The sequence below is a fragment of the Leuconostoc citreum genome (assembly GCF_004354555.1).
Lineage (GTDB): Bacteria > Bacillota > Bacilli > Lactobacillales > Lactobacillaceae > Leuconostoc > Leuconostoc citreum.
The window spans coordinates 230,377-345,719 of sequence record NZ_PUFH01000004.1; the positions used below are offsets into that span (position 1 = coordinate 230,377).

Annotated in this window: 105 protein-coding genes, 1 tRNA gene and 1 riboswitch (2 of these 107 only partly in view); of the genes, 76 read left to right on the forward strand and 30 right to left on the reverse strand. The window is 39.1% G+C overall.

Annotated features, from left to right (window positions below):
- The 3 genes from C5L21_RS02970 to C5L21_RS02980 form a co-directional block, all read left to right on the forward strand.
- A protein-coding gene (locus C5L21_RS02970; protein WP_004901399.1) for a phosphatidylglycerophosphatase A family protein crosses the window boundary here: on the forward strand, positions 1-76 show its 3' end. It extends 437 nt beyond the left edge of the window; only the last 76 of its 513 coding nucleotides appear in the window; its start codon lies off the left edge, out of view; its stop codon occupies positions 74-76.
- 160 nt (positions 77-236) lie between these two features.
- A complete protein-coding gene (nagA, locus tag C5L21_RS02975) occupies positions 237-1,379 on the forward strand; it encodes an N-acetylglucosamine-6-phosphate deacetylase (protein WP_085699649.1) in 1,143 nt (380 codons plus the stop codon).
- 2 nt (positions 1,380-1,381) lie between these two features.
- A complete protein-coding gene (locus tag C5L21_RS02980) occupies positions 1,382-2,089 on the forward strand; it encodes a GntR family transcriptional regulator (RefSeq protein ID WP_085699651.1) in 708 nt (235 codons plus the stop codon).
- Positions 2,090-2,117: 28 nt separating this feature from the next.
- Here C5L21_RS02980 and C5L21_RS02985 read toward each other — a convergent pair whose 3' ends face one another.
- The 6 genes from C5L21_RS02985 to C5L21_RS03010 all read right to left on the reverse strand — a co-directional run bounded on the left by C5L21_RS02985 (position 2,118) and on the right by C5L21_RS03010 (position 8,113).
- Entirely contained in the window at positions 2,118-2,813 is a 696-nt protein-coding gene (locus C5L21_RS02985; protein ID WP_004905337.1) for a methionine ABC transporter permease, read from the reverse strand.
- A complete protein-coding gene (locus C5L21_RS02990; RefSeq protein WP_133286014.1) occupies positions 2,810-3,895 on the reverse strand; it encodes a methionine ABC transporter ATP-binding protein in 1,086 nt (361 codons plus the stop codon). The genes C5L21_RS02985 and C5L21_RS02990 overlap by 4 nt, the downstream gene beginning before the upstream one ends.
- A gap of 12 nt (positions 3,896-3,907) precedes the next feature.
- Positions 3,908-5,260, reverse strand: coding sequence for a M20/M25/M40 family metallo-hydrolase (locus C5L21_RS02995; RefSeq protein WP_133286015.1), 1,353 nt, complete (start codon positions 5,258-5,260; stop codon positions 3,908-3,910).
- Positions 5,261-5,323: 63 nt separating this feature from the next.
- Positions 5,324-6,166 (reverse strand): MetQ/NlpA family ABC transporter substrate-binding protein, encoded by an 843-nt coding sequence (locus C5L21_RS03000; RefSeq protein WP_004901382.1) that lies wholly within the window; start codon positions 6,164-6,166, stop codon positions 5,324-5,326.
- A gap of 24 nt (positions 6,167-6,190) precedes the next feature.
- Positions 6,191-7,036 carry a MetQ/NlpA family ABC transporter substrate-binding protein gene (locus tag C5L21_RS03005; protein ID WP_004905335.1) on the reverse strand — a complete coding sequence of 282 codons (846 nt, stop codon included), beginning with the start codon at positions 7,034-7,036 and terminating at the stop codon, positions 6,191-6,193.
- A gap of 408 nt (positions 7,037-7,444) precedes the next feature.
- Positions 7,445-8,113: a YoaK family protein gene (locus C5L21_RS03010; RefSeq protein WP_004906641.1), complete on the reverse strand. Its 669-nt coding sequence runs from the start codon at positions 8,111-8,113 to the stop codon at positions 7,445-7,447.
- 188 nt (positions 8,114-8,301) lie between these two features.
- Here C5L21_RS03010 and C5L21_RS03015 point away from each other — a divergent pair, with 188 nt between their 5' ends.
- From C5L21_RS03015 to C5L21_RS03025, 3 genes are all read left to right on the forward strand, one after another.
- The gene (locus C5L21_RS03015; RefSeq protein ID WP_133286016.1) at positions 8,302-10,152 is read left to right on the forward strand and encodes a DUF2207 domain-containing protein; all 1,851 of its coding nucleotides are present in this window, start codon (positions 8,302-8,304) and stop codon (positions 10,150-10,152) included.
- Between the two features lie 281 nt (positions 10,153-10,433).
- Positions 10,434-13,097, forward strand: a complete 2,664-nt coding sequence (locus C5L21_RS03020; protein WP_100666214.1) for a cation-translocating P-type ATPase — start codon at positions 10,434-10,436, stop codon at positions 13,095-13,097.
- Positions 13,098-13,102: 5 nt separating this feature from the next.
- Positions 13,103-13,555: a hypothetical protein gene (locus tag C5L21_RS03025; RefSeq protein ID WP_024046988.1), complete on the forward strand. Its 453-nt coding sequence runs from the start codon at positions 13,103-13,105 to the stop codon at positions 13,553-13,555.
- A gap of 36 nt (positions 13,556-13,591) precedes the next feature.
- Here the strand turns inward: C5L21_RS03025 and C5L21_RS03030 are convergent, their stop codons facing one another.
- Entirely contained in the window at positions 13,592-13,999 is a 408-nt protein-coding gene (locus tag C5L21_RS03030) for a Fur family transcriptional regulator (RefSeq protein WP_004904825.1), read from the reverse strand.
- A gap of 123 nt (positions 14,000-14,122) precedes the next feature.
- Here C5L21_RS03030 and C5L21_RS03035 point away from each other — a divergent pair, with 123 nt between their 5' ends.
- The 4 genes from C5L21_RS03035 (at position 14,123) to C5L21_RS03050 (ending at position 17,064) form a co-directional block, all read left to right on the forward strand.
- A complete protein-coding gene (locus C5L21_RS03035; protein ID WP_004902611.1) occupies positions 14,123-14,797 on the forward strand; it encodes a VIT1/CCC1 transporter family protein in 675 nt (224 codons plus the stop codon).
- 44 nt (positions 14,798-14,841) lie between these two features.
- A complete protein-coding gene (locus C5L21_RS03040) occupies positions 14,842-15,543 on the forward strand; it encodes a VIT1/CCC1 transporter family protein (protein ID WP_036058469.1) in 702 nt (233 codons plus the stop codon).
- 62 nt (positions 15,544-15,605) lie between these two features.
- Positions 15,606-16,472, forward strand: a complete 867-nt coding sequence (locus C5L21_RS03045) for a YihY/virulence factor BrkB family protein (RefSeq protein ID WP_133286017.1) — start codon at positions 15,606-15,608, stop codon at positions 16,470-16,472.
- Positions 16,462-17,064, forward strand: a complete 603-nt coding sequence (locus tag C5L21_RS03050; protein ID WP_133286018.1) for a DUF1054 family protein — start codon at positions 16,462-16,464, stop codon at positions 17,062-17,064. The genes C5L21_RS03045 and C5L21_RS03050 overlap by 11 nt, the downstream gene beginning before the upstream one ends.
- A 30-nt stretch (positions 17,065-17,094) precedes the next feature.
- Here C5L21_RS03050 and C5L21_RS03055 read toward each other — a convergent pair whose 3' ends face one another.
- Entirely contained in the window at positions 17,095-17,913 is an 819-nt protein-coding gene (locus C5L21_RS03055; RefSeq protein WP_004902602.1) for a hypothetical protein, read from the reverse strand.
- 110 nt (positions 17,914-18,023) lie between these two features.
- Positions 18,024-18,127, forward strand: a riboswitch (SAM riboswitch).
- 97 nt (positions 18,128-18,224) lie between these two features.
- Here C5L21_RS03055 and metK point away from each other — a divergent pair.
- Positions 18,225-19,382, forward strand: a complete 1,158-nt coding sequence (gene metK, locus C5L21_RS03060) for a methionine adenosyltransferase (RefSeq protein WP_004902599.1) — start codon at positions 18,225-18,227, stop codon at positions 19,380-19,382.
- 33 nt (positions 19,383-19,415) lie between these two features.
- Complete coding sequence (locus tag C5L21_RS03065; protein WP_004902595.1) at positions 19,416-20,354, forward strand: ADP-ribosylglycohydrolase family protein; 939 nt, start codon at positions 19,416-19,418, stop codon at positions 20,352-20,354.
- 36 nt (positions 20,355-20,390) lie between these two features.
- On the opposite strand, the gene C5L21_RS03070 is transcribed toward C5L21_RS03065, so the two are convergent.
- From C5L21_RS03070 to C5L21_RS03085, 4 genes are all read right to left on the reverse strand, one after another.
- Positions 20,391-21,320 carry a diacylglycerol/lipid kinase family protein gene (locus tag C5L21_RS03070; protein WP_133286019.1) on the reverse strand — a complete coding sequence of 310 codons (930 nt, stop codon included), beginning with the start codon at positions 21,318-21,320 and terminating at the stop codon, positions 20,391-20,393.
- 64 nt (positions 21,321-21,384) lie between these two features.
- Positions 21,385-22,902 (reverse strand): phosphoenolpyruvate carboxylase, encoded by a 1,518-nt coding sequence (ppcA, locus tag C5L21_RS03075; protein ID WP_133286020.1) that lies wholly within the window; start codon positions 22,900-22,902, stop codon positions 21,385-21,387.
- 167 nt (positions 22,903-23,069) lie between these two features.
- Positions 23,070-24,752 (reverse strand): ribonuclease J1, encoded by a 1,683-nt coding sequence (gene rnjA, locus C5L21_RS03080; RefSeq protein WP_004902588.1) that lies wholly within the window; start codon positions 24,750-24,752, stop codon positions 23,070-23,072.
- 3 nt (positions 24,753-24,755) lie between these two features.
- Positions 24,756-24,968 (reverse strand): DNA-directed RNA polymerase subunit epsilon, encoded by a 213-nt coding sequence (locus C5L21_RS03085; protein ID WP_004902587.1) that lies wholly within the window; start codon positions 24,966-24,968, stop codon positions 24,756-24,758.
- Between the two features lie 151 nt (positions 24,969-25,119).
- On the opposite strand from C5L21_RS03085, the gene C5L21_RS03090 reads away from it, so the two are divergent.
- From C5L21_RS03090 to C5L21_RS03160, 15 genes are all read left to right on the forward strand, one after another.
- Positions 25,120-25,674 (forward strand): LOG family protein, encoded by a 555-nt coding sequence (locus C5L21_RS03090; protein ID WP_004902585.1) that lies wholly within the window; start codon positions 25,120-25,122, stop codon positions 25,672-25,674.
- Positions 25,675-25,689: 15 nt separating this feature from the next.
- Positions 25,690-26,154 (forward strand): MarR family winged helix-turn-helix transcriptional regulator, encoded by a 465-nt coding sequence (locus tag C5L21_RS03095; RefSeq protein WP_004904807.1) that lies wholly within the window; start codon positions 25,690-25,692, stop codon positions 26,152-26,154.
- 96 nt (positions 26,155-26,250) lie between these two features.
- Positions 26,251-26,811, forward strand: coding sequence for an elongation factor P (efp, locus tag C5L21_RS03100; protein ID WP_004902581.1), 561 nt, complete (start codon positions 26,251-26,253; stop codon positions 26,809-26,811).
- A 158-nt stretch (positions 26,812-26,969) separates the two neighbouring features.
- On the forward strand, positions 26,970-27,431 hold the full coding sequence (locus C5L21_RS03105; protein ID WP_004902580.1) for an Asp23/Gls24 family envelope stress response protein: 462 nt from the start codon (positions 26,970-26,972) through the stop codon (positions 27,429-27,431).
- Positions 27,431-27,853 carry a transcription antitermination factor NusB gene (gene nusB / locus C5L21_RS03110; RefSeq protein ID WP_004902577.1) on the forward strand — a complete coding sequence of 141 codons (423 nt, stop codon included), beginning with the start codon at positions 27,431-27,433 and terminating at the stop codon, positions 27,851-27,853. The genes C5L21_RS03105 and nusB overlap by 1 nt, the downstream gene beginning before the upstream one ends.
- A gap of 168 nt (positions 27,854-28,021) precedes the next feature.
- Positions 28,022-28,819: a TatD family hydrolase gene (locus tag C5L21_RS03115; protein ID WP_004902576.1), complete on the forward strand. Its 798-nt coding sequence runs from the start codon at positions 28,022-28,024 to the stop codon at positions 28,817-28,819.
- Positions 28,812-29,375, forward strand: a complete 564-nt coding sequence (rnmV, locus tag C5L21_RS03120) for a ribonuclease M5 (RefSeq protein ID WP_004904804.1) — start codon at positions 28,812-28,814, stop codon at positions 29,373-29,375. Before C5L21_RS03115 ends, rnmV begins: the two co-directional genes overlap by 8 nt.
- Position 29,376: 1 nt before the next feature.
- Positions 29,377-30,264: a 16S rRNA (adenine(1518)-N(6)/adenine(1519)-N(6))-dimethyltransferase RsmA gene (rsmA, locus tag C5L21_RS03125; protein WP_004902573.1), complete on the forward strand. Its 888-nt coding sequence runs from the start codon at positions 29,377-29,379 to the stop codon at positions 30,262-30,264.
- Between the two features lie 103 nt (positions 30,265-30,367).
- Positions 30,368-30,598: a Veg family protein gene (locus tag C5L21_RS03130; RefSeq protein ID WP_004902570.1), complete on the forward strand. Its 231-nt coding sequence runs from the start codon at positions 30,368-30,370 to the stop codon at positions 30,596-30,598.
- A 52-nt stretch (positions 30,599-30,650) separates the two neighbouring features.
- A complete protein-coding gene (locus tag C5L21_RS03135) occupies positions 30,651-31,505 on the forward strand; it encodes a metal ABC transporter solute-binding protein, Zn/Mn family (RefSeq protein ID WP_085699664.1) in 855 nt (284 codons plus the stop codon).
- Positions 31,502-32,206 carry a metal ABC transporter ATP-binding protein gene (locus C5L21_RS03140; RefSeq protein WP_004902567.1) on the forward strand — a complete coding sequence of 235 codons (705 nt, stop codon included), beginning with the start codon at positions 31,502-31,504 and terminating at the stop codon, positions 32,204-32,206. Before C5L21_RS03135 ends, C5L21_RS03140 begins: the two co-directional genes overlap by 4 nt.
- Positions 32,199-32,990, forward strand: a complete 792-nt coding sequence (locus C5L21_RS03145) for a metal ABC transporter permease (RefSeq protein WP_004906612.1) — start codon at positions 32,199-32,201, stop codon at positions 32,988-32,990. Before C5L21_RS03140 ends, C5L21_RS03145 begins: the two co-directional genes overlap by 8 nt.
- Positions 32,991-33,091: 101 nt before the next feature.
- Positions 33,092-33,925: a pur operon repressor gene (gene purR / locus C5L21_RS03150; RefSeq protein ID WP_004902563.1), complete on the forward strand. Its 834-nt coding sequence runs from the start codon at positions 33,092-33,094 to the stop codon at positions 33,923-33,925.
- A 5-nt stretch (positions 33,926-33,930) separates the two neighbouring features.
- The gene (gene glmU, locus C5L21_RS03155) at positions 33,931-35,304 is read left to right on the forward strand and encodes a bifunctional UDP-N-acetylglucosamine diphosphorylase/glucosamine-1-phosphate N-acetyltransferase GlmU (protein ID WP_004906608.1); all 1,374 of its coding nucleotides are present in this window, start codon (positions 33,931-33,933) and stop codon (positions 35,302-35,304) included.
- A gap of 107 nt (positions 35,305-35,411) precedes the next feature.
- Positions 35,412-35,885 (forward strand): hypothetical protein, encoded by a 474-nt coding sequence (locus tag C5L21_RS03160; protein ID WP_004902559.1) that lies wholly within the window; start codon positions 35,412-35,414, stop codon positions 35,883-35,885.
- Positions 35,886-35,906: 21 nt separating this feature from the next.
- On the opposite strand, the gene C5L21_RS03165 is transcribed toward C5L21_RS03160, so the two are convergent.
- Positions 35,907-36,164, reverse strand: a complete 258-nt coding sequence (locus tag C5L21_RS03165; protein WP_004902556.1) for a hypothetical protein — start codon at positions 36,162-36,164, stop codon at positions 35,907-35,909.
- A 56-nt stretch (positions 36,165-36,220) separates the two neighbouring features.
- Here C5L21_RS03165 and C5L21_RS03170 point away from each other — a divergent pair, with 56 nt between their 5' ends.
- The 4 genes from C5L21_RS03170 (at position 36,221) to holA (ending at position 41,974) form a co-directional block, all read left to right on the forward strand.
- Positions 36,221-37,756 carry a ClC family H(+)/Cl(-) exchange transporter gene (locus C5L21_RS03170; protein WP_133286021.1) on the forward strand — a complete coding sequence of 512 codons (1,536 nt, stop codon included), beginning with the start codon at positions 36,221-36,223 and terminating at the stop codon, positions 37,754-37,756.
- Between the two features lie 304 nt (positions 37,757-38,060).
- The gene (locus C5L21_RS03175; protein WP_004906601.1) at positions 38,061-38,711 is read left to right on the forward strand and encodes a helix-hairpin-helix domain-containing protein; all 651 of its coding nucleotides are present in this window, start codon (positions 38,061-38,063) and stop codon (positions 38,709-38,711) included.
- Position 38,712: 1 nt separating this feature from the next.
- Positions 38,713-41,010, forward strand: a complete 2,298-nt coding sequence (locus tag C5L21_RS03180) for a DNA internalization-related competence protein ComEC/Rec2 (protein ID WP_004906599.1) — start codon at positions 38,713-38,715, stop codon at positions 41,008-41,010.
- The gene (gene holA / locus C5L21_RS03185; protein WP_004906596.1) at positions 40,973-41,974 is read left to right on the forward strand and encodes a DNA polymerase III subunit delta; all 1,002 of its coding nucleotides are present in this window, start codon (positions 40,973-40,975) and stop codon (positions 41,972-41,974) included. The genes C5L21_RS03180 and holA overlap by 38 nt, the downstream gene beginning before the upstream one ends.
- A gap of 44 nt (positions 41,975-42,018) precedes the next feature.
- On the opposite strand, the gene rpsT is transcribed toward holA, so the two are convergent.
- Positions 42,019-42,270, reverse strand: a complete 252-nt coding sequence (gene rpsT / locus C5L21_RS03190) for a 30S ribosomal protein S20 (RefSeq protein WP_004902547.1) — start codon at positions 42,268-42,270, stop codon at positions 42,019-42,021.
- 51 nt (positions 42,271-42,321) lie between these two features.
- Positions 42,322-42,591: a 30S ribosomal protein S15 gene (rpsO, locus tag C5L21_RS03195; protein ID WP_004902545.1), complete on the reverse strand. Its 270-nt coding sequence runs from the start codon at positions 42,589-42,591 to the stop codon at positions 42,322-42,324.
- Between the two features lie 230 nt (positions 42,592-42,821).
- Here rpsO and gatC point away from each other — a divergent pair, with 230 nt between their 5' ends.
- The 17 genes from gatC to C5L21_RS03280 all read left to right on the forward strand — a co-directional run bounded on the left by gatC (position 42,822) and on the right by C5L21_RS03280 (position 68,333).
- The gene (gatC, locus tag C5L21_RS03200; protein WP_004902542.1) at positions 42,822-43,130 is read left to right on the forward strand and encodes an Asp-tRNA(Asn)/Glu-tRNA(Gln) amidotransferase subunit GatC; all 309 of its coding nucleotides are present in this window, start codon (positions 42,822-42,824) and stop codon (positions 43,128-43,130) included.
- Between the two features lie 2 nt (positions 43,131-43,132).
- Positions 43,133-44,599 (forward strand): Asp-tRNA(Asn)/Glu-tRNA(Gln) amidotransferase subunit GatA, encoded by a 1,467-nt coding sequence (gene gatA / locus C5L21_RS03205; protein WP_036061194.1) that lies wholly within the window; start codon positions 43,133-43,135, stop codon positions 44,597-44,599.
- Between the two features lie 17 nt (positions 44,600-44,616).
- The gene (gene gatB, locus C5L21_RS03210; RefSeq protein WP_004909167.1) at positions 44,617-46,056 is read left to right on the forward strand and encodes an Asp-tRNA(Asn)/Glu-tRNA(Gln) amidotransferase subunit GatB; all 1,440 of its coding nucleotides are present in this window, start codon (positions 44,617-44,619) and stop codon (positions 46,054-46,056) included.
- Positions 46,057-46,178: 122 nt separating this feature from the next.
- Positions 46,179-47,168 (forward strand): diacylglycerol kinase family lipid kinase, encoded by a 990-nt coding sequence (locus tag C5L21_RS03215; RefSeq protein WP_004902537.1) that lies wholly within the window; start codon positions 46,179-46,181, stop codon positions 47,166-47,168.
- 93 nt (positions 47,169-47,261) lie between these two features.
- Positions 47,262-48,647, forward strand: coding sequence for a 23S rRNA (uracil(1939)-C(5))-methyltransferase RlmD (gene rlmD / locus C5L21_RS03220; RefSeq protein ID WP_036061196.1), 1,386 nt, complete (start codon positions 47,262-47,264; stop codon positions 48,645-48,647).
- Between the two features lie 200 nt (positions 48,648-48,847).
- Positions 48,848-50,467, forward strand: a complete 1,620-nt coding sequence (locus tag C5L21_RS03225; protein WP_004909163.1) for a CTP synthase — start codon at positions 48,848-48,850, stop codon at positions 50,465-50,467.
- Between the two features lie 74 nt (positions 50,468-50,541).
- The gene (gene uvrC / locus C5L21_RS03230) at positions 50,542-52,338 is read left to right on the forward strand and encodes an excinuclease ABC subunit UvrC (RefSeq protein WP_133286022.1); all 1,797 of its coding nucleotides are present in this window, start codon (positions 50,542-50,544) and stop codon (positions 52,336-52,338) included.
- 156 nt (positions 52,339-52,494) lie between these two features.
- Positions 52,495-53,814 (forward strand): GTPase ObgE, encoded by a 1,320-nt coding sequence (gene obgE / locus C5L21_RS03235; protein ID WP_004909159.1) that lies wholly within the window; start codon positions 52,495-52,497, stop codon positions 53,812-53,814.
- 220 nt (positions 53,815-54,034) lie between these two features.
- Positions 54,035-55,720, forward strand: a complete 1,686-nt coding sequence (gene alsS, locus C5L21_RS03240; RefSeq protein ID WP_012305386.1) for an acetolactate synthase AlsS — start codon at positions 54,035-54,037, stop codon at positions 55,718-55,720.
- 355 nt (positions 55,721-56,075) lie between these two features.
- On the forward strand, positions 56,076-58,208 hold the full coding sequence (gene nrdD / locus C5L21_RS03245; RefSeq protein ID WP_004909154.1) for an anaerobic ribonucleoside-triphosphate reductase: 2,133 nt from the start codon (positions 56,076-56,078) through the stop codon (positions 58,206-58,208).
- Complete coding sequence (nrdG, locus tag C5L21_RS03250) at positions 58,201-58,788, forward strand: anaerobic ribonucleoside-triphosphate reductase activating protein (RefSeq protein WP_004909153.1); 588 nt, start codon at positions 58,201-58,203, stop codon at positions 58,786-58,788. Before nrdD ends, nrdG begins: the two co-directional genes overlap by 8 nt.
- Before the next feature lie 152 nt (positions 58,789-58,940).
- Positions 58,941-60,038, forward strand: a complete 1,098-nt coding sequence (locus C5L21_RS03255) for an ABC transporter ATP-binding protein (protein ID WP_004902522.1) — start codon at positions 58,941-58,943, stop codon at positions 60,036-60,038.
- Between the two features lie 7 nt (positions 60,039-60,045).
- Entirely contained in the window at positions 60,046-60,861 is an 816-nt protein-coding gene (locus C5L21_RS03260) for an ABC transporter permease (RefSeq protein ID WP_004902519.1), read from the forward strand.
- A gap of 77 nt (positions 60,862-60,938) precedes the next feature.
- Complete coding sequence (locus tag C5L21_RS03265; protein WP_012305385.1) at positions 60,939-64,487, forward strand: bifunctional glycosyltransferase/CDP-glycerol:glycerophosphate glycerophosphotransferase; 3,549 nt, start codon at positions 60,939-60,941, stop codon at positions 64,485-64,487.
- Entirely contained in the window at positions 64,484-66,211 is a 1,728-nt protein-coding gene (locus C5L21_RS03270; RefSeq protein ID WP_004909150.1) for a hypothetical protein, read from the forward strand. Before C5L21_RS03265 ends, C5L21_RS03270 begins: the two co-directional genes overlap by 4 nt.
- Complete coding sequence (locus C5L21_RS03275) at positions 66,204-67,262, forward strand: acyltransferase family protein (RefSeq protein ID WP_004909148.1); 1,059 nt, start codon at positions 66,204-66,206, stop codon at positions 67,260-67,262. Before C5L21_RS03270 ends, C5L21_RS03275 begins: the two co-directional genes overlap by 8 nt.
- A 93-nt stretch (positions 67,263-67,355) precedes the next feature.
- On the forward strand, positions 67,356-68,333 hold the full coding sequence (locus C5L21_RS03280; protein ID WP_004909146.1) for a glycosyltransferase family 2 protein: 978 nt from the start codon (positions 67,356-67,358) through the stop codon (positions 68,331-68,333).
- Between the two features lie 31 nt (positions 68,334-68,364).
- On the opposite strand, the gene C5L21_RS03285 is transcribed toward C5L21_RS03280, so the two are convergent.
- From C5L21_RS03285 to C5L21_RS03295, 3 genes are all read right to left on the reverse strand, one after another.
- Complete coding sequence (locus C5L21_RS03285; protein ID WP_004909144.1) at positions 68,365-68,865, reverse strand: GNAT family N-acetyltransferase; 501 nt, start codon at positions 68,863-68,865, stop codon at positions 68,365-68,367.
- A gap of 36 nt (positions 68,866-68,901) precedes the next feature.
- On the reverse strand, positions 68,902-69,861 hold the full coding sequence (locus C5L21_RS03290; RefSeq protein WP_004904767.1) for a thymidylate synthase: 960 nt from the start codon (positions 69,859-69,861) through the stop codon (positions 68,902-68,904).
- A gap of 287 nt (positions 69,862-70,148) precedes the next feature.
- The gene (locus C5L21_RS03295) at positions 70,149-70,634 is read right to left on the reverse strand and encodes a deaminase (protein WP_004902505.1); all 486 of its coding nucleotides are present in this window, start codon (positions 70,632-70,634) and stop codon (positions 70,149-70,151) included.
- Positions 70,635-70,707: 73 nt separating this feature from the next.
- Here C5L21_RS03295 and C5L21_RS03300 point away from each other — a divergent pair, with 73 nt between their 5' ends.
- Entirely contained in the window at positions 70,708-71,556 is an 849-nt protein-coding gene (locus C5L21_RS03300; protein WP_004904765.1) for a bifunctional 5,10-methylenetetrahydrofolate dehydrogenase/5,10-methenyltetrahydrofolate cyclohydrolase, read from the forward strand.
- 326 nt (positions 71,557-71,882) lie between these two features.
- On the opposite strand, the gene C5L21_RS03310 is transcribed toward C5L21_RS03300, so the two are convergent.
- Positions 71,883-72,428 (reverse strand): biotin transporter BioY, encoded by a 546-nt coding sequence (locus tag C5L21_RS03310; protein ID WP_004902500.1) that lies wholly within the window; start codon positions 72,426-72,428, stop codon positions 71,883-71,885.
- Between the two features lie 91 nt (positions 72,429-72,519).
- A complete protein-coding gene (locus C5L21_RS03315) occupies positions 72,520-73,143 on the reverse strand; it encodes a GntR family transcriptional regulator (protein ID WP_004909137.1) in 624 nt (207 codons plus the stop codon).
- A gap of 184 nt (positions 73,144-73,327) precedes the next feature.
- On the opposite strand from C5L21_RS03315, the gene C5L21_RS03320 reads away from it, so the two are divergent.
- Positions 73,328-74,521 (forward strand): quaternary amine ABC transporter ATP-binding protein, encoded by a 1,194-nt coding sequence (locus C5L21_RS03320; RefSeq protein ID WP_004909136.1) that lies wholly within the window; start codon positions 73,328-73,330, stop codon positions 74,519-74,521.
- Positions 74,514-76,220, forward strand: a complete 1,707-nt coding sequence (locus C5L21_RS03325; RefSeq protein WP_012305384.1) for an ABC transporter permease/substrate binding protein — start codon at positions 74,514-74,516, stop codon at positions 76,218-76,220. Before C5L21_RS03320 ends, C5L21_RS03325 begins: the two co-directional genes overlap by 8 nt.
- A gap of 40 nt (positions 76,221-76,260) precedes the next feature.
- Here the strand turns inward: C5L21_RS03325 and C5L21_RS03330 are convergent, their stop codons facing one another.
- Genes C5L21_RS03330 through C5L21_RS03350 form a run of 5 tightly spaced genes read right to left on the reverse strand, consistent with a single transcriptional unit; the run spans position 76,261 to position 79,552 of the window.
- Entirely contained in the window at positions 76,261-76,731 is a 471-nt protein-coding gene (locus C5L21_RS03330) for a hypothetical protein (protein ID WP_004909068.1), read from the reverse strand.
- 16 nt (positions 76,732-76,747) lie between these two features.
- Positions 76,748-77,977 carry an ABC transporter permease gene (locus C5L21_RS03335; RefSeq protein WP_004909065.1) on the reverse strand — a complete coding sequence of 410 codons (1,230 nt, stop codon included), beginning with the start codon at positions 77,975-77,977 and terminating at the stop codon, positions 76,748-76,750.
- Complete coding sequence (locus C5L21_RS03340; RefSeq protein WP_004909062.1) at positions 77,970-78,863, reverse strand: ABC transporter ATP-binding protein; 894 nt, start codon at positions 78,861-78,863, stop codon at positions 77,970-77,972. The genes C5L21_RS03335 and C5L21_RS03340 overlap by 8 nt, the downstream gene beginning before the upstream one ends.
- A 10-nt stretch (positions 78,864-78,873) precedes the next feature.
- Positions 78,874-79,350 carry a hypothetical protein gene (locus tag C5L21_RS03345; RefSeq protein WP_004909060.1) on the reverse strand — a complete coding sequence of 159 codons (477 nt, stop codon included), beginning with the start codon at positions 79,348-79,350 and terminating at the stop codon, positions 78,874-78,876.
- Positions 79,322-79,552: a helix-turn-helix transcriptional regulator gene (locus C5L21_RS03350; RefSeq protein ID WP_004909057.1), complete on the reverse strand. Its 231-nt coding sequence runs from the start codon at positions 79,550-79,552 to the stop codon at positions 79,322-79,324. Before C5L21_RS03350 ends, C5L21_RS03345 begins: the two co-directional genes overlap by 29 nt.
- Before the next feature lie 160 nt (positions 79,553-79,712).
- On the opposite strand from C5L21_RS03350, the gene C5L21_RS03355 reads away from it, so the two are divergent.
- A complete protein-coding gene (locus tag C5L21_RS03355; protein ID WP_133286023.1) occupies positions 79,713-79,922 on the forward strand; it encodes a P8 family protein in 210 nt (69 codons plus the stop codon).
- Positions 79,923-80,061: 139 nt separating this feature from the next.
- Positions 80,062-80,133, forward strand: a tRNA-Glu gene (locus C5L21_RS03360).
- Positions 80,134-80,824: 691 nt separating this feature from the next.
- Here the strand turns inward: C5L21_RS03360 and C5L21_RS03370 are convergent.
- From C5L21_RS03370 to C5L21_RS03385, 3 genes are all read right to left on the reverse strand, one after another.
- Positions 80,825-81,235 carry a TIR domain-containing protein gene (locus tag C5L21_RS03370; RefSeq protein WP_133286024.1) on the reverse strand — a complete coding sequence of 137 codons (411 nt, stop codon included), beginning with the start codon at positions 81,233-81,235 and terminating at the stop codon, positions 80,825-80,827.
- Positions 81,236-81,718: 483 nt separating this feature from the next.
- Positions 81,719-82,078 carry a ribonuclease G gene (locus C5L21_RS03375; RefSeq protein ID WP_133286025.1) on the reverse strand — a complete coding sequence of 120 codons (360 nt, stop codon included), beginning with the start codon at positions 82,076-82,078 and terminating at the stop codon, positions 81,719-81,721.
- A 395-nt stretch (positions 82,079-82,473) separates the two neighbouring features.
- The gene (locus C5L21_RS03385) at positions 82,474-82,842 is read right to left on the reverse strand and encodes a helix-turn-helix domain-containing protein (RefSeq protein ID WP_004909042.1); all 369 of its coding nucleotides are present in this window, start codon (positions 82,840-82,842) and stop codon (positions 82,474-82,476) included.
- Between the two features lie 627 nt (positions 82,843-83,469).
- Here C5L21_RS03385 and C5L21_RS09420 point away from each other — a divergent pair.
- On the forward strand, positions 83,470-83,646 hold the full coding sequence (locus C5L21_RS09420) for a hypothetical protein (RefSeq protein WP_004903589.1): 177 nt from the start codon (positions 83,470-83,472) through the stop codon (positions 83,644-83,646).
- A 228-nt stretch (positions 83,647-83,874) separates the two neighbouring features.
- On the opposite strand, the gene C5L21_RS03390 is transcribed toward C5L21_RS09420, so the two are convergent.
- Together C5L21_RS03390 and C5L21_RS03395 are read right to left on the reverse strand one after the other, a co-directional pair.
- Positions 83,875-84,135, reverse strand: coding sequence for a SemiSWEET family transporter (locus C5L21_RS03390; RefSeq protein WP_004903587.1), 261 nt, complete (start codon positions 84,133-84,135; stop codon positions 83,875-83,877).
- Between the two features lie 157 nt (positions 84,136-84,292).
- Positions 84,293-84,967, reverse strand: a complete 675-nt coding sequence (locus C5L21_RS03395; RefSeq protein WP_004904747.1) for a DUF4767 domain-containing protein — start codon at positions 84,965-84,967, stop codon at positions 84,293-84,295.
- A gap of 201 nt (positions 84,968-85,168) precedes the next feature.
- Here C5L21_RS03395 and C5L21_RS03400 point away from each other — a divergent pair, with 201 nt between their 5' ends.
- The 22 genes from C5L21_RS03400 to C5L21_RS03505 form a co-directional block, all read left to right on the forward strand.
- On the forward strand, positions 85,169-85,387 hold the full coding sequence (locus tag C5L21_RS03400) for a CsbD family protein (protein ID WP_004903582.1): 219 nt from the start codon (positions 85,169-85,171) through the stop codon (positions 85,385-85,387).
- Positions 85,388-85,496: 109 nt separating this feature from the next.
- Positions 85,497-86,126 carry a pyridoxamine 5'-phosphate oxidase family protein gene (locus C5L21_RS03405; RefSeq protein ID WP_004903580.1) on the forward strand — a complete coding sequence of 210 codons (630 nt, stop codon included), beginning with the start codon at positions 85,497-85,499 and terminating at the stop codon, positions 86,124-86,126.
- 229 nt (positions 86,127-86,355) lie between these two features.
- Positions 86,356-87,762 carry an NAD-dependent succinate-semialdehyde dehydrogenase gene (locus tag C5L21_RS03410; protein WP_004904745.1) on the forward strand — a complete coding sequence of 469 codons (1,407 nt, stop codon included), beginning with the start codon at positions 86,356-86,358 and terminating at the stop codon, positions 87,760-87,762.
- A gap of 91 nt (positions 87,763-87,853) precedes the next feature.
- The gene (gene recG, locus C5L21_RS03415) at positions 87,854-89,884 is read left to right on the forward strand and encodes an ATP-dependent DNA helicase RecG (RefSeq protein WP_085699963.1); all 2,031 of its coding nucleotides are present in this window, start codon (positions 87,854-87,856) and stop codon (positions 89,882-89,884) included.
- Between the two features lie 41 nt (positions 89,885-89,925).
- Positions 89,926-92,523, forward strand: coding sequence for a DNA mismatch repair protein MutS (mutS, locus tag C5L21_RS03420; RefSeq protein WP_085699965.1), 2,598 nt, complete (start codon positions 89,926-89,928; stop codon positions 92,521-92,523).
- 28 nt (positions 92,524-92,551) lie between these two features.
- Entirely contained in the window at positions 92,552-94,549 is a 1,998-nt protein-coding gene (mutL, locus tag C5L21_RS03425) for a DNA mismatch repair endonuclease MutL (protein ID WP_133286026.1), read from the forward strand.
- A gap of 40 nt (positions 94,550-94,589) precedes the next feature.
- Positions 94,590-95,093 (forward strand): YehS family protein, encoded by a 504-nt coding sequence (locus C5L21_RS03430; RefSeq protein ID WP_004904741.1) that lies wholly within the window; start codon positions 94,590-94,592, stop codon positions 95,091-95,093.
- 68 nt (positions 95,094-95,161) lie between these two features.
- Positions 95,162-95,575 (forward strand): nucleoside-diphosphate kinase, encoded by a 414-nt coding sequence (ndk, locus tag C5L21_RS03435; RefSeq protein ID WP_133286027.1) that lies wholly within the window; start codon positions 95,162-95,164, stop codon positions 95,573-95,575.
- Positions 95,576-95,689: 114 nt separating this feature from the next.
- Positions 95,690-96,568: a UDP-N-acetylmuramate dehydrogenase gene (gene murB, locus C5L21_RS03440; protein ID WP_004903562.1), complete on the forward strand. Its 879-nt coding sequence runs from the start codon at positions 95,690-95,692 to the stop codon at positions 96,566-96,568.
- Between the two features lie 3 nt (positions 96,569-96,571).
- Complete coding sequence (locus tag C5L21_RS03445; protein ID WP_004904739.1) at positions 96,572-98,668, forward strand: Na+/H+ antiporter; 2,097 nt, start codon at positions 96,572-96,574, stop codon at positions 98,666-98,668.
- 50 nt (positions 98,669-98,718) lie between these two features.
- On the forward strand, positions 98,719-99,534 hold the full coding sequence (gene cdaA / locus C5L21_RS03450; protein WP_004903559.1) for a diadenylate cyclase CdaA: 816 nt from the start codon (positions 98,719-98,721) through the stop codon (positions 99,532-99,534).
- Positions 99,531-100,583 (forward strand): CdaR family protein, encoded by a 1,053-nt coding sequence (locus C5L21_RS03455; RefSeq protein WP_133286028.1) that lies wholly within the window; start codon positions 99,531-99,533, stop codon positions 100,581-100,583. The genes cdaA and C5L21_RS03455 overlap by 4 nt, the downstream gene beginning before the upstream one ends.
- Positions 100,584-100,601: 18 nt before the next feature.
- Positions 100,602-101,969, forward strand: coding sequence for a phosphoglucosamine mutase (glmM, locus tag C5L21_RS03460; RefSeq protein ID WP_099044655.1), 1,368 nt, complete (start codon positions 100,602-100,604; stop codon positions 101,967-101,969).
- An 85-nt stretch (positions 101,970-102,054) separates the two neighbouring features.
- Complete coding sequence (gene rnc / locus C5L21_RS03465; RefSeq protein ID WP_099044654.1) at positions 102,055-102,756, forward strand: ribonuclease III; 702 nt, start codon at positions 102,055-102,057, stop codon at positions 102,754-102,756.
- A 3-nt stretch (positions 102,757-102,759) separates the two neighbouring features.
- Positions 102,760-106,314 (forward strand): chromosome segregation protein SMC, encoded by a 3,555-nt coding sequence (gene smc, locus C5L21_RS03470; RefSeq protein WP_133286029.1) that lies wholly within the window; start codon positions 102,760-102,762, stop codon positions 106,312-106,314.
- A gap of 5 nt (positions 106,315-106,319) precedes the next feature.
- Positions 106,320-107,600 (forward strand): signal recognition particle-docking protein FtsY, encoded by a 1,281-nt coding sequence (gene ftsY / locus C5L21_RS03475; protein WP_133286030.1) that lies wholly within the window; start codon positions 106,320-106,322, stop codon positions 107,598-107,600.
- Positions 107,597-107,941, forward strand: a complete 345-nt coding sequence (gene ylxM, locus C5L21_RS03480) for a YlxM family DNA-binding protein (RefSeq protein ID WP_004909011.1) — start codon at positions 107,597-107,599, stop codon at positions 107,939-107,941. Before ftsY ends, ylxM begins: the two co-directional genes overlap by 4 nt.
- Before the next feature lie 70 nt (positions 107,942-108,011).
- Entirely contained in the window at positions 108,012-109,487 is a 1,476-nt protein-coding gene (gene ffh, locus C5L21_RS03485) for a signal recognition particle protein (RefSeq protein WP_004903790.1), read from the forward strand.
- The gene (locus C5L21_RS03490) at positions 109,487-109,666 is read left to right on the forward strand and encodes a hypothetical protein (RefSeq protein ID WP_004903787.1); all 180 of its coding nucleotides are present in this window, start codon (positions 109,487-109,489) and stop codon (positions 109,664-109,666) included. Before ffh ends, C5L21_RS03490 begins: the two co-directional genes overlap by 1 nt.
- A 52-nt stretch (positions 109,667-109,718) precedes the next feature.
- Positions 109,719-110,522 carry a Cof-type HAD-IIB family hydrolase gene (locus tag C5L21_RS03495; RefSeq protein ID WP_133286031.1) on the forward strand — a complete coding sequence of 268 codons (804 nt, stop codon included), beginning with the start codon at positions 109,719-109,721 and terminating at the stop codon, positions 110,520-110,522.
- Positions 110,523-110,601: 79 nt separating this feature from the next.
- Entirely contained in the window at positions 110,602-111,666 is a 1,065-nt protein-coding gene (gene hisC / locus C5L21_RS03500) for a histidinol-phosphate transaminase (RefSeq protein WP_133286032.1), read from the forward strand.
- A 227-nt stretch (positions 111,667-111,893) separates the two neighbouring features.
- Positions 111,894-115,343, forward strand: the 5' portion of a protein-coding gene (locus tag C5L21_RS03505) for a glycoside hydrolase family 70 protein (protein ID WP_133286033.1). Its footprint extends 2,334 nt past the window's final position; only the first 3,450 of its 5,784 coding nucleotides appear in the window; the start codon lies at positions 111,894-111,896; its stop codon lies beyond the right edge, outside the window.

The following is a 115,343-nucleotide window of genomic DNA, read 5'->3' on the forward strand; positions in this document are numbered from 1 at the left end:
TTTAGCTGCAGCTGCAGCATCTAAAGTTGCTCATAAATACCCAACTGGTATTTTGGACTCAGATAAAATTAATTAAAAACGCGTTGACGTTTTTTTTTATTGCCTTGATTTGCATAATCGGTCTATACCAATTATAATGAGTATAGACACAAGGAGGAGAGGTGCTCAAATGTCTACGTTAATAAACATGTTGTGGTGTGCGGTGTGTTAGTAACTAGACTACCTCGCAGATAATTATGGCAAAGTTACTGAAAAATATTGATTTATATACGGGTTATCAACATATAGCAGATGCCTATGTGCGTTTCACGGATGTTATACAAGATGTTGGCTATATGGTAGATTTTTCAGAGCAAGCAGATGATGAGCTAATTGCGGAGGCAACAGGACGATTGGTTGTCCCAGGATTTATTGATGTCCACAAACATGGTGGCTATGGTTTAGATACGATGGATGGTGATCCAGATAAATTAAATAACATGGTTAATTTGATGGTTACTGAAGGGATTACATCATTATTTCCCACAACAATCACGCAATCGCCCGAGAACATTGAGCGCGCACTTGTCACAATTAATCAGGTTGCAAAAAAAAATCCTGTGATTCAGGGCATTCATTTGGAAGGACCGTTTATTAATAAAGTCTTTATGGGCGCACAACCAGAAGAATACATTATTAATCCGAATACGGCTTTACTTAAAAAGTGGTATGCTTTATCAGGTGAACGCATTCGGCTAGTGACCTATGCACCAGAAAATGGCGGCATTCCTGATTTTGAAGCATTTATGTTGGCACATCGTATTGTTCCTTCTATTGGACATTCTAATGCTACACGCGCACAATTGTGCCATTCACGAGCAACGCATATCACGCATCTGTATAATGCCCAACGGCCATTACATCATCGTGAGCCAGGTGTCACCGGGCATGGTATGATAGAAGAAGCAATTACTGGTGAGCTAATTGCTGATGGTTTCCATATTACCCCTGACATGTTGGAGTTGGCTTTTCGCTTGAAGGGTGCGCAACGACTTGAATTAATCACTGATTCAATGCGTGCTGAAGGTTTAGGTGATGGTATCTCAGAACTTGGTGGTCAAAAAGTCACCGTAAAGGATAAACAAGCACGTCTAGATAATGGTCATTTAGCTGGGTCAGTCCTAGCTTATGATGATGCCTTCCGTAATATTCAAACGATGACTTCAGCCAGTATTCAAGACGCGGTGCAGATGAGTTCTGTTAACCAGGCACTTGAATTTGGATTAACACAAAAAGGGCATCTCGCGATTGGTAAAGATGCTGATTTCAATTTATTTAATAAGAAGGATATGCGATTACAGGCGACTTACTCAATGGGTCGCCGCTTTGCAAGGGAATAATGATGACAAAATCCGCCACACCACGTTATATTCAAATTCACAATCAAATAAAAGCGCGAATTGAAGCCGGCGAATGGCAGTCCGAAAAACGGCTGCCGGCTGAACGTGAGTTGGCGGAAACATTTGGCGTATCACGAATGACGCTAAGACAAGCTATTCAAACACTGGTAGATGAAGGCATACTTGAACGTAAAGTTGGTTCTGGGACTTATGTTGCCGAGCAGAAAGTAGCCGAGCGTGCTTTAGGGATGACTAGTTTTACGGAATTGATGTCAGCGACTGGACGTGTAGCAAAAACACAAACAATCAGTTATAAAATGACTTCACCCTCGGCCTCAGAAATGGCACAACTGGATTTATCAGAAAATGATGAAGTGTTGGTCATGGAACGCTTGAGAATGGGGGATAACGAACCAATTTTGCTGGAACGGGCAACGGTGCCCGCAACACTTGTGCATGGCTTTTCGCGCCATGATCTAACGGAGTCGTTGTATCATACTTTAGCAAAAGCGGGTATCAAACCAGGCCGAGCTGAGCAGACGATATCAGCCAGCCTAGCCAATGAACGTTTATCGGAATTATTACAAATTAAGCGCGGGGATGCTATTTTAAGTGTACGTCAAGTGTCATTTGACCAAAATGACCGTCCCTTTGAATATGTGAGATCGTATTATGTTGGTGAACGATTTGAGTTTAAATTAGCACGTTAAAAAAGCCTTGGTTATACACCAAGGCTTTTTATTTATGACTGAGCTTTTTAGCTAGGAAATCCCCAACTAATTGGACAATTAAGACAAAAATCAATACAAGAATTGTTGCTACCCATGTCGTATCTGAAGCAAAGCGATTATAGCCATACGAGATAGCCATATTTCCAAGCCCACCGGCACCAATTGCGCCAGCCATAGCGGTTAAACCAATTAAGCTGATTAGTGTTACAGTTGACACACGAATAATTTCTGAACGACCTTCGCGTAAATAAACACCAAATACAATATCCCAAAATGAGGCGCCAACTGCTTGTGCAGCTTCGACAATGCCGCCATCTACTTCAGCTAATGCTACTTGTACTTGACGTGCATAAAAGGGAAAGACACCCAATGATAAAGGTACTAATGCAGCAGTTGTACCAATTTGTGTACCGACAATTAGTTTCGTGAAAGGTGCGATAGCAGCCAGCAAAATAATGAATGGCACGGCACGGAATATTGAAACGACTTTATCAAAGAGCCAGAATAGAGCCCGATTTGGGGCGATACCATTTGGTGCAGTAATAACCAAGCCAATACCAAAAATCAAGCCCAGCAAACCGCCAAATAATGCAGACCAAAAGGTCATGAATAATGTTTGTGTAATAGCAGTTAGCCAACCGGTATCGCCGGTCCAACCTTGATAAACGACGTTAGGAAATGTTTGTGTAAACCATTGGCTCATAGTGTTGAACCTCCTTTAAGAACTTCTACTTCGACATGATGATCAGCTAGTGTTGATATGGCTGATTTGACTTGTTCTGCATGACCAGAAAGTACAACCAGTAAAGACCCTACCGGCGTATCCTGCAAAATTTCAATATTACCATATAAAATATTGGCCGTGACATTGAAATCGCGGAATAATCCAGTAATTAGTGGTTCGTCTGTCGTATCACCCACGTAGGATAAGCGAACAAAGACCTCGTCTGACTTTAAGTTTTGAACGAGTGGTTGGAAAGAAATTGTCTCGATAGCTTTATCAATATTAGTTGCTGTTTCGATAAATTCCTTAGTCAGTTGTTCAGTTGGTTGTGCAAAAATTTCTAGTAGTGAACCGCGTTCTATAATTTCACCATTTTGCATCACGGCAACTTTGTTGGCAATTTCTTTTACTGCCTGCATTTCGTGTGTGATTAAGACAATCGTTAGACCAAGTTCTACGTTTAATTTTTTCAAAAGTGCAAGAATTTGGTTGGTTGTCTTCGGGTCAAGAGCTGAAGTGGCTTCGTCTGAAATCAGTATTTCCGGATCATTAGCCAATGCCCGCGCAATGGCAACGCGCTGTTTTTGTCCACCCGATAGTTGTGAGGGATATTGTTCAGCACGGTCTGTTAAATCGACTAAGGCAAGTAATTCTTTAACTTTTGCGTCTTTTTGTGCTTGGGACAACGAACTGTGTTGTAGGGCGAAGGCAACGTTTTCGGTAACGGTACGTTCGTTTAGTAAATTAAAGTGCTGAAAAATCATACCAATTTTACGGCGACGATTGCGTAAATCTTTTGCTGAAATATGTGTTTTAGCCCCTGCTTCTGTATCAGCTTTGAAAAATGTTTCGTCGTTAACAACAACAGAACCGCTAGTTGGCTCTTGTAACAAATTGATAACGCGAACAAGAGTTGATTTACCGGCACCCGAATAACCAACGATACCATAAACATCCCCACGTTCGATGTGAACAGAAACATTTTTTACCGCGTTGATTGTTCGTTTTTTTTGGTGAAAGGTAACATTAATATTATCTAGTGCAATAATTGGTTGGCTCATAGAGTTACTCCCTTAGTGATTTATGATTTTATGTTTTGACTCATTGTAGCTGTTAATAAGCGCTTTGATGACATCAATATGCTCGTTATAGTCCGATAAACGAACATTTTCATTTGGCGCGTGATCATATGTTTGCGCATAACCAATGCCTAAACTGGCAATTGGTGCTTGCAGCGCATCGTGAATAATGGCCATTGGTCCAGTCCCAGGGGAGGTTGGCATCACACTTGGTTCAGCATGGTAGTATTGTCTGGCAACATTAATCACGCGTGCAATTTCTGGGTGAGACATGTCGCTTCGGTAACCCGGCTGTCCCAATGTCATAGTCAATGTGATATCTGGAAAACCTTGCGAGACTAGGTGATTATTGATATGTTGAATCGTTGACTCTGGGGACATATTTGGCACTAGTCGTGATTCCAATTTAGCATGAGCTTGCGCTGGTAAAACTGTTTTGACGCCTTTACCATTATAACCCGAGATTAAGCCTTCAATGCTAATTGTTGGTTGAAAGTACAAGATTTCTTTAAAATCAGCATCATAGCGATTAGTATATAGTGGTGCGTTCAGGCTGTATTTCTCAATGAGAGATTCAGGTGTAATTGGTAGCGCAGCGACTAAATCTTTTTCACGCTGATTAGGCGGCAACACGTCGTCAAAAAAATGTGGAACGATAATGCGACCGTGTTTATCGAACAGTGTCGCAATGGCTTGCGACAAGCGTATTGCTGCGGAATCGACAACGCCTGCTAACGAAGAGTGTAAGTCAGTATTAGCTGTTGTGACAGCTAAGTCAAAAGTGACGATGCCTTTATTACCACCAAAAATTTCAAGTACACCGTCATCGTTTTTACCACCGGATTCCCAAATAACTAAGTCAGCAGTTAAACCTTGCGTATGCTTAATCAGGTATTCTTGTAAGTAACGAGAGGCCGTTTCCTCTGAACCTTCAACAATAAAAACAATGTTAACTGGTAATGTCTCATGTTCATCGATATATTCTGCAACAGCAGCCATCCGTGCAGTGAGATTACCCTTATCATCGTCGACACCACGGCCAAATAATTTATCATCATGTGATGTCAATGACCATGGATCAGTTTGCCATAATGCCAGTTGCTCGGCGGGTTGCACATCATAATGATTATATATCACGATAGTTTGCGCATCTGGATGGGGACTGTGTAATTGGGCCATGATGAATGGTGCAAAGTAAGTGTCATCATAAATGACTTCAGCGCCGAGTAATCTAAAAGCATCAGCGATACAAGTTGCTGCCTCTGGTAGATGCGATTGTTGCGCCGAAACACTAGGAATAGCGATTAATGTTTTTAAAAGATTGAGATAATGATCACGAATAGACACTGGCTTCCCCCTTTTTTGTGATGAAGTTATGTACCTGCAAACTTAGTTTGCAGATGAGTGGGACTATTTTTTATAATCCCAAACAGTGATTTCAGCTGAACCATAATATTTCTTAACAAGCGCCTTTGTTTTATCAGTTTGTAGTGATTTCACAACATCCTTATAAATTTGCTTATCTTTATCTTTCTTATTGGCAGCGATGAAGTTAAAGTATTGCTCTGAATCTTTGTTTAAACGTTCAATGTAGATAGCTGTGTCAATATTTAACTTGGCAGATTTAGCAAAGTTTGTGTTAACTACGGCAGCACCAACCTTTGGATCTTTTAATGATGAGGGTGTTTGTGAGCCATCGACGGGCGTAATTTTAAGATTCTTAGGGTTGTCAATAATATCTTTAGGCGTAGCTTTGTCAGTCTCTTTAATCTTAATTAAACCGGCATCTGCTAATAAGTGAATGCCACGATTTTCGTTGGTAGGATCATTAGCAACTGTGATTTGCTCGCCATCTTTAATATCTGAAACATGTTGATACTTATCTGAATAAATGCGCAATGGTGTTGTCCATGTGTCACCAATCGATACAATGTCTGTCTTATATTGTGCATTCCAGTTTGCTAGATAAGGGTAATTTTGGAATGCATTTAAATCAATATCACCAGCAGATAGCGCTTTATTGGGCTGAAGGTAATCTGTAAATTTCTTTGTTTTTAAAGTAATACCATATTTATCTTTGGCTGTTTTAATGACAGATTTCCAAATTTCGTCTTCATTTTTGTCACCAGCCATCACACCAATTGTGACAGTTTTGTTCGCTTTTTGACTACCGTGACCACCAAAACTAAAATAAGCAGCAACAGCAATCACAACGACGATGATACCGCCAATTAACCAATTCTTTTTACGCATAAATAAACTCCTTTTCTATTCAGCTTATTGCTTACTATCCCAAGCGGGTAATTCTGCACCATCGTATACTTTTTTAATCACATCTTTTGTTGTTTGAGTTTGATAAGCTTTGACAACATTTTTTAGTACTTGTTTATCTTTATCCTTGTCATTTGCAGCAATAATGTTAACCCACTGATGAGAATCCTTATTGATTGGTTCTACAAAGATAGCCTTTTTATAATCAAGTCCAGCAGTGTCGGCGTAGGTACCATTCACCACAGCACCTTGTACATCAGATAGTGTTCGTGCAGTTTGGTCAGCGGCTAACTCTTTAATTTTAAGTGATTTAGGATTTTTGGTGATATCCTTCACGGTAGCTGTTTTTAAGCCGGCTTTTAGATCAATTAGTCCCGCAGCCTTTAAGACGTAGAGTGAACGGCTTTCATTGGTAGCGTCATTTGGTACAGCAATGGTATCACCCGCTTTGAAATCTGATACTTTTTGATAAGTGTTTGAGTAAAGTCGAATAGGGGAGATAACAGTATCACCGATCGCAACAATCTTATTGCCGGTTGCTTTGTTAGAGGCATCTAAGAAAGCATAATGCTGAAAGGCGTTGATATCTACTTCACCATCAGACAAGGCCTTGTTAGGCTGATTATAATCTGAGAATTGTTTGAATTTAAGTGTGATGCCGTATTTATCTTTAGCTGTTTTAGAAACTGAATCCCAAATAGACATGTCTTGCTTGGATCCAGACATAATACCAACTTTAACCACTTTACCATCAGTTTGGTTTGACGCTGGTTTACCAAAACTCAGGTATCCGATGGCGCCAATAGCAATGATGGCAGCGCCACCAATCAGCCAGTTTTTTGTTTTACTCATAATTGATTCTCCCAATAATATATTCATTTTAGAGATAGGCTAAGCAGCAGCAGTTAAACGAAAAAAAGCCGCTTCTGTATACCTAAATACAGAAGCGGCTAAATAGCGCGTTACCATTCTGAGTTGTCAGTTATTATTACTAATAACTTGCTCACTAACCATCGAGCATTGGGAGATGACCCTAGCTGAATGGTGTGCCCAGTAACGAGGGCCAAACCGTTGTCAACTAAATGGTAAACCAATTCGTCAACACCAATCACAGGTCATTTTCGCAATCGCACGCATGCTAATTTTCATCAACCATTAGCTTTCTGATTTTTGCTTAATTGCTACTTTTCTGCTCTACTTGTTTATCTCTAAAATCGTTAAACCTAATAATACATATCTCGATTATGTTTGTCAACTATTTTATTTCGTATTGTCAAAAATAAGGAGAAAAATACCAGTTAAAATAGCAGTCGAACCAAATAGTGTGTATTGTCCAAACCAAGGGACAAATAGTGTAGAAAGCAAGGCGCCAAAGAAGAACGCTAAAATAATTAGTGTAAATAGTCCAGCATTTCTCAAAGCAGCATGATCCTTGGTGTAAATAAAAGTCATGAGGTTTGCACCAACGTTACGCAGATTACCTGTTGACATCACACTTGTGAAAGGTAACCCTTGCACTTTAGGAAAAGCATCTAGTTGAATCGCTAGAAAAAAGGAAAGCAAAGTGATATATGTGGTACTACTGATATGATGTGATAATATCACAACTAAAATGATACCGATGGTTTCAACGAGGATACTGTGTTGTTGTGTCGATAACTGCTTAGGTTTGAAACGGTGCTTAATAATACCATTGAAAGCTGCGCCCAAAAGAAAAAATAAGATAGGCAAAATGAAGTTGACCGCACCTGTGTAATTGCCCTTGGCAAGCACGATGCCAGCCTGAATGATATTGCCTGTTTGCAAACTGGCGAAACGTTCACCATGAAATTGAAACGTGTAAGCGTCGACAAACCCAGAATTAGTGGCTAACAGTAGTGCAATCGGGAGGCGCTCGTGAATGGGGTGGTTAATCGTGTTTTCTGACATAATTTTGTGGACAGCAGCGCCGGTGTGATTCTTTTGGCCTGTGTCGATTCTCCGATAAAATTTACTTTTCTATTTTACGCTATTTTATGTGATACGTGGTGAAAACAATTGAAAATAGCATCATTAGAAACGGAAAAAACTTATTTTAGTCATCATATTTGTTATAATATGAGCAATGAGGAGAGCTAATGAAAAAAATAATCACAATTATCTTAACTATGATAACGACGTTTGTGATTGGCATCGGCATGGCGCAAGCCGATTATCAAATTACAAAATATCAACAGCACATCACAATTAATGAGGATGGTAGTGCTTTGATTGAAAAAGAGGTTCATTATCATTTTGATAAGCAGATGAATGGTATTTATCTTAATGAAACGTTAAAGGGGGCTGCTGACCAGAAACGCAACTACACTTGGGGCGGATTAAAAGCTATTACTATATCTGACAATGGTGGACCTTTTAAATCTGTTCCGCCAATGGAAAAATCAGCAGTCATAGGCTACGTAGAAACGCAGCATCAGGACGAGGTGCAAGAAAAAGTTTACTATCCGATAAAAGCTGATAAACAATTAGTTGTCAAGTACCTTTACCAAATCAACAATCTTGTCGTTAATTGGGATGATGTATCAGAATTAAATTGGTTAGTGATTACTAACTGGGATGTGGCGTTACATGATGTTAAAGTGACCATGTCATTACCTCATCAACCCAGTCAAACTCTGAAAGCTTGGGTACACAATGATCAAGGAATACAAGGACGTGTAGCTATCAATAAGGACAAGTCACAGCTGACTGTTACCACAGATGAAGTTGCACGCCATAAACGATTAGAATTAAGAAGTTATTTTGACAAAATGCAGACACCGCGTAATCAGAACAGCCAATCCGGTCAACGCGCTAAAGTAATTTCAAATCAGGAAGCAGCAAAAACGATCAAAGCCTATCGCGCTTTGCAACGTGTTAAACTATTCGGATTAGTGGTATTGCCAATGGTAACGTTATTATTACTACTTGCCATGCTAGGGTTTATGTATCATGTGAGACGAGCCATTAAGCAGGGAAAGCAAGCCAGCGGTGCCAGTCAACCGCCTGTGCATGTTTACGATATTCCTAATGACTTGGGACCAGCAATTATTAATGCGCGTATTGATTATAAGGCTGATGTGTCAAAAGTGATTGTGGCAACATTATTAGATTTGGTCGCTAAGCATAAAATTACAATAGCATACACGCAAGTCACTGATGTTTCGCATGCGGTTTACAAAGTAATCAATGAAGATGGTTTGCAAAATTATGAGCGGACATTTATTCGCATGATTTTTGGTCCATCGCGTGATAATGTGTTTCAATCTGAGTTTAAGCGACAAGATTCGGCTGTTTCTGACAGAATTCGGAAAGGTGTTGGCTTGTTCACGCAACAAATACGCAACCATGATGAGACAAAGGCGCTAATCAACCAAAAGCGCACAGATTATTATAATAATTTGAAAATCAGTCTCAATGGATTGATTGGTTTTAGTGGCTTTATTATTTTTATCGCCAATATACTAATGGCCAATTATAGTGGTATTTGGCAAATATGGTTAGCTGCAGTGTTTGAACTGATTATAAGTATTGCCATGTTTGGTATCGTTTATTATCAAAATACAACAGTATATAGTGTGCCCGATGGTTTTTCAGAAAAATGGGCATGGGACGGCTTTCGCTTGATGTTACATGATATTGCTAATTTGAAAGATAAAACAGTATTGGATGTGCAATTGTGGGATAAGTTACTGGCATATGCTGTGATATTTGGCGAAGCTAAAAAGGTGTCCCAAACTTTGAAATTATGGGCACAAGATGAAAACGTCGTTGTCCCTAATTTGCCACTCTATATGGTATACAGTAGTTTTGGTGTCGACTGGGCTGATAATTTAGCCCAGAATATCCAAACAAATAGTGCCTTTGAGAGTAACGTTTCTGGTGATGGGGGTAGTTTCTCTGGTGGTGGATTTTCAGGCGGTGGCGGCGGTGGCGGCGGTGCTTTTTAGCTGTGACACGGGGTTCAGCTTGCGTAGTTCACATGATTTTGATAAAATTAAAGTATAATTAAATCATTCCTGAGGGAGTAACTGGCGGATTTTCCGCGATAATACCGTCAAAGCAAGTAATTTCAAAGAGATTACTTATATCGAACACTATGTTCCGGTACTATCTGAAACGGTGAGACTCATGTAAAAACCAGACGTTGTTCGTTGGGTTATTTACATGAGTCTTTTTGTTTCTTGTGAGACACAGGGTGATGAGCGCAAAATGCGTGGGAGGAAAATATATGCCAAATCGGCCATTGTATAATCAGGATGCGACGGAGATATTATCTGATTTAAAGACAGATCGTCATCATGGGTTGAGTCAAGACGCGGCAACAGCGTTGCTAGAGAAAAATGGCTATAATCAGCTTAAAGAGGCAGCCTCAACGAGTTTATTGCAAAAATTCATTAATCAGTTTAAAGATTTTATGATTGCAATTTTGTTAGTTGCAGCTGTCGTTGCAGCTTTCACTGGTGAACTAGTTGATGCTATTTTTATTTTGGCCATTGTCATCATTAATGCCGTTTTTGGTGTTTTTCAGGAAGCCAAAGCGGAAGATGCTATTAACGCACTAAAAGAAATGTCAACACCCAACGCCAATGTTATTCGTGATGGGAAGGAAATGTCCGTGAAATCAACAGCGCTAGTTGTTGGTGATATTATTCGGTTAGAGGCTGGTGATATTGTACCAGCCGATTTGCGGTTAATTGAATCTGCTTCATTACAGATTGAAGAAGCCTCGCTAACTGGGGAATCTGTTCCGGTGAATAAAGTGTCTGATACCCTAACAGATAAAGATTTGCCATTAGGTGATCGTACTAATTTAGCTTTTATGAATACTAACGTGACTTACGGTCGTGCCGTCGGCGTTGTCATTGGGACGGGGATGCAGACTGAAATTGGTCATATTGCTGGAATGCTGGAGGCTGCAGACGAAACGAAGACACCTTTGCAAGAAAACTTAATACGACTAGGTCGTGTTTTGACATATCTGATATTAATTATTGCTGCGGTCACCTTTGTTGTTGGTCTCGCAAGAGGCAGGGAAACAATTATCGACATGTTGTTGACATCAATTTCCTTAGCTGTTGCGGCTATTCCCGAAGGATTACCTGCAATTGTCACGATTACATTGGCGCTAGGGACAACACGAATGGCTGCACGGCAAGCCTTAATTAGAAAATTACCAGCAGTAGAAACACTAGGTTCAACTGATATTATTGGTTCTGACAAGACTGGTACCTTAACCCAAAATAAGATGACAGTCGAAAAAGTTGTGGTCAATGCTGAAATTCAAGATGCAGCTACTACGGAAGAACTGAGTGGTACTTACGCACGTTTGGCTGATATTTTAGCGTTAAACAACGATACTAAGCGTACAGAGAATGGTTATGTAGGTGATCCAACAGAAACGGCCCTAATTGCTTTTAACGAAAACCATCACCGTGACATTGATACATTATTTTCAGAAATGCCACGTGTTGCTGAAATTCCCTTTGATTCTGAACGCAAGCTGATGTCAACAGTACATCCAGCACCTAATGGGTACATTGTTACCGTGAAGGGGGCACCAGATGAATTGCTTAAACGCGCCACACAGATTGAAATGCACGGTGATGTCGTACCATTGACAGATGAAATCCGGACAAAGTTGTCTGATATTAACTCGGAATTAGCAACACAAGCATTGCGTGTTTTGGCCTTTGCTTATAAATTGTCTGATACTGTGCCACCAAATATGACTTCTGATGCTGTGGAAAACAATTTGATTTTTACTGGTTTTGTTGGCATGATTGACCCAGAACGACCAGAAGTGGCGCAAGCGGTATTAGAGGCCAAGGCAGCCGGTATTCGTCCAATGATGATTACTGGTGATCATCGTGATACGGCAGCAGCCATAGCTATTCGTCTGGGCATTTTGAATGAAGCAGATAAGGCGACTGCGGTGATTTCAGGCTCAGAGCTAGATGCTATGACAGATGAAGCATTTGCTGCAAATGTGCATAAATATAATGTTTATGCGCGTGTGGCACCAGAACATAAAGTAAAAATTGTGACGGCTTGGCAGAAGAAGGGTAAAGTTGTTGCCATGACAGGCGACGGTGTCAACGATGCACCCGCTTTAAAAGCTGCTGATATAGGTATAGCTATGGGCATTACAGGTACTGAAGTGTCTAAAGGTGCTTCAGATATGGTTTTGGCTGATGACAATTTTGCGACAATTGTTCACGCCGTTGAAGAAGGTCGTAAGGTGTTTGCGAATATTCAAAAGTCATTACAATATTTGCTTGCTTCCAACTTAGCTGAAGTCATTTCAATTTTTGTGATGACACTATTAGGCTGGAATATTTTAGCACCAATTATGATTCTATGGATTAATTTAGTAACGGATACGCTACCAGCTATTGCCTTAGGTATTGAACCAGCGCAAAAAGATGCCATGTCACGTCAACCGCGTGGCCGCAGTGCAAGCTTCTTATCTGGTGGTGTTGGGGCAGCCATTATTTGGCAAGGTATTTTACAAGCTGTGATAGTATTAAGTGTTTATGGTTTCGCACTTGCCTATCCGGTACATGCTGCTGAATTTGAAGCTCATCGTGATGCGTTAACCATGTCATTTATGACGTTAGGTTTGATGCAAATGTTTAACGCCATCAACGTTAAATCGGTTTATGGTTCAATGTTTGGCCCCCAAGCTTTCAAAAATAAACTATTTAACTGGGCACTCTTGGGCTCGTTAATTGTGATGGCAGCAGTTGTTGTTATCCCGCCGTTAAACCCAATTTTCCATGTATCACATCTAGATGGCTATCAGTGGGCGATTGTATTAGTTGCAGGAATCAGTATCATTATTATTGTTGAACTGGTAAAATTAGTACAGCGAAAATTTTTTAAAAAAGGATAAAAACATTGGCAAAATTTAACCCTAAGCAAGCACAAATCTATATTCAAACACTTCAAAGTGTATTAACAAATACAGAAGACACGGCAACGCGCGTCACACCGTTCTTTACAAAATTAGATGATGCGAAAGCGGCAGACAAAATTTCAGAGATTCCTGCAGCTGAATTTGCAGAAATTAAAGCTGAATTTGAAGACGCTGTTGCCAGCTATCAAAGCAATGCGCAACAATTAGCCAAAGCATCAGCACCGGTGCGCCTTCTTGGCGTCCATAAGACATTGTCAGCTGCTTACACAAAGTACGCAGAGGCGACGCAGTTGATGTCTGAGGCTGTTATTGTTGCGGGACAAGCAGTTGATAACGACAAATATGCAAAGTCTGAAGCTGATCAAGCAGTGTATCTTGAAAAAATACATGCAGCGGTTGGCAAGATTATGAACAGTGCTAGCATGTCAAGATAATAAAAAAACGTTTACCCATTGGCGGTAAACGTTTTTTTATTTGGCATCATCTGGATCAACACCATAAATTTCAATGTGAAAACCGGTAATATTTAAACCACTTGCTTGTCTAGCAGCCTCAAACAGTGGTTTAACATCAAAATTATCAGCATCAATAATTTCATTGGTGCGACTATTAATAATATGGTAATGTGGTTCACCATAAAAATCATAATGTCGTTTGCCATCTTTTTGGGTATCAATGACAATGACAATCCCGACATCTACCAATTTTTCGAGTGTATTGTAAATTGTAGCAAGACTAATAGTGGTCAAGTCCGCATGAATCATTTCAGCTGTTGGATGCGTTTCGTGAGTCATTAGATAGTCCAAAATGGTCAGTCGCTGAGATGTTGCTTTTAAACCGTGATTTTGTAAAATATCACGTAATAATGGTTCTGTCATGAGCTAGCCTCCTATTAGTCTCTAAAAATATTATAGCACGTAAAATAGAATGTTTCTAATTAACTTGATTTATAATGATAAATTTGGTATAAATAGATTAGAATAATTCTAAAGAGGGAAATGATGGATAAGCAAAGTTTAATGCAACGCAATAACTTAATTCGTGCAGGCGTTATGGGTGCCAATGATGGCATTTTATCAGTTTCAGGTATTGTTTTGGGGGTGGCTGGGGCTACAAGTAACACAGGAACTATTTTGCTGGCGGGTTTTGCTGGTATGTTAGCTGGTACAGTATCAATGGCGATGGGGGAATATGTCTCAGTTAGTTCGCAGCATGATGCCCAGGAAAAAGTTCGGCGTGTACAGACCGAAGCACTAAAATCACAATATGATACTGAATTTACATTTGTTAAAGATAAATATGTGGCAGAAGGCATTTCGTCACATTTAGCACATCAGGCTGCCGAAGAAATGATGAGCAAAGATCCACTAACAACCACCGTACGTGAACGATATGGCTTTTCACTTGATCACGAATTGAGTGCTGGGGGTGCGGCATTAGCATCCCTGATTAGTTTTCCAATTGGTTCTATTTTACCGATGTTAGCCATTTCTGTGATGCCAAGAAGTATGCGCGAAATTGCTACCTTTATTGCCGTAGTCATTGCTTTGGCCTTAACAGGTTATGCAGCAGCCGCTTTAAATGGGGCCAACAAACAAAAAGCTGTGATGCGAAACATTATTGCCGGTGTATTTACGATGATTGTAACTTATGTCATCGGCTCGTTATTTAGATGAAAGGGGTGTGCTAAGCTATTATGTTTTTAGGCACAATAAAACCAATGGATATATTTAAAAAAGAAAAAGCGACAAAAGAACAAGCAACGATGGATGAAAAGCTCAATGCTATTCGTGCCGGTGTTTTAGGATCTAATGATGGCATTTTAACGGTTGTTGGTGTACTATTTTCGGTTGCAGCTGCGACAACGAATAATTTTGCAATCTTTATCGCCGGTCTTGCCGATTTAATGGCTTGTGCGCTATCGATGGCTTCAGGGGAGTATGCTTCTGTTAGTTCACAATCCGATAGTGAAAAAGTAGTTGTGGCACAAGAAGAAGCATTATTAAAAAGTGATTTTAGTGGACAACATCTGACTGTAGAGAATTTTTACGTTGACCGTGGTGTGACACGGTCAACAGCAAAGGCGATCGCAGACGAATTATTGACAAAAAAGCCATTAGAAACAATGTTGAGCATTAAGTATGATATCAAGCTTGGACATTACATGAACCCATGGTCTGCAGCTTGGGCGTCATTATTTAGTGCAGCTATCGGTGGTGTGTTTCCATTGGCTGCATTAATATTGTCACCAGCACGATATCAATTTATTGCGACAATTGCTGCGACAGCTGTTGCGGTAGCACTTACTGGCCTGTTAAGCGCCAAGCTATCTAATGGCCTAGTTAAGCGTGCTGTCATTCGTAATATTATCATTGGGTTGCTTACGATTGCTATTCACTACGGTATTGGTAAGTTATTCTAAAAATAGTTTTTTTAGTATAAATATTGATTGATATTTGGCATAATAGAGTTATGCTAAACCAAATGAAAAAACAATTCGATATCATTTATAAGCGTTACCATTTGGCAGTTTTGAAAGATCTTTTTGATCGTGCTCAAATAGGTTATGTTGGGCCAACGTTTGCTTATTACGCTTTGTTGACTATATTTCCAACGATTATGTCTGTTGTTATGCTTATTTCTATTACCAACGTCAATCAAAAAGACATGATAGCGGTTGGCTCAAGTATATTACCACAAAATATTCAAGCTATTGTGTTGCCAATATTAAGATCTGTCCTTTCGTCAACGCATTTGACACTTTTATCTTTTTCGGTACCATTCACGTTATGGACGGTGTCACAGGTGCTTGCAGTCTTTCGCATGTCGTTCAATCGCATTGCCGATGTTGAAGAACATATCAGTGGGCTCTTAACGCGCGTTTGGTCATTTCTTTGGCTACTTTTAATTATAGCGGCATTTGGTGTCTTGATGATTGGTAGTAACATTCTAGCAATTGTCGTTCGCTATATTCCCGGTAGTCAGGTGCAAAATATAATTATTAGTGGCTCGAAATGGTTTATATGGCTCGGCATGTTTTTGCTACTTGTCATGTTAAATTATTTTTTACCGACAAAAATGGGACGCGCACCAATTAAATGGGTCGCTCTTGGTAGCTTTATTGAATTAATCATGTTAAATCTACTTAATGTCGGTTTCACATGGTATGCACAAGTGGGTATCAAGCAGTACAACTTTTATCAATCAATAGGGTCTATTATTGTGTTGTTAATTTGGCTGAACCTGATTGGTACCATATTGGTATTAGGTTATGTGTTGATTCAATGGTTCAATATGATTAATCAGCAGGCTGATACGACACAATTGGAGGAGAGTGCTAGTGATCTTTGAACAGGAAGATTTTAAGGTTTTTGATGAACAAACATTAGATGGTCGTATGCAAGGTATTCGATCAGTTATCGACCCCAAATTTGAACAATTAGCCAAGGTAATTTTACCACTCTTATCGGAAGACGGCCAAGCGTGGTACGCACACATTGCGAAACATTTGCGACGAACTACTAATCCGCCTGAAAATACTTGGGTTGCTTTCGCGCCAAATAAGCGTGGCTACAAAATGATGCCACATTATGAAGTGGGAATGTGGGATGATCATGTGTATATTTATTTAGCTGTAGAAGAAAATATGAAACCAGCATCAACCCAAAAAATTGTAGCGCAAATGACAAAGGCACGGGAACTTGTGGCACAATTACCGGCCACTTTTACCTTAAGCCAGGATCATATGGTTAATAAGACAGAGCCGTTGACGTTAACGCATTATGATTTGGCCGTTCAAAAGTTTGCTGAGACGAAACATAGTGAGGTATTGATCGGTTTGCAGATTATGAAATCTGACTATGAAACATTATCGTTTGAGGATACGAATCATATTATGGCGACTTTTAAAGCACTGCGTGCTATATATGAAATAATCAAATAAAAAAGTGTCTGTTATGAACAGACACTTTTTTTAATGATAGATCAGCAAAGTTGATAAGGCTAACATTAAAACGTAACCCATATGCTGCCAGTTACCAATTTTTGCTTTAACAAACTGTAAAACAAAAGCAAATAAGCTAAATATGATAATAAATAACGTGCCAAAGTTAACAGCATGACTAAATAATGTCACCCAAAACAATCCAAGCGTTAGAATACTAAGTTTGCGACCATCAGGATTAGGCATCATAATTGGGGTGAAATAAAATAAAAAGGCAAAAAACAAGGGTAACAGTTGCCAAATAAAACGCTGTGTCAAGAAATTATTGGTGACGTAAAATATAGCAATGGGTATAGTAAATGTTGATAAAACACTCAGTAAAATCAAACCTAAAATATTTTGTAACCCTAGCCAACTTTGTTGAATGGCAATGAAAAAGGCGCTTAGGAGTAATAGTAGTATGAAAACTTCATGCCGCGTCTGAATGAGGGAACTAAAAGTAAACAATAAACTGATACCTAGAAAAAGGTAACTTAATAGACTACGAAAATTTTGCGTGATTAATAGAGTTACGGCGATTGATAGTACTAAAGTATAGCCAAATAGTGGCATAATTTGCCAACTCACAGTAGCAGCTGACAAAGCCTGCGTATGTAATAACGGTTGTCGCCACCAAACAATATTGAGACTAACCACAATCACGACAAGTGGCATCCATCGGCGCCAATCAAAAAAACCAGCAGGCGTAAAGTTTTCGTAACTACGGCGCTCTTGCGGATTGGTTGTGGCGCGTCGTGGTATCACGCGACCATCTGGGAGCTGATGCATTTGTTCATATTGACTATCCATAAGTAATATTGTACCTTAAACCGTAAGTTTTGATGGTACGAGTTTGTGATATTTATGTTACGATTTGCTTTTTTACGCAACCTTTGCTATTCTGAATATACAATTTAAAACAGCTATCAAGAGCAGGTGAGTGATACAGCACTATGACCCTGCACCAACCGGCAAATATGTCAACGCATATTGTGTCACGGTGGTCCATCTGTACAGATAGTCGTCACGTTAAGCGCGTCCCGACTTATCATTGGGACGCGCTTTTAATTTGCGGCCAGTAGCTTTTTAATTTGAATTTTGAAGGAGGTCATGTTTTTATCATGACAAAGTATTTTACATCAGAATCAGTATCTGCGGGGCATCCAGATAAAATAGCCGATCAAATAGCGGATGCGATTTTAGATGCTGTTTTAGCACAAGATCCTAATGCACGTGCAGCAATTGAAGTGACAACTTCAACAGGCGATGTATCAATTTTTGGTGAATTATCGACATCTGCCTATGTCAATGTTCGGCAAATTGCGACTGAAACCATTCGTGAAATTGGTTATAATCATGCAGAATTAGGATTCACCGCTGATTCTGTTAATGTATCTAACAAAATTGTCGAACAATCAGGCGATATTGCCCAAGCAGTCGACAATGCTGATGATGACCCAGAACAATTAGGAGCAGGTGATCAAGGCATGGTGTTTGGCTATGCGACAAATGAAACTGATAGTTATTTGCCACTCACATTAGCCTTATCACACCGTTTGATGCGTAAAATTCGTGATGTGCGTGAAGCGGGCATAGTTGGTTACTTGCGTCCAGATGCTAAGGCAGAAGTCAGTGTTGAATTGGATGACCAAGATCATATTACACGCATTGCGGCTGTTGTATTATCCACACAACATGATGAAAATGTTTCTCTTGAACAATTAAGAAAAGATGTACGTGAATTAGTTATTGACCAAGTATTGCCACAAGAATTAGTTGATGATAAGACAATTTACTATATTAATCCATCTGGTCGCTTTGTGCTCGGTGGACCGCAAGCAGATTCTGGTTTAACGGGACGTAAAATTATTGTAGATACGTACGGTGGTGCAGCACATCACGGTGGTGGTGCGTTCTCTGGAAAAGATGCCACGAAAGTAGATCGCTCAGCAGCTTACTTTGCTCGCTATGTTGCAAAAAACCTTGTGGCAGCAGGCGTTGCTGATAAACTCGAGCTTCAAATTGCGTACGCTATTGGTGTTGCCCAACCAGTATCATTGAATATTGATACATTTGGCACAGCCAAAATTGACGAAGCTAAAATCCGCGATATTACGGCAGAACTTTTTGATTTCCGACCATTGGCAATTATTAACCAACTTAATTTACGACGTCCAATCTATAAGCAAACAGCAGCATTTGGTCATTTTGGTCGTACCGATATTGATTTACCTTGGGAAGCACTAGACCGTGTCGATGAAATCAAGGCTCGCCTCTAATTTTTTACCCGCTGGAATATGTTAGAATAGGATATGTTTAAAAAGCAGTCAACAATTCAATTTTTAATGTTCGGTGTAGCAATTGGCGAGAGCATGACGCAATTGTCTAATAGTCAGCAAGAAGCATTGCTACAACAGCCGATGAATTTTCAGCAGGACCTAAGATGGGGTGCCCAAACAAGTTTAGCTTTGACGACGGTCGCTAGCTTATCAAGAGGTTATCAGTTAGCCGATGTCATGAACCATTTTCAAAATTGGTACAGAAAACGGCAGTTCGCGCCTGAAAAAACGATCCAACATGTCGACGTGATTACCAAAAAAGCGATGGATAATTATATTAAAAATCGCGATACCCTGTCTTCAGGTGTTTTTGAGGACACAGCTGATAGCGAAGACATTCTGGTGAGAATGCTACCAGTGGCGCTCTATCTTCATCATGAATATGGGGTCTCATTTATTAATGATGAAATGGCTATGCTGACGTTGCATCGCATTGCTGGATTGACACATAATGATGAGGGCGCATTGGTCAGTGTTGGTATGTTAAGTTTGATTGTGAGTCAATTATTAGAAAAACAATCTATTCGCGATGCAGTTGAAAATGGGCTTGCTTTTGGTTTTGAATATTACTCAAGACACAAAGTGTTTGCTTCTGAATTAAGCGCTTTTGAAGAGTTGAATTTGCCGGACTTTGCTAATATTCCGGTAAGTAATATGACACTTGATGGTCGCAGTGCTAGTACACTAGAGGCAGTCATTTGGTCGTTGTTAAATAGTGACAGTTATACCGAAGCGATGCACAACGCGTTCCTACATGGGCATGCAAATAGTGTTGTGCCAACGATTGTCAGTGCTATTGCTGCGATTGTTTATCAGGAAGAATTAATATTACAAGCCAGTCAATATCTCGTTTCACGAAAATTGATTGTTGGCGTTGCTAGTCAGGCAGAACGGTTAGGACGATTTAATTAAAAAAGATGTTCACGATAACGTGAGCATCTTTTTTAGTTAAATCCAAAATGGGTAGGTTTGCAGGGTTGTTGTAAAAATAAAACTACCATTACCAAGCTCTTCACCATCTAATTGACCTGGTTGGATATCATGCACGTGTATTTGTGCACCTTTTTGTAGTGTAAAATGGTGTACTTTTTGGTCTTTTAAATGACGACCATCCTTTTTCAAGCCTATAAATAATGTTAAAAAGTGAATAAAAGACATTTTTTCAACAACAATCATGTCTAACTGTTCTTCAAACAGATCAGCTTGTGGCAGAATAGCCAAACCACCACCAAAATAAGGTTGGTTGACAATGGTTGCTAAAAATACTTGATGTAGATGATAATATTCCTCACCATTTGTAATTGTTACCGGAAAGCTATTTTGATTAAAGAAAGTAGAAAAGGCAGTAAAAGCATAACTCATTGCGCCAAAATGCAATTTGTTAAAGTATGTTTTCCATTTTGAGTGATTATTTTGAGTAACGACTGCGGCATCAAAGCCCATACCCATGTTATTAATAAAATATTGTGTTGTTTGGTGCGGCGCTTCACCGATGATTTTGCCGACATTAATCATTTTGGGCTTAACAATTTGTTGTAAACGGTTAATGACTTCATCTGATGAACTAATATGACAAGCACGAGCGAAATCATTGCCTGTACCGGTAGGAATATAAGCAATAGGCAAGTATTGGTGTCGTTGTATTTGTAATAGACCATTAAGTGTTTCGTTAAGTGTACCATCGCCACCGATAACCAGCACCACAGCTTCCGCATCAACCAATGTTTTAGCCAAATTCTTGGCTAAATAAATAGCATGATCCGGATACTCTGTATCAAACCATTCGATGACATTAGGCATATTGCGTATATTGTTAGTTACCGCTGTATGTTCACCGTTGCCAGCATGCGGATTATGAATCACATAAAAATTAGGCATTGTCCTTGTCTTTCAATAAAACTAGTTTTATTGTAACAAAAAAAGCCCATTAGGGCTATGCCAGTTAACCTAAGAAATGACGAAGTTGTGCCATACGATTAATTAATGCTGTGACAGCAATTGGGGCACCATCTTTGATTTGAACGACTTGTAGCGCTATTTCTGCGTGTTGTTGTTCTTCTCTGGTTTGTGGGCCAACTTCAAGGTTGAAAATAGCTTTTAGAATCATAATATCACGTTCGACCTCAGCCCAAGCAGGACTTTGAGTTTTAAGCACTTCAAGTGCATCGAGATTGACATAATGTGATAATTCTTGGAAATCTTTTTTCATGCTAGGATAATTACGTACAAGGGCGGATAGATGATCGGCGTTTAAGTTTTCTAATGCACGACCGAAACCAATAAATTCTGGTGGGACACCGATGGAATAAAAGGCGCCAGTAAAGTTAATCGCACGAGGTAATTCGATGCCGTCAACTGACCGAGAATAGCCTAGAACACCCACGTGTTGGCGACGGTCACGACGCTTAGGAAAGGCCTTAAAGATTGGTTGCATATCAGGCACCAGTTGATCTAACGTATGAGCGTAGAAGGCCGCGGATTCTTCAGCAACCTCGGCCAAAATCGTTTGATCTTCAGCTGAGATTTGCAATGGTTCTACGACCGGTAATTTTACTTTCAATTCACTGATGGCACTTTGAACGTCTTCGATGGGAAAATCATAGCGAAAAGCTGATTGGACAGTCGCTGTTCTCACACCTGGGAATTCTTTAATGTAGCGGTCAATACGCTTTGGTGACAAGCCACCACGGAAAATAGCAGAGCCTGTACCAGAAATTGGATAAATTTCTATATTTTCTTCGCGCGCAAATTCATGCAGACGTGCAATGGCCAATTTGTTTCCTGTGATTGAACTCATGAAACCAGCCGTTAATGCTGAATCAGAACCAGCTAGGAAGACACGAAGATACTTAGGACGGAACCCAAAGTGCTTCTCATGGAGCTGAAGGTATTCTTTTAGAATTTCAGGTGCATGCAGTTGTGTATCGAAATCTTCAAATAATGGAATCATTTCGATGTATGGTGTATTTTTATCTGATCTTGTAAATTCAACTGATTTAAAGTTAGCCAGCTTTTCAAAAAGCACTTGCATTTCTATTAATTGATCCGCACGTTGCGCCATTGGTAAAATTGTTTCAAATAATGGTCGTTGTGCAAAGCCTAAGTCATGTGCAAAATCCTCTGAACTGAGAATTGCGGTCATGGCCTGCATTAAATTATAGCCTTTTTCTTCCCAGATGTTAGGAAATCGGAAAGTGAGAAATTTATCTCTACCAATTTGATTTGTTTTAAAGTAATCGTATTCGGTGCTAAACAAACGGTCAATGACAGCCGCATCAGCGTGCTTGCCTTCCCAATCCCACATGTATTCATCAACGTTTAGCTCACTGAAATTTTCAAAAGCTTCATTCATTTCACGGTAAGCGCTGATAAAAGGTTGTTGAGAAGAATCCCAGAATGGTGCATTAGCGTTATCTGGATGTTGTGTACCCATAATTGTTGGGATTTTTCTTTCTGTCATTGGGGGCTCCTTTAATTGATACTTATATCATTCTAGCATACTATGACTTGATTAAAAATAAGAATGTCCAGATTTATTAGAAAACATGATTGTTTTTATTCAAAATGTTCGGAATATACAGTGGATTTGTTTATATTAAAAAAGCACCCAATAGATGGGTGCTTGGTTTAAATCATAATTAACATTGGCAAAATCATTGGCTTGCGTGCAGTTTCTTTATAAAGGAATCTAGATAAGTCATCAATGACAGCTTGTCGAATATCTGCTTCACTGGCATTTGAATTATTCATGATACGACGCATTGTACCAAAAATAATGCGGCGACCTTCATTAATGAGTTCGCCCGATTCACGCATATAAACAAAGCCACGTGACAAAATATCCGGTCCAGATAGAATTTCTTTCTTTTTTAAATCAATTGTTGCTGTGACCACCACTAAGCCATCTTGGGATAACTTTTGACGATCATGTAGTACAACAGAACCGATATCACCAATACCTGAGCCGTCAATATAAGTATCGTCACCAGGAAAATGACCTGCAACACGAGCGTTTTCGCCATCCAAAGCCAAGACATCACCATTTTCTAGGATGAAAGTATGGTCTTTTGGAATATCTAACTCATGTGCCAAAGAAGCATGGACTTTTAGCATACGGTATTCACCGTGAACTGGCATAAAGTACTTTGGCTTCATTAATGCTAACATCAATTTCTGTTCTTCTTGACCGCCATGACCAGAAGTATGAATGTTATTGACTTTACCATATATAACATTGGCACCGCCTTCTTCAAGCTTATTGATGACAGCATTGACCGAAGCGGTATTTCCTGGTATTGGGGAAGATGAGAAAATAACATTATCTTTTGGCTTCAAACGAATTTGCTTGTGTGTACCTTCAGCAATACGTGCTAGAGCGGCCATTGGTTCGCCCTGTGATCCAGTAGATAGTATTAATAATTCATCATCAGGTATATGTTTGATTTCTGATTGTTCAACCAACATGTTATCAGGGATGTTCAAGTAACCAAGGGCACGACCGTTTGTGACCGCAGATTCCATTGAACGGCCGAAAACAGCTATTTTACGCCCATGAGCAATTGCTGCATCAGTTGCCATGCGAACACGGTTCATATTAGAAGCAAAAGTTGCAAATATAATGCGACCATGTTCCAACTTGTCAAATATGCGATTAACAGATTTTGCAACCCAAGCTTCAGATTTCGTCCACTCTGGTCGCTCTGCGTTGGTCGAGTCACTCATCATTAGTAACACGCCTTTTTCACCAAGACGCGCCATTGACCAAAGGTTAGGTGGCTGCTTTGTTGTTGGCGTCAGGTCAAATTTAAAATCACCAGTTTCGACGATAGTGCCAACAGGGGTGTGTACAGCAACACCAAACACATCAGGAATGGAATGGGTTGTTCGGAAAAATTCAACATTCAGTTGATCAAATTCTAGAACAGTGCCATCCGTAATTTCGTGTAGTTCAACACGGTTTAACATTTGCTTTTCTTCAAGTTTGTTCTTGATTAAAGCCATGGCTAATGGGCCGGCATAAACTGGCACATTAACAGCTTGCAAAAAGTAGGCGATAGCACCAATATGGTCTTCGTGTCCGTGAGTAATGACAAGTGCTTTGACGCGATCGATATTGTCGACTAAATAAGTATAGTCGGGAATAACATAGTCAATACCAAGTAATTCGTCTTCGGGGAACTTAATACCCGCGTCAACGACGATAATTTCATCTTGATATTCAATACCATAAGTATTCTTACCAATCTCGCCTAAACCACCTAGCGCATAAACTGCGACTTCGTTAGGTTTGATATCTACAGAATATGTCATAGGTTAGAATGTTGTCATCTTGAAGTTAGGGTTGGCCTTCTCATAAGTGACGGCCTTATCTGACAACTCTTCAATAAATTCAACGTTATAGTCAGTGTTTTCTTCAATTATTTCACGTGCTTGTGGTAAACTTTCAGCTGTTAGGTAAAGTGAAAGTGTTGTTTCCCGTTTGGGATTGCGCTCAGGGTGTTCTTGGTAATAAACTTTGTAAATCATAATGCCTCCAAATAGTGTTTTAATTTTAATTTGTCACGAACGAAAACCTATATTATAGTGTACCACATAGCATTTGAAAACGGGAAACTTGTCGACATATTCCTTGCTTATTGGTCCTAATATTGATAAATTGATATAAAGGAATAATTCAATGACAGTGCAAGCAATTACAGTATTCATGGGGTCACAACTTGGCAATCAATCGAGCTATATCACGATGGCAAAACAATTAGGTCAAACGATTGCTCAACGGCGTCTCAAAATGATTTACGGTGGTGGTCGAGATGGTCTAATGGGGATTGCTGCAAGGTCGGCCATGGCTGAAGGTGGCGAAGTTGTAGGTATCTCACCGAATAACTTGGCTGAGGAAGCGATAGCTATTGATAGTGTGACGAAACTCATTGAAGTTGCAGATATGGACGAGCGTAAGCGTCTATTAATGGCCTATGCCGATGCCTTTATTGCGCTACCAGGCGGATTTGGTACATTAGAAGAGATTGCACAAGTGATTAGTTGGGAAAAAATTGGGCTACACCATAAGCCACTGGTATTATTGAATACAAATGGTTTTTATGATAGTTTGTGGCATTGGCTGATGACGAGTGTGTCCAGTGGTTTTGTGACGCAAAATGATTTAGATAAAATCTACCTTGCGGATACTGTCGAGTCAGCCTTAACTTATCTTATTAATGAATCTGACAGATAATAGCACGGAGGAAATATGGCACAATCTGATATGATGGCCGAATTTATTGGCGTCTATATGTCATCGCTTAAAAATTTAGAAAAATTGATTTCACAGCCAACGAGTGCCTATGGCATTTCTTTTGAACAGTGGTTAATTATGTCGGCCGTGGCACACAGTCGCACACCATTGACTTTGACAGAAATTGCTGCCGAACGTGGTGTTACCAAGGGCGCGGTCGCGCGTCAACTAAAGCCACTCTTTGAAAAAGAATATTTACAGCAAGTAACAGACGACAAAGACCGTCGGCGAGTGTTGTTACATCTTACTGAGACAGGCGTAGTGGTTGAGACAACCATTACCGAAAAAGTTAGCAGTCGTTTCAATAAATGGCTCGGCATTTATGGTTTAGAAGAAGGTAAAAGTTTGTTGGCGCATTTACACCGATTAGAAGACCTAATTGTTAAACCGGAATTAGCGCATAAAAATATTGAGAAATAAGGTTTTTTGTGGTACAATTTTATCTTGTTTGACTACTGCAGAGACAGTTAATTTCTGTTATAATAAACATATTATTTATAAAAGAGGATACTAATCATGGCTATTGGCATGAATGATTTGAAAAATGGATTGACAATTGAGTACTCTAACTCAATTTGGCGTGTTTTGGATTTCCAACACGTTAAGCCTGGTAAGGGTGGTGCTTTTGTTCGTTCAAAATTAAAGAACCTCCGTACTGGTGCTGTGAATGAAGTGACATTCCGTCCTGGTGATAAGTTTGAACAAGCTGACATCACAACGCGTCCAATGTCATATTTATTTGCTGAAAATGATGGCCGTGTGTTCATGGATGTCGAAACTTATGAACAAGTTAATTTGCCAGATGATAAGATTGCAGCTGCCTTGAAGTTTTTGCTTGAAGGTATGGAAGTTAAGGTTACGATGTACGGTAACGAAATCTTAGGTGCTGAATTGCCTTCAACCGTTTCTCTAAAAGTTGTTGAAACACAACCAGGTATTAAAGGTGCAACAGCGACAGGATCAGGTAAGCCAGCGACTGTTGAGACAGGCGCAACGATTACTGTACCGGACTTTATTAACGAAGGTGAAACAATCATTGTTAATACAGAAGACGGTTCATACAAGGGCCGCGCTTAATTAAAGTGTGAACTTATGCCATTTGAGAGAATGATTATCGTGGAACAGCTTAAACGCACCAGGATTTTTATGTTGATAATCGGCATGACAGGGAACACGTTTGAAAAAGTTCCCCAGCGGAACTTTTTATTTTAGGAAATATTTTCGAGGATTAAATCATGGCCAGAGAAATAAAACGAAGTAAACAGACAACAAAAAATATTGTGTTAGCGACTGAAAGTCCAGTTGAGGGCACAACGCAAGTCACACCTGAAGTTATTGAGATTATTGCACAGATCGCAACACAAGAAGTGCCAGGGGTCTACTCAATGCGTGGTAAATTATCAGATCACTTCACAGGCGCTTTTGGTTCTAATGGACGCGGTAAAGGGGTTGAATTAACACAATCTGAGGATGGTTTAATCATTGACGCCTATGTCTTTTTGCAATATGGCGTGGCTGTACCTAAGGTTGCATTGGCAATTCAAAATGCTATTCGTTCGCAAATTTCATCAATGACTGATTTACTGATTGTGCAGACAAACGTTCATGTCAGTGGCATTGTTCCCGAGAAATTATCAAGTAAGATTGATCCTGACAATTTGTTTGGTGACGTTGTCACATCAGAGGTGCCCGATTAATGGCTAATTTAACACGACACGAATCGCGACAAGCCGCTTTCCAGATTCTATTTGCGCTGGAAAAGGACCCACAAAATAATAATATTGATCGTTTATATGATATTGTTTTAGAGGGTAAAGATTTTGATGATTACCTACCACGTTTGGTTAATGGTATTTTGGGTAATAAGATAGATTTAGATGCACAAATTTCAGAACATTTAGCGGCTGGTTGGGCAATTGCACGTATTAATAAAGCTGATTTAGTTATTTTGAGATTGGCTATCTATGAATTGAGTCAACAACTTGTACCATATAAAGTAGCAATTGATGAGGCACTGATTTTAGCAAAGACGTTTGCTGATGAAGATGATCGTAAATTTGTTAATGGCGTTCTGAAAAATTTTGCACCTAAAGTAGAAGCAACAGACACTAAAGATTGATTGAAAAGGCGCCTAGCGGCTTTTTTTATTATGATATACTGATAACAAACTGATGCCAATCTTATCTCTGATAAGAAAAAGCGAGTAAAAACGGAGGATCAGGTATTTAAAACACGTGTGGCACAAACTTCGGTTGTGCCAAATGATAGTGCTAGATACATATAGAATATGGCAATTTATGATTTAACAAAAACACCAGCTGATAGTTACGATACGCATACACATCTCAATGATGACAAATTATATCACGACGTTCCAGCGTATATTGGTCGTGCTAATGAGTTTCGCGTCATGGAAATGAATATTGTTGGCTATGATGCCACGGGTAACGAGCGTGCATTAGAAATTGCACAAGCGCATGATAATATTTATGCTGTACTAGGTTTTCAACCCGAAGATACGGCTGATTTTGATGAAGCTGCAGCATTGTTATTGTCGCATCAACTTGAACAAGAAAAAGTAGTTGGCGTTGGAGAAACTGGTCTGGATTATTATTGGGATACACCATCACGCGAGATACAAAAAAAAGCTTTCCAGACACATCTCGCTTTAGCTAAAAAATATGACTTACCAGTGATTATTCATAATCGCGATGCCTTCAATGACGTTTACGATATAGTGAAGGCAAGTGGTGTCACTAAAGGTGTTATGCACAGCTTTTCTGGGACACCAGAGCAGGCTTTAGCATTTGTTGACTTAGGCATGCATATTTCCTTTAGTGGAGTGGTCACTTTTAAAAAGGCAGAAGAGGTTCGTGACGCGGCGCGAGCTGTCCCACTTGACCGTATTTTAGTCGAAACAGATGCCCCTTACTTAGCGCCAACGCCATTTCGTGGTAAAGACAATGAACCTGCACTTGTGAAATATGTTATCGATTCCTTAGCCGAAACTTTAGCTGTCACGCCTAAGGCGTTATCAGAAATAACACGAACAAACGCGCATCGTCTATTTTTAAACCATGAGTGATAAGCCGAAAATCAATGAATTTATTGTGGTTGAGGGTCGTTCTGATACGGAAAATTTGGCACGTGCTGTTTTAGCAGACACAATAGAAACTGGTGGCAGTGCTATTAATGCTGATGCCATAATCCGTGCACAAGTAGCCGCTAAAACAAGAGGCGTTATCATTTTAACCGATCCTGATTTTAATGGTCAGCGCATTCGGCGTCTTGTTGCTGAAGCTGTGCCAACTGCTAAACATGCTTATATAACACAAGCACAAGGTCGTGCAGCAAAGGACAATGTGCACAAATCACTCGGTGTCGAGCACGCAACACCTGACACATTGAGAATGGCATTGTCTCGTGTGATGACACCAAAAAAAACCGTTACAACTGATATTACGCAATATTTTTTACAGGAAAATGGTTTGCTGAATGGGCCGAATGCACGTCAGTTGCGCCAAAAAATCGGCGAAACATTAAACATCGGTTACACTAACGGCAAACAACTATTAAAACGTGCCCAACAATTTGGTTTAACGCGAGATCAAATTTTGACAGCACTAAAAAAGGAAACATAGTATGGCAGATATAATTGATATTGCAAATCCAACACGAACACAGGCTATTTTAAATCAGTATGGGCTACATGCTAAAAAGAAGTTTGGACAGAATTTTTTAACTGATTTGAACGTACTGCACGGTATTGTTGATGTTGCGGGTATCACGTCAGAAGATTATGTTATTGAAATTGGCCCAGGCATTGGGGCTTTAACCGAACAACTGGCACGTTCAGCCAAAAAAGTTGTTGCGTTTGAAATTGATCCACATATGGTTGCTGTACTAGCCGAAACATTATTACCTTATGATAATGTGAAAGTCATTGAAAACGATATTTTAAAAGTTAACTTGGCTCATGTGATTGCAACTGAATTTGGTGAAGGGGCACACGTCAAGATTGTGGCCAACTTACCTTATTACATTACAACCCCCATCCTCATGCAATTATTACGAGCCAAAATTTCATGGGACAATATTGTGGTTATGATGCAACGTGAAGTTGCTGATCGTTTAAACGCTGAGATAGGAACGAAAGCCTACGGTGTACTCACGTTAACGATTCAATATTATGCTCAAGCGCAATTGGCAATTAAAGTGCCGGCAAGTGCTTTTAATCCGTCGCCAAATGTTGATTCAGCAGTGGTGATGTTGACGCCGATTGTTCCAGAAACTGTTGTTGATAATCCAGATAAATTATTTTCCGTTGTTAAAGGTAGTTTTGCCCATCGGCGTAAGAGTTTATGGAACAATATGTTGCAAATGTTTGGTAAACAAGAAGACGTTAAGCAACGGATACAAGACGCTTTGGACTCAGTAAACATTGCCTCATCTATTCGTGCCGAGCGTTTATCTTTGAATCAGTTGACAGCGCTTTATGAAGCCCTTAAGTTGCAAGGATTGATTAAATAACCGTATATTATTGCATTTTCTGTTGCCATTATACACTCATCATTTGTGAAAAAAACCTAATTATGGTATAATAGATTAAGTTTTCACGAAAGGTGGTATAAAAATGCCAAGTAGTTTGCAAGACATCAAGATTAAGTTAGATGCACATGTCGGTGAGGCTGTCACCGTAGTTGCACAAGCTGGTCGCAAAAAAATAACCGAACGTAGTGGTGTATTACGTTCGACATTCCCCTCGCTGTTTGTGGTTGAGTTAGACGATGCAAACTTTGAGCGGGCATCATACAGTTATACTGATATATTAACGAATAACATTGATATTACCTTTACCGATTAATTTTTATTTCGCCCGTTAGGGCTTTTTTTGTAGGTGAGAGATAACAGCAACCATGAACAGACAAGCAATATACGCTATTTTGACAATTTTATTAATTCCGTTAGGTTTACTGTGGGTATTTGTTTATATGACAACAGACACACCAGCCCCAAAACATGTACCAGTAAAAATTGTTACTGATAATGTTGCTTATCAACAAATTGCGGCATCTGTTGCTGGTAAGAGTGGGCAAGTGACTTTGGTGTCTGCTAATTTACCTACCAAAAATCAGCGTCAGGCCTTTAAATCGGCAGAAATTATCTTAACAGATAGCCATCAAGATCAATTACTAACGCAACGCAATAAACAGCAGTTACATTCAAAAATTCTAGTTGCTAGTGATGTTGTCAATGATCAAGGCGCAGGGAACTATTGGTTGAGTCCGGAAATCATGTTGCGAACGATTAATAGGTTATCAGATTTACTGAGTGACTTCGATCCGCAAAATCGTGACGTCTATATGCATAATAGTCAAAAGCTGTTAGATAACCATCAGGCCTTATCGAATGGTATCAATACCTTGAAATCAAAAAATAACGTTCAGTATATTGCGACCAACAATGCGCAACAAATTTTTATGTCGCAATTGAATTACCGACGTGTTTTACCAAATGTTGAAACGGCAGACGATAAAGCATTTGACCAAATAAGCCAAGATTTTAAAGCCAAAAAAATAAAATTTATATTAACGGCACCACAGGATCAGAGTCAAAATGATCAGCGCTTGGTGAAGCTGGCAAAAGATGCTAAAATACCAGTAATTACTTTTAATCAAGTTTTGCCTCATGACGAAAATATTTTGGCTTGGCAATTCAATTTTGTAACACAAATAAACAATGCAATTCAGACAATAGAAAGTGGTAAATGATGGCAATTATCCAGACACGTGATTTTGGTATCCGTTATGGTGAAAAAGCTGTCTTGTCACACGTGAACGTTGACGTGCCGGCAGGACGCTTTTTTGCCTTATTGGGAGAAAATGGGGCAGGTAAAACAACCTTTATTAAAGCTCTCATTGGTCATAATCAGCAGACCAATGGCTTATTAACCCTTAATGCGAAACGTATTGGTTTCGTACCACAGTTTCGTGATATTACGAGAGATTACCCATTGAGTATAGCAGAATTTGTGGGATTAAATTATAATAAAGGCTGGCGATTATGGTTTTCTCCCGTCGAGAAACAGCAGATTGCGGCTGCTTTACAACGTATGGATTTATCTGATATTGCGTCAAAGCGTTTAGGTTTGGCATCTGGTGGTCAGCAGCAACGTGCCTTTGTGGCACAGGCTTTAGTACAGCAACCCGACCTACTTATTCTTGATGAGTCGACAGCTAGTTTGGATCACGAACATAAAGTGGCGTTATTACAAAATATTAAACAGCTACAAAAGGCACAGGATCTTACTGTTTTATTTATTACGCATGAGTTAAAGTTAGTATCACAATATGCTGATGGTTATTTATTATTTGACAATGGTCATGTAACGCAAGGTGAAGCAAAAGACCTAGGGGCACTAACGACTAAAATGACAGCACCCTATGATGAGGATGAGGTAAGGCATGTTTAATTATGATTTTATGCAAAATGCATTCATGGCAGGGACTGTTGTTAGCATTGTCGCTGGTATTGTTGGGACATTTGTGGTGGCACGGAACTATGCTTTCTTAACGCATACATTAAGTGAGATTGGTTTTGCTGGTGCAGCATTTGCCCTGTTTGCTGGTTGGCCAGCATTGTTGGGGATGATGCTAGCAACTAGTGGTGCTTCAGTGGCTATTGGTGCGCTCGAATCTGGTTATACCAAGCGCGATAATGTGACTAGTGCAGTCTCAGCTTTAGCCATTGGTTTAGGTATTTTATTTTTAGCTCTTGGACATACAAGTACCACAGCTGCAACTGGTATTTTATTTGGTTCAGTATTAGGCATTAGCCGTCAAGATTTGTTGCTGTTACTAGCTTTGGCGCTACTCGTCATTATTGTTTTGTTTTTTAACTATCGTGCATTGAGGCAACTCTCATTTGATGAAGCTGGTATGTTTTTGCAACATGGGACACAAAAAATGGTTCGTTATATTTTCCTGATTATTATTGCCTTGTCAGTTAGTATTTCGTCGCAATTAGTTGGGTCATTATTAATTTTTGTTCTGGTAACTTTACCAGCTGCTAGTGCAAAATATTATGTCACTACAACGCCACAATTGATGGGTGTAGCCATTGTCTTTGCGCTATTTGGCACCTGGGTGGGACTAACTTTGGCCTATCTGACGAACTTGCCAACGAGCTTTTTCATTGCTGTAATTGAAGTGTTGATTTATTTAGTTTCTGTCTGGCAATTTCAAAAAAACGCTTAAATACCGAACATTGACGGTGTTTAAGTGCTATAATTAAACTCAAATACTAATACTCAAAAAGGAGAAAACGTGCTAATTAACTTTTAGCACGTTAACATATTATGAAAACACGTCGTTCCGATCGTCTTGTCGACATGGCGCGCTACATGCTTGAGCGCCCACGCACATTAATTTCATTGTCTTATTTTGCGAAGCGATACGATTCAGCTAAGTCTTCTATTTCTGAAGATTTATCTATCCTAAAACGCACATTTCAGGAGCGCGGGACAGGATTAATTGAGACAGTACCTGGCGCAGCTGGCGGTGCGCGTTTTGTACCTTTTATGGCTGAAGATGAGGCGAGAGACTTCATTGAACAAATACGCCGAGACGTTAATGACGAAACGCGTGTACTACCTGGTGGGTACGTGTATCTTTCAGATTTATTAGGCCGACCTGATATTTTAAGACAAGCTGGGCGACTGATTGCAACCCAGTATTTAAGAGATAACATTGATGCTGTTATGACTGCAGCCACGAAAGGTGTACCTTTGGCACAAGCAGTTGCTGAACAGTTGAATGTGCCTTTTGTGATTGTTCGTGATGATGCTAAAGTGACTGAGGGACCAACGGTTTCAGTTAATTATCTAACAGGATCATCAAAGCGTGTTGAAAAAATGGAGTTATCACGTCGTTCTTTGCGAACAGGCTCTCGTGTATTAGTGGTGGATGATTTCATGAAAGCTGGTGGTACCATTCAAGGCATGCAGACGCTTGTGAGTGAGTTTGATGGTACCGTGGTTGGTACCGCTGTTTTTGCTGAAGGACGTTCGGCAACTCGATTGTTAGATCGATTCACATCGTTGCTTCATGTTGATACGAATTTGAAAAATGGTGATCCCATTTTGGTGACCGCTGGTAACTATTTGCAAGAAATTTATAAGCACGAGGCCTAATTTTAATGAGTGATGAAGTAAACGTTTTAGTATTAGCTGCTGGTCATGGTTCACGCATGAAATCTCGTGTACCAAAAGTATTACATCATGTTGCGGGACAAACAATGATTGATTGGGTTCTAGATGCTGTTGCGCCTTTAACACCTAATCGACCAATTACTGTCATTGGTGTGGGGGCTGAAAGTGTTCAAACTCATGTTGGAGAACGTAGTGACTTTGTTTTACAGGCACAGCAATTGGGTACAGGACATGCAGTACAACAAGCACAAGATAAATTATCAGCGAGTCACGGTGTAACCTTGATTATGTCTGGAGATACACCAATGTTTCGAGCAGAAACATTATCAGAGTTTATTGCGGCACACCGTCAGTCAAACAATGCTGTCACTGTATTAACTGCTGTGACGCAAGAGCCAACTGGTTATGGCCGTATCGTTAGAGCAGACGACGATACAGTATTAAAAATTGTTGAACAAAAAGATGCCAGTGTGACGGAACGTCGAATTCAAGAGATTAACACAGGTGTGTACGTATTTGACAATCAACTCTTGTTTGAAGCTTTGGCGCAGGTTAAAAATAATAACGCACAAGGCGAATATTATTTGCCAGATACATTAGACATCCTAAGACAAGCCGGACACCAAATTGGTGCGCACGTGTTGCATGATTTCACAGAGTCATTGGGTGTGAATGATCGTGTCGCTTTATCCGTTGCCAATCGTGTGATGCACGCTCGTATTAACCAACAATTAATGATTTCTGGCGTTGAGTTGCTAGATCCTGATCATACATATGTTGACGCAGGTGTTATTATTGGTCAAGATACGGTGATCGAGGGTGGCGTGACAATTCTTGGTCAGACGACAATTGGCCAGGATAATTTATTGACATATGGTACACGTATTGTTGATAGCGTTATTGGTAACCATAACACTATCACAGATTCACACATTGAGTCAGCAACGATTGCTGATCATGTTACCATTGGTCCGTTTGCCCATCTAAGACCAGAAGCAGATTTAGCTAATGGCGTGCATATTGGTAATTTTGTCGAAGTGAAACAAGCCAGCTTAGCTGCTAATACGAAAGCGGGTCATTTAAGCTATATTGGCAATGCAACCGTTGGACAATCAGTTAATATAGGTGCCGGCACAATATTTGTCAACTATGATGGTGTGCATAAATTTAATACCAACGTAGGCGATCATGCATTTATTGGGTCAAACACTAAGCTTGTGGCACCAGTGACAATTGCTAACGAAACAATTACGGCAGCAGGATCAACCATTACAGAAGACATTCCGGAACATGCGATGGGTATTGCGCGTTCACGACAAGTGAATAAACAAGACTTTTGGAAACGCATGCCACATAAGTAATTTTTAAAAAGCCGTCGGTCAAGCTACGTCGCGGCTTTTTTATTATGCAACCGTTAACGTCAGTATTTGTGGTAATATAAAAATACGATATAAGTGAGGATAAAGCATTGAATATTACAGGTCAAAAGGCACTTGAAAATATTGTAGAAAATCATTTTTATGTGGATACATTAACAGTTGGCGATGAGCAGAATATTGACTTGGATGGCTTATTTGAGCGATTAGATAAGCACATCACTGATATAACATTTATGCATCTGGATATTTTAGTAGCTGGCGGTGTTAGCGAAGGCGGGACAACGTTGACATTAGAGACAAATATTATTAATCTACCTCTGCGTTACACTAGTCAGCTCAAGAAGCTAGTTTGGCCTGAAAAAACAGATAATGATGTCAATCTCTACATGATAATTGAAAATGAATTTGTCAGTCAATCACATCTTGTGATTGCATTAGCTAGTTCAGTTGCGGCTTATTTGGATGATTCTGATAGCGTTAAATATAAAATATCACAATGGTTTACTAACGAATTATCCGTAATACAGGAGCACCAATCAGGACAAAAAAATGACGAGAAATGAGCTATAGGATAGCCTGTCTCGTCATTTTTCTTGTTGTATTTTTGCCGTTAGATGGGATATTTGATTGTTGGTAAGATATGAAAATGCGAGAACGTGTGGGGAGGACGTCTGTTTAACACCATCTAAGCTACCAAGATCATAAACAGCAATAATGTATTCAGCCATTGCTTGTTTCGAATCAGCATGAAAATCAGGTATGACAATATCATCAAGATGGTTTTTTGGGGGATTGGCAATACGATTGATGGCATGCGTTTCAATATTTGTTATTTTTATCATAGGCTTATTATAAAGGCAAAGTCTTGTTTTGCCAATCTTTGTAGTATACTAAAATTATGTTTAAAAGAGGCTTTAATTTTAATACAACACGCATATCTTTTGTTGGCCGTGGCTTACTAATAGGGGTATTATCTGGTGTTGTAATTAGTGTTTTTCGCTATGCCATTGAAAAATTATTATTGTTTTGGATTGAAATATATCAGTATGTTGCGTTACCAAAGCATGGTTGGTTGGTTATTATTATTGTGTTGGTTAATATATGTATTGGTTTGTTGATTGCAAAAATGGTGCAGCAGGAGCCAAATATTTCTGGCTCTGGTATCCCTCAGGTTGAAGGCCAACTCATGGATGAGCTTAACACAAAATGGTGGGCGATACTCTGGCGTAAGTTTGTGACGGGCATTTTAGGTATTGGTAGCGGACTCATGCTTGGTCGAGAGGGGCCTTCCATTCAACTTGGTGCTGCGGTGGGACAAGGCGTTGGTCATACGCTACATTTGGATAAAAACGACAAAAAAATTGCGATAGCTAGTGGTGCTGCTGCTGGCCTATCAGCTGCTTTTAACGCGCCAATTGCTGGTGTGATGTTTGTATTAGAAGAAATCTACCACAGCTTCTCACCACTAGTATGGTTGTCTGCACTGAGTGGCGCCATTGCGGCTAACGGCGTATCGAGTAGTTTATTTGGTTTAAAACCAGTTTTATCAGTGACGCAAGTACCTGTATTACCACTATCTAGTTATGGGTTACTGGTTATACTTGGCTTGATTTTAGGTTGTTTTGGTTATTTTTATCAACGCATCTTGTTAAAAACAAATATTTGGTACCAGAAAATTTTCCCAGTACCGCATGCGTACTTTGGTATTGTGCCTCTGCTGATTATTATACCAGTTGGCTTACTTTGGCCTAAGGGTTTGGGTGGTGGTAACGGCATTATTTTGTCATTAGGTCATGTTATACCATCGCTGCAAATTCTTTGTGTCATGATTGTTGTGCGCTTTATTTTTTCTATGGTGAGTTACGGTTCGGGATTACCTGGCGGTATCTTCCTGCCAATTCTAACGCTTGGTGCATTAATTAGTGCTGCGACTGGGCAGTTGTTTGTTTTATTGGGTTGGCTAGAGAGTCAATATGTTATTGATTTTATGGTTGTTGGTATGGCAGGTTATTTTGCCGGTATTGGTAAAGCGCCATTTACAGCTATATTATTAATTGTTGAGATGGTGGGTAGTCTAACACATTTGATGCCACTAGCCATTGTTAGCTTACTCTCTTATTTGACGGTAGACTTATTAGGTGGCGAACCAATTTATACGAGTTTATTAAAACGATTAATTGGGCCAGGGTCGTTTATTAAAAGCCAGGAAACAATCACTATTGATATACCAGTATTGGTGGGGAGTGTGTTAGCTGATCAATCGGTACGTGATGTGCCGTGGCCTAAAAATAGTTTGTTAGTTTTGGTCTTACGTGAAAATAGTAGCATTATACCTCATGGTGATTTAATTTTAAGGCCGGGGGATCAATTACGTATTCAAATCGAAAAGAAACAATCACAGGCAGTACGAACGCAATTTTTGACATTACATTAGTGCCATGGTAAAATTAAATTATGCGATGAGTCGAAGCGCTTGAAAAATTAGCGCTGATTGCGGCCTGCTACGTTAAATCGTAAATCTCGTATAGATGCAGGTGTTAATAGTGGTTGTGGAACCCTATTTTCTCACCATGACTAACAGTGCTTGCACTGTGGCGACGCGACTTTGCTGTTGGTGTGACAACCAATAGTCGCCCGTAAGAGCGAATCTTACATGCCAAACTAACATCTGACAATTGTCAGGTGTTTTTTAGTTTTTCAAGATGATTGTGCGTATAATCTATTGGAGGTTTCAACCAATGATAGATCAAATACTGGCAATAAAAGAGAAAATACTAGCTTATCGATTCATAAAATGGGTTATAAGTGGCATAATGCTAATCCTAGTTCTGGGAATCTATGCGATTTATATGTTGTCACATCAACAGGAACTTACAAGCGTGAAGACGGATCCATCAAAGGAAGCCAGAAAAGCAACGATGACAAATGCTTCAACTGAGATAAAGAGTCAATCATCTGATGCGGTAATCATGGTTGATGTTAAAGGTGCGGTCAAAAGACCAGGTGTTTATAACGTTGTCGATAATCCACGTGCACAGAAAGCAATCGCTCAGGCAGGGGGAATAACATCAGAAGCGGATATTACAACAGTTAATTTAGCTCAGAAAATGTCTGATGGTACGGTGATTTATGTGCCCAACAAAAATGAACCACAACCTAATAACGAGAGAACGGTGATTGCTAAAAAGAGTGATAGTGCAAAAATTAATCTTAATACGGCGACTGCCAATGAACTTCAAATGTTGGAGGGCATTGGAGCAAAAAAAGCAGAGCAAATTATTGCGTATCGAGAAACACATGGACATTTTAAGGATGTAACAGAATTAAAGGGTATACCCGGAATAGGGGACAAACGTATTGAATCTTTAAAAGATAAGTTATTGGTTTAAAATGAGCCGATATCTTTTAATTGTGACGCTTATTATTAGTGCACTAAGTGTTTTTGTTTATAGACAAGATACGATGACACTTTGTTTTTTATTAGCTTGCCTTACTTTACTAATTTTTAATTTTAAGCAACAAATGATTTTTTTACTCAGTTTATTAGTGATACCATTTCTATGTTATTTTATGTTAGATACCTATCAGCTTGGTCAGCAAGCTAAGCAATCAGAAAATCAAAGATATATTTGCCGAGGCACCATTTTACCAGATAGTATTGCCATAGATGGTGACCAATTAAGTGCTAATGCCAAGCTTTACGAGTCACGTCAGGTCATTCGAGTGTATTACACATTCACTTGTCTAAAAGACAAGCAACAATGGCAATCCAATACAGATGTTTTGCAATTTAGTGCGTCTGGGCATTATAAACGGATGATGCCAGCTACGAACTTTAACCAATTTGATATGCGACGTTATTATGAAGCAAAACACATAACACATCAGCTAACAGTTCAATCGTGGTCTAATTTAAAGCAAAAATCAGTCCATTCTCTACTCGATACTTATCGCAACCATATTCATAAATGGCATGCGATAGGAATAAAGAAAGCAGAGATGTTACCACAGCCACTAAACGAATATGCTGAGTCAGTAATTTTTGGTGCTGCACCAAAATCGTTTTATGTTAATAATCCAGGCGTACAAAAACTTGGTTTAATTCATTTATTTAGTATTTCTGGTTTCCACATTAACTATTTATTGAAAATGGTAATGGGTATGTTTCGACGTTTATTTATTCCTAAAGAAATATCAGCAGTTATTGCAGGCATGATTTTATGTATTTATTTTGTTTTTTCAGGAGAAACAGCTGTCTTAATGCGCGCGGTTATTGTTGGCTTATTTTTTTTGTTACGCATGACTGGTTGGTGTAAATTAACGCCGCCCACAGTTTGGTCGGTTAGTTTGTTAGGCACCTTAATATACGAGCCATGTATTTTATTAACATTAGGTGGACAATTATCATTTACTTTGACTTTCTGTCTGTTGTTTGCTAAGTCTTTGAATTTTTGGCAAACTAATATGCTATTAAGTTTGGTGAGTTTTCCTTTTATTGTGGCACAGCAATATACATGGCACATCCTTCAAACATTAGTCAGTTTTGCTGTTATTCCTATTTTCAGTACGCTAATTGTTCCTTTTACATTACTCGGTTTTGCAGGGCAAGATATACCTGGTATAGCGAAGGTTGTCAATGTGTTAATACAATGTTTTACTAGTTGTTTAGATAGCATGTCGATGTTGCCTGGTGATATGATTATTGGTAAACTGCCTAGTGTCGTGCTAGTATTATTTTTTACTTGTTCGTTGTTGATTTACGTTAAACAAAACGCTTTAGCATTTTTTTGTCGTGGTATGTGCCTATTATTACTATTTTTTGGGACTATTTGGGTACGTTACCCATTATATGGTGAGTTTACAACCTTTGATGTTGGACAGGGGGATGCCGCTTTAGTCAGAACGCCATTTAATCGATCAGTGACCTTGATTGATACTGGTGGTCAGGTTGACTTCAGTGCCAAAAAGGATTGGCAAATAAAACAGTATCAACGGACTAACGGCGAGTCCGTCATTGTGCATTACCTTCACAGTCGAGGTATTTCTCAGATTAATAACCTTGTGCTATCACATCACGATTATGATCATATTGGTAATGCTAAAGTTATTTTGAAACATCTTTCGGTTCAACGCGTCATTATCCCTGCTGGTATGCTAAAACAACAAAAATTTTTAAAAGAAATCCAACCCTACCTTGGTAGAACAAAGGTATGTGAGTTAACCGCCGGTGATGAAATACCAAATTGCCCATTTCATATTGTCCATCCCTTTACTTCTGGACAAGCAGAAAACCAAGACTCAATTGCGTTATTTGGCTGTTTAGGCAATCAACGAATTTTGACAGCTGGCGACTTAGATCGTGCAGGGGAAAAAGCAATTGCAGAACGATATCCAAAGCTGAAAGTTGATATATTAAAACTTGGACATCACGGTTCTAAAACCGCTAGTGATCCGGAAACACTTAGAAAGTGGCAACCACAGTATGGTATAATTTCAGCTGGACGTGACAATCGATATAACCATCCACGTAAAGAAACAATACGAACGTGTACGGTCAATCAGATAACAAACTTGAATACACAAAAAGACGGCATGATTCGCTATATTTATGATAATAATCAAACAAGCTATTTTGAGGTAAAAATAACGCATGAACTTAAAGCAACTGTATCAACAAATTCAAAATAATGCACTGGCCAATTTTTATGTAGTTATTGGCGATGAAGACATACTTATTCAGCGAGCAAAACAAGCTTTTAAAGCAATTATTAAGTCTGACGATCGCGAAATGAATTTTTCGCAATTCGATTTGTCGCAGCAGGATTTAAGTGAAGTAATCGACGATGCCATGTCATTACCTTTTTTTGGGGATAGACGTGTTATATTAATTCAAAATCCTGAATTTTTAACAGCGAAGGGTAAAATCAGTGAGACAAATCAAGACCAGTTATCAAAACTTATTGAGAGCCCTGTTGCAGACAATGTGGTCGTCTTTTTGATTAATGATTTAAAAATAGATAAGCGAAAAAAAATCACTAAACAGGTGCTTAAGCATGCGGAACAGATTGAATTAGCAGCACTTAATGAAAGTGCTGCTAAACAAGCCATAACACAACAATTACAGCAACAAAACTATACAATGTCACCTGATGCACTGCAAGAACTCGTAGTAAGAACCAATGCACAATATACCGTAATGGTCAATGAACTGCCAAAATTATTAGCCTATGCAGTATACGATAAGAAGATTACTTTAGATGCAGTTAATGCGCTTGTACCAAAAACGTTAACTGCTAATGTTTTTGATTTAGTTGATGCAGTCATGACCAAAAAAATCAAACAAGCACTAATCATATATCGTGCGCTATTACAGAATGGTGAACCAGCATTACGAGTGAATGCAGTTTTAACCGGACAATTTAGATTATTAATCCAAGTTGCTGGATTAAAGGGGAGTGATCAGGAAATTAGTCAACAGTTGGGTGGTATTCATCCTTATCGTATTAAGTTAGCACGTAAAATGCTGGGTAAATACAATTTACCAGCATTGCGGACTGGTTATTTAGGGATGATTTTAATTGAAAGTAAGTTAAAATCAACCAATCAAGACCCAGAAATGTTATTTGAAAGATTTATTTTACAATATATATAGTAAAAAAAGACTTGGAACATGTCCAAGTCTTTTTTTACTATGAATTACTTTACATACTTAGCTAAACGTGACTTTTCACGTGAAGCCTTGTTCTTCTTAATCAAACCCTTTGAGTGGGCACGATCAATTGCAGAAGAAGCAATTTTGTACAATTCTGCCAAGTTGTCTTCACCAGCAGCTGCAGCCTTTTCAAAACGCTTAACAGCTGTACGGTAAGCACTAGCTTGTGGTTCGTTACGATCGTGTTGCTTTTTTGTAAGACGAACACGTTGAATTGCTGATTCAATAACAGGCATATGTCTTTTCTCCTTAAATTTGATACGAGGTTTTCAGGTTAATCTGAAAGATTAACGACGCAAACCTAAGCGTTGGATCAATTCACGATAGCGTTGAATATCAGTGTTGCGGAGGTAACGTAACAAGTTACGACGGCTACCAATCTTCTTCATCAAACCACGTTGTGAGTGGAAATCATGCTTGTGAGCTGCCATGTGTACGTTCAACTCATTAATATCAGCAGTTAAAACTGCGATTTGTACTTCAGCTGAACCTGTATCGCCTTCGTGGCGAGCATATTCCTTGATGATTTCGTTCTTACGTTCTTGTGTAAGGGCCATAATCATATCCACCTTTCTAAAATGTCGCCAATGACTGTGTAAAACGACGGTGAGACGCTGAACAAAGTCATTGGTCATGTTGTTTTTACAACAAGATTAATTATACGCGATTTTTGATAAAATGCAAGCGTGTTAAGCACTTGAGTTATGGTAAAATGGATAAGTATATGTTTAGATGTGCAACGTGTTTGAAATGGCATGATATAGCACACAAGTAAAGGAGTAGATGAATGTCTGAAACAACAATTTCAAAAGAAGAAGTTGCCCATGTTGCTAAATTAGCTAAGTTATCTTTTGATGATAGCGAACTAACGCAATTTACAACACAATTAGGTGATATTTTAAATATATTTAATACTTTAGGTGAAGTAGACACTGCTGCAGTCGAACCCACTTATTCAGTCACTGAAAATGTTAACCATTTGCGTGATGATGTTGCACATAATTGGCACCAAAAGCAAGGCTTACTAGAAAATGCGCCACTGGCATCAGCTGGATTGATTAAAGTGCCGGCAATATTAGAGGATGAAGGAGAATAATGATGACGATTGATTTTTTTGATAACGATTTAACATCTCTTCATAATGCCCTTTTAAATAAGCAGTTTACGGCTAGTGAACTAACTAAAGCCACGCTTGAAAAAATCGAGAAAACTGATGACAAGCTACATGCTTTTATTATGACGAACCCAGAAATAGCTTTGTCACAAGCTGAAAGCATAGATGAAAAGCAAGATTTTGCTCACGTCTTATCGGGACTCCCATTAGCATTAAAGGATAACTTAGCTACTAAAGGAATTGAAACAACTGGTGCTTCAAAAATTTTGGAAGGTTTTAAGCCAGTCTATGATGCCACTGTTGTTGAAAAGCTTAATCAGGATGGTGCCATTTCTGTCGGAAAAGCGAACATGGATGAATTCGCAATGGGTGGCTCAACAGAAACATCATATTATAGTAAGACAGCTAATGCATGGGATCAAACAAAGGTGCCGGGCGGATCATCTGGTGGTTCAGCGGCAGCTGTTGCTGCAGGATTAGTGCCGTTCGCCTTGGGTTCTGATACTGGTGGTTCAATCCGTCAACCAGCAGCATTCAATGGTATTGTCGGTATGAAGCCAACATATGGTCGTGTATCGCGTTGGGGGTTGTTTGCGATGGCTTCATCGCTTGATCAAGTGGGGCCTTTTACACGTACTGTAAAAGATAATGCATTGGTTTTGAATACCATTGCTGGTTTTGACATTAAGGACTCTACTGCTTCAAAACGTGAAGTGCCTGATTTTACAGCACAGTTAACCGGTAATATTAAAGGTTTAAAGATTGCTGTACCAAAAGAGTATTTTGGTGAGGGAATTGATCCTAAAGTGGCAACAACAGTTAAAGCAGCAATTACGCAGCTCGAGGCAATGGGGGCTACGGTTGATGAAGTGAGCTTGCCACACACAAAGTACGGTGTTGCTGCCTATTATATTATTATGTCTTCAGAAGCATCTTCTAATTTACAGCGTTACGATGGTGTACGCTATGGCTATCGCGCTGATGATGTTAAAAATCTTGAAGATTTGTATGTTAAGACACGATCAGAGGGCTTTGGTGATGAAGTAAAGCGTCGCATTATGCTAGGGACATTTTCATTATCTGCTGGTGCTTATGATGCGTTCTTTAAAAAAGCAGCTAAGATTCGTACTTTATTAATAGAAGACTTCAATAAAGTATTTGCTAATTATGATGTTATAGTCGGTCCCACAGCGCCAACTGTTGCTTATGGCCTAGGAGAAGAGGTAGATGACCCAACAGCTATGTACTTAGCTGATGTACTGACTGTACCGGTTAATTTGGCTGGTCTGCCCGGATTATCTGTTAATGCAGGATTTGTAGACGGTTTGCCAGTCGGCTTGCAGATTATTGGTAAGCCATTTGATGAACAAACTGTTTACCAAACGGGCTATGCCTTTGAACAAGCCACGCGTCTATTCGAACAAATACCAGATATTGCAAAAGAAGACTAAGAAGGGGACAGTTGATTATGGGAACAGGAAATTTTGAAACAACCATTGGATTGGAAGTTCACGTTGAAATGCAAACCAATTCAAAGCTTTTGTCACCATCGCCAGTCCATTATGGTGATCAGCCAAACGAAAACACGAATGTGATTGATTTTGGCTATCCTGGTGTTTTGCCGGTTGCTAACAAAGGGGCATTAGAATATGGTATGCGTGCAGCGCTAGCCTTGAATGCCACCATCTCACCATTTATTCGTTGGGATCGTAAGAATTATTTTTACCCAGATAACCCAAAAGCTTATCAAACAACACAATCACAGACACCTATTGGTACAAATGGCTATCTTGACGTCGTATTAGCTGATGGACAAACCAAACGCATTCGTATTAAAGAAATGCACGTCGAAGAAGATGCAGGTAAAAATACACACGGTGCTGATGGCTATTCATACGTGGATTTGAACCGTCAAGGAACACCTTTAATTGAAATTGTATCGGAAGCAGATATCGCTTCCCCAGATGAAGCTTATGCTTACCTAGAACAGTTGCGCCAAGCTATTTTGTTTACTGGTATTTCTGAGGCTAAAATGCAAGAAGGTCAAATGCGTGCGGATGTTAACATTTCAATTCGGCCATTTGGGTCAACCAAATATGGCACTAAAGTTGAAATGAAAAATATTAATTCATTCAACTATGTCCGTAATGCTTTGATTTTTGAAGAGAAACGCCAGGCAGAGGTGTTGCGCTCAGGTGGTGTCATTCAACAGGAAACACGTCGCTACAACGAACCAACAAAGTCAACAATACTCATGCGTGTTAAAGAGGGTGCAGATGATTACCGTTATTTCCCCGAACCAGACTTATCACCTGTTGTGATTGATCAAGAATGGATTGATCAAGTAGCAGCTGAATTACCAAAATCTGCTAAGGAACGCCAGCAGGACTATGTTACACATTTGGGCATTGAACAATACGATGCTGAGGTATTAACTCAGACTTTAGCGATGGCTGATTTTTATGACGCAACTATCGCAGCTGGGGCCGATGCAAAACGTGCAGCTAATTATCTAATTGGCGATGTGAATGCTTTCATGAATAAGCACCAAGTTGAATTACAAGAAACACAATTAACGCCACAGCATTTGGCAGGTATGATTAAGTTGATTGAGGCTGGTACGATTTCAACAAAACAGGCAAAACAAGTCTTTGAGGCAATTATGACAGGTGAGGAACCAGAAGCTTTTGCTAAGAAAAATGGTTTGGTTCAAATTAGTGATCCGGCTGTCCTACTAGAATGGATTACAGACGTATTAGATAATAATCCGCAATCCATTGAAGATTTCAAGGGTGGTAAGGATCGCGCAACTGGCTATTTGATTGGACAATTGATGAAAATGTCTAAAGGACAAGCCAATCCTGGCATTATGAACAAATTATTATTAGAAGAGCTAGCCAAGCGCTAATAATGCTGGATAGTCACATAACAGGTAAACTTACCTGTGTACATAAGTTTTATGAAAGGATAGTGTGGCACGGTAACGTGTTTAACAAATAATTAGCATTATTTGTGACGTCACACGCTAACATGAGAGCAAGAATTATTTATAATCCAACATCCGGTCGTGAAGCAATTAAGCGGGAAATGTTGGACATTTTGCAAGTTTATGAGTCAGCTGGTTATGAAACATCGGCATTTGCCACGACGCCAGAACCAATGTCTGCTGCCATAGAAGCCAGACGAGCCGCTGAAGCGGGATTTGATTTGATTGTTGCTGCCGGTGGTGATGGCACGATTAATGAGGTGGTTAATGGTTTAGCACAATTAGATAAGCGGCCAATGATGGCGGTTATTCCAGCTGGCACTACAAATGATTACGCACGTGCTTTAAAGTTGCCTCGCGATGAACCTCTAGAGTCAGCCAAAGTTATTTTGCAAAATGAAACAATTAAGATGGATATTGGTAAAATTGACCAATATGGGCAGTCAAAGTATTTTATGAATATTGCAGCCTTAGGCACCATTAGTGAAGTTACCTATGCTGTGCCGTCATTAATGAAGTCATTATATGGGTACTTGGCATATCTAGTTAAAGGCGCGGAGTTAATTACAAGAATTAAGCCAGTAAACGCTAAGGTTGTGTACGATGAGGGTGAATATTCTGGGAAAATTTCGATGATTTTTTTGGCATTAACTAATTCAGTTGGTGGCTTCGAATCAATTGTGCCAGATGCTAAGTTAGACGATGGCAAGTTTACATTATTGATTATCAAGGAATCTAACCTTGCCCAAATTCTCCAGATTGTTGCGCAGATGCTCAATGGGGGGAAGCATGTTGATAACCCGCAATTGATTTATAAAAAAACTAACAAAGTGGAAATCATACCATTGGATGATGACCGGTTAAAGGTTAATTTAGATGGTGAATATGGTGGCGATGCCCCAATGCTTTTCACTGATTTACAGCAACATATTGAATTTATTGCGAACCGTTCTGGTATGCCAGAAGCAGCAACTGTTTCGGACCGAACTAAACAGCAATTTATGGCTGACGTCGAAAAACTCGACGTTAAATAATGTTTGTAGTGGGTGTCGAAAAACCCAAGAAAAGGAGTGTGCGATTAATATCATACGATGATGAATTATGTCGTGATGATGAGCACGAATATTATGGCAAAAGCAAATCGTGTCTATAAAACGAAGGTTCCCGTAACCAAAAATCAACAAGTTGAGGCTGAAGTGGTTGATATTACTTATCAAGGTATGGGTGTCATTAAAATCGATAATTTTCCAATTTTTGTAATTGATGCCATACCTGGTGAAGTGGTACAAGTTGGTATTACCAAAGTGTTAAAAAGTTACGCTTTTGGTCGCGTGATTAAGCGCGTAAAGGCCTCACCAAATCGTGCCGAAAATGTCGATAAGGTCGCAATTACAACAGGCATTGCGCCATTGGCGAATTTGAAATACGAAGCCCAGTTGACATTTAAGCAACGGCAAGTAGAACAACTCTTCAAAAAAGTTAATGTTAGTGTTGAAGTGAACCCAACGATTGGGATGACAGATCCAACAAAATACAGAAACAAAGCGCAGGTGCCTGTCCAAATGGTTAATGGCCAATTGGAAACAGGCTTTTATCGGCGTGGATCACATAAATTAATGCCAGTAGAGGACTTCTATATTCAAGATCCAAAAGTTGACGAAGCTGTTTCCGTTACACGTGATGTGTTACGTGATCTTGGTATTTCGGCATATGACGAGGAAACACATAAAGGTGTTGTACGCCATATTATGGCACGTCGTGGTTTTTATTCACATGAACTGATGGTTGTGATTATCACCAATACGAAAAAATTACCCGAAGCCGATAACATTGCAGCAGCTTTACGTGCAAAACTACCTGAATTAAAGAGCTTTATCCACAATATTAATAATCACGATACCAACGTCATTATGGGTCAGTGGAATGAAACAGTATGGGGTGCAGATGAGATTCATGATCAGCTAATGGGAAAGGACTTCATCATTGGCCCAAACTCATTTTATCAAATTAACCCGCAGACAACTGCTGTTTTGTATACATTGGCTGCCGAGAAAGCAGGCTTAAAACCGACAGATGTAGTGGTAGATGCTTATTCAGGCATTGGCACGATTACCTTGTCAATTGCTGATCAAGTGGCCAAAGTTTATGGTGTGGAAGTTGTTGAAGATGCTGTCCTAGATGCAGAAAAAAATGCCCAAAATAATCATATTGACAACGTTGAATTTGTTACAGCCGATGCGCCCGAGCAGATGACACAATGGGCAGCAGATGGTCTGAAACCGGATGTTGTATTTGTTGATCCACCACGTAAAGGCTTAACCAATGAATTAATCTCAGCTGTTAGTGCGATGCAACCGAAGACATTTGTATATATAAGTTGTAATCCTGCGACCTTGGCACGTGATACAGTTCAGATATTAGCAGAAGGTTTTCATATTGATGGGCCAATTCAACCAATTGACCAATTCCCTCAAACAACACATGTTGAAAGTGTGTTGATATTTAAGCGTTAAGCACTATGTGAATACTATTTTGTCAAAACAACTCAAAATAATTTGACAAATATTGGTTAACTCTGTAATATATATTAGGGCTCCCATTAAATGGGACAGACGTTAAAAGCTCCCAAGTATTATACTTGGGAGCTTTTCTATTTTTATTTTTACCCCTGAAACGTTGCATGCGCGCAAGCGCTTAATCATGAGGAGGCATCATGGCAGAAAAACAAGTTAAGTATATTTTTGTTACCGGTGGCGTTGTGTCATCTTTGGGAAAAGGTATCGTAGCGGCTTCACTTGGCCGTTTGTTGAAGAACCGTGGCTTAAAATTGGCCATTCAGAAATTGGATCCATATATTAATATTGATCCAGGCACAATGTCCCCATATCAACATGGTGAAACTTTTGTGACAGGAGACGGTTTGGAAACAGATTTGGACATGGGGCATTATGAACGTTTCATGGACATTAATACAAATATGTATTCTAACGTGACAACAGGCCGTATTTATTCTGAAGTATTGGCCAAAGAACGCCGTGGTGATTATAATGGTGGCACAGTGCAGGTGATTCCGCATATTACTGATGCTATTAAAGATAAGATGAAAAAAGCGGCTGAATCAACAGATGCTGATGTTGTTATTGTTGAGGTTGGTGGCACTGTTGGGGATATTGAAAGTTTGCCATTTATTGAGGCATTACGTCAAATGAAATCAGATCTTGGCAGTGATAATGTATTTTATATTCACACGAGTCTTATTGTCTATTTGACAGCTGCGGGCGAAGCAAAAACTAAGCCCACACAACATTCTGTGGCACAATTGCGTTCATTAGGTATTCAACCGGATATGATTGTTCTGCGCACCTCTTCACCGTTAGAAGATAACTTAAAAAAGAAAATTTCAACTTTCACAGATGTCGACCCTGATGCAGTCATCGAGTCACGCGACGTTGAAACATTATATGACATTCCTTTGAACCTCCAAGCACAAGGGATGGATGACGTAGTGCTTAATAAACTAAAGGTTGATGCACCAAAAGCTGATATGGTAGCCTGGTCAGAAATGGTGGAAAATATCAAGCATCCAAAGAAGACAGTTAATATTGCTTTAGTCGGCAAATACACTGATTTGCCCGATGCTTATATCTCTGTCAATGAAGCATTAAAGCATGCTGGTTATGCCCAAAATACTGAGGTTAATATTAACCATATTAAATCTGAGACAGTGACTTCAGACAATGTGGCAACGCTCTTGGCAAACGCTGATGGCGTGATGGTGCCAGGTGGATTTGGTGAGCGTGGGACGGAAGGTAAGATTCAAGCCATTCGCTATGCCCGTGAAACAAATGTGCCATTCTTAGGTGTTTGCTTAGGGATGCAACTTGCTTCCGTTGAATTTGCGCGGCATGTTTTAGGTTATGACGATGCTAACTCAACTGAGTTGAATCCTGAGACACATGCACCTATTATTGATTTGATGAAAGATCAAGAAAATGTTGAAAATCTTGGTGGGACACTACGTTTGGGACTTTATCCGGCTATGCTAACACCAGGAACATTAACTGCTAAGGCTTATGGTAACGTTGATGAAATTGAGCAACGTCACCGCCACCGTTACGAATTTAATACGAAGTTCCGCTCAGAATTTGAAGCAGCTGGTATGATTTTTTCTGCAACGTCACCAGATAATCGTTTAATGGAAGTCATTGAGTACCCAAAAAATGATTTCTTTATCGCAGCACAATACCATCCAGAATTCTTATCACGTCCAGAGCGCCCAGAAGGTTTGTACCATGACTTTATTGGTGCAGCACTTAAGCACGAGGCAAAATAAATTTATTTTTGAACACGCGAACGCGTGTTTTTATTTTCGAACAAAATACTTGCTTTGCTTGGTATAATAATAATATGTTAGCAAATCCATCAAAACACATTGAACAAAAACTCGCGTTGCTGCCATCAGAACCCGGGTCATATCAAATGAAAGATAAGAACGGCAAGATTATTTATGTTGGTAAAGCCAAAAATTTAAAGAATCGTGTTCGCTCTTATTTCAAGCAAGATCATAGTGGCAAAACAGCAGAATTAGTGCAAAATATCACCGATTTTGATTATATTGTCACAAATTCCGATAAGGAAGCTTTTTTACTAGAAAACGAATTAATTAAAAAGTATAAGCCTTATTATAATATTCGCTTGAAGTATGGTACTGGTTATCCTTATATTAAAATTACTAAAGAGCGCGATCCTAAAATGGCTTTAGTTAATGAAGTCAAGCGAGATGGCGGCTTTTATTTTGGACCCTATCCAAACGTTTATGCTGCACAGGAAACCTTACGATTTTTGGAAAAAAATTATCCTCTACGACGCTGCAACGGTTATCAAGGCAGGCCATGCTTATACTACAATATTGGACAATGCTTAGGACCGTGCTGGCATGATGTACCACAAAAAGCGTATGATGATCAAATTGCGCGTATTAAACACTTTTTAGATGGTAATACTGCTTCAGTTAAAAAAGCCATTGCACAGAAAATGCAAATAGCTGCCGAAACATTAGAATTTGAGCGTGCGGCTGATTTAAGAGATCAACTCAAATATATTGATGAAACAGTTGAAAGTCAACGTGTACTCTCAAAAGACACGACACCTCGCGACTTGTTTAATTATTATCTTGACAAGGGTTGGATGACGGTTGAAGTCTTTTTCTTAAGACAAGCACGTCTAATTCGACAATACAAACAGACATTTTCGGTTGTCGGGGCAGCTGATGAAGAAATGATGAACTTCATGCAACAGTTCTATGCACAGCGTAACATTCAAAAACCCAATGAAGTATTAGTACCCAAAGGGATTGATACTAATGCATTATCAGAGATGTTACAAATTCCTGTACGTGTACCTGTGCGTGGTGAAAAACGTGATTTGCTAGATTTAGCTCAAAAAAATGCTCGAATTGCTTTAGAAGAAAAGTTTCGTTTGATGCAGTTGAATGAGAAAAAAACGACAGGCGCGATGCGCGAAATCACCCATGCTTTAAACATTCCTATGGGCAAAAGAATTGAGGCTTTTGATCATTCACATACCCAAGGTGTCGAAATTGTCAGCGCTATGGTTGTCTTTGATGATGGCGTGCCCAACAAAGACCTATATCGTAAATATAAAATTAAATCGGTCAGTCACGCTGATGAATGGTCTGAAACCCAAGAAGTAATCCGCCGCCGATACTCACGTATTTTGAAAGAGGGCGGTGAAATGCCAGACCTTATTTTAATGGATGGTGGAGAAATTCAGCTACACGCTGCCAAAGAAGTGTTAGAAGATGAACTTGGTCTAACTAGCTTGCCGATTGCAGCCATGGTGAAAAATGATAAGCATAAGACAGCTGATCTGATTGATGGGCGAACAGGTGAAGTAGTAGTTTTGAGTAAGCAATCTGAAGGTTTCTTCTTGATTCAGCGTGTACAAGAGGAAGTGCATCGGTTTGCGATTAATTTCCATCGCCAACTGCGTAGTAAGAACTCGTTAGCATCACGCTTAGATATGATTGACGGTGTCGGCCCTAAAACGCGACAGAAATTACTACGTGAATTTGGGTCACTACCAAAAATAGCTGGGGCTTCCATTGAAGCATTGCAAGCCATCGGCATTAATGAAAAATTAGCGCGTGTTATCCATATGAGTTTAAAATCAGGCATACAATAGTAATAAACCTCATGGTCGCACGACGACGCGTTTTATGTTAAACTAGAGTATTAAAAGTATCGCAAGCTCAATGATATGAGCGGACAAGGAGAATCGCATCAAACAAGACGCGTCCGATTAGTAACAGCGTGTCGGTTGGTTTGGTGCACTAAAGCTATGGCATTTGTAGATCAAGCAGAAATTGAAGTAAAAGCTGGAAAAGGTGGCGATGGTATTGTATCCTTCCGTCACGAAAAATTTGTGGCTATGGGCGGTCCATTCGGTGGAGATGGTGGCCACGGAGGGTCAATCATTTTTAAAGTGGACGAAGGTCTACGCACTTTGATGGATTTTCGTTATAATCGTCATTTTAAGGCTCAGCCTGGTGGCAACGGTGGCACAAAAGGAATGACAGGTGCCTCAGCCGAAGATCGATATATCAAAGTGCCACAAGGCACAACGGTAAAAGATGTTGAAACGGGCGAAGTTTTAGGCGACTTACTGGAAAATGGTCAAGAATTAGTTGTCGTAAAAGGTGGCCGTGGTGGCCGCGGCAACATTCATTTTGCTACACCAGCTAACCCAGCACCTGAATTGTCAGAAAATGGCGAGCCAGGTCAAGTCCGAAAGCTTAAGTTAGAGCTTAAGGTGCTTGCCGATGTTGGACTCGTTGGTTTTCCTTCGGCGGGAAAGTCCACGCTATTGTCTGTTGTTTCTAATGCAAAACCTAAAGTTGCGGCTTACCATTTCACAACGCTGTCACCTAATATTGGCATGGTTCGTCTAGATGATGCGCGCGATTTTGTTATGGCCGATTTGCCCGGTTTGATAGAAGGTGCATCTCAAGGTGTTGGACTTGGCTTCCAGTTTTTACGTCACGTTGAACGTACGCGTGTCGTACTGCACCTTGTGGATATGTCAGGTATTGAAGGAAACGACCCGTACACACAATATCGTAAAATATTAGATGAACTAGGTCAGTATGATGAAACAATACTAAATCGACCACATATTGTTGTGCCAACGAAGATGGACATGCCAGATTCTGAAGAAAATTTGGTTAAATTCCGTCAAGAAGTTGCCGCTGATTCAGGTTTGCCTGTACAACCGGAGATTATGCCTATTTCTGCTTTAACGCGTGAAGGGGTTCAACCTTTGATGCGATTAACTGCTGACTTATTAGCCACTGCACCTGTACCGGAAAGTTACCGTCCTGTGGTAGAAAAGGTGTCTAACGATAAAACTTATGACTTTAAGCCAGAACAGCATAACTTTACTGTTGAATGGTCCGAGGAGACAGAAGAGTGGGTTATTGGCGGCGCTGAAATTGAGAAACTATTCTTAATGACAAATATTCAGCGTGATGCAACGATTATGCGTTTTGGGAGACAGCTCAGGCATATGGGCGTTGATGACGCGCTTCGCAAAGCTGGTGCCAAAGACGGTGATGATGTGCGCATCAATAACTCGGATTTTGTATTCGAATTCAGTGATTAATGTTTTAAAACAGCCAGTGTACTACTGACTGTTTTTTATTGCTTAAAATAGTTTGTGAATAAAAGAACATTGATGTAGCAAGCTATTTCACAATCTTTATTTCGCATAGACTAGTGAAAAGTGCTATGATATGGTTATTGAAAAAAGTTTGGAGGAAATGAGTGACACCACGCGATGAGTGAGAGTTATCATTCAAGCGCAGCGCACACTCCTTAATAAAATGGCAGAAAAAAAGTTTGGTGCAGATATTGTTGCACAAAGTCTAACAAACCACGGTGTTGATTTAGTATTCGGCATTCCGGGTGCGAAAATTGATCGCTTATTTGAGACATTGGAACACCCTTCAGCAGGTGTGAAAGTACCCCATTTGATTGTCACACGACACGAACAAAATGCTGCGTTCATGGCTCAAGCATTTGCCCGTATTACGGGTAAAACTGGTGTTGTCATTGTGACTTCAGGCCCTGGTGTTGGTAATCTTGTGAGCGGGTTGATGACCGCTAGTGCCGAAAATGACCCAGTTGTCGCTATTGGTGGCCAGGTACCGCGTCGTGATCTTTATCGTTTAACGCATCAGTCAACAAATTCTGTAGCACTCTTTAATTCGATTACTAATTTCAGTTCAGAAATTCAAGATCCTAATAATATTTCAGAAATTATTGCCAATGCTTTCGCAGCTGCTAATGGTGCCAAAAAAGGTGCTGCTTTCGTTTCTCTGCCCCAGGATGTTGATGATGCACCTGTAACCATTGATGCATTACCACAAGTGCCCGCAGCGCAACAAGGTGCCGCTTCTCTTGCTGATCTTGATTGGTTAGCTAACCAAATTAAGCAAGCACAGCTTCCTGTTTTGCTAGTTGGTGCGCGAGGTTCTGATGATCAGACTGTTGCAGCTTTGCACAGCTTGCTTGGCGACACACCGCTACCAGTTGTCGAAACATTCCAAGGTGCTGGTGTTATATCGCATGACTTAGAACCAACAACTTTCTTTGGTCGTATTGGTCTTTTCCGTAACCAAACTGGTGATAAGCTACTAAAACAATCAGACTTAGTGATTACAGTTGGTTATGACGCTATCGAATATGAACCACGTAACTGGAATAAAGAAAACGACTTAAATATTGTCGCCTTAGATACGACACCGGTTCAAATTGATAATAATTTTGTGCCAAAACGGCAATTAGTAGGTAATATTGCGCAAAGTCTTGACTTGTTAGCTGAACGTATCAAAGGTTATGTATTACCTGAGGCTAGTCAAAGTCAATTAAAGGCATTGAAGAAAGATCTGAATGACACGGACGAGCCAACTTATACACCTGCTGAAGGCAACTTAAATCATCCGTTGAATATTATTAAGGCGCTACAAGCACGTGTCACAGATGACATGACAGTGTCCACTGATATTGGCTCACATTATATCTGGATGGCACGTCACTTCAAGTCATATGTCCCACGTCATTTCTTAATTTCAAATGGTATGCAAACACTTGGTGTTGGACTACCATGGGCATTAACCGCAGCCATGGTACGACCAAATGCTAAATCTATTTCTGTTTCTGGCGATGGTGGTTTCTTCTTTTCAGCGATGGAATTGGAAACAGCTGTTCGTCTAAACTTAGATACAGTGCACATTGTTTGGAATGATAATGCACACTATGATATGGTTAAATTCCAAGAAGAATTAAAGTATGATGGTGAATCAGCTGGTGTTGATTTTGGTAATATTGATCTTGTCAAGTATGCCGAAAGCTTCGGAGCTAAAGGTTTACGTGTCAATACTCCGGCAGAACTCGATGCTGTATTGGATGAGGCATTTGCAACTAAGGGACCAGTTGTGGTCGATATACCAGTTGATTATTCACATAATTTCGAGTTAGGTGAACAATTAATTGAGTCAGAAGGCTAATGATAATAGGTAAGTAAAAAGCACATTATTGTGCTTTTTTTGTGAACAAAATTTGTAATCAGATTGTTATTTTGTGAACTTATACATTGGAAAAAAGAAAATAGATGAACGTATAAGGTTATTTTAAAAAAACTTACAAAAAATAATGAATAAATACTTGGTGTTATAGATTTAACAAATAACAAGACTGACTTGCTAATACGCTATTAAAAATAAATGAAACAAACATTCGCATGAATGTTTATACATAGAACAAGTGTTTGACATTAACCAGTAAAGGGGCGCATAATTCTAAATACAGTCATCAAATTGATTAGTCACAAAAATCACAATAAAATTAAAAGGGGAACAAGAGATGTCGTTAGGTCAAACATTACTAAAAGTCACAAAACAGACGGGGGAGACAGTGACGTTTCACGCTTATAAGGTCGCTTTGATACTAAATCTTTTGGGGGTAAAAGATGATGTTTATCAACAAGTGATGGCCGCGGTGGAAAACCAGACGAAACAACCACAATTAACAACAGCACAAATATATAATACTGTGTTATCCGAACTCAAAAAATTGGATGGTGCTGCAGCCGCAGCTTTTGAGCAAGAACATATTCGAGCAGAAAAAAAGTGGCAACAGGCCATTAATCCATCAAACAAAATCAATCGACTCATTGCGCAAGAAGATGATATTGTTCACGAAAATGCTAACAAAGATGCGCAAGTTTTTAATACATTTCGCGACCTAACAGCTGGTATGGTTGGTAAATCAACAGGGCTGAAAATGTTGCCAGAAGATGTAGCTAAAGCTCATTTACGTGGTGATATGCACTGGCATGATTTAGATTATTCGCCCTTGAGTCCAATGACAAACTGTTGCTTAGTCGATTTTAAGTTTATGTTTGAGCATGGCTATACAATGGGCAATGCGCAAGTTGAACAGCCGCAATCAATCGGGACGGCCACAGCTCAAATGGCGCAAATTATTGCCAACGTTGCTTCATCACAATACGGTGGTATTTCTATTAATCGTGCTGATGAATTGCTCGCACCATATGCAGCAATGAATTACAAGAAGCACCTAGCTGAAGCCGAAACCTATGTTGTGCCCGAAAAAAGAGAAGCATATGCTGTGTCCAGCACAAAAAAAGATATATATGATGCGATGCAAGCATTAGAGTATGAAATTAATACGTTATCTTCAGCACAAGGACAAACACCTTTTACAACATTGGCTTTTGGTTTAGGCACAGATTGGTTAGCGCGTGAAATTCAAAAAGCTATTTTTGATATTCGCATTAAGGGTATTGGGCCAAATCATCGTACAGCGATTTTTCCAAAGCTGGTATTCTCGTTGAAACGTGGCGTGAACATGCTTAAAAACGATCCAAACTATGATATTAAAAAAATGGCGATAGTGTGTGCAACAAAACGCATGTATCCTGATGTTTTGAATTATGAAAAAATAATTGAAATTACTGGTTCGTTTAAGGCGCCAATGGGCTGCCGTTCATTTTTACAAGGTTGGCGTGATGAAAATCAAACGGAAGTCAACGAAGGGCGTATGAATTTAGGTGTGGTAACCCTAAATATCCCACGTATTGCGATCCAGTCGGGTGGGGATGTGAATATGTTTTGGGAGATTTTAGCAGAGCGTCTAGCGTTGGCCAAAAAGGCATTACAATTTAGAGTAGCACGTACCAAAACAGCGATTCCTGAAAACGCACCAATTCTTTATCAAGGTGGCGTTTTTGGCAGTCAAAGTGTCACCGAAGTTGATAGTTTATTCAGAAATGGCCGCGCCACAGTGTCTTTGGGTTACATAGGATTATACGAAGTGGGCGCTTATTTCTTTGGTGCGAATTGGGAAGATAATAGTCAGGCACATGATTTTACGGTTGCTATTGTGCGCCGTCTTAATGAAGCATGTCAGCAGTGGGAAAAAGAGGATGGCTACCATTATTCTGTGTATTCAACGCCAGCGGAATCACTAACAGACCGCTTTTGTGAACTTGATAAGGCGCGATTTGGCGTGGTTGATAATGTGACTGATAAAGATTACTATACGAATTCATTCCATTACGATGTGCGAAAGCATCCTAATCCTTTTGAAAAACTACTGTTTGAAGAAGCTTATCCACATTATGCAAGTGGTGGGTTTATTCACTATTGTGAATATCCTAATTTAAAACAAAATCCAGCAGCACTTGAATCAGTTTGGGATTTTGCTTATGATCATGTTGGTTATTTAGGCACAAATACACCAATTGATAAGTGCTTTAAATGTGGCTATGAAGGAGAGTTTAAGCCAACTGCACGTGGTTTTTGCTGCCCAGAGTGTGGCAACCATGACCCAAAGACTTGTGATGTGGTTAAACGAACTTGTGGTTACTTAGGAAATCCACAAGCTAGGCCTATGATTCACGGACGCCATGCTGAAATTACGGCCCGTGTGAAAAATATGTCACAAAATGAGGTGGATGAAGGCCATGTCTAAAAAATTAGAAAACGGTATTACTGTACCGGATAGTCAAGAATGGCGCTCGGAAGATTTGACACGTAATTTTGTAGCCGATTACAAACCCTTCGTTATGGTCGATGGCCCAGGCGTACGTTGCTCAATTTACTTGTCCGGTTGCAAATTCTTATGTCCTGGCTGTTATAATGTTGTCGCGCAAAACTTTCATTATGGCACAGAATATACACAGGCACTAGAAGATCAGATTATTGCAGATTTGAGTCAACCGTATGTTCAAGGATTGACTTTGCTTGGTGGTGAACCATTTTTAAATACACCTGTTGCTTTACAATTAACACGTCGTGTGAGAGCAGAATTTGGCGATACGAAAGATATTTGGTCTTGGACTGGCTATACGTGGGATGAATTAATGAAGGAAACCGATGATAAAAAAGCACTATTAGCAGAAATTGATGTTTTGGTAGATGGTCGATTTGTGCAAGCTCTGATGGACTTATCTTTAAGATTTAAAGGATCTGCCAATCAGCGCATCATCGATGTGCCGCAGTCGCTAGAGGCACAGCGCCTTATTTTGTGGCAAGATGAATATGGGATTTAAGTTTTAAAAGCACTGGTTTAGGTGCTTTTTTTATGTTGTTAACGCTCAAAATGTCGTGTGTTTTGTGGCGTTCGACTATTTTGGTGTAAATAAGGTATAATAGTTAAGTGTTGTGACTTTTTCACACATGTACATTTAGTCGGAGGAAGGACATGACTGAAGATATTAAAAAAGCGGTTTATGAACCCAATGATCCACGTGGGTTAGATGAACCCTTCTTACCGGTGTCTGTGGCTAAACAGCTTGATTTACCCGGAAACCATAATAATTCAGAAGCACCACTGAAAGTAAGTGGCCGTTATATTACAAAAGAATACGATATGGGTACGTCCCGCAATGAAAAGATTCAGGCAATATTAAATCCTTTGAAATCAGATAAGGAAAAGTTTTGGGGCTTGAAGGGCATCTCTTTTGATGTCTTTGAAGGTGATGTTGTCGGCGTGATAGGCGTCAACGGCTCAGGAAAATCAACATTACTTAATATATTGAGTGGCGCCTTGGCTGAAACTTCTGGTCGTTTGAAAATTAAGGGGCAAACCTCATTGCTATCGGTTTGGGATGGCTTACGCGATAATTTGACCGGATTAGAAAATATCCGATTGAAGTCACTCATGATGGGGTTATCAAATAAAGAAATTGATGACCAAATTGACGACATATCCGATTTTTCTGAACTTGGTAAGTTCATTAAACAACCAGTTAAAAACTATTCATCGGGGATGCGTTCAAAACTCGGATTTTCAATAGCAGTGCATCAAGATCCTGATATTATGATTATCGATGAAGCGTTATCTGTTGGGGACCAAACCTTTACACGTAAAGCTTTGAACAAAATGAAGGAATTTAAAGCTGCAGGTAAAACAATTTTCTTCGTGTCACATGCCCTAGGCCAAATTGAAGAATTCACAGACAAAACAATGTGGATTCAATATGGTGAGTTAAGAGCCTATGGTGATACGGAAACGATTCTGCAAGAATATAAAGATTGGACTAAATGGTACAATCAGCTCGATGATGATGTTAAAAAGTCGTATGTTGCAGCACGTAAACAAGCACAAAACGACTTCAATCGTCAACAGTTAACAGAACGTATAGCATTAGATCAGCATTTGACGAATACAGAAAAGAAAAAAATTGTCAGAGACAATGCTGTTGGTGGCCGCCTAAGTTGGTGGAACTGGCTACTTGCTTTTGCTGGTACGGGTATTCTGATTTATGCTGTGTACGCTTATATGTATTTTGGACGGTAAGTAAAACATGAAAGAAATATGGCTTGTGCTACGGGAGCAAATAAAATACTTTCCCGTTATTTTACGTTTAGCGCGCTATGAAACTCGCGCGAAATACATGGACCATTCTTTGGGTGTGCTGTGGGATATTATCAACCCTGTTATGCAGATTGCAACGTATTGGTTAGTCTTTGGTGTCGGTTTGCGGCAAGGCGGTGAAACTGATGGTGTGCCATATATTGGTTGGTTAGTAATAGGTCAGGCAGTATGGTTGTTTTTGAATACATCATTTATGGATGCTACTTGGAGTATTCGTAACAATGTACGACAAGTTTCTAAAATGAATTTTCCAATCAGCATTATGCCAAGTGTGAGAACTTGGATTAACGTCATCCCATTTTTTATTACATTAGCCGTGGGTGTTGTCATTGCTGTTTTGTCAGGTGTTCATCTAACGCCACATGCATTCCAATTTATTTATTATTTCTTTGCGATGCTCGTCTTTTTGCACGCTTTAGGCATATTTAATGCGACTATTACAGTACTTTTCCCTGATTATCAACAATTGATACAAACAATTATGCGATTCGTATTTTGGTTTTCTGGTGCAGTTATCGATATTGCACAAAAATTGGGCCCAACACACGCACGCATTGGTCGTTTAATAGAAATGAACCCGTTTTATTATTTAATTGCTGGTGTTCGTGATTCATTCTTGAGTACCGGCTGGGTATGGGATCATCCATCACAAAATATAGCCTTCTGGTCATTTGTGCTGGTTGTATTACTGTTAGGATCACATTTGCATTTGAAATTCCGTGCTTATTTTGCGGACCTTGTTTAATACTTAAGCGAAAAGAGGGTGCGGCCAAGTGGTTCGTACCCCCTCTTTGCATACATAATTACAATAGGAGTTAATCCATGACTGAACCAATTATTCATATCCCTAAAAATCATGACAAGCCTGTCACCATTGTTAAAAAAAGTTGTCGGGCAACAACAAAGCTAAGCGTTGTTGTGCCAATGTATAATGTGTCACTTTTTCTAAGAGAGGCGTTAGATTCTCTACTTAGGCAAGGTGTTGATGGGGGCTATCAAGTTATTTTAATTGATGATGGTTCAAAAGACGCAACCCCGGAAATTGCGCGTGAGTACGTTGATAACTATCCAGAAATATTTGAATTATACCTGTTTGAGAACGGCGGACTGGGTTCAGCAAGAAATCGTGGGACTAATTTAGCCGAAGGTGAATTTATTACCTATGTTGACCCAGATGACATTGTCATCGATTTTTCGTATCGCAAAATGTTAAATATGATTATGCGTACGGGATCTGATTTGATTGGCGGAGCGGTTAGAAGGTTTAATAGTACAGGCGAATCATGGACGTCTTATGTTCATCATAGAGCTTATCATGATACATATGAAGCCACAACATTGGCAGAACATCCCGAAATGGTTTGGGATTCGACTGCATGGAATAAAATATATCGTCTCGATTTTATTTTAAAATATAGTCTTTATTTCCCAGAAAAAGTATTGTACGAAGATATGCCAACTGTTGTACCAATGTATAGCTTAGCGCAAAAAATTGATATTTTTGATGAGATTGTTTATTTGTGGCGATTCCGTGATATTGGGGCACCTTCAATCACACAGGCAACAGGTCAAATTAAAAGTTTTACTGACCGCGTTAAGGGCATGAAGTTCATTCTCGAAAGCCTAAAAAAGTATGACGCTCCAAGAAGTGCACAAGATGAACAGTTACACAAAATGCTTGATTTTGATTTAACTATTCCTTTTACTTACGATAACTATTTAGTGCTAGATCAAGATTATAAAGATGTAATCTATCGTGAAGTGAAATCCTTTTTGGAAATGCTAACCCCACAACAATTTAATCAAGCACGTTTTTGGTATCGTGCACTATATACTATCTGGCTAAATGAGCCGTATAATCTTGTACAACAAGCAATTTTAACTTATGCCAAAAAAGAATTTCATATTAGCTTTAATCCAAAAACAAAGCAGTTGCATAGTAGCTACCAAGATGATTTTGATTTTGAACTACCAACATTCAAGCATGATTTTGAAAGTCGCACACGTTTATATGAAGTAAAGCAAGAAGATAATGTTGTCACCCTTGATGGTCATCTATATTATCAGTATTTGGATGTCAATAATTTAGATGATATTGGCGATGCTGAGGTAACATTCGTTAATAAGTATGGTGAGACAGTTGCGCCGTTTACAGGCAGCATCGTCTTCTCCGAAGATCCTAATATAACAGCGTACAGTGGCTTTGATAACACACAAACAAAAGTCGAAGCACCGGCACACCACTATCAATACAATCACTATCATATTGAAATACCATTAACAGACTTAACGGCGCTTACCGAACCAGCTTACATTAAAATTAGCCAAGTAGTACATGGTATGTCATTGCAGGCTATTGTGACGGAACCATTACCCGGTGATGATCCAAGACCTGAAGGATTTATGGTTGGTGATGACTTCATTGTGCCCGGTTATTCATCGGACTGGCGACTAAAATTTACTAGGTATCCCAAAGCACCCGTAGTTGTTTCTAGCCGGTATTATAATAATAATTACATATGGCAACTTACTCATACTAAGGCCCATGTCGCATTATGGGATGACGCTAATCAACGTTACTTACCAGTAGTGCGTCAAGGACAAAACTATACAATTTCAGAAGCAGACCAGTCATTCTTAGGTGAGGCGGATCCTAATGCTAAACGGTGGTGGCAATTAATTACCACAGATGATTTATCTGATGTGACGAGCTACGAGAAAATCCGCATGTCACAACAACAGATTGCAGCACCGCAAAGTATTGGTGCAAATATGAGTATTTTTCATGTTTCTAATCATGTCGCCACTTTAGCTATCTCATGGGAATACCCAATTGTGAAATCTTTTAGTGTGGATGATAACACAGCTAAAATACAATTTTGGCTCGGAGGCTGGACAAAGACAGCATTGTCGGCCAAACTAACCTTTGCTGCAGATGGGTTATCAAATAGTTATCGTGCCAAAAAATTGACGCATGGTTTTGGCAAGCGCCAATTGTGGGAAGTATCGATGCCATTGTCATTTGGTCAATATCGTGATGTTGCATTACTGCATCCTGAAATTTCTATACATTTCTTGCGTCGTGATGATTTCACGATGCCTTTGCGATGGGGTAAGTCAGTTCATGAGTTACTGAATAAAACCATACCAATGGGACAGTTAGAGTGGTTAATTAGTACAGACGATAAAGAGGAACATCGTAAAGTTGTATTAAGACAAAACACGAACCGTGAAGGCTTTAGAGATATGGCCGATAAAGTGGCCTTCTGGCAAACGGACTATCTAGAATATTTAAAACAGCCATTATTGAATAATACAGTTGTTTATTCATCCCTTTGGGGAGACAAGTTTGGCGATAATCCAAAAGCTATTTATGATTACCTACAGGCACATACTCAAAAGTTTAACCATGTTGTCGTATTAAAAAATATAGTCGAAGAGGTCGACCTACCAAATACTAAATTTATTTCATTTGGCACAAAAGAATATTGGTATTATTTAGCTCGAGCAAAGTATTTTGTTAATAATGTTAATTTTGAACAAGATGAACGCATTAAACGGTCATCACAAGTTGAAATACAGACAATGCACGGGACACCATTAAAAAATATGGGATTTAATGTACTAAATGAATGGAATCCTGCTAACTACGAGCGTTATTTACGTAAAAATTTGAATTGGGACTATCTTACAGTCCCAAGTGATTATGTAGCGGAGGTAGCACAAGACGCATATCGCCACCAAGCTCAGGTCTTACCGACAGGTTATCCAAGAAATGATGCTTTATTTAGTAGGGCCAATTCTGAAAACACAAAACAGATGAAGCAAAAGATGGGGATACCCACAAATAAAAAAATTGTTTTATATGCTCCGACATGGCGAGTTCGTGGCGAAATCGAATTGCCAATTGATTTTGTGCAATTAGAAAAAACTTTAGATAAAGAGCTTTACATGATTATTCACCCGCACTATTGGAATAATGTCAGTAATGTTCCAAAAGCTAATAATATATCATTAGCTAATCAAGATTTTTCAATTGAAGACTATTACTTAGTTTCTGATGTGATGATTACTGATTACTCATCTACGATGTTTGACTATGCATTGCTTGATAAACCAATGATTTTTTATACTTATGATTATAAAGAATATGTGTCGTCACGTGGGCTGAATTTTGATTTTGAGCATGATGCGCCCGGACCACTAGTCTACAATCAAAACGAATTATTAGCAGCAATTAATAATTTTGAGGCTATTGAACATCAATATCGTGAAAAAATTGCAAACTTTAAGCATAAGTTTATACAATATGATGATGGTCATGCTAGCCAAAAACTTGTTGAAACGGTCTTTAAGGATGATATGGCATGAAACAAGCGATGAAGAAAATACAATGGTATCAGGCATACCCATATTTGATTATATTAGCCATTGCTTTGATTTTTGCCCTACCACAACTTCATAGCAGAGGCATCTATTTAGGGGCAGATACAGCATTTCACTTTAATCGTGCTTTTGAATCTATGCAACGGCTCAAGCATTTAAACTTTCATAATATGACGATGTCACTTTATGGTTTCGGTGCAACTGGGCGTATAGTCAATGCTTTTTACGGACCCGGATTAGGCTATTGTTTCGGTCTTATCTTGTTGATGACACAGGCATGGCTGAAATTTCAATTAATCACTAACTTTATTCTAACGTTTGGGACAATAGCTTTGAGTTATTGGTTGTTCAATAAGTATTCTAGACAGCCATTTTTGAGTTTGACTGTGGCTACGCTATTATCACTGACAAGTTATTGGGCATTAACTTATTGGTACCAAAGTTCGGGAGGAATGCCGTGGGGCATGATGTTCCTGCCATTAGTAATTGATGCCGGTATGCAGATGACTAGTGGGCAAAGGCAGCTGGTGAAGCCCATAAAGCTTGGAATTACCATGGCCATTATTTTGGAATGTCACATGCTATCGTTTGTTTTTAGTGTCTTCATAATAGCTGCCTTCTTTATAGTTGCGTTAGTGACTACCAATCAAAAACTTATGCTTGTTAAGCAAATTGCTTTGGCGGGCTTAATCAGTGTTGGTTTAACGCTGGGATATTGGATTGACTACTTGACAATCATAAAAACACAGCCAATTTTGTCTCCATTTATTTTCACCTCACCTAAAGCATTATCAACGAATCCTTATCAAGGGCTGGCTTTTTGGTTAATTGTGTTGTCAATAACTTTGCTAGTTGCTTGTGTTAAACAAGTATCAAAGCAACAGTGGTTGTTATTAATTTTTGGATTATTATTTCTATTCATTGCCTCGGCACCAGCGATTGTAACAAATCATTGGAATGATATTGCTTTCTTTAAAATTGTGCAGTTCCCAATGCGGTTTACGCTACCTGGTTTATATTTACTTAGTTTTTTTGTTATTTTATCGTTGACGCAACTGATCAATACACTAAATTTAAAGAAACAATATCTTTTAGCGATAAGCATTGGACTGTTACTCATCGGCGGCATGACAATTAAAAATACTTATATTAGTAACGAAAACGCCAACCAAAATTTTTGGCGTCAGGATAATACGTTAGCATCAAAGTTGGTTATTCCAAATGATGAATCCAAAGAAGCTAGCCAAATACAGGACTTGTTACAAAAAAGGCAACAACAGTTTGACAAGAGTATGCATGTTGTTAATTTTAGCGCACCGGATTATTTGCCCGGCAAAGATGAGGTTTTCTCAAATGATAAACATTATCAAGCTGTTGTCAATAATCTGATTTTACCGAGCCAGTTTAAAAAACGCATAAATAATGCTGGGAATCTGGAAATTACTTGGTATCAAGCACATCCGGCTAAGATACAAGTGCCAGCCGTAGCTTACCGACAAACAGTAGCTACCCTGAATGGCAAACAAATAATGCCTAAGACCGGGCTGGTGGGCGTGATTGATGTGGTTGGTCGTGAAGGAGAGAATCAACTGATATTGGGCATCAAAACATCTTTGCTACAAACAGTAGCGTATGTGAGTCCAATCATTGTAATCGTGATTCTTTTGAGCTATCAAGTTATAAGCATAAGGAAACGTCACAATGAATAATAGATACGATGTATTAGACATCTTTAAACTAATTGCGGCCATTTTTGTAGTAGGTATTCACATTTGGCCTTTGCCTAACCCAGAGAGTAATATTGTTCTTTTTTTAGGCATTGGCCGCTTTGCCGTACCATTTTTTCTACTGACATCTGGTTTTTTGGTGCATAAAAAGTTAATGACTTTGCCATCGTTAGCTGAGCGAAAACAGTATACATGGCACTACCTTAAACGTCTATTTAAGTTTTATCTGGCTTGGTGGTTACTATATCTTTGGCTAATACCATTAGATTGGAGTGGTCATTTTCGTTTCAAAGGTGAGCATGGATTACGATTGGTATGGTCGTTGTTTAAGAAATATATTCTTAATTTTTTCACAGGTAGCACCTTCCAAGGCTCTTGGTATATTTCAGCAACTATCTTGGGCGGAATTATCGTCTTTGTATTACTTAATCGTTTAAATGTGTTATCACAGACTGCGATTGGGACTATTTGGTTGGCAATTTTACTGATTGTCTTGCTTAAGGGCAAGAATATACCAATGGTTATGACCACGCTTAAGCATATCCCAAATTTTTTGCCAGCTGAGTCTTTCCTAGTGGCTGTACCATTTTTGATTTTTGGCCGCTTTATTGCTGAATATGAGGGCTTTTTCCGAAGAATACCTATCTTGCTGTTGACTGTGTCAATCATGTTGATTCAACTATTAACTGTTAAAGAAGTATTTCATTGGCGTGCAGCAGGGACAACATTATCGACTGAGCAATTTATCTTTGTTGATTTATTGGCGGTAAGCGTTTTGTTATTGGCAATCAATGTCGCTGTCAGACAAATTACTATACCTTGTTCGAACGATATACGTCGTCTCTCTAGCTTTGTTTACATGGGACAATTTGGTTTAATCGTGTTAACAGCAATTTTACATAATCGCTTCGCTATTAACATGAGTGGTTGGACAAAATTTAGTTTGGTGTTAACTGCCTTAATGTTACTGTTTAGTTTGTCTTATGCTTTACAAAAGAATACTAGACTTAAGTTGATTAGATATTTATGGTAAGCTGTGAGTTAGTGATGTGACACAAGATGGATTTGTAAAACACTGCTGTTTTACGTATAATTGAACTACTGAACTTATGAAGGAAATAATCAGATGACTGACAAAACTGTCGCTGCTGCTATTGTGACATACAATCGCTTGCCATTATTGAAAGAATCACTCGCTGCGGTTTTAGCGCAAACAAATTATTTATCACATGTTATTGTAGTTGATAATTTATCAACTGATGGTACAAAAGAGTATCTGGATAGTTTGCATGATAGTCGCGTGGTTGTTTATCACGCTGACAAAAATTTAGGTGGTGCTGGGGGCTTTAACCAAGCTGTCCGGTTATTTGGTGAAACTTTAGAAGATGATTATGTCTGGTTAATGGATGATGATACGATTCCAGAGCCAGATGCTTTAAAACATCTTGTCGAATTTTCAGAATCGCATCCAGAAGCTGGTTTTGTTAACTCACAGGTGCGTTGGGGTAGTATGACGGGTAATCCTTCTTGGATGAATGTCACGGCGCCACGTGCTTTTACTTGGCAAAGATACCTCACTGATAAGAACCAACCAGCAATTGAAGTTGTTAATTCAACTTTTGTGTCAGTTATGTTTTCACGTGAGATGGTAGCAATGGTAGGCTTGCCTCAAAAAGAGTACTTTATTTGGGGTGATGACATGGAATACACAAATCGTATTGCTGACATCAAACGAGGCTATATGGTTATTAATTCTATTGCTGTGCATAAATCAAAAGAAAACACTAAACCTGGTGATATAATTGCGGAAAAAGATGCTAGTCGTCTATGGCGTTATGATTATGAGTACCGTAATCGTGTCTTAACGGCACGTCGCATTTCTACCAAAGATATGATCAAAACAATTATCGGGGCAGTTATTTATGATTGGCGTCGGACCTTATTAAAGCGAGGCGTTCCTTTCCGAGCTAAGAAACTTGGTATGATTATCCGCGGTTTATGGCGTGGTTTGTTTTTTAAGCCAACAATTGAGTATGCAGCTGGATTACACCAAACAAAGACCATTAGTTTAAGAGAGTTGGATTTAGAAGAATTACTTAACTAAAAAAGTTGTCACTTTCAAAGTGACAACTTTTTTAATTTGCAATAAATTCATGGGCTAAAATACCCATCATCATACTATCGTGATACTTACCTTCAGCGAAAAAATGACCCCGTAAGACACCTTCTTGAGTGAAACCAACTTTTTTATAAATATGAATAGCAGCAGCGTTGTCAACGTCAACATACAGGTAAACTTTGTGCATGTTCAAAACTTTAAAGGCATATTCAATGCCCGCTTTGATAGCTGATTGAGCGTAACCATGTCCCTGGTGGTCTGGATGGATGATAACTTGTATTTCAGTATGGCGATGTAACCCATCAATATACATTAATTCAACCACACCAATAAATTGGTCCTTATCTTCAACGACAAAACGTCGTTCTGTCTGATCTAATACATGTCGTTCGTACAACAACTGTAACTCATCAAACGACGTGTATGCTTCCTGAAACCAAAGTGCCATCACTTTACGGGAATTTTCTTGTTGATAAATATAAGGTAAATCTCTTTTTTCTAGTGGCCTAATTTTCATTTCTAATCCTTTCGACAACATGATCTATTAAGATTATTATACCGCAACAGGCGCTTTAATCGCAGGCTCACTTTCATAATCGAGCACCTTGATGTCATCCATTGTATAGTCAAATAGTGACTTGACTTCAGGATTCAGCCATAGCTTTGGCAAATGGTGCATTGGACGAGAGAGTTGTTCGGTGATTTGTTCAATATGGTTATTATAAATGTGCGTGTCACCAATCGTATGGATAAAATCGCCAACTTCATAGCCAGTCTGCGCGGCAACCATATGTAGCAGAAGAGAATATGATGCTATGTTGAATGGCACACCCAAGAAGAAGTCACCAGAGCGTTGGTATAATTGCAGGCTAAGCTTGCCATCAGCAACATAAAATTGACTGAGCACATGGCATGACGGTAATGGCGCTTGTGGTGTTGTTTCGGCATTCCAGGCAGTTAATATAAGGCGACGTGAATCAGGTGTTGCCTTAATTTGATTCACTAGGCGATTAACTTGATCAATGGCGTTTTCACCAGATATTGTTTCCCAGCCGCGCCAAAGCTTACCGTAGACATCGCCGATATAACCAAACTTCTCCATAAAATCATCATCATTGAGAATATTGTCCACGAAAATAGCTTTTTGTGCTTGATAAGCTGCAGCAAAATCAGCATCTTCTTGTGCACGATGGCTGAAGTTCGTCATATCAGGACCAGAATATTCTTCTGAAGATACCCAATTTTTAAAAGCCCATTCATCCCAAATGTGATTGTTGTGTTGGAGTAAAAATCGAATATTATTATCACCCCTTAAAAACCAAAGCAATTCTGACTTTATCAGTCCAAAAAAAACTTTTTTTGTGGTGAGTAGGGGAAAACCCTCTTGCAGATTGAAACGCATTTGTGATCCGAATAAAGAATGCGTGCCAGTACCAGTGCGGTCGCCCTTGAGGTGACCTTCATCTAGTATTTTTTGTGCTAAGTCGAGGTATTGTTGTTCGTTTTTTGACATGATTATATTATGTCGTGTTCATAGAACACGGTTATCCTTTCGCGTGTGGTAATGATTAAAATCTTAACAAATATACGATAAAATATTAATTTTGTCCGTGTTTTGTTTTTGCGATGATATCGCCAAATAACGGCTAATACGATTGTAGCATGTTTAAAAGCATTGGTAAAACAATGCTAAAATGAGGTTAATGTATCATGATTAGATATTCGTTTTCTAAAACAAAAAACTGTGATAGAATAATAATAGTTCGTTATTAACAAATAATTCATTTTTTTTGGAGAGTATCATTCATGTGTGATGAATTGTTGCCAATTAATTTGTTGTGCTGTTTGTGGTAAAAAAGGGACTTGTTTGACGGTGACATGTTTTTGAGCCAGCAATTCTTCTGCAAAAGCGTTATTGTGATAATCGCGCATGAAGTTGATTTTTTTGATACCAGCTTGCAACAATAATTTGGTGCATTGGATACAAGGCACATCAGTCACATAAAATTCTGCCCCTGAGACGCTGATGCCCATTTGAGCGGCTTGCATTAAAGCGTTTTGTTCAGCATGTACTGCACGAACGCAGTGGCCATCAACCATTAAATCACCGACCTCGGTACAATGTGGCGTGCCTGAAACTGAACCGTTATAGCCGCTGGCAATAATGCGATTATTCTGGACAATTATCGCGCCAACATGCAGCCTGGTGCATGTAGAACGAGTGGATAAAATAGCTGCCTGTGCAATAAAATATTGATCCCAGCTAATACGATTATTCTTCGACATATTGAATGACTCCCATGATCTTTTTGTTAAGAAAAATATAACATAAATCGCGAACAAACGAAGGAGCTTTTTGATGACTGAAATACTTGACGGTGCAGCAGTAGCAAAGTTAACTAACGAGAAAACTGCTAATCGTGTGGCAAAACTAGGGAAGCCAGTAACATTAGCTGTTATATATGATCCTCAAAATGACGGTAGTCGATTATATGTCGGCATGAAATCCAAAAAAGCCGCTGCTTTAGGTATTCAGACCAAAGATATTCCGACAGCAGCTGATGCAACGACAGAAAGTGTGTTGGCATTAGTCGCGTCACTGAATGCTGACCCTTCAATTACAGGAATTCTAGTACAAAGTCCGTTAGCAAAAGGCGTCAAAGAACGTGAAATTTTTTCAGCAGTGGCACCACATAAAGATGCTGATGGCTTAGGCGCAACGGTACAAGGGATGTTGTTTGGTGACGCATTAGATGATTACACTGTTGCAGCGACACCGCAGGGTGTGATGACACTATTAAAGCACTACAACATCGATATTTTTGGCAAACAAGCGCTTGTTATCGGTCGTTCTCAATTATTCGGCCGTCCAATGTTTGCTTTATTGACTAATGCTGACGCAACTGTAACGTTAGCACACCGCTACACACCAGAAAATGTCCTGAAAGATTATTTGAAGCGCGCAGATATTGTAGTTGTTGGTGTGGGCAAGCCAGACTTTATTCAAGGTTCAGACTTGAAGCCGGGGGCTGTGGTTATTGATGTTGGCATGAATTTTGTTAACGGTAAAGCTGTTGGAGATGTCAATTTTGATTCTGTCCAAAGTATTGCCAGCTACATCACGCCAGTGCCTGGCGGTGTTGGACCAATGACTATTGCGACACTATTAGAAAACACAATTACCTTAGCAGAAAATTACCAAGCATAAAAAAGCAATGATCTTTCTATCAAATAGACGGATCATTGCTTTTTTATGCTTGGTGAAGGTGACATTTAGGATTAAATGCGTGCTGACATTGTGGACAGTTAGTTGATTTAAGATATATTGTGCCAGTCATTTCAAAACCACAGTTACCACATCGCACACTTTTTGCTGTCAATGTTGCCGGTTGAAACGCATGACGACGTAATGAATCATGACACAGGTAGCAAGCAAAGTATTCCTGACATAGCTCGCATTGATTGGCAATGATATCAAAATCTTGGTGCCAATGTTGACATCGCCCTGACGCATCAACAGCAATCCCTAAAATCTTAGTCATGCTCTAATACACTAAAACGACGGCGCAGTGTGAGTGCAATTGTTGTGGCAAGTGCAGCTTTAATCAAATCGCCAGGAATAAAAGTAAGCTGCATTAGCAAAGCCTTAGAAAATGACATGTGTGTGATAAGAGTCAAACCAACAGCACCACTGACATCAATAAAGATAACCCCAAAAATAATAATTGCGATAAAAAGTGTTACAAAGTTGAACTTATTGAAATGCTTTAAGTACTTAACAGACAATCCAATCAATAGTGCAGCAAACGGATAGGCCCAAATATAGCCAGCAGTGGGGGCGATGAAATGAACAAAGCCACCACTACCACCGACCAAGACAGGTAAGCCAATGGCAGCCATAATTAACCAAACGATAACAGCGATAAAGCCGCTACGCCAGCCTAAAATGGCCCCTGCCAGCATAATGCCCATATTCTGCACTACAATTGGGACAATCCCGATTGGAATGGCCGGAATATAAGCCATGATAATCAATATGGCGATAATCGCAACGGTGAAGGTGAGTCTTTGTGTCTTCATAATTTCCTCTTGTTAACTTATTTTTCTATATAAGTTTACAACTAGGCGATGCAGTTGTCAAGAAAATAAAAAAAGCTATTTTAATAGCTTTTTAAGGTGTATCGTAGAAGAAATTTTTGACATGGTTGATAGCTACTTCATTACCAACAAAGTATAATGTATCGCCACGCTCAATCACAGCATAGGGACCAGGTGAAATCACTAATTCATCATTATGCATGAGGGCAACAATTGTTGCGCCAGTACTCTGCCAAAAATTCAAACTAGCAATTGACTGTCCAAATTTTGAACTATCTGAGATGAGTTCAAGTTCAAAAGGATTGAGGGGATTGTGATACTGCACACGCTGAGTTTGATCGAATAAACGCGACATTGACTCTTCTAAAGTTTTAATTTCTCTTTTCTGTTGTGAAATTGTTTCTTTAATTTGGCTATGAATTGTTTGTATATCAGATGTTTCTTGTGCTTGGTTTAAAAAGATTTTAGCTTTTTCCCGTGACAAGACTTCAATACCACTGCCATGGACTGGTTTGACAATTTCCAAATCAGCTAATACGCTTATGGCTTTACGGGCTGTCTCAGATGACACGCCAAAAGCAGCTGAAAGAGTAGAACGTGCGTGTAGTTTACTACCCACTGGATAATTATTGTCAGCTATTTTCTGCGCAATTTGATAAGCTATTTTACGATAACGGGGTTCTCTAATTGTTGGCATCATGTCCTCCAAACGATAGGATAATTTGACAAAAGTGACAACTTATGACAAAATAGAAGACATCACTTAGTGGCAATCTATTATTTATAACAAGTTGTCACTTTGAAGTATAAGTTAAATCATAAACTGAGTCAATGAAAAAATAGCATTGTCATCATGCTATTTGAACAAAGTGGAGGATTTCATGGCGAAAGTAGAGATTAAGCATCTCACAAAAATTTTTGGGAAGCGTCCAAAAGCGGCGCTGAAAATGGTAAAACAGAACAAAAGTAAGAACGAAATTGTCGAAAAAACAGGGAGTACAGTTGGTGTCTATGATATCAACATGAGTATTGAAGAAGGCGAAATATTCGTCATTATGGGGCTGTCAGGATCGGGAAAATCAACGTTGATTCGCTTACTGAATCGCTTGATTGAGCCAACTGATGGTCAATTATTTATTGATGGGCAAGAAATCACTAAGTTTAATAAGAAACAAATGCTTGATATTCGTCGTAAAAAGATGAGCATGGTCTTCCAGAACTTTGGACTGTTCCCACATCGTACGCTTCTAGAAAATACTGAATATGGCCTAGAAGTACAAGGTGTTGATAAAGCAGAACGTCGCAAAAGAGCGGAAAAAGCATTGGATAATGCTAAGCTATTAAGCTTTAAAGACCAATACCCAAGTCAGTTATCAGGTGGTATGCAACAACGTGTTGGTTTGGCACGCGCACTGACAAATGACCCGGATATACTCTTGATGGATGAAGCGTTTTCTGCTTTGGACCCCCTTGTTCGAGGTGAAATGCAAGAAGAACTCTTGGATTTGCAAGCTAATGTCCGCAAGACAATTATCTTCATTACACATGATTTGAATGAAGCCTTACACATTGGTGATCATATTGCCATTATGAAAGACGGGCAATTACAACAAGTTGGTACCGGTGAAGAAATTTTGACGGATCCTGCTAATGAATATGTTGAAACGTTTATTGGCGGTGTTGATCGTACCAAAGTGTTGACAGCTGAAAGTATTATGATTCCAGCACTCACGACAAATATTGCGGTTGATGGGCCAACGGTTGCCTTACGTAAAATGTCTGATGAAGAAGTGTCTGGTTTGGTTGCAGTTGACCGTAACCGTAAGTTATTGGGTTATTTGTCTTCCGATTCTGCCGTTTCTGCACGTCGCGAACGTAAGTCACTGACAGAAGTAATTGCAGAAATGCCGACTGTATCATTAGATACGTTAATTGCTGATATCATGCCGATTATTTATGATTCGCAGACACCGGTAGCTGTTATTGACAGTAATAATCGCGTGAAAGGTGTCATTATTCGCGGTGCGGTCATAGAAGCACTTGCCGACACAGAAGGAGATGATGAGAATGCTTAATATACCTCAACTACCCCTTGAAGATATTGTAACCAAGGGCGTCAATTGGCTAACAAATCACTTATCTGGACTGTTTAACTTAATGCAACATGTTGGACAAACAGTCATGGATGGGATGACTAACGCTTTAGTTGCTGTGCCAATGCCGTTAATGATTGCCGGCATTACGTTAATCGCTATCTTAACCACACCTAAAAAGTATGGTTTTCCGTTATTCACATTTGTTGGGTTAGCCATTATTGCTAACCAGAATTTGTGGGATGACTTGATGAGTACCTTAACATTAGTTATCATGGCTTCTGTTATCTCCCTAGTCATAGGGATACCACTTGGTATTATAACGGCTAAGTCACCAAAAACAGCCGCTGTTGTGAAGCCAATTCTTGATTTCATGCAGACAATGCCCGGTTTCGTCTACTTAATTCCTGCCGTTGCTTTCTTTGGTATCGGTGTGGTGCCTGGTGTGTTCGCATCGATAATATTTGCTTTGCCACCAATGGTTCGTATGACAGACCTTGGTATTCGTCAAGTACCTGTTTCATTGGTTGAAGCAGCAGATTCATTTGGGTCAACGACTTGGCAGAAATTAATTAAGCTCGAACTACCAAGTGCTAGAAATACTATCTTAGCTGGTGCCAATCAAACAATTATGTTGGCCTTATCGATGGTTGTTACTGCTTCTATGATTGGTGCGCCTGGACTGGGTCGTGGCGTCTTATCTGCCGTACAACATGCTAATATTGGTTCTGGATTTGTGAATGGTTTGGGTCTGGTGATTTTAGCGATTATTATTGATCGCTTCACACAAAAACTGAACTCTAAGCCTGGCGAAAAAGCAGAAACAAAGCCTTGGAAACGTTGGACTATCTTAGCAACACTAGTTGTTATGATTGGTGGTGGGGTTGTCAATGCTGTCACCACTAAAAAAGAAACAGGGCAACGCGTTAATCTTGGTTATGTTGAATGGGATTCAGAAGTTGCTTCCACGAATGTCTTAGCCGAATCTTTAAAACAACATGGTTATAATGTGACGATGACCCCGTTAGATAATGCAGTGTTATGGCAGTCTGTTGCTAATGGGCAAGTTGATGCTTCACTAAGTGCATGGCTACCTATAACTCATAAGACTTTATATGACAAATTTAAGAATGATGTGAATGTATTAGGTTCAAATTTAAAAGGTGCTAAAACCGGTTTAGTTGTACCTGATTATATGAATGTTAACTCTATTGAAGATTTAACAAATCAAGCTGACAAAACAATTACCGGTATCGAACCTGGTGCTGGTGAAATGGTCTCAGCGAAAAAAACGCTGTCTAGCTACGCCAACTTGAATGGTTGGCAACTCCAAGGTTCATCATCAGGGGCTATGGCAATTGCTTTAGATAAAGCTTATAAAGCTAAAAAAGACATTGTGGTAACAGGTTGGTCACCACATTGGATGTTTAGTAAATACAACTTGAAATATTTAGCAGACCCTAAAGGCACGATGGGTAAAGGCGAAAGTATTAATACCTTTACAAGAAAGGGATTAAAGAAAGAGAATCCTAAGCTTGAAAAAGTACTTGATAAGTTCCATTGGTCAAAAGACGATATGGAAAGCGTCATGTTAGCTATACAAAATGGTAAATCACCAAAAGAAGCAGCAAATAACTGGTTAAAATCACACCAAAAATTAGCTGATAGTTGGTATCAATAATAAAAAAGCAATGCTGTTTAATTACAGCATTGCTTTTTTATTATTGATTCAATTGTTGGTCTTGCTGAATAATCCAATGATTCAAATTTTCATCAACCACACTTTGCGGGTGTTGCTTCAAAAATTGGCGATATAATGTGGCAATGCGCTTTCTAAATATGAGCGTATTAGGCGCTGAAAGTGAATCATCAAGTAACTGATAAGAGCGAATAGCCGCACTGATGAAACGTAGTTCAGCTTTGATGTCATCAGAAGATAACCCGTGTTCTTCTGATAAATAATGTTTTTTGGCTGCAAATCCAAGTGCTTGCTGGAAACGATTGAGATGTTCAGGATCAATCGTCGTTTCTCGACTAAGCTGTAGCATTGTTTCTTTGAAACTGGCAATTGCTTCAGGGCTTGCTTGATTAGTCAATTCGAATCTTTGAAAAGGAAGCCCATTGGCGGTGAGACGCTCTTCGTAAGTATACCACTTGGGATTTATTAGGAAATAAGGTTTATCATTCAACATTGTCTATTAATACCCTCTAATCATGACGGGTTATATTTTTAATCAACTGTGACATGATTTTATCATCACTATATGATAAGACATTTTTTGCATAGATTTTTTTGCCAAACCAAGCTAACAAAATCAGTGATACGAATGCAATGATAAGTGAGATAATGCCACCAGGCCAAGTTTCTACTTTGGTTACTAATCTAACTGGCATCATGCTTTGTGAAACAAAAGGAACATAGCTAAGGATTTTAATTGCAAAGTTATTTGGCATATTAGTCATAATGAAACTAAAAATATACCCAATCATTGCTAAGAAAGTGATTGGTTGTATTGCTTGTTGGACTTGAGAATTATCATTGATTAGCGAAGCTATCAAAGCTGTTAAGACAAGATATAAAGCAATAGCAACTAAAATGAACAGGATAGCGTATATAGAGAAGCCTAAGGTCATGCTAGAAAAAGTCTGGGAAAAGCTCTTAACTATGGCGTTATCCTTAAAGCTAAAGTATCCAATCGTCCCGGCTACCACATAAATTAGCATATGCGTAACGGCAAGGGCAAAAATACCAATCATTTTGCCGAAGTATTGAATATTTGAAGAAGTGGCTGCTAGTAAGGTTTCCATGATTCGCGATGACTTTTCATTAGCAATCTCGGTCGCAATCATTGATGTGTACCACATAACAACGACCCAAGTGATGATACCAATGGCCACGGCAATACCATAGTTGGCAGTATTTGAATTATCGCCATTGGTTGACTTATTATTGGCCTGCTTAACCACTGATTTAAGGTTAAAAGGTTGACTGAGCGCTTGTGTCTGTTCCGCTGTTAAGCCAAAACTTGACGCCTTTTGTGTCCGTGATAGGTTGCCTAGGATACTGGCAATCGCTTCTTTGTTAATGTGGTTACTCTTTGGTTGAGTTGTTAAAGTTGCATTATCATTAGATGTGATAGTCACAACACCATCAAGTGACTGTTTATCAAGTGCAGTGTTTGCTTGTTTTGCATCAGTGATAGATGAAATTTTCATATCCAGTGTTTTATCGCTCTTCACAAAAATTTGTCGCACATTTTGATTGCCGATAATGGCCACTGTTGGGGTGGTGTTTCCTTGCATCTTAGTAACACCAAAAACAATACCACCAATGATAGCTGTAAAGATGATTGGTGAAAGCACGAGTAACCAGTATCCTCGTGATTTAAAGTGGTTACGATATGTTTGTTTGATAACGACGTTAAGTCCATTAAGCATTGTGTGCTACCTCCTGTCGGAAAATATCATCAAGTGTCGGTGGTTGTTGAGAGAAGGCTGGTATATAACCATTTTTGGTCACATAAGTAAAAATATCGTGGCCGACATGGTCTTCTGTAATGGTGAGATCAAATCCAGCACCTTGTGGTATGACATTGATAACACCTGGCAAATGAGCTAATTCTTCTCGTGAGAAAGGCCCTTCAATGTACACTTTTGTGCGACCGAATTGTTCCCTGATTTCTTGGACGCCACCTTGTAAAATACTTTTTCCTTGCTTAAGCATGGTCAGATTATCAGAAATTTTAGTCACATTATTCATGTCATGACTAGAAAAGATAATCATTGCGCCTTGGTCACGCATACGCATGATTTCAGACATCATAATACTTGTATTGACTGGATCAAGGCCAGAAAAAGGTTCATCTAAAATAATAAATTCTGGTTTAAAAATTAATGATGCAATCATTTGAACCTTTTGTGCATTACCTTTGGAAAGAGATTGTACCTTGTCTGATGCTTTACCAACAACATCTAAGCGCTTTAGCCAATGTGTTAATTCAGATTTGGCATCGGCACGTGACATACCATGCAATTCCGCAAAGTATAAAATTTGTTCTTCAATCGTTAACTTTTGATACAGACCACGTTCTTCTGGTAAAAAGCCAATTTTTTGCTTATCTTTTTGTGTAATGGGGCGGTTGTCCCATGTAATTGTGCCAGATGTTGGCACGATAAAATTCAGAATCATGCGAAATGTCGTGGTCTTACCGGCACCATTTTGGCCAATTAATCCCATAACTTTTCCTGGCTCTAAAATCATATTAAGATCATTGACAGCAATTTTGTCTCCAAACCGTTTGCTGAGATGTGTGAGTTGAATCATAGTGTGCTCCTTATAGTAACTGATTGAGCAGCCAGCGTAAGCTTGCTCTTAGTGCAAGTAGTAGAATAAGCGGTATGATGAGAAAAAACCAACCTTGGTCGCTATTACTATAGCCGTATAGGGCCGCAGTAATTGCGAGTAGAAGTAAAAAATTGAGACTCAAGGCATCAGCACGTTGCCGTATGAATTGTGTTCGTTCATCCGATTCAATCACCTTGTGCTTATGTAGACGTTCAGGATGTGACAAGTCATATAAGATACTCAATTTAAAACCTAACGCGATAGCAAAAAAAAAGTTAGACAAAGTAGCCAGGAAGGTTAGGTCAATACCAATGAAGTAATGTTTAACCAGACTGTTACTAATAATCGTCAAAATACCTAAGACAACAAATAATACCGTAAAGGCGTTTCTTCGATAGGTTGTTACTTTTTCATAGGTCTGATCAGACATACCAGGGTTAACTTTGATGAGTATTTTTTTTATCATCAGTTTCTCCGTTCTCAAAAATAAACACTTCTTCAATTGATAAGCCAAAAAAATGTGCAATGTCATAAGCTAAAAATAATGAGGCATTATATTTTCCCTTTTCCAAAGAGATAATCGTTTGTCTAGTGACTGCTAATGCTTCAGCTAAATCAGCCTGTGTCATTTGACGCGCTTTTCGGAGTTCTTGAATTCGCGTTTTCATAGGTATACCTCGATTTTAACATCATAAAGTATAGTTCGCTTTACAAAATTTAGTATAGCAAGCTTGACAATAAAAGTAAAGTAATAATTTTATAATTGTTGATGATTGCAATTTTCAATAAAAAGAACTATAACTGAGGTGTAAGAAAGGGGCCCATAAAATGGCAGATGAAAAATATCAAATGTTAGATCTTCCGATGAACGAGGTGTTTGATTGGAGTGAGGACAAAACCCCATTACGTGACGCTCTATGGAACCATTATATGAATACAAGTAATAAGGATACCTTATCAACATTGAATCATATGAATGCATTTAAAACAATGAGCGGGGATGAAATTAAGGTAGAAGCAGAAAAAGTTTTGCACTAAGCCAAAATAGCTTTTGCTAAATAAACGGTTAACATTGTTTGTCAAATGTTGGCCGTTTATTTTTGACGCTTTTTTAATTGTTGTTTTATTTTACTGGTTGACGAGCGGTACTTTTTTCTGTATACTTATATCTTGTTATGGCGCTATGGTCAAGTGGTTAAGACGTCGGCTTCTCAGGCCGAAATCGAGGGTTCGACTCCCTCTAGCGCTATTATATTGCAGAGCGGTGCATCTAGTTTGAAAAAACTTGATGTATCGTTTTTTGTTATGAAAAACGTTGCACTGTATTTCATACAAAATGGGAAACATTTTAAATAGGCAAGGCAGCAGTGTAATAGCTATAGAATCCGAAAAAATTTTAAGGGTCAACTATGATAAGTACAGGGCCGACTTATTAAAAGGGGCGGGGTGTTTAATTTTATTGTCTTTTAAAGCGAACTAACAGGCAAATTAAGTACTTTAGAACTAAGGTAGTGTATTGCTATTTAGACCATGAATGTGTAAATAGCAGCGCCTAAATCGGCTCTTAGAGTGTTTAGTAGCATTGAAATTTTAATGTATACTGTACTAAGTATAAAGTTATGAGTGGGGAAGTATTATGTTATTGAATATTATTTATTGGTTCGTTATTTGTCTGTTAATTGTAGTTGGTGCATTGTTAATTTATAAAAGTTATAAGTATCGTAATGTGAACCTAGCTTGGTGGGATTACCTGCTATATTTTTCTGTGTTTATCTTATGGATTGTGGTGAAGAAAAGTGTTGATATTACATACCTGGTTTCTTTAATTACTACACTAGCTGTTCTGTATTTGCTGTTAGCCACTGACAAAAAGAGTTAATAAAAAAGTCATGCCCTAGATTAAAACTAGCGCGTGGTTTTATTTTGTATATGTGGATAAATTACTTTGTTTCACAGCCAACAATAAATTTTTCAAAATCTTCTAAGCTACCTTTAAATGATTTGACGTTATCCAAAAAATAGAACGTTGATGTTAGGTCAAAATTCTCTATTTCATTATTAACATCTAAAATATATATTCTTTTCTTTAGAGCAGTGGCAATACCAAATTCAATGTTAGATCCTTTACCACTAGGAAAGATGAACACGAGAAAGTCAGCTCGTTCAACACCTTGTAACTCTTCGTTAGCAATCTTATGCAACGTTTCAATGGAGTCCGATCTCTTATTTAACGTCCAGTTGTAGGTGCGTAAAAATGATGAGTGTTCTAGCATAACAGATAAATTATTAATTAATTCTGCATATCTAAAGGAACCAGCAATATAAAATTTTGTTTTCTTATTTTGAGACATACCATACTCCTTGAACAGTATTATATAAATTGAACAGAGACATCGATACGGCATTTAAATTATCTTAATAAACATGATAATGAATTATCGATACTCAATTTTACAGTTACGCAAGCAAAGCAGCCATTCAAGGTCAAAAAATTGTTAGTAAATGTTAGTGTGCAACCGAAGTATTTTCGAGTATGGTAATACCAACAAATATATATACATATATTTATAGGCGTTTTTAACTGTTGCTATCAATCGCTATATAGGTTGTTACAAAGCTTTTAACAGCGCGTGATTTCGTTATATCAAAGAAGGTTAAATTTAGCATTGCAAATTTTTACTTTCCTAACGAGTAGAAAAATACAACAAATATTATATGAGACACTCCTAATATACTGTTATCATAAATAAAAAAACACGATAACTTATTTATTTCTCGTCCGTATTTTTTATTTAAAGCTTGGCAAGTATGTACGCACTCCGTGAGTGCTTTTTTTAATAAGAATTGTGTTGATACTCAAAGTTACCGTTTAAGATAGACGTAATTATAGCTCCAATAAATAGGAAATATAGGGCTATAAAAGCAATGCCAATGATAAATTGAACAATACCAGCTCTGTTCCATGTGGCTTGTACCACCTTAAAAGTTTCTACATCTTTATAGTCGCCTTTTTGCCAAGCCCATTCGTTCCCTTTAAAACCGCATACGAACATCCAAATAAAATTAAATCCAGGAATTAAGCACAACAAAGGTAAGTAAGTTTTGTTTCCAATACCCCAGAAGATGTTGTACATAAATGCTCCCCAATTCCAGCCTTTAACTTCTGCTGGTACGATAGTGCCATTTTCATCCATAATGAAATGATTCCCCTTAATGCTTTTAACGTGGTTCAATGCACGTATGTACGCACTCTGTGAGTGCTTAGCTAGTCAATTTATATGTTAGATATTTTGCGCCACTAAAAATAGTTAACAAAGTAAATACAAACGCCATTGACCAGTTGAGTGAGATCTCATTTTTAGATATAGTTAGAGAAAAACTAAAGTCAAGTCCATGTTGATAGACTGTATACAGTGTTAGTAAGGCAAGTAAAAATGTGATAATCAAATAGAGTGTAGTTTTTTTCATGAATATACATTCCCCAATAATGCTTTTAACGTGATTCTGCACGTATATTGCCCTAGCTAGTCATTGCTTTTATAGAATTAGAATCAATTAATTCAATATAAATAGTCCAATTCATTGACTTCTATTTTCGATCCTCACGTAACATCTTCACAAATGCAAGGATAGATTTTTTATAGTCCTCAGATAATTCTTTTCCCTCAAAAGACATAACTAGTTCATCATCATCTAAATCCACATGTTTTTTGCCCTCTCGAATAGCAGAACCGCTGTGAACTGTTTTAAACGCGTTGTCAGTTTTGCCTTGTAAATAGTCTACCGTGGTATCCAAAGCGTTAGCAATGAGTGATAACATTGCATAAGAAGGAGTATATTTGTCAGTTTCAATTTGTGCAATGCTTGAACGTGAAGAGTTAACTAATTCAGCTAGTGAAGTCTGAGTTAGTTTTTTTATTTTGCGCTGTTGTTTCATGCGTTCTGAAGTTACAGACATATTAGCACCTCGATTAAATGTTAAGTATTTATAAAGAACTTAATTAAAAACAAAAATTAATTAAGAAACTTTAAAACGTATTGTGCAGTGAACTAACAAAAGTTATAGTTTTATTATTGAATGTTAGTTTAAAAAACATATAGTGTTTGCTTGTACAGTGAATATACACATATCATACCAAACAAACAATACCATTTAAAGGTAAGTAAGGGTATTTAAGCGTAAGCGTGAACCATTAGAATCCAAAGAAATAGGAGAGTACCATGACAGTATCAAACGCCTTATTTAACGAGACATCAATAATTAAGGACACAAAAAGTGCTTTTGGGGAATGTTGAAGAAAGATTAGCACACTCACTGGTGAATGGTGCTAACTGTGAGAGAGCATTTTGATGTGAGTCTAAGAATGTTAATAATTGGAAAAAGTAGTGACTTATCACAGGTTATAAACATGACGAAATTATGATTTATGGTATTAATGCCATTGAACGTGAATGATTTAAAGTAACGCAATAGAAAGGACGGCAGAGCATAAGAAGGCAAAAAAGCACATCCCTGAGCGACTAAACTAACGGATGAGCTTTGCTACAATGCCTGATACGTGGCTTTTGCTAAACACATTTCAATATGGAAGATAATAAGAAGATAGAATTACATATTACACTGACGCAAGCCAACTACATTAACTCATTATTTGATAGACCAATGTTTGCCATTGATTTAAACAAAAAAACGTTTCGACCTGTTAATGATGTTCGTTTTTACGATTGGTTACAAAACCTTGCGCAAGGGGAACAAGAATGATAGGCTTTAAGCTTCGTGTTTGAGAGACGGTGTTGAGTGATAGGAGGGGGTTCGATAAGTATTAATGACCAATCTTTTAGTGTCATAAGCAAAAATTAATCAATTTAGCGCGCTATTGAAAACATGGCGCGCTAAATTGATTAATTTCGTAAGCGTAATATTATGTCTGCGTTTTAATGCAATAGTAAGACGGGTTATAATTAGGTTTTATGATAAATGAAATCGTAATTATAAGGCGGTTAAAAAAGCAATGAGCCCAAAAATAATACCAGGAAAGTTAGCGAGTGCAACTGGAATATCTCGCTGATCCTTATATAAAGCATAGACAACCCATAATAAGCAGTTAATGGCTGCAACTAAAGGTTGAATGGGGTTACCCTTGGATCCTGATAAGTTATCCATTATCTGAGGAATGTATGATACATACATCATGATGGCCATAGCGGTGGCCACCCAACTCAGATATCGGATAAATCGTTTCTTTTTCATAATAGCCTCCATGAGTCGAATGATACAACAACTTTTATATAAAATCAAGTGAAACATGTAACAAATAAATGATTAAAAAATAATTAAACACTGAAAAAAGCGATATTTACAGGGATGAAATTGTAAATATCGCTTTTTTAATTTGTTACAATATAAACTAATTGTTGACTACTTGTTCGAAACCATTCTTGATGGCATCATTTTGTGTTTCTGTAAAGATTAAATCATCACCATTAGTTGTCCGAGAAACATAGACTTTGGGTTGATTATTTTGAATAACAAATAAATAAAGTGCACGATTAAATGTACCTTGCGCGCCAACGTTTCCAGCAGCTGCTGCGACAACTTTTATAGGCGCATCACCTGAACCGTCTGGTGACCAAGTTGGTGTCACGTTCATGTTATCAAACTTAATATGATTATTATATTTACCGCTTGTTAGTGCCTCTGGAAATTTGACGCCATATAGATCTGGCGTTTTATTATCATAGGTACCATCAAATTTTTGGTTCATTTGTGATTGCCAGCTTTGCATGAAAGTTGATAGTTCTTTTTGCTTCTCTAAACGCCAACCTGCATTGACGTGACTATGATTTTCATCTTTACTATCTGCTGTATTAGGGCCAGTGACGACAGATGTTGAAGAACTGGCGGTAGATGGCAATATAATAGAATCAGCTTTTTTTTCAGGTGATGCTCTATGCGATTTTGTTACGGCATTCTGTGTTGCATGTGGCTTATTATTGTTGCCGTAAATGAGTAATGAACTCATAGCAATAATGATGACTATAATGGTACTTACAGCGATAATGATTTTCTTTTTAAATGACATGTTAACGCTCTCCCATAACAACGAATTATATTTAAATTATATCATGAATGTTACTAAAACGTTACATTTTAATAAAATATAGTCGTGTCTTCTGACTGCATCAGTGTGAACAAACAAAGTGAGCAAATATACTGTCTCAATCATGATAGCATGTTAAACTAAATGTATATCAAGCAATCTTTCATAAAGGAGAACATCATCATGTCAATTGAAGAAAAATTTGATAGCGCTAAAGACAAGATCGTTGGTAAGGCTAAGGAGTTAGAAGGTAAGCTAACTGGTGATAAAGTACGTGAAGCCGAAGGTAAAGCCCAAGGCGTTGTAGGTAAAGCAAAAGATGCTGTCGCTGATGTGAAAGATGGCGTCAAAGAAGCTGTTAAAGATTACAAAGAAGACAGCAAAAAAGAAATTGATAAGTAAGCAGTAGCTAAAAAAGTAATGAAAAAGCGCGTTGTCAAAATTGGCAACGCGCTTTTTCATTTCATCTTAATCCAACAAAATGTTAGCATAGAAACTAAAGGAGATTAAGATGTATACGAAACGATTTGTGCAACTATTCGTTATTTTTCTTGTGACAATGTTTATTGCCACGTTTATTTTGCAACAATTAAACATACAGGGATATGTTTATCAAGCATTAACCTTGACGATAGTGGGGTATATTATTCTCACAATTCCACTGACCATTTTGACCATATTAAAGCAACGCAAAAAATTTAATAATTCGACGTCGAACCAGTCAAAAGACATGCTACAAAAGACATTAGAGACGTTGGAAAATGTGATGGTGCTATCAACCGTATCTGAAAGTAAGGCGCTAACAACCAGTGTGATTACTTTCAAGCAATCACGGAGTGAATCAAATGTTTTTTACCTTGTTACAGCTGGTGACACACAACGTGTAGCACAAATAAGAGCGACAGGACGGGCCGCGTTTACGACATGGTATCAAGCGAAGACAGGGCAGCGTATCAGTTCGAATCAAGTCACTGCTACAATTATTGACGACAGAGAGTTACAACATACGTTAGATAAACACCCAGAAATTAAAGAATTATCAGATGATTTTAGTCATCAAGTGATTATTAAATTGCGTGTGCATACTTTAATCATTGAGTCCTTTAGAGACCAGCCACGCGTGATGACTTTTGAAAATTGACTAGGTTGATGTAGAAATTACTTTGTGATAAAAAATAAAAACAACTTGTGAATAGCTTTTTATTTTGTTAATCGTTTGCTTTTATTTATATGACTTATCTGGCTAATATAATTTGTGAATTAGTGTTATAAAAGTTAGTGAAAAAACTTTTATTTTGATATTAGAAGGACTATAATGAAATTGTTGTTAAGTAGTTATGCAATCTGTATTGAAAGAAAGGTCGAAAAACATGAGTTACCAAACAGTTAATCCGTTTACAGCTGAAGTTATTAAGACATTCGACAATCATGATGATGCCTATGTCGAAAATGCACTTGCCAAAGGCCATGCCTTATACAAAAAATGGCGTAATGATCCGGTTGAAAGTCGTGCAGCAGCCCTTAATAAGGTTGCAGATGTCATGGCAGAAAAAGCCGATGAGCTTGCTAAAATTTTGACACTTGAAATGGGTAAGCGCTTTTCTGAAGCACAAGGAGAAGTGGCGATTAGTGTCGCTATTGCGCGATACTATGCAAAAAATGCAGCTGAATTCCTTAAGCCAAAAGAAATCGCATCAGCCATTGGGCCGGCACAAACAATTTCAAGACCAACTGGTGTACTACTAATGGTCGAACCTTGGAATTTCCCATACTATCAAATTATGCGTGTGTTTGCACCGAATTATATGGCAGGCAATCCTATGGTTCTCAAGCACGCTAGTAATACGCCAATGGCTGCGGATGCTTTTGAAAAACTCGTTCAGGAAGCCAACTTGCCAGAAGGCGCCTTTACCAACTTATTTATAGACTATGATCAAGTCAGTCAGATTATTGCCGATGAACGTGTTCAAGGCGTGGCACTCACAGGTTCTGAAAGAGCCGGCCAGCTAGTTGCTTCTGAAGCAGGAAAGAATATGAAGCAGAGTTCGCTTGAACTCGGTGGTAGCGATCCGTTCATTGTATTGGATGATGCAGATTTATCAGAAATTAAAAAAATTATTAGCGGTGCACGGCTATACAATGCGGGCCAAGTCTGCACATCTTCTAAGCGTTTCATTGTAACAGAAAAGAATTATGATGCTATTGTAGATATGCTAAAGACAGCCTTTTCAGAGGCTAAGTTAGGTGATCCGATGCTACCGGAAACAACATTGGCACCACTTAGCACGGTGAAAGCAAAAACAAACCTGACTAAGCAAGTCAAAGCAGCTGTTGAAGCTGGCGCAACGTTAGCATTTGGTGACGTTGAACAAAATCAGCCAGCAGCTTTGTTTGAACCAGTTATTTTAACTGATATTACAAAAGAAAATCCAGCATTTTACCAAGAGTTCTTTGGTCCTGTAGGACAGGTGTATAAAGTTCGCGATGAAGCGGAAGCTATTGCGCTAGCAAATGATTCACACTACGGTTTGAGCGGCGTTGTCTTTGGTGGCTCAGCAGAACATGCTGCCGAAGTTGCTTCACAAATTGAGACAGGTGTTGTCTTCGTGAATAGTTTTGGTGGCACATTACCTGAATTACCATTTGGTGGTGTAAAAAATTCCGGCTATGGTCGTGAGCTCGGTGACTTAGGCATTGACACCTTTGTCAACAAGGAAACAATTGTGACAAAACACGAACCAATTGATCTAGATGATGCCTTTGGCGGTTTTGTCTAATCGCTATCTAAAAGCAGTGTTATTATTAAAAGCCTAAGCGGTGACCTTATCTTGGTCGCCGTTTTTTGAGTTAAAATGTTACAATAATAGCATGATGACACGTGATGATAATGTGAATGTATTGCCTGGTGTTGGGCCAAAAAGGCTCGAGGCATTACATGAAATTGGTATTTTTACAATTGAAGATTTAGTCACTTATTTTCCTTTTCGCTATGAAGATTTAGGTGAGCGGGTGCCTTCTGAAACGTTAGATGGGGACAAAGTGACATTTAAAGGGATTGTTAGTACACCAGCTGTAATGACACGTTTTGGCAAAAAAACACAGACACGTTTTGGATTGTTAATTGCCCATGAAAATATTCGTGTCACTTTTTTTAATCAGCCTTGGATTACGCAAAACATCATTGTTGGTGAGGAAATTGCAGTTTACGGCACATATAACGCTGCAAAAGCTGCTATGACAGGCATAAAAATGATTAATGCTTCGGTCGATGGGCTAGATCCTATCTACCCAGCAACCAAGCAAATTGCTGCTAAAACAATTCGACATTTAATTGAAATCGCTTGGTCTGAAGTCAGGGGAACAATACCGACACTTGTGCCGGAAACTATCCGACAAAAGTATCGTTTATTGGATCGCAATACCCAGATTGAAAATATGCATTTTCCAGTCGACATGGCTGCAGCGAAAGCAGGTCGTCGCAGTGCCGCATTTGAAGAGTTTTTCATTTTTCAAATGCGACTACAGTTACTAAAATTAGCAGACCAAAACTTTGCCGGAGAAGGTATTGATTATGATGAGACGGCGCTAGTTAATTTTGAACAGGCTTTGCCATTCGAGTTGACAGCTGCACAGCAAAAAGTTATTCAGGAAATACTTCAAGATCAAAAAAGACCGCGACACATGAACAGACTCTTACAGGGAGATGTGGGTTCAGGGAAAACAGTTGTAGCTGCTATGGCCATGTACGCAGCGGTGACGGCTGGTTGTCAGGCGGCAATTATGGCACCAACAGAAATTTTAGCGCAGCAACATGCGATGAATTTAGCCCAATTATTTGATAATGCTGGTGTTAACGTACGTGTTGAACTACTAACTAGTGGGCTAAAAGTAGCAGCTCGGCGTCATTTATTAGAAGATCTTGAAAACGGTGCAATTGACATTTTGGTTGGGACACATGCGTTACTACAACCAGATGTTGCTTTTCATCATCTCGGTTTAGCTGTTATTGATGAGCAACACCGGTTTGGGGTTAATCAACGCGCAAAATTACGTGAAAATGGGGTTAATCCTGATATTTTAGCCATGACGGCTACGCCTATTCCACGGACATTGTCTATTACAGCTTATGGGGAAATGGATATTTCAGTCATTGATCAATTGCCCAGTGGGCGAAAGACCATACAAACAAAACGATTGCGTCACAATCAGTTAGATACAGCACTGGACTTTGTTAAACAGCAAATTGACCTGGGTGCCCAAGCTTATATTGTCACACCGTTAATCGAGGAATCCGAATCGCTGGATGTACAAAACGCTACTGCTATGTATGAAGCGATGCAACTTGAATTACCTCAATATCAGATTGGTTTATTGCATGGTCGTTTATCGAATGATGAAAAAAAGCAGTTAATGGAAGATTTCAAAGCTAATCGCATTCAAATTCTGGTGGCAACGACAGTCATTGAGGTAGGTGTTGATGTACCTAATGCTAGTGTGATGCTAATTTTGGATGCGGATCGTTTTGGCTTGGCGCAGTTGCATCAGTTGAGAGGGCGTGTCGGGCGTGGTAAGCGACAGTCATACACAATTCTCGTAGCTGATCCTAAAACTGATTATGGGACTGCACGTTTGGATGCTATGGTTGAAACAACCGATGGGTTTGTTTTAGCGCAACGGGATTTGGACTTGCGAGGTGCTGGCGATATTTTAGGCACGAAACAATCGGGTGTGCCAGAATTTAATGTTGGAGACCCAGTAAAAGACTTGCGAATGTTAGAGATTGCCCAACAAGAAGCCATCGCTATCGTGAGTGATAAAACATGGGATCAAGCGCCAGCAAATCAAGCGTTGGTTAATTATTTATCTCGGACAATGGCGCAGTATCGACACTTTGATTAAACATACAAACAATTGAAATGAATTGAGGAGATAACTTTTTTATGGGTAAAATAGCTGATACCCCAATGATGGTGCAATATCATGAGATCAAGGCACAATATCCAGATGCTTTTGTTTTTTATCGGTTAGGCGATTTTTATGAATTATTTGAAGAAGATGCTATTCAGGGTGCTAAAATACTTGAGCTCACTTTAACGGCACGGAATAAAAATTCTGAAAATCCAGTACCAATGGCGGGAATACCACATCATGCGGCCCAAAACTATATCGATATTTTAGTAGACCAGGGTTATAAGGTAGCTATTGTTGAACAAATGGAGGATCCAGCAGTTGCTAAGGGGATGGTCAAGCGCGATGTGGTTCAACTTGTCACACCGGGCACAAAGATGGCGGACGGTGCTGGCGGAGATAAACAAAACAATTACTTAGCCGCAGTATTACCAGCAAAAAATGTTTGGTCTATTGCCTATGTGGATTTGTCAACGGGTGAGTTACGTGCTACCACAACAGGCCGATTTGAAGATGTCATGGATGAGTTAAGTTCATTAGAGGTTAAAGAAGTTGTTTTATCTAAAAATGATGTTGCAACAACCGAACAACAAATTGCGAGTCAGTTAGGTGAACGTGGGATTGTCATTTCAACGCAAGGCACAGCGGAACCTAGTGCAACTGTTAGCTTTTTGACGCAAGCACTTAAAGTAACTTCAGAAATTGAAGCAACGACAATCTTGCTGAATTATATTTTTGATACCCAGCGGCGCAGTCTGGATCATATTGTACCAGCCACAAGTTATGAACGGCTTAAATTTTTAAAATTTAATCAAGATACACGCAGTAATCTGGATTTAGTTGAAAATATGCGTACCAAGAAAAAAGCAGGTTCGCTGCTTGGGCTCATTGATCGTACAAATACGGCAATGGGCGGGCGTTTACTTAAACAATGGTTGTTGAAACCACTACGTGAAAGTAGCAATATTGAAGCACGTTTAGACCTAGTACAGTCGTTTCAAAATGATTTTTTAACACGTGGGGCATTGCAAGACCACTTAAAATCGGTTTACGATTTGGAACGTTTGGCAGCGCGTGCCGCAATGGGCACTATGAATGCACGTGAACTTGTACAACTCAAGCGGTCATTACGGGCGATTCCTGGGATTAAATCTGTTTTATTACAAGCTGACACGACACTTTCCAATGCCGGGCAGCAATTAGATGACATGACAGATTTGGCTGATTTAATTGATGTGGCTATTGTTGATGAGCCACCCGTTAGTGTGCGTGAAGGCAATATCATAAATGACGGTTTTGATGAACGGATTGATGGCTATCGACAAGTTTTAAAAGATAACCAGCAATGGTTAGCACAATTAGAAGTAGATGAACGTGCACAAACTGGTATTAACTCTTTAAAAGTAGGTTACAATAAGAACTTTGGTTATTATATTGAAGTGACCAAAGCAAATATTGGTCGTTTAGCCACTGACCGCTACCAACGTTTACAAACGTTAACTAATGCTGAACGTTTTGTGACACCAGCCCTTAAACAGCATGAAAGCCTGATTATTGAAGCTCAAGCGAAACGCACAGAGCGAGAGTATGAATTGTTTGTCACCGTGCGTGAGCATGTCAAATCTGATATATCTCGTATTCAAACACTTGCACAACATATTGCGCGATTAGATGTGTTATCGTCATTAGCAGATGTTGCTGATAATCAACGCTTTGTTAGACCAACATTTACAAATCAACATGTCATCAATATTATGCAGGGGCGTCACCCCGTTGTAGAGTCGATATTAGACGCAGGTGATTTCGTTGCCAACGATGTTATACTCGATGAATCAATTAATATGCAATTAATTACTGGTCCAAATATGGCTGGAAAATCAACTTACATGCGTGAATTGGCCTTAATTGTGATTTTAGCTCAAATGGGGAGCTTTGTTCCAGCAGATGTTGCCGAATTACCAATTTTTGATCAGATTTTTACGCGTATTGGGGCTAACGATGATATGGCCATGGGTCAGTCAACCTTTATGGTTGAAATGGCAGAAGCTAATGATGCGCTGCAGCAAGCAACAGCAAATTCACTTGTTTTATTTGATGAATTAGGCCGTGGTACAGCAACTTATGATGGTATGGCCTTGGCTCAAGCAATTATAGAGTTTTTAGATAAACATATTCACGCTAAAACATTATTTTCAACGCATTACCACGAACTAACAGTTTTAGCAGATAATCATACAAGCATTGAAAATGTTCATGTTGGTGCTGTCGAAGATGATGAAGGACAATTACATTTTCTCCATCAGATACAATCGGGTCCTGCCGACAAATCTTACGGTATTCACGTCGCAGCATTAGCAGGTCTACCAAAAGAGCTGATTGATAATGCAACAAGCATTTTGCACGATTTAGAGGCTGGCAAGATGATTGTGACGCAAACAAATGATCAAGTGGCATCAGCTGTGATACAACCAGATGCTCATTTATCCGAGCAAGTTGCTTTGTTTGATATGACTGTACCGGATGACAAAACACAAAAAATTCTGGATGCGCTAGACAATTATGATATTCTGAACATGACGCCAGTGGATGCGATAAATGCACTTAACCGTTTGAAAAAAATGAGAAGTTAGGAGAGATGCGTCGCGGCGCAAAATAGTTATGGGTAAAATACATGAACTATCAAATTTATTAGCTAACCAGATTGCTGCCGGAGAAGTCATTGAGCGACCGGCTAGTGTGGTAAAAGAATTAGTAGAAAATGCAATTGATGCTGGTGCCACACAAATTGACATCGTGGTTGAAAATGCAGGTGAAACATTTATTCGTGTTGTGGATAATGGTGCTGGAATAGACCCAGTCGATGTCCCACTCGCTTTTACGAGGCATGCAACCAGCAAAATTACAGACAGGCATGATCTCTTTAATATCGTCTCTTTAGGGTTCCGTGGTGAAGCACTACCTTCCATTGCCGCAATTGCTGACGTTGAATTGCGCACAAAAACAACTGAAACAACAACTGGCTTAAACTACCATATTAAAGGTGGAAAGGAAATTAGTGCTACGCCAGCTAATGGCCGTCGTGGGACGGTGATTACCGTGCGTGATTTATTTTATAACACACCTGCTCGTTTAAAATATCTTAAAAAACATCAAACAGAGTTATCAAAAATTGTCGATATTATTAATCGCCTGGCATTATCATACACAGGCATTGCTTTTACAGTAAGTGCTGATGGCCGCTCATTGCTAAGAACGACTGGCAATGGCAATCAGCAACAGGTAATTGCTGGCATTTATGGCCGTGATAACGCACAAAAGATGCTAGCAATTGCCGGTGAAAATGACGATTTTAACATAACAGGATTTATTTCCCTACCAGAATTAACACGTGGTTCACGTGAATATTTGACGGTATTAGTTAATGGTCGATATATTAAAAATTTTGCTGTCTCAAACGCTGTCATTCGTGGATATGGCTCAAAGTTAATGGTTGGCCGCTTTCCTATGGGTGTTATTAACATTAATACGAATCCATTACTCATTGATGTCAATGTGCACCCACAGAAATCTGAAATTCGTTTATCAAAAGAAATCGAATTAGCCGAATTGTTAGTCACAACCATTAAAAATCGGTTAGCTGAGGAAAATCTTATTCCAGATGCGTATGAAACACTTTATGGGCAACAAAATAAACAACAGAATACACAAAACACTTTCACACCAAAGGCACCATGGATTGCAGCAGAAGATAGTATGGACGGTCACAATGCTGAAAAAATGTCTTCACAACCGATTAGACGCTCACCAAGTTTGGTGACACCGGTTGAAATCACGAAGCGTGAAGAACTGTCATCTGACCGTGTTCTGACATTTACACAAAAGTATACGAATGAGCTACCACAACCTGTTTTCGAAACTGATAACGTAGTCGAGCAACAGGTGGCTGAACCAACAGTAACGTATCAATCTCAATATTCAGAAACTGGTAGTCATAGTCAAGAAACTTTGCCGTTGTCAGAACAAAAGCCAACAGGTTTCCCCGCCTTAGATTATATTGGCCAAATGCATGGTACGTTTTTGTTTGCCCAGAGCGAGGATAGTTTCTTTTTAATCGATCAACATGCAGCGCAAGAACGTGTCAATTACGAGTTTTATCGCGAGCAAATTGGTCAGGTCACCAATGATCAGCAACGTTTACTAGTACCGATTACAATTGATTATTCAGTTTCCGAGATGCTAGCTATTGCTGACCATCAGCCGGAACTGATGGCACTTGGTTTGCGCCTGGAACCTTTTGGTGCAACGACGATGATTATTCGTGAACATCCAACTTGGTTTGAAAAGGGCCAAGAGGAAGAAACTGTTCGTGAGATGACAGACTGGTTATTACGCGACGGCCAGCTAACGGTTGCGCAATTTCGAGAAAAAGCTGCTATCATGATGAGTTGTAAACGCGCAATTCGAGCAAATATGCATCTGTCTGACACAGCTGCACGACAACTACTAGCACACTTGAGTATGGCAGAAAATCCATATAATTGCCCGCATGGACGGCCTGTGTTAACACAATTTACATTGACAGAAATGGAAAAAATGTTTAAACGTATTCAAGAGTCACACGAGAAATGGGAAAGTTACGATAATCATCCGTTTTAAATAATACTGTCAGTTTGAGATTGGCATTTAGGAGAGAACTATGAATAATAATGATATTGTTATCCGCTTACGTTATGCGCTGAATATCAAAAAAAGCGATTTGATAAAAGTTTTTGCTTTAGGAGGTATGACATTAGACGAAGCAAAAGTTAATGATATATTAACTAAACAAGAGCCTGATAGTAAGCGTGATGATAAGCTCACTATGCAGCAACTAGAAGGATTTATGAATGGTTTAATTATTTCACAGCGAGGCCAAAAAATTGGGGCTGATTTGCAACCCATTGCGCCGACTTTTGACATGGCTAAAGAAGAAGACATTAATAATGTAGTGATGAAAAAATTGAAAATTGCTATGTCTTATACAAGTGATGATTATATGGCCTTTATGGCGAAAGCAGGCATTGAAGTATCTAACTCAGAACTAAGTGCTGTCTTAAGACGGCCAGATCATCGTAATTATAAGCCAGCTGGTGACCGCTATTTGCGAAATATATTAAAGGGGATGGCCATGACCTACCGTCCTGATAACGGCAAATCATAAGCTATTTATTGTATAAATATTCACAATTGTGTAGAATAATGGTAGTGAAGCTTGTTAAGGAGAATAAAATGACAGAACAGACTTTCATTATGGTAAAACCTGACGGTGTATTACGCGGTAAAATAGGTGACATTATTATGCGTATTGAAAACAAAGGTTACCGTATCGTTGCTATGAAAATGTTGACCCCAACGGCTGAGCTGTTAGCCCAACATTATGCTGAACATGTCAATAAACCTTTTTACCCTGCGCTTGTGGACTACATGACATCTGGTCCAGTTGTCGCAATCATTGCTGAAGGGGAACAAGTTGTTGCCGGATGGCGTCATATGATGGGCGAAACAAATCCAACCTTGGCAAACCCTGGAACCATTCGTGGCGACTTTGGGCGTGAATGGCGAGCGGAAGCGATGATGAATTTAGTACATGGTTCGGATAGTGTCGCTTCGGCGCAACGCGAAATTAACCTTTGGTTTGCTTAAATATGTAGCTTGAAATAGACGAAAATGGGTCTAATTTCAAGCTTTTTTGTTGCATTCTCAGTGCTGATGGTAAAAGTTTGGTAAAATAAAGAATATAGACTCGGAGATTAGAAAATGATATTAAATAACATGACAATACTCGAGAACCAACCACTTGCACCTTTTGCACATACTCAGGTTGGTGGCGTAGTAGACTATTTAGCAATTCCTAAGACGTTAACAGAATTAAAAGAAGTACTGGACTGGGCAAAAAAAGCCCAACATCAAGTGTACATTTTTGGTCGCCTATCTAATCTCGTTGTGCGTAATGGTGGGCTGCGAGGCGTGGTTATCTTATTACATGAGCTGCATACTATTCAAGTCACTGACGATACGATTACTGCAGAAGCAGGCGCAGACCTCATACTAGTTGCTGAGGTAGCCATGGAACATGGTTTGACGGGCTTAGAGTGGGGTGCTGGTATTCCAGGATCCGTTGGTGGTGCCGTTTTTATGAATGCAGGCGCTTACGGCGGACAAGCGGATATGGTTGTTAGTTCAGCTACAGCTATCATGCCTAATGGCACAATTCAGACTTTTTTGGCAGAGGCGCTTGACTTTGGTTATCGTCAATCTATTTTCCAAGAGAATCAAGGGATTATTATTAGTGCTACTTTCTGCTTGACATCAGATGATCAACGCGCAATTAAAGAGCGAATGGATGACAACAATTATCGACGTGCCGATAAGCAACCATTGAATTACCCGTCCAATGGCTCGGTCTTTAAGCGACCGGAAGGATACTTCGCAGGCAAATTAATCATGGATTCTGGTTTGCAGGGTCAGCGTGTTGGTGGCGTTGAAGTCTCCAAAAAGCATGCTGGATTTATGGTGAATGTCGCGCAAGGGACTGGCAATGATTATGAAGATTTGATTCATTTTGTTCAAGACACTGTTCAGGAAAAGTATGGTGTCATGCTCGAAACTGAAGTACGTATCATGGGAGAAAGGTAAGCTATGGCCATACTTGAACTCATTGTTATTCTAATTGTCTCAGTGACCGTTTCAAACGTGATTTCTCATTTTGTACCAGACGTGCCTGTCAGTCTTTTTCAAATTGCGATTGGTCTGATATTGGCTTGGGTATTTGGTGTTTTTATTGCGGTTGACGCACACTGGTTCATGCTTTTATTTGTTGCTCCACTTCTGTACAATGATGCTTGGCGCTTTCCTAAACGAGAGCTGTGGGAGTTACGTGGTCCAATTTTAGGGAATGCCATTCTACTGGTACTATTAACCACGCTGGTTGGTGGGTTCTTGATACATTTGTTAATACCACAATTTCCAAAATCAGTCGCTTTAGCACTTGCAGCTGTTGTGTCACCCACTGATCCTGTTGCCGTACAGGCAATTGCAAAACGTGTTAAACTGCCTGCAAATGTGATGCACATTGTGTCTGGAGAAAGTTTGATTAATGACGCTAGTGGCTTGGTTAGTTTTAATACGGCAATTAAGGCAACCGTTGCGGGGACATTCTTACTAACAGATGCCATAGGTAATTTTTTTTGGATGACAATTATTGGCCTAATCGTTGGTTTGGTTTTGGGAAACATTGTTAGTCTGTTACGAGATACTTTTGATCGTGTGGGCTTAACAGATGTGGTCTTTCATACCGTTATTATGTTGTTATCGCCATTCTTGATTTATTGGGCGGCTGAAGATATTTTTCACTCATCAGGTGTGATTGCCGTGGTGGCTGGGGGAATCATTACCAAAATTTTGAGTGATCAACAGATTGATGCGCGTAACCCTGAAATTTCGGTGACAGCAGTGCGCACTTGGGAAATATTTGTTTATTTACTGAATGGCGTTATTTTTGTATTATTAGGCATCGAATTACCGCAAGCGATTGATGTTGTGATTAAAAGTTCGCAAATACATACCGGACGTGCCATTTTTTACGGCATTGCCGTTTGGGTAATTATTTTTGTTATTCGAACACTTTGGGCTTATGGTAATCAAGTGATGTTGTACATTAAAAATGGCGAACATAAGCCAGATATGAAAACGTCGTTAACACTTGGTTTATCTGGTGTACGTGGGGCAGTAACCATGGCCGCTGTTATGACCATTCCAACGGTTGTAGCCGATGGTTCAGAATTTCCACAACGTAATCTTCTCGTATTTGTGGCGGCAGTTGTTGTTATTGTGAGTTTATTGGTTGCTACCATAATGTTGCCATTTGTGACCAAGGAACGGTCAGCCCATGATTTTACGCAACCAGAAATGTTAGATGCAGAAGTAGATAGCACCAGTGAGGCGCACAAAGCAGATTTATCTGAAGCACAAGCACGTATTTTTGCGATGCAGATTGGTATTCAGACGTTACGTGAATCCCAGCGAGATGATAATCGTGCGATAGTTTACGAATTGGTGACACGTAAGCAGGGCACGATTACACAAATCCGTCGCCAAATGCCAATGGCACAAACTAAAAAGCCACTAAGTGATGATTCAGAGCTGCGCCGTGTTGCACTCGATGCACAACGTGATCGCCTGCAACAGCTTTTAGTTAATGAGGAAATATCGCCGTTAACATTTTCATCTCAATCACGACGTTTAGAGCGCTTGGAAAATTTGATTGCTACTGATAAGACATACAGAATGTCAACGCAATGGGCATGGGAACTCATCAGGCGTGGACTACGTAGTATCCGGATATGGTTCTCTGATGAAACAACTGATAAGGTAAAAAAAGAAACCTCGTTAGCAATTCGAGAAACCTCTAAAGCAGCGATAAAAAAATTATCAGAGCATATGACGCGTTATAATGGTGATACGGTGTCTCATCGTATTGAACGGCAAAATGCATATAATCTAATTGTCGCTTACCGTTATCGGATTGAACATGATAAGCATCTTGATACACCACAACAACGCGAAATCGATGAAAAGCTACGCATGGAGTTGGAATTAAAAGCGCTTAATGTTCAGCGTGAGACAATTCAAAATCTTTATGAACAAGGTAGAATTACGCGACAAGCAGGCATTAACATCAGGCAATTTATTAATTTTGCGGAAACCGCTGCATTAGCTGGTAAAAATGAATCATAGGTGCTTAATATACCATAAGACTTGTTCATAAATTAGGAAAAGGAATTTATATGTTACCATACTTAACAATCAGTAATATGATGCATGCTGTTGATATTGCTATCATTTGGTTTTTACTTTATAAGATTATTCAATTTGTTGAGGGCACACGTGCTTTGCAAATTTTGCTTGGCGTAGGCGCAGTTATCTTAATTAAAGTCATTAGTTGGTATTTGGGTCTAGGAACAGTATCTTGGGTAATGGATCAACTCATTACTTGGGCGCCAATTGCTTTGGTAGTCATTTTCCAACAAGAAATTCGCCGTGGCCTTGAAACATTAGGACGACGATTGACGCTCAGACGTGCACATATTGATAATACGTTTGAGCACCAGCTTATCAAAAGCTTAGATGTCGCATTACAATATATGTCAAAACGTCGTATTGGGGCTTTAATTACGATTCAAAGAGATGCACAACTTGACGAGTACATTAAGACAGGCATTAAGTTAGATGCCTATGTGACGGGGCAATTATTGATTAATACGTTTATTCCTAATACACCCTTGCATGATGGGGCTGTTATTATCAGTAAAGCGCGTGTGGCAGTCGCTTCAGCTTATTTACCATTATCTGAAAGTACACGTATTCCAAAAGAACTTGGTACGCGACATCGTGCAGCTGTAGGTATATCCGAGGCCAGTGATGCTATCACTGTTGTTGTGTCTGAAGAGACTGGCGAAATTTCGATTACACAAAATGGTGACTTATTACGGCATATGGATCAGGAAAGTTATATGAACTTTTTTGAAAAGCAATTCTTAGCTGAACGTACCGCACCTGTTAGGAATCGTCATTGGTGGCAAAGAGGGGGACGTGCACAGTGAAAAAGATTGGACAATCAAAAATTGTAAATCTCGTGATTTCTTTACTTATTGCATTACTATTGTTTGCCTATGTTATCAGTACAAAGTCAGGAGTAGCTAATTCAAGGGGAGCCGATAATTTTTCAACATTAATTCCTGAGAAAAAAGCAACGCTAAAAATTCCATTGAATTTGCAGTTTGATAGTGACCGTTATGTTGCAATTGGCGCGCCAACAACTGTACAAGTATCTATTGAGGGGGCAGGCGCTCTAATTTCGGCAGCACAAAGTCGTAATGATATACAGGCTAGTGCTGATTTAAGAGGCTTAGCCCCAGGAAAGCATACCGTTACAATCGCATTGCGCGGTGTGAATTCATCATTGACCTCAACCGTTGATCCTCAGAAGATAACGGTCACTATTGCTAAACGTACTACGACAACATTACCTGTCAATGTGACTTATGATAAAAATGCTATTGCAAAAGGCTATACGGTTAGCGATACAAGTGTTGATCCTAAGCGAGTGACTATTAGTGGCCCTAAGACTAATGTCGAGTCAGTTGCGACAGTGATAGCTCGGGTACCATTGCAAAATGGCGTCAAAGACACTGTGACGCAAAGTACACGGCTTGTTGCCCTTGACAAAAATGGTAACGAAGTAGAGGTTGGATTTAGCCAGCGTGTGGTCAATGTGACCGTCAACATTGCACCAGAAGACTCAAAAAAACTACAGTTAAACGCAACGATAAAGAATGGGGATGCGAGTCAGTATCAAGTGACCTTTGATCCTAAAAATGTGACGGCATTCGGCTCTTCTGATATACTTAATGCTATGAATAGCATTAGTGTGCCAGTTGATGTGGCGAATATTCAAAATCAAGGTACTGTCAAAATCAATTTACCAAGCATTGACGGCATTGTTCGCTATGATTCACCGACGGTTACTGCTAACGTGACGCATAATGGTAGCAATACGAATAACGGTGGTTCGTCCGCCAAAGAGTCTACTAGTTCATCAAGCAGCAGTAATAGCAGTAGCAGTAGCAGTGCAAATTCAAGCAGTAAGTAAAGAAAATAGGACAAGAAGATGTCAGAAATTAAGTTAAAATATTTTGGAACAGATGGTGTACGTGGCATAGCTAACGAAACATTAACACCGGAATTGGCATTCCGCTTAGGACGAACTGGTGGGGCAATTTTAACACGCCACGCTGAATCAGATAAAAAGCCGGTTGTTATTGTGGGTCGAGATACACGTATTTCTGGTGATATGTTGCAACAAGCCATGATTGCCGGGTTCTTATCAGTTGGTATTGACGTGTTGCGGTTAGGGGTTATCACAACACCTGCTGTTGCTTTCTTAGTTCAGAATTTGGAAGCAGATGCGGGGGTACAAATCACTGCTTCGCATAATCCTGCTGCTGATAATGGCATTAAATTTTTTGGTAAGGATGGATTCAAGTTATCCGACGAATTGGAATATGAAATTGAACAATTATTGGATTCACCAGAAGACTCTTTGCCACGACCAAGTGCTAATGGTTTAGGTGTTGCTAGTAATTATCCTGAAGGTGCTTTGAAGTACATGAGTTTTTTGCAGAAAACCATTCCAACGGATTTATCTGGTATGCAAGTTGCTTTAGATGGTGCTAATGGCGCAACAAGCGACTTACTGCCAAGATTGTTTGCAGATTTAAATGCGGATTTTGTGACTATGGGCACTGAACCTAATGGGCTTAACATTAATGATGGTGTGGGATCAACACATCCAGAAGCACTGGCCGACTTAGTAAAATCTAGTGAAGTGCAAGCTGGCTTAGCGTTTGATGGTGATGGTGATCGTTTAATTGCTGTAGATGAAAATGGCGACATTGTCGATGGCGATAAAATCATGTATATCACTGGCAAATTCATGAATGAACAAGGCCGATTAAAGCATAGTACTGTGGTATCAACTGTTATGAGTAATATCGGCTTTTATAAGGCATTAGCGGCTCATGACATGACGAGTGTGAAAACAGCAGTTGGTGACCGTTATGTTATGGCTGAAATGATTAAGTCTGGATACAATTTAGGCGGCGAACAATCTGGTCATATTATTTTTAGAGATTGGGCAACTACTGGTGATGGTCTGCTGACAGCATTACAATTATTGTATGTTATGAAAGAAACTGGCCAAAAATTGTCTGAATTAGCTGCTGATGTCCAAGTTTACCCACAAAAATTAGTTAATATCGCAGTTGCTGATAAAGTTGCTATACAAAAAAATCCAGCTGTCCTCGCAAAAATTGCTGAAGTAGAAGCTGAAATGGCTGGCGATGGTCGCGTGCTAGTTCGCCCGTCTGGCACAGAATCGTTACTACGTGTTATGGCGGAAGCACCAACAACTGAACTAGTTGAGAAATATGTTGAAGCTATTGCAGCGGTTGTAAGAGATCAAGGAAATGTATCATAAAGTAAGGAAGTGCCAAGTTTATTAAAAACGAGGTGCTTTTTTTGATATAATAAAGTGTAAAACTATATTTTCAAAGGAAAAAACCGTGTCACAAGACAGTTTTAAACAATATTTATTATCAGAGTTCAACATTCAATTTAATAATGAGACATTGTTGCTCGAAGCACTAACACAACGTAACTATCTGAATGAACATCCTGATGAACCAGGACGTGATTATCAAAGACTAGAGTTTTTAGGCGATTCAGTCATGCAGGTTTCTGTGGCAGAGTATCTTTTCAAGCGCTATCCTAATTGGCATGAAGGGCAATTAACGGAAATGCGTATTGCCATGGTTCAAACACGCTCTTTTGCTCATTTTTCCAGGGTAGCCCACTTAAATGAGGGTATTCGTTTAGGTAAGGGAGAAGAAATGTCGGGTGCACGTGATCGTGATTCCTTATTAGAAGACATTTGGGAAGCTTTTATTGGGGCCTTGTACTTAGATCAAGGATTCGAGGCAGTCAGAAAGTTTTTGGATCAGACATTGTTTGCGGCTGTAGATACGGATTTTTTTGATCGCTTTATTGATTTTAAAAGCCGTTTACAAGAGAAACTACAAAAAAACGGCGCTGTTGATATTGATTATCGGACTGAAAATGAACAGCAATTGTATCATAACGCACAATTATTCGAGGCAAGTGTTTCTGTAGATGATCACGAATTAGCACGTGGAACAGGTAAGTCGATTAAAGACGCCGAAAAAGCGGCAGCGCGAGCGGCACTAAAATTATTGGAAGAAAAATAAGTTATGAAACTTAAATCACTCGAAATCAGTGGCTTTAAGTCTTTTGCTGATAAAACAATTATTGAATTTATGCCGGGTATGACAGGTATTGTTGGCCCCAATGGTTCTGGTAAGTCAAATATTATTGAAGCGATGCGTTGGGTAATGGGCGAGCAAAGCGCTAAAGATTTACGGGGCACTAAGATGACCGATGTGATTTTTGGCGGGACAAACATGCGGGGCGCGTTAAATCGGGCCGAAGTCTCAATGACTTTTGATAACACAGATCATTATGTTAATTCTGATTTTAGTGAAATTAGAATTACACGTAAACTTTATCGTTCTGGAGACAGTTCATATCAAATTAACGGTGTTGAAAGTCGCTTGAGAGATGTTCACGATTTGTTCATTGATACCGGTTTGGGCCGTGAGAGCTTTTCTATTATTTCTCAGGGTCGGGTTGAAAGCATATTCAATGCAAAGCCAGAAAATCGGCGTGCCATTATTGAAGAAGTGGCTGGTGTTCATAAATATAAGCAAAATAAGGATCGGGCACAAAAGGAACTCACACAAACGCGGGACAATTTAGCACGTGTTGCAGATATCATACATGAAATTCAAGGGCGGATAGACCCACTCGCAGAACAATCAGCACAGGCAACTGATTATCTAGCACAGAAAGAACGCTTCGAAGCACTTAATCGTTTACAACTCGCCCTGACACATCATGACTTAGAGCTGAAAATTATTGAAGCCACGCGACGTGCTGAATCCAACGACGGGCTTGTCAATCAAGATAAAACTAAACTAGATGTGCTAAATAAAGCCTTGGCCGATAAACGTCAAGAACGTATCAGTGCACAATTATTACGTGATAAACTACAACAAAATATCTTACATGACACGCAAGTACGAGAACGTTTAATTGGTGCGAGCAATTTAAGTGCGCAACAAATCAAGTCACTGAACGATAGTCTAACAATTCAGGCACAACAGATAACACAGTTACAATCAGAACAAGATGATTTAACGAAGAAAAAAGACAGCCTGATAATAGAAAAGCAAAAACTGACAGTCGCTGCAGATGAATTAAAAACGCAACTCAAAAAATTTGACCGGCACCACCAGTTAGCGCAACAAAAAGACACGCAGCAAAAATTAGAACAGAATCGACATAATTATATTGAAGTAATGCAAGATATAGCAACTGTTCATAATACATTGCAGACTGAAGAAAAAGCCAAAAGCAACTTAACCGCGCGCTTGGCTAAATTGACTAATCAATTAGAAAGTGAAACGGCTGCTTTGCACACATTGTCAGCTGATTTACCTAGCAGTGATTCGGAACAACAGACGAGTCAAGTATTAAATGATTTGCAGAAAGCACTCGCCAATTGGCAACAACAAATTGACACTGCAGAAGCAAAATATCAGGCTGATGAACAAAACTGGTACCGATTGTTGAGCGATTTAAATAAGGTACGTAGCCAGTTGGATGCACGCAATGCACTTGATGAATATGCTGGCTTTTATCAAGGTGTTCGTGCATTAATGAAACCAGACATTCGTCAGGCTTATCCAGGCATTCAGGGTGTTGTTGCTGAATTGCTGACAGTACCGGTTGATTACACTTTGGCTATTGAGACTGCATTAGGGGGCGCTTTACAGCAAGTGGTTGTTGATACAACTGATACAGCTAAACAAGTTATTTCTTATTTGACGAAAAAACGTGCTGGTCGTGTGACAATTTTGCCGATGGATACCATGAAACCTCGACAGTTATCGGGACTTTATCATGTTGAGTCAATTAGCGGTTTCATTGGTGTGGCAGCTGACTTAGTGACAATGCCCAAAGATATGCGCCAAATCAAGTCTAATTTGCTTGGACAGACAGTTATTGCTAAGGACCTCGATGCGGCAACACACATTGCAAAGGCTGGGCAGCATCGTTTTCGTGTTGTGACATTAGATGGCCAGATTATTAATACTGGTGGTTCTTTGACCGGTGGTGCGAATCAGAAACAAGGGGCGACTATTTTAAGCCGACAAGCCGAAATAAATCATCTTAATCAACAAGTGGCGCAATTAACAGCCGCATCACAAAAACAAGAAAAGTCATTGCAAGAAGAACGCAAGCGTTTGAACGCGTTAAGAGAAGCTAGTCAGGCTGCAGAAACAAAATATGCAACGGCAAAAAATCAAGTGAACCAAGTAGATTATGAATTGACGCGACAGCAAGATGCCTTAAAACAGCAACAGCGTACAGTTGATGCGCTAAAGTTTGAATTGACTGATATCAAGGCACAACAAGCTGATCTTTTAGAAAAATTAGTTGCTGATGAAAAGTCATTGCAACGCTTAACCAATCAAAAAGCAACGTTAGAGTCAGAAGCTACTGAATTGAAAACAGCGTTAGCACACTTGTCAGAGCAATCACAGGTTGATCAAACACAACAAACGCTTGTTCAGACGCAACATGTTACAATGAAGACACGCGTTGATGGCTTAAATGAGCAGCTTGAACAACTCATTAACCAAAACGACACTGTAACAAATCGTTTGGCGGCATTACAAGCGCAACACAGCGCAATGAAAAAACAGCTTGTTATGGCGCAAGATAACGATGATCATGATGCAAAAGTGGCCAATATATCAGCGCGTTTAGTGCAAGCAGAAAATGATTTTGATAAGCAAACTGAACAGTTTAATAGTTTGACAGATGTCACAACGAGTTTAGAAGAACAATTCGAAGCTCAGCAAGCAAATTTACGAGTGCACATTACAGCTCAGAGTCAGACTGCTGCTGCCTTAGCACGATTGGAAACACAACTAGACAACATTAAAGGGCAATTATTGACACAATACGATTTAGTTGATATTAGTGATGTCTTAGGGCAACACCAAGTTGATGAACTACCAGAAATCACCTCACAATTGACGTTAGTCAAAAAAAGTTTGGATGAGATTGGATCGGTTAATATTGGCGCTATTACTGAATATGAAGAAGTTAAAACTAGATTTGATTTTCTAAATCAACAGCGAGATGATTTACAGTTAGCCAGCGATACGCTGTTACAGACCATTGATGAAATGGATGAAGAGGTGCAAGTGCGATTTAAAGCAACCTTTGACCAAATCGCGACACATTTTTCAGCAGTATTTTCTAAAATGTTTGGTGGCGGCCGAGCAGAAATTCGACTGACAGATCCAAAACATTTATTAACAACAGGCATCGATATTATTGCACAACCACCTGGTAAAAAGTTCCAACAAATGAGCTTACTTTCTGGTGGTGAAAAAGCTTTAACTGCTATTACGCTTCTATTTGCTATTTTACAAGTTAGACCGGTACCTTTCGTGGTATTAGATGAAGCAGAAGCAGCTTTAGATGAGGCAAACGTTGACCGCTTTGCGCAATATTTATATCATTTCTCAGGAGAGACACAATTTATTGTAATTACACATCGTAAAGGCACAATGATGAAAGCTAATCTTTTGTATGGGGTTACCATGCAAGAAGCAGGTATTTCCAAAATGATTGCGGTCGATTTAGATAAAGCAAGAGAAAGCGTGGGATAATAACTATGGGACTATTTGATATTTTCCGTAAGAAAAAAACTGATAATCAAGAAGAGGAAGGCAATCAACAAGCTAGCCGTGTATCGTCAGAATCGCTCTCAGATCAAACATCGGATCAATTGTTAGAAGAGCAACATGATGTACAATCAGAACTTGACAAATCTGAGGCACAGGTAGTAAAATCGCCAGAAACAGAAACAGAAACAGAAACAGAAACAGAAACAGAAACAGAAACAGAAACAGAAACAGAAACAGAAACAGAAACAGAAACAGAAACAGAAACAGAAACAGAAACAGAAACAGAAACAGAAACAGAAACAGAAACAGAAACAGAAACAGAAACAGAAATTGAGTCAGAACAGCAGGTCTATAATAAGGGTCTGGAAAAAACGCGGACAGGCTTTGCCGCTCGTTTCAATAAGTTTTTAGCTAACTTCCGTTCAGTGGACGAAGATTTTTTTGAAGAGCTTGAAGAAACGTTAGTTGGTGCCGATGTAGGCTTTGATATGGCCATTAAAATTTCTGATGAATTACGTGAAGAGGTTAAATTAGAAAACGCTAAACGTAAAGAAGACGTACGTGATGTCATCATTAAGAAAATGGTTGATTTATATGAGGCTGACGGCGTTGATGAAGATGCAACAATGCACTTTAATGCGAACGGGACAACAGTTATTCTATTTGTCGGTGTCAATGGTGTGGGTAAAACCACAACTATCGGGAAGTTAGCTACAAAATATCGGCAACAAGGCAAATCGGTCTTGCTTGCTGCTGCAGACACATTCCGTGCGGGGGCAACAAAACAGCTACAAGAATGGGGCGAACGTGCTGGGGTACCGGTCGTTGCTGGAAAAGAAAAAGCAGATCCAGCTTCGGTAGTGTTTGAAGCTGTTGCCAAGGCACGGGATGAACATTATGACATTTTGTTTGTTGATACAGCTGGTCGTTTGCAGAACAATGTCAACTTGATGCAAGAGTTAGAAAAAATGAAACGCATTATACAACGTGAAATTCCGGATGCCCCACATGAGGTTTTGTTGGTCTTAGATGCCACAACAGGACAAAATGCGTTGCAGCAAGCAAAGCTTTTCAAAGATTCATCAGATGTGACAGGTATCGTACTGACTAAGATGGACGGTACTGCTAAGGGTGGTATTGTGTTTGCTATTCGTAGCGAGATGCATTTGCCTGTAAAATGGATTGGCTTTGGTGAAAAAGCGAGTGATTTGCGCGTATTCAAACCGGAGGAATTTATTTATAGCTTGTTTAAGGACTTGATTGAATGAATTTTGAAGAAAAAAATCGCATAAATGGGTTATTTGGTTTCTATGGTGAGTTACTCACAACGAAACAGCAGGATTATTTGCGTTATTATTTTGAAGATGATTACTCGATTGTTGAAATTGCAGAAGCAGAGCTTGTCAGTCGACAAGCCGTCTCTGATAATATTAAGCGTGGCATTGATCAGCTTGTAAAATATGAACATGTCCTACATTTACAACGGAATTTTGAAGCCAGATCGGCAATTGAAAAGCAAGTACAAGCCTATATTGATTTACATTATCGTGACGATGAAACGTTGAAACAATTGGTTTCACAATTGTTGGCACATGAAATAGAAGATTGACTTGTGGCGTGATACGCTAATAAATCAGGAGGAAATACACAACTCTTTAACGAGTTGTATAGTAAATATTATGGCTTTTGAAAATTTAACTGAACGCCTGTCCAAGGCAATGAAAAACTTAACCGGTCGTGGTCGTGTTAGTGAAGAAGATTTACGTGCAACGATGCGCGAAATACGGTTGGCCTTATTGGAGGCCGATGTCAATTATGAAACTGTCAAAAAGTTCGTAGCTAATGTTCGTGAGAAAGCGAGTGGTGCGGATATTTTAGAGGGTTTGAACCCAGCGCAACAAGTAGTTAAAATTGTCAATGATGAGTTAACGGCAACGATGGGTGAGGAAGCTGTCCCACTCAACAAATCCCCTAAAATCCCGACAGTTATTATGATGGCTGGATTACAAGGTGCCGGAAAAACAACGACGGTAGCCAAGTTAGCCTACAAATTAAAAAACGAACAGCATGCGCGACCATTACTCATTGCGGCCGATGTTTATCGCCCTGCTGCCATTGATCAATTAGAAATTTTGGGGCGTGATTTAGGTATTCCTGTCTTCCAATTGGGAACAGACATTAACCCACGTGACATTGTTCGACAAGGCCTAGCTGAGGCCCATAAAAATAAAAATGATTATGTCTTTATTGATACGGCTGGTCGCTTGCAAATTGATGAAACCTTAATGCAAGAATTAAAAGATATTGCCGATATTGCGTCACCAGACGAAATTTTATTGACAGTAGATGCTATGACCGGACAAAATGCGGCAGAAACGGCTAAAGGTTTCTCTGCTGCTTTGGACTTAACTGGTGTTGTTTTGACCAAGTTAGATGGCGACACGCGCGGTGGTGCCGCATTATCCATACGTGATGTCACTGGCAAGCCAATCAAGTTTATTGGTCAGGGCGAAAAGCCAACAGATTTGGATGTTTTTTATCCTGACAGAATGGCGTCACGTATCTTAGGCATGGGTGATGTGCTGACGTTGATTGAAAAAGCACAACGTGATTTTGATGAAGAAGCACAAGCTAAACAGCTAGAAAAGATGCGACAAAATACATTTGATTTCAATGATTTTGTTGCGCAACTTAAACAAGTACAAAAAATGGGTCCGATGGAAGATTTGTTAAAGATGATTCCAGGAATGGCAAATAATCCAGCCTTAGCTAATGTGAATATTGATGCTAAACAATTTTCTCATCTTGAAGCCATTGTTAGTTCAATGACACCAGCCGAACGTGAAAATCCTGACTTAATTAATCCTTCTCGTCGTCGTCGTTTGGCTGCCGGTGCTGGCCGACCAATTGTGGAAGTTAATCGCATGATTAAGCAATTTGACCAAATGCGTAAGATGATGAATCAAGCCACCAATGGTAATTTTGGGGGCCTTGATAAAATGATGGGTGGCTCGGGTATGGATATGTCTGCCATGATGGGCGGCATGGGTGGCGGTATGCCAAAAGGCAACTTTGGTCAAAAGGTTCAAAATTTTGCCATTAAACAAGCAGCTCGACGCTTACAAAAAGCAAAAAAGAAGCGCGGTAAAAAGTGATGAATAAATTGGCAATTGTGCTACCAATATTTGTATTTGTGGTGGTCTTGGGCTCGAATTTGCTAAACATGCCACACGTCTCAATTTTAACTATTTTATTATCAATTTTTTGGGCAGCTGTTGTAGCGTTAGTCATCTTTGGGCTAATTCGATTTTTATCATGGTGGATGTTACACTAATATGGGGGCTGATGTTGCAACGGTAGTGTACTGGATAGAATAAAGGAGAAATATGTCAGTCAAATTAATTGCTTCAGATCTTGATGCGACTTTTTTAAAAAGTGACAAGACCTTCAATGAACCACTTTTTCAACAAGTGCTCAATCAATTACATGCGCAAGGTGGCCAATTTATTGTGGCCACAGGAAATCATGTTCAAAAAGTGCACGACTATTTCAAAAATTTTAAAGGGCAATATCAGCTTATTGCTAATAACGGTGCAGAAGTGATTTTAGATGGCGAATTAAAGCACGTCTGGTCTGTACCTAATGAAGCGTTAGCTGTGATTGATAACTTAGCAGATAAGTTTACTGAAAGTTTGCAGTTGGGGGTATCATTCGTAGCCGCAAGACGTGCATATATGATTGTTAAACAACCTAATGATGAGTATCTATCTTGGGCACATACTTACTTTGAGAACTTGACCATTATTGAGTCTGTTGATGAAATTACTGAACCTATTTTAAAAATATCGCTGGTGCTGCCACAATTAGAATATGAGTTTATGCGTGAGGCAAAAGCTGTGTTAGGCAACAAGGTGCATGTAACGACTTCTGGTTATGGGGCAATTGACATTGTGAACCCAGATGTTAATAAGGCGAATGCCTTATCTTATATCGCAGAAACACTAGAGATAGCACCGGAAGAGATTATGGCCTTTGGCGATGGTCTCAATGATTTGGAAATGTTGGAGTATGTGGGTCAACCTGTTGCAATGACCAATGCCGACGAAGAATTATTTAAACATGATTTTGCGATTAGTGTTGCTGATAATGATCATGATGGTGTATTGCGAACCATACTAGAAAAAATTTAACACGCTGATGCGTGTTTTTTTGTGGTTAAAATGTTATGATTGATTAGAAAAATAAGCATTTAATGAGAGTGGTGTTAATATGAAAGAAACAATCAAAAATATGGCAGCGTATGAAGCAGAATTACCTGTAGCAGAAGTGAAAGCAACTTATGGTGTCAGTCACGTGGCACGACTATCGGCTAACGAATCTCCATATGGCCCATCACCAAAGGTTGGTCCAGCAATCAGAGATGTATCAGATGATGTTTTAGGCTTTTATCCTGACGGACAAGCCACAGCACTAAGACAGGCAGTTGCCAAGCTAGAGCAAGTGAACCCAGACTCACTTGTTTTCGGGGCAGGGGCTGACGAATTAATTGAGTTGTTGACGCGAGTTATCTTAACGCCAAATGATAATGTTATTGTGCCTAATCCTACGTTTGGTGAGTATGCCATGCACGCTCAAATTGAACAAGCGACAACTAAAAGTATTCCTGTGAATCAAGATACTGGGCATATTGATTTTGATGCAATGTTTGATGCGGTTGACGAGCATACCACGATGGTGTGGTTAGCTAATCCAAATAACCCAACAGGTGTTTTTGAGACAAGATCAGATATTTTATCTTTCTTGCAGAAGTTACCACAATCAGTTGTTTTAGTTGTTGATGAAGCCTATTATGACTTCGTAGATCAAATAGATGCTACCGTTATACGAGACGTTAAGGATTATCCCAATCTAGTCGTTTTGCGTACCTTGTCGAAAGCTTATGGTCTGGCAAACCTGAGAATCGGCTATGGCGTCATGCAGGAACCACTTTATCAGGTTATGCAGGCCGTACGTTTACCATATAATTTAAATACCTATCAAATCACAGGTGCAGTAGCTGCCCTTAGTGATCAACTTTATCTGCAATCAGTTGTTGCTAAGGTGAAGTCTGAACGTGAAAAATTTGAACAATTTTTGACGAAACACCAGTTTAAGTATTATCAATCACAAACCAACTTTCTCTGGATTAAAGTTGGTGATGCGAAACGTGTTGGTGAGGCTCTTCTGTCAGAAGGGTATCAAATTAATGACCGCCTAAATGCCGAATGGATTCGCATTGCATTAGGAACTGTGTCTGATAATGAGGGGATGCAGCGCATTTTATTGAGAAAATAAGATATCTTTATCCAAAAGGGAAGGATTCAACAAAGGAGGGTAACATTATCAGCGGATGATGTTACCTTTTTTTGTTGTATGTAATTCATATGACATTATTAAAAAAATAGTTACAAGTAAGTATTTGCTATTTAAAATGTTTAGTAGCTCGTGTTAAAATATACAATGGTACATATTATCAATTTATTTAAGTAATGTATCTTTGCATCATAAAATGGGAGATAACGATGAAAATAAAAGAAACAATTACCCGAAAAAAGCTGTACAAGTCAGGTAAAAGCTGGGTTGCGGCTGCTACAGCATTTGCCGTTATGGGGGTATCTGCGGTAACAACTGTCAGTGCCGATACACAAACGCCGGTTGGTACAACACAGAGCCAACAGGCTTTGACTGGTCAGACAGGGCAAGACAAGCCAACAACGAAAGAAGTTATCGACAAAAAGGAACCGGTTCCTGAATCTACGACTAATAATGATTCAAAGTCTGTACATGCAAGTGGAAAAAACATAGACCAACAGAACGAATTAAATAAAAATACGGCAACGGAAAACAACAAAAAAACACAAGACCAAAACACAGCAACAACACCTGATACAAAAGAGTCAAATAAAGCCGTATCAGATGACCAAAAAATAACTGTCCAGGATGATAGAAATATAGCACTATCTAAAAATCTTGTAGATAATAAAGATGCCATAAGTACTGTTATTACTGGCGGTCGATACGAACAACAAGATGGTCATTTTGTTTACTTAGATCAATCTGGTAAGAAAGTAATTGGTTTACAAAATATAAACGGTAATGTACAGTATTTTGACGAAAATGGTGCACAAGTCAAAGGCGACTTCCGTCCAGGAAAAGAAAAAAACAAAGTTTATTTTGATAAAAATACAGGAAATGCAATAGCATATATATCGAATGTAGATGGTGTTATAAACGGTGTTGATGCCACTGGAAAGCAAATAAAGGATAACTTCTTGACAGATGAGAAGGGTAATACTTATTACTTTGACAGTCAAGGCAATATGCTTAAAGGATTGCAGACTCTTGATGGTAAGCAGTATTATTTTGATGAAGAAGGTTTGTTAAAAAAGAACTATGCAGCAACCTTTAATAATCAAGTTATTTATTTTGACTCAGTGACAGGCATTGGGAAAACGGCATTAGAATATCAATTTTCGCAGGGATTGACCGACCAAAAAAGTGACTTTACAGCACATAACGCAGCTAATAGTTATGACGCTAAAAGTTTTGATAATATTCAGGGGTTTTTAACAGCTGATTCATGGTACCAACCAAAAGATATTTTAAAAGGGGGGAAAACATGGGTAGCATCGACAGAAGATGATAAACGTCCGTTGCTTATGACATGGTGGCCGGATAAACAAACACAAGCAAACTATATTAATTATATGTCTAAAACGTTTGCTACTAATGATGGTATACAATATGATGCTACAACAAATCAAAGCACTTTAAACTTAGCAACACAAAATATCCAGGTATTGATTGAACAGCGTATTGCACAAGCTAATAGCATACAATGGCTTAAAAATGAGATGTCCAATTTTATTAAAGAACAATTTAATTGGAGTAAAAAATCAGAAAATATTGATTATGGTGGTTTACAATTTCAAGGTGGATTTTTGAAATATAATAACACGCCGTTAGCATCTGATACTAATTCGGCTTTTCGTTTGCTGAACCGAGTATTATTCAATAGGGACGGAAATAGTAATGTTAAAGGATCAGAATTTTTATTAGCAAACGATGTAGATAATTCTAATCCGGTTGTTCAAGCTGAACAGTTGAATTGGCTACACTATTTGATGAATTTTGGAACGATTACAGCTAATGATCCAGATGCTAATTTTGACAGCATAAGAGTTGACGCCGTCGATAATGTGGATGCAGATTTGTTAGATATTGCACGTGATTACTTTAATGCAGTATACAAGGTTAACCAAAGTGATGTTAATGCTAATAAACATATTTCTATTTTAGAAGATTGGAGTGGATTAGATCCCAATGAGGTTGTTAAAAATGGGAATCCACAATTAACACTTAACACAGGGGTTCAAAATTCATTATTAAATGCTTTGACAAAGGGGCCTAATAATCGTTGGGGAATAGACTCATTGATTGATAAATCAACAATGAGATATCCAGATAAGGATGGTAAAATCCTTATTCCTAATTATAGTTTCGTGCGTGCACACGATAGTGAAGTTCAAGGTATCATTGGCAAAATATTAACAGATCATACGTCAGCCGAATCAGGTAATAAATTCACAAAGGATCAATTAAAACAGGCTTTGGATTATTACTATGCTGATCAAGATAAGACTGTTAAAGAATATTCGCACTATAATATGGCGAGTGCTTATGCAGCATTGTTAACAAATAAAAATACAATTCCTCGCGTTTACTACGGCGATATGTATAAGGATAATGATTCATATATGACGTCTAAGACGAATGAATTTGATTCTATTGATGCGCTGTTAAAAGCTCGTATTAAGTATGTATCAGGTAACCAAGAGATGGGTGTTGATACTAAGCATCAGGATGTGTTGACTAGTGTCAGAAATGGAAATTCACGTACTGAGGGTATTGGGGTTATTATAAGCAATAATCCTAATTTGAATTTAGGATCTGATAAAATAACGCTAAGCATGGGTGTCAACCATGCAAACCAAATGTACCGACCATTGCTATTAGCAACTGACAATGGAATCGATGTGTATAATACTGATAGTTCGACAACAATTAGAGAAACAACCGACGGGAATGGTAACCTAGAATTTTCTAGTAATTATATTAAGGGATATGGCATAAATAACAGTAAAGTATCTGGTTATTTAGCTGTTTGGGTACCAGTTGGAGCAGATGATAAGCAAGATGCTCGAGTAGCTACGAGTCAAAATAAAACAACCGATGGGTCTGTTTTCCATGCAAATGATGCATTAGATACAAATGTTATTTACGAAGGATTCTCCAACTTTCAACAAACACCAAATCTTGTAGATAAAGATCAGCGTACCAATGTTATCATTGCCAAAGAAGCGAAGAATGGAACCTTTAGTAATTGGGGAATTACTAGTTTCCAGATGCCACCCCAATATCGTTCTAGTCATGATGGAACATTTGTAGACTCGACAATTGACAATGGTTACGCATTTACTGATCGTTATGATTTAGGATTCAACAACGATGATGGAACGGAAAATCCGACAAAATATGGTACAGTAGAGGATTTGAGAAACGCAATTAAGGCATTACATAGCAAGAGCATTCAAGCTATGGCTGACTGGGTACCAGACCAAATTTATAACTTGTCAGGACAACAAGTCACTTCTGTCACACGCGTGAATGAAAAAGGGGAGACTTGGCCAAATGCAGATATTGAAAATGTTTTGTATGTTGTAGATACTGTCGGTGGTGGTAAGTATCAAGCAGAGTATGGTGGTAAATATTTGGGTGAGTTACAGCAAAAATATCCTGATTTGTTTACTAAACCGCAAATTACTACTGGGGTACCAATGGATGCCAATACGAGAATAAAGGAATGGTCTGCGAAGTATTTTAACGGTACGAATATTTTAGGGCGTGGAGCTTACTATGTATTAAAGGATTGGGCAAGTAACCAATACTTTAATGTTAACAAAGCAGATGAA

What these genes read in the sequence shown, in the direction of transcription:
- C5L21_RS03030 (WP_004904825.1), bottom strand. Translation starts at nt 13,999, where the DNA reads ATGACAGAACCATTATTACGTGATATTTTACAAAATCACGGTTTAAAA.
- C5L21_RS03280 (WP_004909146.1), top strand. Translation starts at nt 67,356, where the DNA reads ATGACTGACAAAACTGTCGCTGCTGCTATTGTGACATACAATCGCTTG.
- efp (WP_004902581.1), top strand. Translation starts at nt 26,251, where the DNA reads ATGGCTATTGGCATGAATGATTTGAAAAATGGATTGACAATTGAGTAC.
- C5L21_RS03320 (WP_004909136.1), top strand. Translation starts at nt 73,328, where the DNA reads ATGGCGAAAGTAGAGATTAAGCATCTCACAAAAATTTTTGGGAAGCGT.
- C5L21_RS03495 (WP_133286031.1), top strand. Translation starts at nt 109,719, where the DNA reads ATGTCAGTCAAATTAATTGCTTCAGATCTTGATGCGACTTTTTTAAAA.
- C5L21_RS03180 (WP_004906599.1), top strand. Translation starts at nt 38,713, where the DNA reads ATGAGCCGATATCTTTTAATTGTGACGCTTATTATTAGTGCACTAAGT.
- rnmV (WP_004904804.1), top strand. Translation starts at nt 28,812, where the DNA reads ATGAGTGATAAGCCGAAAATCAATGAATTTATTGTGGTTGAGGGTCGT.
- C5L21_RS03010 (WP_004906641.1), bottom strand. Translation starts at nt 8,113, where the DNA reads ATGTCAGAAAACACGATTAACCACCCCATTCACGAGCGCCTCCCGATT.
- metK (WP_004902599.1), top strand. Translation starts at nt 18,225, where the DNA reads ATGACAAAGTATTTTACATCAGAATCAGTATCTGCGGGGCATCCAGAT.
- C5L21_RS03355 (WP_133286023.1), top strand. Translation starts at nt 79,713, where the DNA reads ATGGCAGATGAAAAATATCAAATGTTAGATCTTCCGATGAACGAGGTG.
- C5L21_RS03410 (WP_004904745.1), top strand. Translation starts at nt 86,356, where the DNA reads ATGAGTTACCAAACAGTTAATCCGTTTACAGCTGAAGTTATTAAGACA.
- hisC (WP_133286032.1), top strand. Translation starts at nt 110,602, where the DNA reads ATGAAAGAAACAATCAAAAATATGGCAGCGTATGAAGCAGAATTACCT.
- C5L21_RS03315 (WP_004909137.1), bottom strand. Translation starts at nt 73,143, where the DNA reads ATGCCAACAATTAGAGAACCCCGTTATCGTAAAATAGCTTATCAAATT.
- uvrC (WP_133286022.1), top strand. Translation starts at nt 50,542, where the DNA reads ATGTTAGCAAATCCATCAAAACACATTGAACAAAAACTCGCGTTGCTG.
- C5L21_RS03330 (WP_004909068.1), bottom strand. Translation starts at nt 76,731, where the DNA reads ATGTTGAATGATAAACCTTATTTCCTAATAAATCCCAAGTGGTATACT.
- rpsT (WP_004902547.1), bottom strand. Translation starts at nt 42,270, where the DNA reads ATGCCTGTTATTGAATCAGCAATTCAACGTGTTCGTCTTACAAAAAAG.
- C5L21_RS03490 (WP_004903787.1), top strand. Translation starts at nt 109,487, where the DNA reads ATGAATAAATTGGCAATTGTGCTACCAATATTTGTATTTGTGGTGGTC.
- rnjA (WP_004902588.1), bottom strand. Translation starts at nt 24,752, where the DNA reads ATGACATATTCTGTAGATATCAAACCTAACGAAGTCGCAGTTTATGCG.
- C5L21_RS03040 (WP_036058469.1), top strand. Translation starts at nt 14,842, where the DNA reads ATGGATATATTTAAAAAAGAAAAAGCGACAAAAGAACAAGCAACGATG.
- C5L21_RS03295 (WP_004902505.1), bottom strand. Translation starts at nt 70,634, where the DNA reads ATGTCGAAGAATAATCGTATTAGCTGGGATCAATATTTTATTGCACAG.
- C5L21_RS03445 (WP_004904739.1), top strand. Translation starts at nt 96,572, where the DNA reads ATGGCCATACTTGAACTCATTGTTATTCTAATTGTCTCAGTGACCGTT.
- C5L21_RS03385 (WP_004909042.1), bottom strand. Translation starts at nt 82,842, where the DNA reads ATGTCTGTAACTTCAGAACGCATGAAACAACAGCGCAAAATAAAAAAA.
- glmM (WP_099044655.1), top strand. Translation starts at nt 100,602, where the DNA reads ATGTCAGAAATTAAGTTAAAATATTTTGGAACAGATGGTGTACGTGGC.
- C5L21_RS03145 (WP_004906612.1), top strand. Translation starts at nt 32,199, where the DNA reads ATGTTTAATTATGATTTTATGCAAAATGCATTCATGGCAGGGACTGTT.
- recG (WP_085699963.1), top strand. Translation starts at nt 87,854, where the DNA reads ATGATGACACGTGATGATAATGTGAATGTATTGCCTGGTGTTGGGCCA.
- holA (WP_004906596.1), top strand. Translation starts at nt 40,973, where the DNA reads ATGAACTTAAAGCAACTGTATCAACAAATTCAAAATAATGCACTGGCC.
- C5L21_RS03000 (WP_004901382.1), bottom strand. Translation starts at nt 6,166, where the DNA reads ATGCGTAAAAAGAATTGGTTAATTGGCGGTATCATCGTCGTTGTGATT.
- gatA (WP_036061194.1), top strand. Translation starts at nt 43,133, where the DNA reads ATGACGATTGATTTTTTTGATAACGATTTAACATCTCTTCATAATGCC.
- gatB (WP_004909167.1), top strand. Translation starts at nt 44,617, where the DNA reads ATGGGAACAGGAAATTTTGAAACAACCATTGGATTGGAAGTTCACGTT.
- C5L21_RS03345 (WP_004909060.1), bottom strand. Translation starts at nt 79,350, where the DNA reads ATGATAAAAAAAATACTCATCAAAGTTAACCCTGGTATGTCTGATCAG.
- C5L21_RS03290 (WP_004904767.1), bottom strand. Translation starts at nt 69,861, where the DNA reads ATGTCAAAAAACGAACAACAATACCTCGACTTAGCACAAAAAATACTA.
- rlmD (WP_036061196.1), top strand. Translation starts at nt 47,262, where the DNA reads ATGGCAAAAGCAAATCGTGTCTATAAAACGAAGGTTCCCGTAACCAAA.
- C5L21_RS03390 (WP_004903587.1), bottom strand. Translation starts at nt 84,135, where the DNA reads ATGAAAAAGAAACGATTTATCCGATATCTGAGTTGGGTGGCCACCGCT.
- C5L21_RS03020 (WP_100666214.1), top strand. Translation starts at nt 10,434, where the DNA reads ATGCCAAATCGGCCATTGTATAATCAGGATGCGACGGAGATATTATCT.
- C5L21_RS03090 (WP_004902585.1), top strand. Translation starts at nt 25,120, where the DNA reads ATGACAGTGCAAGCAATTACAGTATTCATGGGGTCACAACTTGGCAAT.
- C5L21_RS03335 (WP_004909065.1), bottom strand. Translation starts at nt 77,977, where the DNA reads ATGCTTAATGGACTTAACGTCGTTATCAAACAAACATATCGTAACCAC.
- mutS (WP_085699965.1), top strand. Translation starts at nt 89,926, where the DNA reads ATGGGTAAAATAGCTGATACCCCAATGATGGTGCAATATCATGAGATC.
- C5L21_RS03395 (WP_004904747.1), bottom strand. Translation starts at nt 84,967, where the DNA reads ATGTCATTTAAAAAGAAAATCATTATCGCTGTAAGTACCATTATAGTC.
- purR (WP_004902563.1), top strand. Translation starts at nt 33,092, where the DNA reads ATGAAAACACGTCGTTCCGATCGTCTTGTCGACATGGCGCGCTACATG.
- C5L21_RS03175 (WP_004906601.1), top strand. Translation starts at nt 38,061, where the DNA reads ATGATAGATCAAATACTGGCAATAAAAGAGAAAATACTAGCTTATCGA.
- C5L21_RS03045 (WP_133286017.1), top strand. Translation starts at nt 15,606, where the DNA reads ATGAAAAAACAATTCGATATCATTTATAAGCGTTACCATTTGGCAGTT.
- C5L21_RS03265 (WP_012305385.1), top strand. Translation starts at nt 60,939, where the DNA reads ATGACTGAACCAATTATTCATATCCCTAAAAATCATGACAAGCCTGTC.
- C5L21_RS03015 (WP_133286016.1), top strand. Translation starts at nt 8,302, where the DNA reads ATGAAAAAAATAATCACAATTATCTTAACTATGATAACGACGTTTGTG.
- C5L21_RS03005 (WP_004905335.1), bottom strand. Translation starts at nt 7,036, where the DNA reads ATGAGTAAAACAAAAAACTGGCTGATTGGTGGCGCTGCCATCATTGCT.
- nusB (WP_004902577.1), top strand. Translation starts at nt 27,431, where the DNA reads ATGGCTAATTTAACACGACACGAATCGCGACAAGCCGCTTTCCAGATT.
- C5L21_RS03400 (WP_004903582.1), top strand. Translation starts at nt 85,169, where the DNA reads ATGTCAATTGAAGAAAAATTTGATAGCGCTAAAGACAAGATCGTTGGT.
- rpsO (WP_004902545.1), bottom strand. Translation starts at nt 42,591, where the DNA reads ATGGCCCTTACACAAGAACGTAAGAACGAAATCATCAAGGAATATGCT.
- rsmA (WP_004902573.1), top strand. Translation starts at nt 29,377, where the DNA reads ATGGCAGATATAATTGATATTGCAAATCCAACACGAACACAGGCTATT.
- C5L21_RS03350 (WP_004909057.1), bottom strand. Translation starts at nt 79,552, where the DNA reads ATGAAAACGCGAATTCAAGAACTCCGAAAAGCGCGTCAAATGACACAG.
- smc (WP_133286029.1), top strand. Translation starts at nt 102,760, where the DNA reads ATGAAACTTAAATCACTCGAAATCAGTGGCTTTAAGTCTTTTGCTGAT.
- C5L21_RS03165 (WP_004902556.1), bottom strand. Translation starts at nt 36,164, where the DNA reads ATGATAAAAATAACAAATATTGAAACGCATGCCATCAATCGTATTGCC.
- murB (WP_004903562.1), top strand. Translation starts at nt 95,690, where the DNA reads ATGATATTAAATAACATGACAATACTCGAGAACCAACCACTTGCACCT.
- C5L21_RS03375 (WP_133286025.1), bottom strand. Translation starts at nt 82,078, where the DNA reads ATGGATGAAAATGGCACTATCGTACCAGCAGAAGTTAAAGGCTGGAAT.
- alsS (WP_012305386.1), top strand. Translation starts at nt 54,035, where the DNA reads ATGGCAGAAAAAAAGTTTGGTGCAGATATTGTTGCACAAAGTCTAACA.
- C5L21_RS03135 (WP_085699664.1), top strand. Translation starts at nt 30,651, where the DNA reads ATGAACAGACAAGCAATATACGCTATTTTGACAATTTTATTAATTCCG.
- C5L21_RS03065 (WP_004902595.1), top strand. Translation starts at nt 19,416, where the DNA reads ATGTTTAAAAAGCAGTCAACAATTCAATTTTTAATGTTCGGTGTAGCA.
- C5L21_RS03255 (WP_004902522.1), top strand. Translation starts at nt 58,941, where the DNA reads ATGACTGAAGATATTAAAAAAGCGGTTTATGAACCCAATGATCCACGT.
- C5L21_RS03270 (WP_004909150.1), top strand. Translation starts at nt 64,484, where the DNA reads ATGAAACAAGCGATGAAGAAAATACAATGGTATCAGGCATACCCATAT.
- C5L21_RS03095 (WP_004904807.1), top strand. Translation starts at nt 25,690, where the DNA reads ATGGCACAATCTGATATGATGGCCGAATTTATTGGCGTCTATATGTCA.
- ffh (WP_004903790.1), top strand. Translation starts at nt 108,012, where the DNA reads ATGGCTTTTGAAAATTTAACTGAACGCCTGTCCAAGGCAATGAAAAAC.
- C5L21_RS03070 (WP_133286019.1), bottom strand. Translation starts at nt 21,320, where the DNA reads ATGCCTAATTTTTATGTGATTCATAATCCGCATGCTGGCAACGGTGAA.
- C5L21_RS03055 (WP_004902602.1), bottom strand. Translation starts at nt 17,913, where the DNA reads ATGGATAGTCAATATGAACAAATGCATCAGCTCCCAGATGGTCGCGTG.
- C5L21_RS03130 (WP_004902570.1), top strand. Translation starts at nt 30,368, where the DNA reads ATGCCAAGTAGTTTGCAAGACATCAAGATTAAGTTAGATGCACATGTC.
- nrdD (WP_004909154.1), top strand. Translation starts at nt 56,076, where the DNA reads ATGTCGTTAGGTCAAACATTACTAAAAGTCACAAAACAGACGGGGGAG.
- C5L21_RS03430 (WP_004904741.1), top strand. Translation starts at nt 94,590, where the DNA reads ATGAATAATAATGATATTGTTATCCGCTTACGTTATGCGCTGAATATC.
- C5L21_RS03035 (WP_004902611.1), top strand. Translation starts at nt 14,123, where the DNA reads ATGGATAAGCAAAGTTTAATGCAACGCAATAACTTAATTCGTGCAGGC.
- C5L21_RS03170 (WP_133286021.1), top strand. Translation starts at nt 36,221, where the DNA reads ATGTTTAAAAGAGGCTTTAATTTTAATACAACACGCATATCTTTTGTT.
- C5L21_RS03215 (WP_004902537.1), top strand. Translation starts at nt 46,179, where the DNA reads ATGAGAGCAAGAATTATTTATAATCCAACATCCGGTCGTGAAGCAATT.
- obgE (WP_004909159.1), top strand. Translation starts at nt 52,495, where the DNA reads ATGGCATTTGTAGATCAAGCAGAAATTGAAGTAAAAGCTGGAAAAGGT.
- C5L21_RS03325 (WP_012305384.1), top strand. Translation starts at nt 74,514, where the DNA reads ATGCTTAATATACCTCAACTACCCCTTGAAGATATTGTAACCAAGGGC.
- C5L21_RS03225 (WP_004909163.1), top strand. Translation starts at nt 48,848, where the DNA reads ATGGCAGAAAAACAAGTTAAGTATATTTTTGTTACCGGTGGCGTTGTG.
- C5L21_RS03085 (WP_004902587.1), bottom strand. Translation starts at nt 24,968, where the DNA reads ATGATTTACAAAGTTTATTACCAAGAACACCCTGAGCGCAATCCCAAA.
- mutL (WP_133286026.1), top strand. Translation starts at nt 92,552, where the DNA reads ATGGGTAAAATACATGAACTATCAAATTTATTAGCTAACCAGATTGCT.
- ftsY (WP_133286030.1), top strand. Translation starts at nt 106,320, where the DNA reads ATGGGACTATTTGATATTTTCCGTAAGAAAAAAACTGATAATCAAGAA.
- C5L21_RS03140 (WP_004902567.1), top strand. Translation starts at nt 31,502, where the DNA reads ATGATGGCAATTATCCAGACACGTGATTTTGGTATCCGTTATGGTGAA.
- glmU (WP_004906608.1), top strand. Translation starts at nt 33,931, where the DNA reads ATGAGTGATGAAGTAAACGTTTTAGTATTAGCTGCTGGTCATGGTTCA.
- gatC (WP_004902542.1), top strand. Translation starts at nt 42,822, where the DNA reads ATGTCTGAAACAACAATTTCAAAAGAAGAAGTTGCCCATGTTGCTAAA.
- C5L21_RS03285 (WP_004909144.1), bottom strand. Translation starts at nt 68,865, where the DNA reads ATGAAAATTAGGCCACTAGAAAAAAGAGATTTACCTTATATTTATCAA.
- ndk (WP_133286027.1), top strand. Translation starts at nt 95,162, where the DNA reads ATGACAGAACAGACTTTCATTATGGTAAAACCTGACGGTGTATTACGC.
- C5L21_RS09420 (WP_004903589.1), top strand. Translation starts at nt 83,470, where the DNA reads ATGGAAGATAATAAGAAGATAGAATTACATATTACACTGACGCAAGCC.
- C5L21_RS03310 (WP_004902500.1), bottom strand. Translation starts at nt 72,428, where the DNA reads ATGAAGACACAAAGACTCACCTTCACCGTTGCGATTATCGCCATATTG.
- nrdG (WP_004909153.1), top strand. Translation starts at nt 58,201, where the DNA reads ATGTCTAAAAAATTAGAAAACGGTATTACTGTACCGGATAGTCAAGAA.
- ylxM (WP_004909011.1), top strand. Translation starts at nt 107,597, where the DNA reads ATGAATTTTGAAGAAAAAAATCGCATAAATGGGTTATTTGGTTTCTAT.
- cdaA (WP_004903559.1), top strand. Translation starts at nt 98,719, where the DNA reads ATGTTACCATACTTAACAATCAGTAATATGATGCATGCTGTTGATATT.
- C5L21_RS03370 (WP_133286024.1), bottom strand. Translation starts at nt 81,235, where the DNA reads ATGTCTCAAAATAAGAAAACAAAATTTTATATTGCTGGTTCCTTTAGA.
- ppcA (WP_133286020.1), bottom strand. Translation starts at nt 22,902, where the DNA reads ATGACAGAAAGAAAAATCCCAACAATTATGGGTACACAACATCCAGAT.
- C5L21_RS02980 (WP_085699651.1), top strand. Translation starts at nt 1,382, where the DNA reads ATGACAAAATCCGCCACACCACGTTATATTCAAATTCACAATCAAATA.
- C5L21_RS03105 (WP_004902580.1), top strand. Translation starts at nt 26,970, where the DNA reads ATGGCCAGAGAAATAAAACGAAGTAAACAGACAACAAAAAATATTGTG.
- C5L21_RS02985 (WP_004905337.1), bottom strand. Translation starts at nt 2,813, where the DNA reads ATGAGCCAATGGTTTACACAAACATTTCCTAACGTCGTTTATCAAGGT.
- C5L21_RS03260 (WP_004902519.1), top strand. Translation starts at nt 60,046, where the DNA reads ATGAAAGAAATATGGCTTGTGCTACGGGAGCAAATAAAATACTTTCCC.
- nagA (WP_085699649.1), top strand. Translation starts at nt 237, where the DNA reads ATGGCAAAGTTACTGAAAAATATTGATTTATATACGGGTTATCAACAT.
- C5L21_RS03275 (WP_004909148.1), top strand. Translation starts at nt 66,204, where the DNA reads ATGAATAATAGATACGATGTATTAGACATCTTTAAACTAATTGCGGCC.
- C5L21_RS03405 (WP_004903580.1), top strand. Translation starts at nt 85,497, where the DNA reads ATGTATACGAAACGATTTGTGCAACTATTCGTTATTTTTCTTGTGACA.
- C5L21_RS03340 (WP_004909062.1), bottom strand. Translation starts at nt 78,863, where the DNA reads ATGATTCAACTCACACATCTCAGCAAACGGTTTGGAGACAAAATTGCT.
- C5L21_RS03115 (WP_004902576.1), top strand. Translation starts at nt 28,022, where the DNA reads ATGGCAATTTATGATTTAACAAAAACACCAGCTGATAGTTACGATACG.
- C5L21_RS02990 (WP_133286014.1), bottom strand. Translation starts at nt 3,895, where the DNA reads ATGAGCCAACCAATTATTGCACTAGATAATATTAATGTTACCTTTCAC.
- C5L21_RS03300 (WP_004904765.1), top strand. Translation starts at nt 70,708, where the DNA reads ATGACTGAAATACTTGACGGTGCAGCAGTAGCAAAGTTAACTAACGAG.